General features: G+C 60.5%; 99 protein-coding genes, 4 tRNA genes and 1 pseudogene. 50 read left to right on the top strand and 54 right to left on the bottom strand.

From position 1 onward, the window contains the following. Positions 1-451 precede the first annotated feature (451 nt). The 6 genes from msrQ to BLO97_RS23695 all read right to left on the bottom strand — a co-directional run bounded on the left by msrQ (position 452) and on the right by BLO97_RS23695 (position 6,432). Complete coding sequence (gene msrQ, locus BLO97_RS23720) at positions 452-1,072, bottom strand: protein-methionine-sulfoxide reductase heme-binding subunit MsrQ (protein WP_092348450.1); 621 nt, start codon at positions 1,070-1,072, stop codon at positions 452-454. Further along, complete coding sequence (gene msrP / locus BLO97_RS23715; protein ID WP_092348447.1) at positions 1,072-2,085, bottom strand: protein-methionine-sulfoxide reductase catalytic subunit MsrP; 1,014 nt, start codon at positions 2,083-2,085, stop codon at positions 1,072-1,074. The genes msrQ and msrP overlap by 1 nt, the downstream gene beginning before the upstream one ends. Positions 2,086-2,160: 75 nt before the next feature. Further along, positions 2,161-3,006 carry a CDP-diacylglycerol--serine O-phosphatidyltransferase gene (gene pssA / locus BLO97_RS23710; protein WP_063324359.1) on the bottom strand — a complete coding sequence of 282 codons (846 nt, stop codon included), beginning with the start codon at positions 3,004-3,006 and terminating at the stop codon, positions 2,161-2,163. Positions 3,007-3,151: 145 nt separating this feature from the next. Beyond that, entirely contained in the window at positions 3,152-4,168 is a 1,017-nt protein-coding gene (gene ilvC / locus BLO97_RS23705; protein ID WP_024779611.1) for a ketol-acid reductoisomerase, read from the bottom strand. 45 nt (positions 4,169-4,213) lie between these two features. Further along, complete coding sequence (ilvN, locus tag BLO97_RS23700) at positions 4,214-4,705, bottom strand: acetolactate synthase small subunit (RefSeq protein ID WP_003205610.1); 492 nt, start codon at positions 4,703-4,705, stop codon at positions 4,214-4,216. 2 nt (positions 4,706-4,707) lie between these two features. Beyond that, positions 4,708-6,432 (bottom strand): acetolactate synthase 3 large subunit, encoded by a 1,725-nt coding sequence (locus BLO97_RS23695; RefSeq protein WP_003205612.1) that lies wholly within the window; start codon positions 6,430-6,432, stop codon positions 4,708-4,710. Positions 6,433-6,833: 401 nt separating this feature from the next. Here BLO97_RS23695 and BLO97_RS23690 point away from each other — a divergent pair, with 401 nt between their 5' ends. Continuing rightward, positions 6,834-7,256, top strand: coding sequence for a DUF4124 domain-containing protein (locus tag BLO97_RS23690; protein WP_063324358.1), 423 nt, complete (start codon positions 6,834-6,836; stop codon positions 7,254-7,256). A gap of 6 nt (positions 7,257-7,262) precedes the next feature. On the opposite strand, the gene BLO97_RS23685 is transcribed toward BLO97_RS23690, so the two are convergent. The 3 genes from BLO97_RS23685 to mrcB are packed head-to-tail and all read right to left on the bottom strand — an operon-like array spanning position 7,263 to position 10,646. Next, complete coding sequence (locus BLO97_RS23685) at positions 7,263-7,592, bottom strand: YqcC family protein (protein WP_072346057.1); 330 nt, start codon at positions 7,590-7,592, stop codon at positions 7,263-7,265. Continuing rightward, positions 7,592-8,311, bottom strand: a complete 720-nt coding sequence (locus BLO97_RS23680; protein WP_092348444.1) for a tetratricopeptide repeat protein — start codon at positions 8,309-8,311, stop codon at positions 7,592-7,594. Before BLO97_RS23680 ends, BLO97_RS23685 begins: the two co-directional genes overlap by 1 nt. 16 nt (positions 8,312-8,327) lie before the next feature. After that, on the bottom strand, positions 8,328-10,646 hold the full coding sequence (mrcB, locus tag BLO97_RS23675) for a penicillin-binding protein 1B (protein WP_092225323.1): 2,319 nt from the start codon (positions 10,644-10,646) through the stop codon (positions 8,328-8,330). Between the two features lie 118 nt (positions 10,647-10,764). Here mrcB and BLO97_RS23670 point away from each other — a divergent pair, with 118 nt between their 5' ends. From BLO97_RS23670 to BLO97_RS23660, 3 genes are all read left to right on the top strand, one after another. After that, positions 10,765-12,321 carry a bifunctional aminoglycoside phosphotransferase/ATP-binding protein gene (locus tag BLO97_RS23670; RefSeq protein ID WP_092348441.1) on the top strand — a complete coding sequence of 519 codons (1,557 nt, stop codon included), beginning with the start codon at positions 10,765-10,767 and terminating at the stop codon, positions 12,319-12,321. Positions 12,322-12,412: 91 nt separating this feature from the next. Further along, on the top strand, positions 12,413-12,754 hold the full coding sequence (locus tag BLO97_RS23665; protein ID WP_092150467.1) for a pentapeptide repeat-containing protein: 342 nt from the start codon (positions 12,413-12,415) through the stop codon (positions 12,752-12,754). 233 nt (positions 12,755-12,987) lie between these two features. Continuing rightward, on the top strand, positions 12,988-13,260 hold the full coding sequence (locus tag BLO97_RS23660; RefSeq protein ID WP_063324352.1) for a TfoX/Sxy family protein: 273 nt from the start codon (positions 12,988-12,990) through the stop codon (positions 13,258-13,260). 223 nt (positions 13,261-13,483) lie between these two features. Here BLO97_RS23660 and BLO97_RS23655 read toward each other — a convergent pair whose 3' ends face one another. The 4 genes from BLO97_RS23655 to BLO97_RS23640 are packed head-to-tail and all read right to left on the bottom strand — an operon-like array spanning position 13,484 to position 17,034. After that, positions 13,484-14,338: a ChaN family lipoprotein gene (locus tag BLO97_RS23655; RefSeq protein ID WP_092348438.1), complete on the bottom strand. Its 855-nt coding sequence runs from the start codon at positions 14,336-14,338 to the stop codon at positions 13,484-13,486. Positions 14,339-14,354: 16 nt separating this feature from the next. Next, positions 14,355-15,122 carry a heme ABC transporter ATP-binding protein gene (locus tag BLO97_RS23650; RefSeq protein WP_072346063.1) on the bottom strand — a complete coding sequence of 256 codons (768 nt, stop codon included), beginning with the start codon at positions 15,120-15,122 and terminating at the stop codon, positions 14,355-14,357. Then, a complete protein-coding gene (locus BLO97_RS23645) occupies positions 15,122-16,105 on the bottom strand; it encodes a FecCD family ABC transporter permease (protein WP_175456261.1) in 984 nt (327 codons plus the stop codon). The genes BLO97_RS23650 and BLO97_RS23645 overlap by 1 nt, the downstream gene beginning before the upstream one ends. A 50-nt stretch (positions 16,106-16,155) precedes the next feature. Next, positions 16,156-17,034, bottom strand: a complete 879-nt coding sequence (locus tag BLO97_RS23640; RefSeq protein WP_092150455.1) for a heme/hemin ABC transporter substrate-binding protein — start codon at positions 17,032-17,034, stop codon at positions 16,156-16,158. Between the two features lie 196 nt (positions 17,035-17,230). Here BLO97_RS23640 and BLO97_RS23635 point away from each other — a divergent pair, with 196 nt between their 5' ends. Continuing rightward, positions 17,231-17,548, top strand: a complete 318-nt coding sequence (locus BLO97_RS23635; protein ID WP_092348435.1) for a Rieske (2Fe-2S) protein — start codon at positions 17,231-17,233, stop codon at positions 17,546-17,548. On the opposite strand, the gene sfsA is transcribed toward BLO97_RS23635, so the two are convergent. Further along, the gene (gene sfsA / locus BLO97_RS23630) at positions 17,504-18,250 is read right to left on the bottom strand and encodes a DNA/RNA nuclease SfsA (RefSeq protein WP_063324346.1); all 747 of its coding nucleotides are present in this window, start codon (positions 18,248-18,250) and stop codon (positions 17,504-17,506) included. The genes BLO97_RS23635 and sfsA overlap by 45 nt on opposite strands. Further along, positions 18,250-19,422, bottom strand: a complete 1,173-nt coding sequence (locus tag BLO97_RS23625; protein ID WP_063324345.1) for a pyridoxal phosphate-dependent aminotransferase — start codon at positions 19,420-19,422, stop codon at positions 18,250-18,252. The genes sfsA and BLO97_RS23625 overlap by 1 nt, the downstream gene beginning before the upstream one ends. A 351-nt stretch (positions 19,423-19,773) precedes the next feature. Between BLO97_RS23625 and dksA the strand changes: the two genes are divergently transcribed. From dksA to BLO97_RS23550, 15 genes are all read left to right on the top strand, one after another. Then, on the top strand, positions 19,774-20,217 hold the full coding sequence (gene dksA / locus BLO97_RS23620; protein WP_003205639.1) for an RNA polymerase-binding protein DksA: 444 nt from the start codon (positions 19,774-19,776) through the stop codon (positions 20,215-20,217). Between the two features lie 154 nt (positions 20,218-20,371). Continuing rightward, positions 20,372-21,253 (top strand): tRNA glutamyl-Q(34) synthetase GluQRS, encoded by an 882-nt coding sequence (gluQRS, locus tag BLO97_RS23615; RefSeq protein ID WP_092348432.1) that lies wholly within the window; start codon positions 20,372-20,374, stop codon positions 21,251-21,253. A 78-nt stretch (positions 21,254-21,331) separates the two neighbouring features. Next, complete coding sequence (locus BLO97_RS23610) at positions 21,332-21,508, top strand: hypothetical protein (RefSeq protein WP_003176118.1); 177 nt, start codon at positions 21,332-21,334, stop codon at positions 21,506-21,508. Next, on the top strand, positions 21,492-24,446 hold the full coding sequence (locus tag BLO97_RS23605; protein WP_175489864.1) for a sensor histidine kinase: 2,955 nt from the start codon (positions 21,492-21,494) through the stop codon (positions 24,444-24,446). The genes BLO97_RS23610 and BLO97_RS23605 overlap by 17 nt, the downstream gene beginning before the upstream one ends. A 22-nt stretch (positions 24,447-24,468) precedes the next feature. Next, a complete protein-coding gene (locus tag BLO97_RS23600; protein ID WP_092348426.1) occupies positions 24,469-25,902 on the top strand; it encodes a sigma-54-dependent transcriptional regulator in 1,434 nt (477 codons plus the stop codon). A gap of 716 nt (positions 25,903-26,618) precedes the next feature. Continuing rightward, a complete protein-coding gene (locus BLO97_RS23595) occupies positions 26,619-28,016 on the top strand; it encodes a polynucleotide adenylyltransferase PcnB (protein WP_057450877.1) in 1,398 nt (465 codons plus the stop codon). 3 nt (positions 28,017-28,019) lie between these two features. Continuing rightward, the gene (folK, locus tag BLO97_RS23590) at positions 28,020-28,505 is read left to right on the top strand and encodes a 2-amino-4-hydroxy-6-hydroxymethyldihydropteridine diphosphokinase (protein WP_092150449.1); all 486 of its coding nucleotides are present in this window, start codon (positions 28,020-28,022) and stop codon (positions 28,503-28,505) included. A gap of 363 nt (positions 28,506-28,868) precedes the next feature. Beyond that, positions 28,869-29,669, top strand: a complete 801-nt coding sequence (gene panB / locus BLO97_RS23585; protein ID WP_063324340.1) for a 3-methyl-2-oxobutanoate hydroxymethyltransferase — start codon at positions 28,869-28,871, stop codon at positions 29,667-29,669. Next, on the top strand, positions 29,666-30,526 hold the full coding sequence (panC, locus tag BLO97_RS23580; RefSeq protein WP_092225307.1) for a pantoate--beta-alanine ligase: 861 nt from the start codon (positions 29,666-29,668) through the stop codon (positions 30,524-30,526). The genes panB and panC overlap by 4 nt, the downstream gene beginning before the upstream one ends. 184 nt (positions 30,527-30,710) lie before the next feature. Further along, a complete protein-coding gene (panD, locus tag BLO97_RS23575) occupies positions 30,711-31,091 on the top strand; it encodes an aspartate 1-decarboxylase (protein ID WP_058545003.1) in 381 nt (126 codons plus the stop codon). A gap of 341 nt (positions 31,092-31,432) precedes the next feature. After that, positions 31,433-33,097 carry a glucose-6-phosphate isomerase gene (gene pgi, locus BLO97_RS23570; RefSeq protein WP_092150443.1) on the top strand — a complete coding sequence of 555 codons (1,665 nt, stop codon included), beginning with the start codon at positions 31,433-31,435 and terminating at the stop codon, positions 33,095-33,097. 199 nt (positions 33,098-33,296) lie between these two features. Then, positions 33,297-35,234, top strand: a complete 1,938-nt coding sequence (acs, locus tag BLO97_RS23565; protein ID WP_092348423.1) for an acetate--CoA ligase — start codon at positions 33,297-33,299, stop codon at positions 35,232-35,234. 227 nt (positions 35,235-35,461) lie between these two features. Continuing rightward, on the top strand, positions 35,462-36,478 hold the full coding sequence (locus BLO97_RS23560; RefSeq protein WP_092150437.1) for a class I SAM-dependent rRNA methyltransferase: 1,017 nt from the start codon (positions 35,462-35,464) through the stop codon (positions 36,476-36,478). A 120-nt stretch (positions 36,479-36,598) separates the two neighbouring features. Beyond that, a complete protein-coding gene (locus tag BLO97_RS23555) occupies positions 36,599-39,532 on the top strand; it encodes a DUF748 domain-containing protein (RefSeq protein WP_092464309.1) in 2,934 nt (977 codons plus the stop codon). Continuing rightward, positions 39,533-39,829 (top strand): DUF2845 domain-containing protein, encoded by a 297-nt coding sequence (locus BLO97_RS23550; RefSeq protein ID WP_092150432.1) that lies wholly within the window; start codon positions 39,533-39,535, stop codon positions 39,827-39,829. 326 nt (positions 39,830-40,155) lie between these two features. On the opposite strand, the gene BLO97_RS23545 is transcribed toward BLO97_RS23550, so the two are convergent. Continuing rightward, complete coding sequence (locus BLO97_RS23545) at positions 40,156-40,509, bottom strand: BON domain-containing protein (protein WP_063324333.1); 354 nt, start codon at positions 40,507-40,509, stop codon at positions 40,156-40,158. 310 nt (positions 40,510-40,819) lie between these two features. Continuing rightward, positions 40,820-41,257 carry a pilin gene (locus tag BLO97_RS23540; RefSeq protein ID WP_092150476.1) on the bottom strand — a complete coding sequence of 146 codons (438 nt, stop codon included), beginning with the start codon at positions 41,255-41,257 and terminating at the stop codon, positions 40,820-40,822. Between the two features lie 224 nt (positions 41,258-41,481). On the opposite strand from BLO97_RS23540, the gene pilB reads away from it, so the two are divergent. The 5 genes from pilB to yacG are packed head-to-tail and all read left to right on the top strand — an operon-like array spanning position 41,482 to position 46,093. Further along, the gene (gene pilB, locus BLO97_RS23535; RefSeq protein WP_092150429.1) at positions 41,482-43,182 is read left to right on the top strand and encodes a type IV-A pilus assembly ATPase PilB; all 1,701 of its coding nucleotides are present in this window, start codon (positions 41,482-41,484) and stop codon (positions 43,180-43,182) included. Positions 43,183-43,184: 2 nt separating this feature from the next. Continuing rightward, a complete protein-coding gene (locus BLO97_RS23530) occupies positions 43,185-44,402 on the top strand; it encodes a type II secretion system F family protein (RefSeq protein ID WP_063324331.1) in 1,218 nt (405 codons plus the stop codon). Between the two features lies 1 nt (position 44,403). Next, on the top strand, positions 44,404-45,273 hold the full coding sequence (locus BLO97_RS23525; RefSeq protein ID WP_092225301.1) for a prepilin peptidase: 870 nt from the start codon (positions 44,404-44,406) through the stop codon (positions 45,271-45,273). After that, positions 45,273-45,896: a dephospho-CoA kinase gene (gene coaE, locus BLO97_RS23520; RefSeq protein WP_092225299.1), complete on the top strand. Its 624-nt coding sequence runs from the start codon at positions 45,273-45,275 to the stop codon at positions 45,894-45,896. Before BLO97_RS23525 ends, coaE begins: the two co-directional genes overlap by 1 nt. After that, positions 45,893-46,093 carry a DNA gyrase inhibitor YacG gene (gene yacG, locus BLO97_RS23515; RefSeq protein ID WP_072346097.1) on the top strand — a complete coding sequence of 67 codons (201 nt, stop codon included), beginning with the start codon at positions 45,893-45,895 and terminating at the stop codon, positions 46,091-46,093. Before coaE ends, yacG begins: the two co-directional genes overlap by 4 nt. A gap of 100 nt (positions 46,094-46,193) precedes the next feature. Here the strand turns inward: yacG and BLO97_RS23510 are convergent, their stop codons facing one another. Together BLO97_RS23510 and BLO97_RS23505 are read right to left on the bottom strand one after the other, a co-directional pair. After that, positions 46,194-46,409 (bottom strand): hypothetical protein, encoded by a 216-nt coding sequence (locus BLO97_RS23510; protein WP_013694234.1) that lies wholly within the window; start codon positions 46,407-46,409, stop codon positions 46,194-46,196. 63 nt (positions 46,410-46,472) lie between these two features. Continuing rightward, complete coding sequence (locus tag BLO97_RS23505; protein ID WP_092348418.1) at positions 46,473-47,159, bottom strand: energy-coupling factor ABC transporter permease; 687 nt, start codon at positions 47,157-47,159, stop codon at positions 46,473-46,475. A gap of 231 nt (positions 47,160-47,390) precedes the next feature. Here BLO97_RS23505 and BLO97_RS23500 point away from each other — a divergent pair, with 231 nt between their 5' ends. The 4 genes from BLO97_RS23500 to BLO97_RS23485 all read left to right on the top strand — a co-directional run bounded on the left by BLO97_RS23500 (position 47,391) and on the right by BLO97_RS23485 (position 50,135). Continuing rightward, positions 47,391-48,017: a DUF1780 domain-containing protein gene (locus tag BLO97_RS23500; protein WP_003205682.1), complete on the top strand. Its 627-nt coding sequence runs from the start codon at positions 47,391-47,393 to the stop codon at positions 48,015-48,017. Then, complete coding sequence (locus BLO97_RS23495; RefSeq protein ID WP_092150415.1) at positions 48,014-48,541, top strand: MOSC domain-containing protein; 528 nt, start codon at positions 48,014-48,016, stop codon at positions 48,539-48,541. The genes BLO97_RS23500 and BLO97_RS23495 overlap by 4 nt, the downstream gene beginning before the upstream one ends. 52 nt (positions 48,542-48,593) lie before the next feature. Further along, on the top strand, positions 48,594-48,767 hold the full coding sequence (locus BLO97_RS23490; protein ID WP_003205686.1) for a DUF3094 domain-containing protein: 174 nt from the start codon (positions 48,594-48,596) through the stop codon (positions 48,765-48,767). Between the two features lie 69 nt (positions 48,768-48,836). Beyond that, entirely contained in the window at positions 48,837-50,135 is a 1,299-nt protein-coding gene (locus BLO97_RS23485) for an NAD(P)/FAD-dependent oxidoreductase (protein WP_063324325.1), read from the top strand. A gap of 67 nt (positions 50,136-50,202) precedes the next feature. On the opposite strand, the gene BLO97_RS32415 is transcribed toward BLO97_RS23485, so the two are convergent. The 9 genes and pseudogenes from BLO97_RS32415 to rluD all read right to left on the bottom strand — a co-directional run bounded on the left by BLO97_RS32415 (position 50,203) and on the right by rluD (position 57,182). Next, positions 50,203-51,066, bottom strand: a complete 864-nt coding sequence (locus BLO97_RS32415) for a methyl-accepting chemotaxis protein (protein ID WP_371856982.1) — start codon at positions 51,064-51,066, stop codon at positions 50,203-50,205. Continuing rightward, positions 51,058-51,828 (bottom strand): annotated as a pseudogene (locus tag BLO97_RS32410) (MCP four helix bundle domain-containing protein); the annotation flags it as partial. The pseudogene BLO97_RS32410 and the gene BLO97_RS32415, both read right to left, overlap by 9 nt. 148 nt (positions 51,829-51,976) lie before the next feature. Continuing rightward, positions 51,977-52,053, bottom strand: a tRNA-Pro gene (locus BLO97_RS23475). A 93-nt stretch (positions 52,054-52,146) separates the two neighbouring features. Next, a tRNA-Lys gene (locus BLO97_RS23470) sits at positions 52,147-52,222 on the bottom strand. Positions 52,223-52,227: 5 nt separating this feature from the next. After that, a tRNA-Pro gene (locus tag BLO97_RS23465) sits at positions 52,228-52,304 on the bottom strand. 7 nt (positions 52,305-52,311) lie between these two features. Next, positions 52,312-52,387, bottom strand: a tRNA-Asn gene (locus BLO97_RS23460). 415 nt (positions 52,388-52,802) lie between these two features. After that, on the bottom strand, positions 52,803-55,367 hold the full coding sequence (gene clpB, locus BLO97_RS23455; protein WP_053125348.1) for an ATP-dependent chaperone ClpB: 2,565 nt from the start codon (positions 55,365-55,367) through the stop codon (positions 52,803-52,805). 130 nt (positions 55,368-55,497) lie between these two features. Then, entirely contained in the window at positions 55,498-56,223 is a 726-nt protein-coding gene (gene pgeF, locus BLO97_RS23450) for a peptidoglycan editing factor PgeF (protein WP_092348416.1), read from the bottom strand. After that, the gene (rluD, locus tag BLO97_RS23445; RefSeq protein WP_063324322.1) at positions 56,220-57,182 is read right to left on the bottom strand and encodes a 23S rRNA pseudouridine(1911/1915/1917) synthase RluD; all 963 of its coding nucleotides are present in this window, start codon (positions 57,180-57,182) and stop codon (positions 56,220-56,222) included. Before rluD ends, pgeF begins: the two co-directional genes overlap by 4 nt. Before the next feature lie 150 nt (positions 57,183-57,332). Between rluD and BLO97_RS23440 the strand changes: the two genes are divergently transcribed. The 4 genes from BLO97_RS23440 (at position 57,333) to BLO97_RS23425 (ending at position 61,630) form a co-directional block, all read left to right on the top strand. Continuing rightward, the gene (locus BLO97_RS23440) at positions 57,333-58,349 is read left to right on the top strand and encodes an outer membrane protein assembly factor BamD (protein WP_092150403.1); all 1,017 of its coding nucleotides are present in this window, start codon (positions 57,333-57,335) and stop codon (positions 58,347-58,349) included. Positions 58,350-58,474: 125 nt separating this feature from the next. Next, complete coding sequence (locus BLO97_RS23435; RefSeq protein ID WP_063324319.1) at positions 58,475-58,708, top strand: PP0621 family protein; 234 nt, start codon at positions 58,475-58,477, stop codon at positions 58,706-58,708. Then, entirely contained in the window at positions 58,698-60,287 is a 1,590-nt protein-coding gene (locus BLO97_RS23430; protein WP_063324318.1) for a two-component system sensor histidine kinase NtrB, read from the top strand. Before BLO97_RS23435 ends, BLO97_RS23430 begins: the two co-directional genes overlap by 11 nt. Beyond that, on the top strand, positions 60,284-61,630 hold the full coding sequence (locus BLO97_RS23425; RefSeq protein ID WP_092150400.1) for a sigma-54-dependent transcriptional regulator: 1,347 nt from the start codon (positions 60,284-60,286) through the stop codon (positions 61,628-61,630). Before BLO97_RS23430 ends, BLO97_RS23425 begins: the two co-directional genes overlap by 4 nt. Before the next feature lie 226 nt (positions 61,631-61,856). Here BLO97_RS23425 and BLO97_RS23420 read toward each other — a convergent pair whose 3' ends face one another. The 8 genes from BLO97_RS23420 to BLO97_RS23385 form a co-directional block, all read right to left on the bottom strand. Then, the gene (locus tag BLO97_RS23420; protein WP_092225289.1) at positions 61,857-62,222 is read right to left on the bottom strand and encodes a DUF6124 family protein; all 366 of its coding nucleotides are present in this window, start codon (positions 62,220-62,222) and stop codon (positions 61,857-61,859) included. A 1,084-nt stretch (positions 62,223-63,306) separates the two neighbouring features. Further along, positions 63,307-64,407 (bottom strand): glycine oxidase ThiO, encoded by a 1,101-nt coding sequence (gene thiO, locus BLO97_RS23415; RefSeq protein ID WP_092348413.1) that lies wholly within the window; start codon positions 64,405-64,407, stop codon positions 63,307-63,309. A 55-nt stretch (positions 64,408-64,462) separates the two neighbouring features. Continuing rightward, positions 64,463-64,864 (bottom strand): type IV pilin protein, encoded by a 402-nt coding sequence (locus BLO97_RS23410; RefSeq protein WP_092150593.1) that lies wholly within the window; start codon positions 64,862-64,864, stop codon positions 64,463-64,465. An 11-nt stretch (positions 64,865-64,875) separates the two neighbouring features. Next, a complete protein-coding gene (locus tag BLO97_RS23405; protein ID WP_092225287.1) occupies positions 64,876-67,974 on the bottom strand; it encodes a pilus assembly protein in 3,099 nt (1,032 codons plus the stop codon). Further along, on the bottom strand, positions 67,961-68,431 hold the full coding sequence (locus BLO97_RS23400; RefSeq protein WP_371856188.1) for a pilus assembly PilX family protein: 471 nt from the start codon (positions 68,429-68,431) through the stop codon (positions 67,961-67,963). Before BLO97_RS23400 ends, BLO97_RS23405 begins: the two co-directional genes overlap by 14 nt. A gap of 20 nt (positions 68,432-68,451) precedes the next feature. Continuing rightward, on the bottom strand, positions 68,452-69,168 hold the full coding sequence (locus BLO97_RS23395) for a PilW family protein (protein WP_092348410.1): 717 nt from the start codon (positions 69,166-69,168) through the stop codon (positions 68,452-68,454). Further along, positions 69,165-69,626, bottom strand: coding sequence for a type IV pilus modification protein PilV (pilV, locus tag BLO97_RS23390; RefSeq protein ID WP_072346127.1), 462 nt, complete (start codon positions 69,624-69,626; stop codon positions 69,165-69,167). The genes BLO97_RS23395 and pilV overlap by 4 nt, the downstream gene beginning before the upstream one ends. Continuing rightward, complete coding sequence (locus tag BLO97_RS23385; RefSeq protein WP_092348406.1) at positions 69,623-70,096, bottom strand: GspH/FimT family pseudopilin; 474 nt, start codon at positions 70,094-70,096, stop codon at positions 69,623-69,625. The genes pilV and BLO97_RS23385 overlap by 4 nt, the downstream gene beginning before the upstream one ends. A gap of 260 nt (positions 70,097-70,356) precedes the next feature. Between BLO97_RS23385 and BLO97_RS23380 the strand changes: the two genes are divergently transcribed. Next, entirely contained in the window at positions 70,357-70,872 is a 516-nt protein-coding gene (locus BLO97_RS23380) for a GspH/FimT family pseudopilin (RefSeq protein WP_092348404.1), read from the top strand. Here the strand turns inward: BLO97_RS23380 and ispH are convergent. The 6 genes from ispH to murJ all read right to left on the bottom strand — a co-directional run bounded on the left by ispH (position 70,849) and on the right by murJ (position 78,291). After that, entirely contained in the window at positions 70,849-71,796 is a 948-nt protein-coding gene (ispH, locus tag BLO97_RS23375; protein WP_063324307.1) for a 4-hydroxy-3-methylbut-2-enyl diphosphate reductase, read from the bottom strand. The genes BLO97_RS23380 and ispH overlap by 24 nt on opposite strands. 108 nt (positions 71,797-71,904) lie before the next feature. After that, positions 71,905-72,342 carry an FKBP-type peptidyl-prolyl cis-trans isomerase gene (gene fkpB, locus BLO97_RS23370; RefSeq protein WP_063324306.1) on the bottom strand — a complete coding sequence of 146 codons (438 nt, stop codon included), beginning with the start codon at positions 72,340-72,342 and terminating at the stop codon, positions 71,905-71,907. After that, positions 72,335-72,847: a signal peptidase II gene (gene lspA / locus BLO97_RS23365; RefSeq protein WP_063324305.1), complete on the bottom strand. Its 513-nt coding sequence runs from the start codon at positions 72,845-72,847 to the stop codon at positions 72,335-72,337. The genes fkpB and lspA overlap by 8 nt, the downstream gene beginning before the upstream one ends. Further along, positions 72,840-75,671: an isoleucine--tRNA ligase gene (gene ileS, locus BLO97_RS23360; RefSeq protein WP_092348400.1), complete on the bottom strand. Its 2,832-nt coding sequence runs from the start codon at positions 75,669-75,671 to the stop codon at positions 72,840-72,842. The genes lspA and ileS overlap by 8 nt, the downstream gene beginning before the upstream one ends. Positions 75,672-75,684: 13 nt before the next feature. Continuing rightward, a complete protein-coding gene (gene ribF, locus BLO97_RS23355) occupies positions 75,685-76,623 on the bottom strand; it encodes a bifunctional riboflavin kinase/FAD synthetase (protein ID WP_063324303.1) in 939 nt (312 codons plus the stop codon). A 129-nt stretch (positions 76,624-76,752) separates the two neighbouring features. After that, positions 76,753-78,291 (bottom strand): murein biosynthesis integral membrane protein MurJ, encoded by a 1,539-nt coding sequence (gene murJ / locus BLO97_RS23350; protein ID WP_092150614.1) that lies wholly within the window; start codon positions 78,289-78,291, stop codon positions 76,753-76,755. 254 nt (positions 78,292-78,545) lie between these two features. Here murJ and rpsT point away from each other — a divergent pair, with 254 nt between their 5' ends. Continuing rightward, a complete protein-coding gene (gene rpsT, locus BLO97_RS23345) occupies positions 78,546-78,824 on the top strand; it encodes a 30S ribosomal protein S20 (RefSeq protein WP_003185593.1) in 279 nt (92 codons plus the stop codon). A 170-nt stretch (positions 78,825-78,994) separates the two neighbouring features. Here rpsT and BLO97_RS23340 read toward each other — a convergent pair whose 3' ends face one another. The 6 genes from BLO97_RS23340 to rplU form a co-directional block, all read right to left on the bottom strand. Beyond that, entirely contained in the window at positions 78,995-81,031 is a 2,037-nt protein-coding gene (locus tag BLO97_RS23340; protein WP_092348397.1) for a toxin-antitoxin system YwqK family antitoxin, read from the bottom strand. Between the two features lie 80 nt (positions 81,032-81,111). After that, positions 81,112-81,567, bottom strand: coding sequence for a CreA family protein (locus BLO97_RS23335; protein WP_003205733.1), 456 nt, complete (start codon positions 81,565-81,567; stop codon positions 81,112-81,114). Between the two features lie 9 nt (positions 81,568-81,576). Beyond that, entirely contained in the window at positions 81,577-82,695 is a 1,119-nt protein-coding gene (proB, locus tag BLO97_RS23330; RefSeq protein ID WP_018600988.1) for a glutamate 5-kinase, read from the bottom strand. 268 nt (positions 82,696-82,963) lie between these two features. Next, positions 82,964-84,187 carry an Obg family GTPase CgtA gene (cgtA, locus tag BLO97_RS23325; protein ID WP_060740551.1) on the bottom strand — a complete coding sequence of 408 codons (1,224 nt, stop codon included), beginning with the start codon at positions 84,185-84,187 and terminating at the stop codon, positions 82,964-82,966. A 190-nt stretch (positions 84,188-84,377) separates the two neighbouring features. Beyond that, complete coding sequence (gene rpmA, locus BLO97_RS23320) at positions 84,378-84,635, bottom strand: 50S ribosomal protein L27 (protein ID WP_003205738.1); 258 nt, start codon at positions 84,633-84,635, stop codon at positions 84,378-84,380. Positions 84,636-84,670: 35 nt separating this feature from the next. Continuing rightward, on the bottom strand, positions 84,671-84,985 hold the full coding sequence (gene rplU, locus BLO97_RS23315; protein ID WP_003176051.1) for a 50S ribosomal protein L21: 315 nt from the start codon (positions 84,983-84,985) through the stop codon (positions 84,671-84,673). A 239-nt stretch (positions 84,986-85,224) separates the two neighbouring features. On the opposite strand from rplU, the gene BLO97_RS23310 reads away from it, so the two are divergent. The 3 genes from BLO97_RS23310 (at position 85,225) to BLO97_RS23300 (ending at position 87,190) form a co-directional block, all read left to right on the top strand. After that, positions 85,225-86,193 carry a polyprenyl synthetase family protein gene (locus BLO97_RS23310; protein WP_072346139.1) on the top strand — a complete coding sequence of 323 codons (969 nt, stop codon included), beginning with the start codon at positions 85,225-85,227 and terminating at the stop codon, positions 86,191-86,193. A gap of 191 nt (positions 86,194-86,384) precedes the next feature. Next, entirely contained in the window at positions 86,385-86,726 is a 342-nt protein-coding gene (locus tag BLO97_RS23305) for a zinc ribbon domain-containing protein YjdM (protein WP_072346141.1), read from the top strand. A 206-nt stretch (positions 86,727-86,932) separates the two neighbouring features. Then, entirely contained in the window at positions 86,933-87,190 is a 258-nt protein-coding gene (locus BLO97_RS23300; RefSeq protein ID WP_003205743.1) for a PA4570 family protein, read from the top strand. Positions 87,191-87,322: 132 nt separating this feature from the next. On the opposite strand, the gene BLO97_RS23295 is transcribed toward BLO97_RS23300, so the two are convergent. The 4 genes from BLO97_RS23295 to BLO97_RS23280 form a co-directional block, all read right to left on the bottom strand. Beyond that, positions 87,323-87,940, bottom strand: coding sequence for a BamJ family beta-barrel-assembly machinery protein (locus BLO97_RS23295; RefSeq protein WP_003205746.1), 618 nt, complete (start codon positions 87,938-87,940; stop codon positions 87,323-87,325). A 204-nt stretch (positions 87,941-88,144) separates the two neighbouring features. Continuing rightward, positions 88,145-88,633, bottom strand: a complete 489-nt coding sequence (locus BLO97_RS23290; RefSeq protein WP_003205748.1) for a TIGR00645 family protein — start codon at positions 88,631-88,633, stop codon at positions 88,145-88,147. Between the two features lie 132 nt (positions 88,634-88,765). Continuing rightward, complete coding sequence (locus tag BLO97_RS23285; RefSeq protein WP_013694243.1) at positions 88,766-89,107, bottom strand: PA4575 family protein; 342 nt, start codon at positions 89,105-89,107, stop codon at positions 88,766-88,768. A gap of 310 nt (positions 89,108-89,417) precedes the next feature. After that, positions 89,418-91,856 (bottom strand): Lon protease family protein, encoded by a 2,439-nt coding sequence (locus BLO97_RS23280; RefSeq protein ID WP_063324297.1) that lies wholly within the window; start codon positions 91,854-91,856, stop codon positions 89,418-89,420. 273 nt (positions 91,857-92,129) lie between these two features. On the opposite strand from BLO97_RS23280, the gene BLO97_RS23275 reads away from it, so the two are divergent. From BLO97_RS23275 to BLO97_RS23245, 9 genes are all read left to right on the top strand, one after another. Beyond that, positions 92,130-92,618 carry a DUF3015 domain-containing protein gene (locus BLO97_RS23275; protein WP_003185616.1) on the top strand — a complete coding sequence of 163 codons (489 nt, stop codon included), beginning with the start codon at positions 92,130-92,132 and terminating at the stop codon, positions 92,616-92,618. Positions 92,619-92,707: 89 nt separating this feature from the next. Further along, a complete protein-coding gene (locus BLO97_RS23270; protein ID WP_092348395.1) occupies positions 92,708-94,561 on the top strand; it encodes an Lnb N-terminal periplasmic domain-containing protein in 1,854 nt (617 codons plus the stop codon). Positions 94,562-94,693: 132 nt separating this feature from the next. Further along, on the top strand, positions 94,694-95,956 hold the full coding sequence (locus BLO97_RS23265; RefSeq protein ID WP_092348393.1) for an AAA family ATPase: 1,263 nt from the start codon (positions 94,694-94,696) through the stop codon (positions 95,954-95,956). After that, a complete protein-coding gene (locus tag BLO97_RS23260; protein WP_092348391.1) occupies positions 95,953-96,522 on the top strand; it encodes an HNH endonuclease family protein in 570 nt (189 codons plus the stop codon). The genes BLO97_RS23265 and BLO97_RS23260 overlap by 4 nt, the downstream gene beginning before the upstream one ends. A 114-nt stretch (positions 96,523-96,636) precedes the next feature. Further along, positions 96,637-96,993 carry a hypothetical protein gene (locus BLO97_RS23255; RefSeq protein ID WP_092348389.1) on the top strand — a complete coding sequence of 119 codons (357 nt, stop codon included), beginning with the start codon at positions 96,637-96,639 and terminating at the stop codon, positions 96,991-96,993. 70 nt (positions 96,994-97,063) lie between these two features. Further along, positions 97,064-97,555 (top strand): GreA/GreB family elongation factor, encoded by a 492-nt coding sequence (locus BLO97_RS23250; protein ID WP_092348387.1) that lies wholly within the window; start codon positions 97,064-97,066, stop codon positions 97,553-97,555. 233 nt (positions 97,556-97,788) lie between these two features. Continuing rightward, positions 97,789-97,929, top strand: a complete 141-nt coding sequence (locus BLO97_RS31725; protein WP_170845994.1) for a hypothetical protein — start codon at positions 97,789-97,791, stop codon at positions 97,927-97,929. A gap of 158 nt (positions 97,930-98,087) precedes the next feature. After that, positions 98,088-98,249, top strand: a complete 162-nt coding sequence (locus BLO97_RS31720) for a hypothetical protein (RefSeq protein ID WP_170862107.1) — start codon at positions 98,088-98,090, stop codon at positions 98,247-98,249. An 84-nt stretch (positions 98,250-98,333) separates the two neighbouring features. Next, positions 98,334-101,417, top strand: a complete 3,084-nt coding sequence (locus tag BLO97_RS23245) for a type 2 lanthipeptide synthetase LanM family protein (protein ID WP_092348384.1) — start codon at positions 98,334-98,336, stop codon at positions 101,415-101,417. A gap of 56 nt (positions 101,418-101,473) precedes the next feature. On the opposite strand, the gene ettA is transcribed toward BLO97_RS23245, so the two are convergent. After that, on the bottom strand, positions 101,474-103,138 hold the full coding sequence (gene ettA / locus BLO97_RS23240; protein ID WP_030140297.1) for an energy-dependent translational throttle protein EttA: 1,665 nt from the start codon (positions 103,136-103,138) through the stop codon (positions 101,474-101,476). A gap of 271 nt (positions 103,139-103,409) precedes the next feature. Between ettA and BLO97_RS23235 the strand changes: the two genes are divergently transcribed. The 3 genes from BLO97_RS23235 (at position 103,410) to BLO97_RS23225 (ending at position 109,439) form a co-directional block, all read left to right on the top strand. Beyond that, positions 103,410-107,258 carry a sensor domain-containing protein gene (locus tag BLO97_RS23235; protein WP_092348382.1) on the top strand — a complete coding sequence of 1,283 codons (3,849 nt, stop codon included), beginning with the start codon at positions 103,410-103,412 and terminating at the stop codon, positions 107,256-107,258. Between the two features lie 167 nt (positions 107,259-107,425). After that, entirely contained in the window at positions 107,426-108,679 is a 1,254-nt protein-coding gene (gene glyA / locus BLO97_RS23230) for a serine hydroxymethyltransferase (protein WP_072347783.1), read from the top strand. Between the two features lie 229 nt (positions 108,680-108,908). After that, a complete protein-coding gene (locus BLO97_RS23225) occupies positions 108,909-109,439 on the top strand; it encodes a hypothetical protein (protein WP_092348380.1) in 531 nt (176 codons plus the stop codon). Positions 109,440-109,579: 140 nt separating this feature from the next. Here the strand turns inward: BLO97_RS23225 and yjiA are convergent, their stop codons facing one another. Next, complete coding sequence (gene yjiA, locus BLO97_RS23220) at positions 109,580-110,548, bottom strand: GTPase (RefSeq protein ID WP_092348377.1); 969 nt, start codon at positions 110,546-110,548, stop codon at positions 109,580-109,582. Between the last annotated feature and the right edge of the window lie 218 nt (positions 110,549-110,766).

Below are 110,766 nucleotides of genomic sequence, written 5' to 3'. Positions count from 1 at the left end.
ATAATCTGTTGACTAGCAGTCTGACTCCACAAGCACCCACACGAATTGCTTGATTCAGTTGTTAAAGAGCGGCTGGCTGAGTCTTTCGTCTCAACCGAGGCGCGCATTCTACAGCGCCCCGTGTATCTGTCAAGCGGTTATTTTCAGAAGTTTTAAAGTTTCCTTTTCAACTTCAACCACTTGCGCTTTCGATCTCTCGTTAGCGGGAGGCGAATTCTACAGCGTTACTCGCTGCTGTCAACACCTCTTTTTCACCGCTTTCGACCGAGAAGATCGAACCGCCGATAGAGCCAAACAACACCGCTCCACCTGCTCCTTCCGGGCTTCGATAAACTGAAGCCCTGCACCTTCGAAACCTACTTAACTCACTGAATTTCAAGGAGTTTTCCGTTTCTACTGCGCCGGAAGTGGGGCGAATTATAGACTTCCAGAATCTGCCGTCAACCCTTAATTACGCTTTTGTTGCAGAAGAGACTTTCCTACCCCGCAAACGCGGGATCCGGCGCATAACCGGCGGGACTCTTAGCATCAACAGTACAGCCCCTATAAACGCGTATATCGCCCACTCCTTCAGATCTGCACGTACGATCCACAGCATATGCAGCAACCCAAGCCCCAGGATCAGATAAACCAGGCGATGCAATTTCTTCCAACGCATGCCAAGCCGCCGCTGACTGTAGCGATTGGATGTGACCGCCAACGCCAGCAGGCCGAGAAACCCAAGTGCCCCGACGATAATGTAAGGCCGCTTGCTCAACTCGACGCCCAACTGCGACCAGTCGAAACCCAATATGAACGCCGCATACCCACTCAAATGCAGCACCACATAAGCAAAGCACCACAACCCCAACTGCCGCCTGACCGCAATCCACCCCGCCCATCCCGTCAGCTTTTGCAGCGGCGTCATGCTCAAGGTGATCAACAACAGGATCAACGTGCCCAACCCGAGCCGATCCACCAGCACCTTGCCCGGGTCAGGACCCAGCGAGCTCATCAAGGCCTCGTAAAGCCAGAACAAGGGCCAGATCGCCGCCGCGATGAAGACGCCGACTCGCCAGACTGGAAAACGCATCAGTAGTCCTTCCTCAGGTCCATCCCTGCATATAAAGAAGCGACTTCATCCTGATAGCCGTTGAACATTAACGTATCGCGGACATTGGGACTGAATAGCCCGCTCGGTAAACGACGCTCATGCGCCTGGGTCCACCGCGGGTGATCGACCGTCGGATTGACGTTGGCATAGAAACCGTATTCGTCAGACGCAATGCTCTGCCAAGTCGTCTTTGGCTGCTCACTCACCAGACTGATACGCACGATGGACTTCACACTTTTGAAACCGTATTTCCATGGGACCACCAACCGCAGCGGCGCGCCGTTCTGGTTCGGCAACTCCCGCCCGTACATTCCCACCGCCAGAATGGCCAACGGGTTCATGGCCTCATCCAATCGCAAGCCTTCGACATACGGCCAGTCGATCAAGGCGAAACCTGAACGCTGCCCCGGCATGACCTTAGGATCCTGCAGGGTTTCGAAACGGATGTACTTGGCCTTGGAGGTCGGTTCGACCTGCTTGAGCAAGGCAGAGATGGGGAAGCCAATCCACGGAATGACCATCGACCAAGCCTCGACACAGCGCAATCGATAGATGCGCTCTTCCAGTTGATAAGGCTTCATGAAGTCTTCCAACCCGTAGCGTCCCGGCTTGCCCACCTCCCCGTCCACGACCACGCTCCAGGGCTCGGTCTTCAACGATCCAGCATTGGCTGCCGGGTCTCCCTTGTCAGTTCCGAACTCATAGAAGTTGTTGTAATGGGTTGCGTCCTTGAACGGCGTGATGGGTTCATTCTTGACCGTGACCACGCCCCATTGGACCGAGGGCAGTTTCTCGGCAAACCAGGACGGCGCCTTGCCGGGCTCGACATCGACATAACGCGCCGCATCGGCAGCACTGGCCCATTGAGGCAAACTGCTGACGGCGAGACCAGCCAGGGACGCACCGAGCATTTGCCGACGGGATAGATAGAGGGATTCGGGCGTGACGTCCGATTCACGGCAGTCGGACGACTTGGGGATCTTGATCAGCATGACAACTCCGCAGTATTGGAGGGCAGGTGCACCAATAGACTGCGGAGTATGGGGGAAATTACATTAAGGCAACGTTTAGCGTCGGCGAAGACGCAACAAGTATTGCACCGGTCCGGAAGCGGCATAGCCCAGGAAAACCAACAACAGGATACGCGGTGGATCACTGAACACCACTGCGAACACCAGCACCACCGCCAGAATCGCCACGAACGGCACACGCCCCTTCAGGTCGAGCTCCTTGAAGCTGTTGTATTTGATGTTGCTGACCATCAACATCCCGGCCGCCGCAACCAGCAACGCCACCAGGAACGACATTTTCGACCCCTGGATGCCGTAGTCGCTGAATGCCCAGACGACACCTGCCACGACACCCGCCGCGGCCGGACTGGCCAGGCCGATGAAGTAACGTTTGTCAGCCTTGCCAACCTGGGTGTTGAAACGCGCCAGGCGCAACGCCGCCCCCGCCACATAGATAAAGGCAACCATCCAGCCGACCTTGCCCATGTCTCCCAGCGCCCAGCCGAACGCCAGCAAGGCGGGAGCCACGCCAAAGGCGACCATGTCGGACAGTGAATCATACTCAGCGCCAAACGCACTCTGGGTATTGGTCATGCGGGCCACGCGCCCGTCCAGACCATCGAGCACCATGGCGACGAAGATCGCAATGGCGGCGAACGCGAAGTAACGGCTCGCCCCTGCGCCATCCCCGGCGCTCAAGGCAGCCTGGGCACTCATGGAGTTGATGATGGAATAGAAACCGGCGAACAGGTTCGCGGTGGTGAACAGGTTCGGCAATAGATAGATGCCACGATGCCGGACCTTACGGCCTTCAGCGTCATGGCCTTCTTCGACGTGTTCATCGATGGGTAGCAGGCTTTCGGCGTCAGGAGCCTGGTTTGGCTCGTCGGGACGTTCGCTCATGGACAATACCTTGCAACGGTGTGAAAAAATTCGACAGATGTCTGGGACGACGGTTCGGCCGCAAACGATGCAGCTTTATACCAGAAGCCACCGCCCAAACGAAAAAACGCGGCCAAGGCCGCGTTTTTCGACTCAAGTTCGCGACTTAGTTCTTGGCTTTGTCGACGATCTTGTTGGCGCTGATCCACGGCATCATCGAACGCAGTTGCTCGCCGATGATTTCGATACCGTGCGCAGCGTTGTTGCGACGCTTGGCGGTCATCGAAGGATAGCCGGTGGCGCCTTCGCTGATGAACATCTTGGCGTATTCACCGTCCTGGATACGTTTCAGGGCGTTGCGCATGGCCTGACGGGATTCGGCGTTGATCACTTCCGGACCGGTCACGTACTCGCCGTACTCGGCGTTGTTGGAGATCGAGTAGTTCATGTTGGCGATACCGCCTTCGTACATGAGGTCAACGATCAGCTTCAGTTCGTGCAGGCACTCGAAGTAAGCCATTTCTGGCGCGTAGCCCGCTTCGACCAGGGTTTCGAAACCGGCCTTGACCAGTTCGACGGTACCGCCACACAGAACGGCTTGCTCGCCGAACAGGTCGGTTTCGGTCTCGTCCTTGAACGTGGTTTCGATGATGCCGGTACGACCGCCACCCACGCCAGCGGCGTAGGACAGAGCCACGTTCTTGGCATTGCCCGAAGCGTCCTGGTAGATCGCGATCAGGTCAGGGATACCGCCGCCTTTCACGAACTCGGAACGCACGGTGTGGCCCGGAGCCTTCGGCGCGATCATGATCACGTCGAGGTCGGCACGCGGCACGACCTGGTTGTAATGGATCGAGAAACCGTGGGAGAAGGCCAGGGTCGCGCCTTTCTTGATGTTCGGTTCGATTTCGTCGCGATACAGGGCGCCCTGGAACTCGTCCGGCGTCAGGATCATGACCAGGTCGGCAGCGGCAACGGCGGAAGCCACGTCAGCCACTTTCAGGCCATGGGCTTCTGCCTTGGCAACGGTGGCCGAGCCTTTGCGCAGGCCGACAGTCACGTCAACGCCGGAATCTTTCAGGTTGCACGCCTGGGCGTGACCTTGGGAACCGTAGCCGATGATGGCGACTTTCTTGCCCTGGATGATCGACAGGTCGCAGTCTTTATCGTAGAAAACTTTCATGAATTTCCCCTATATCCGGCCGTTCAGGCCATTCGCTAATTTGGTTTAGATGCTCAGTACTTTGTCGCCACGGGCAATCCCGGTGACGCCACTGCGTACGGTTTCCAGAATCGAGGCAGTGCCGATCGATTGAATGAAGCTGTCGAGCTTGTCGCTGGTACCGGTCAACTGAACGGTATAGACGCTGGCGCTGACATCGACGATCTGCCCACGATAAATATCGGTAGTACGCTTGATCTCGGCGCGCTGGGCGCCGGTGGCCTTGACCTTGACCAGCATCAGTTCACGCTCGATATGAGCGCTTTCCGACAGGTCCACCAGCTTGACCACCTCGATCAGCTTATTCAGGTTCTTGGTGATCTGCTCGATGATTTCATCGTGCCCCACGGTGGTCAGCGTCAGACGCGACAGGGTCGGGTCTTCGGTTGGCGCCACGGTCAGGCTTTCAATGTTGTAGTTGCGCTGCGAGAACAGGCCTACAACACGAGACAGCGCACCCGGTTCGTTTTCCAGAAGCAAGGAAATAATGTGTCGCATGATTAGGTACGCTCCGTCTTGCTCAGCCACATATCGCGCATGGAGCCGTCTTTGATCTGCATCGGGTAGACGTGCTCGCTGGTGTCGACCGCAATATCGATCACCACCAGGCGATCCTTCATGGCGAACGCTTCCTCCATCTTCGACTTCAAATCCTTCGATTCGGTGATGCGCACGCCAACGTGACCGTAGGCCTCTGCCAGCTTGACGAAATCAGGCAACGATTCCATGTACGAGTGCGAGTGACGGCTGCCGTAGCTCATGTCCTGCCACTGGCGAACCATCCCCAACACGCCGTTGTTCAGGATCACGATCTTCACCGGCAAACCGTATTGCAGGCAGGTGGACAGTTCCTGGATGTTCATCTGGATGCTGCCCTCGCCGGTGACGCAGGCGACATCAGCCTCTGGAAAGCTCAACTTGATGCCCATGGCCGCCGGGAAACCGAAGCCCATGGTGCCCAGGCCGCCGGAGTTGATCCAGCGATTGGGCTTGTCGAACTTGTAGTACTGCGCAGCGAACATCTGGTGCTGGCCCACGTCGGAGGTCACAAAGGCATCGCCCTTGGTCACTTCGCACAGGGTTTCGATCACGGTCTGCGGCTTGATCACACTGCCATCACCCTTGTCATAAGGGAACAGGCCACGATCACCGCGCCATTCATCGACCTGCTTCCACCAACTGGCCACGGACTCCTTGTTTGGAACCTCGCCGATTTCCTTGAGGATGGCGACCATTTCGGTCAGCACGCTCTCTACAGGACCGACAATCGGCACGTCTGCCTTGATGGTCTTGGAGATGGACGCCGGATCGATGTCGATGTGGATGATCTTGGCGTTCGGGCAGAATTTCGCCGGCCCATTGATAACGCGGTCGTCGAAACGTGCGCCAACCGCCAGGATGACATCGGCGTGGTGCATCGCCAGGTTGGCGGTGTAGCTGCCGTGCATGCCAAGCATACCGATGAACTGACGGTCGGTGCCAGGGAACGCGCCCAGGCCCATCAGCGTATTGGTGACCGGCAGGTTGAGCATTTTTGCCAGTTCGGTCAGCGGCGCGGAGCCACCGCCGAGGATCACGCCACCACCGGAGTACAGCACCGGGCGCTTGGCCGCCAGGAGCATTTCGGCTGCCTTGCGGATTTGTCCGGAGTGGCCGCGTACGGCCGGGCTGTAGGAACGCAGCTTGGCTTTTTTCGGGAAGATGTATTCGAACTTCTCGGCCGGGTTGGTCATGTCTTTCGGGACATCGACCACAACCGGGCCAGGACGACCGGATTCAGCCAGGTAGAAGGCCTTCTTCATGACTTCCGGGATTTCCGATGCGTGCTTGATCATGAAGCTGTGCTTCACGATCGGCCGGGAGATACCGATCATGTCGGTTTCCTGGAATGCATCGGTCCCCACCATGGTGCTGGGCACCTGGCCGGAAATGATCACCATCGGGATGGAGTCCATGTACGCGGTAGCGATACCGGTGATGGCGTTCGTGGCGCCTGGACCGGAAGTCACCAGTACCACGCCGGCCTTGCCGGTGGCACGGGCATAGCCGTCAGCCATATGGGTGGCCGCCTGCTCGTGACGAACCAGGATGTGGGTCACTTCCGGTTCTTTGAACAGGGCATCATAGACATGAAGAAGAGCACCACCGGGGTACCCGTAGATATATTTGACGCCTTCGTCACGCAAAAAGCGGACGAGCATCTCACCGCCAGATAAAAGCTCCACGTTGTTCACCTCTAAAACGCCAGAATACCGACCCACAAGAAAGGGACGGGTCTTAATAGGTTTACTTCTCGGCAGAGCATGAGCGACGGTGGTCGCCGACTACGTCAGCACTGACTGAGCAAGTATTGGGATCGTCCCAAGTGTTGCGGGCCTTTCCCACCCAGCGCGAGGTAACGCGTTGCGGGTGTAACAGGTCGGCGCGGATGTGCGCCTCATGATCTGCTGAGTGGGTCTGCTTCTGGCAGTCCCTCTACAGCGGACTTTGGATTCTTCTGTTTCGCCTCCTTCAAGTCAAGTCGTCTATGTGTTTTATTCGAAGTAAGCGCATGAGAACGCAAGAAAAAACCTTTAAACGGCAACTGTGTTAGCTTCAATTGCGCAACCCATGACAAGGAAACAGCATGCGAATGATCTTCTTGACGGCCAGCCTGCTGGTTGGCCTGAGCCCGATGTGCATGGCCGGCCAGGTCTACAAATGGGTGGACGCCCAGGGCGTTACCCACTTCGGCGCCCAGCCGCCGGAAGGCACGGAGGCCACGACGGTGATCAAGTCCGCCCAGCCGCCCGCCAAACCGGCGGCACCGCCGTCTGGCGGAGTCATTGGCGACCAAAAGGCCATCGACCAACAGGTCAAGAAACAGATTGCCGAGCAGGAAGCCCAACTAAAGGCGTTCTGCGAACAGGCGCGGACCAACCTGGCGCAATTGCAGAACAATCCCAGGGTACGTGAAGACGTGGAGGGGGAAATGCGCCGCCTCACCGATGAGGAACGGCGCCTGCGGATCGACGAGACCCGCAAGCAAATCGAGGAGAACTGTCAGTAACGCCGGTCAGCCGGCGTTGCTGATCAACTGATCGAACTGCGCCAGCAGCCGCTGCAACTCGATGCCCTGCCCTGGCCGCTGGGCATAGACCATCTCGGCCATGGCAAGGATGCCCGAGGCGTTGGGCAGCGGCAGGTCGTTTTCCAGGATAGTTTTCATCCTGGGCAGGAAGATCCATTGCAGCCATTGCTCGAAGTCCAAGGTGTCGACCGCGAACGGCTCGACGCTGGCCAGCGCCTGCGCCGAAGGCGACACATCGCTCCACCAGCCCTGGACCCGCAGTTCCCGCTCGATCAACAGCAACTGATCGGCGATCCGAGGAAAACGCGTATCCATCAGAGCGAAACCTTGGCCTTCTGACGGGCCAATGCCGCGCCAGCGGAATCGCCCTGTTTCTCACGGGCCTGGGCGATCAATTCCCACAGGCTGGCCTGAAGTGCCGGACGACCACTGGAGAATGTCAGGCCACGACGGGCCAGCTGTTCGGCTTGCGGTGCGTCGCCCTGGGCCAGGCGCACCTGGGCCAGGCGATAAAGCACCTGGGGTTCGCGCGGCGCGACACGCTGGGCGCGCTCCAGGCTGGAGGACGCACCGTTGAGGTCACCGCCGGCCTGTTGCTGTTGCGCGGTGGTCAGCAGGGCCAGGACCGGACCGTCGAGCTGCTCATCGGCGGACAGACCACCGGCTCCTGCCGACGGAATGCTGCTCGGCGTCGAAGGCATGCTGTAGCTGCCCTGATCGATCGGCGAGGTTTCGATTGGCCCGGGGGTGATCGGGCCCGGCGTGATCGGCGTGCTGCTGATCGGCGCCGAGGTCGTCGCGCCGCCACCTGGCACCATCACGACGACACCGGTGTCGCCCTGCGGGATTGCCTGGACCTGGCCCTGCACCGGCCGCTTCACTGTCGTCTGACGGAAACCGCCGTTGGCCGAGACCCGCTCACTGTTGGAAACAGCGGTGCCGGAGTCAACGACCGGAATCGAACCACGTTGTACGGTAGAACAACCACTGAGCAAAGCCACGGCTGTTACCGCTGGAATCAACCACTTGTTCACTTGAAACCCTCTTTGCTTAATTCATCCAGTCCTTGACCCAATCCATCACCGATTCGGCGGGATTCGTGCCGCCACAGGCAGCACCAGGTGGCGGTTCGCTGCCGCGAATATACGGCATCTGCACAGCGCCCGGGCAATTGGCATCGGAGCCTTGCCCCGTGCGCGAATCGACCCACGCCTGGACGATGTTGTCCGGTTGCGGCATGTCCAGCGGCAGCGGGTCGGCCTTGCGCATGAAACTGGTCCAGACCTGCAGCGCGCCAGTGGCACCGGTGAATGGGGTCTTGCCGTTGTCATCACGTCCGAGCCAGACCACCGCCAGCAGGTCCTGGCTGAAGCCGGCGAACCAACTGTCGCGCGAGTCGTTACTGGTGCCGGTCTTGCCTGCCAGGGTCAGGGTCCGGGGCAGCACGTTATAGACCGAACTGCCGGTGCCTTCACGCATGACCCGCTGCATCGCGCTCTGGATCAGGTAAATGGAGGCCGGATCGAAACGCTGCTGAATCTGGAACGGATAACGCTTGAGCGGCTCGCCATCGGCGGTCAGCACACTGCGGATCCCGCGCATCGGCGTATTGAAACCGCCGTTGGCCAGCGTCTGGTACATGGCCGCCACTTCGATCGGCGTAAGGCCACCGGCTCCCAACAACATCGACGGGAACGCCGGGAATTCGCGACTCACCCCCAGGCGCGCCAAGGTCTTGAGTACGTTCGGGACGCCGACCTCAAGTCCGAGGCGAGCCGTCGACAGGTTGTAGGAATGCGCCAGCCCCTGGTACAGGAACACCGTGCCGTGGGAGCGTCGATCATAGTTCTGCGGTTTCCAGACCTGGCCATCGGCCCCCTTGACCGAGAACGTCTCGTCCGACAGCCAACTGGTCAACGTGTATTGGCTCGGCTTTTCCAGGGCGGTGAGGTACACCGCTGGCTTGATCAGCGAGCCAATCGGGCGCACCGCATCCAGCGCCCGGTTGAAACCGGCGAAACTGGCCTGCCGGCTGCCGATCATGGCCTGGACTTCGCCGGTTTCCGGGTTGGTCACCACCATGGCCGCTTCGACTTCGTCGGCGCCCTTGCGCCCACCCAGTCGCTTGAAGGTGTCCTCGACCGAGGCTTCGGCCTTCATCTGCAGGATCGGGTCGAAACTGGTGAAGATACGCAGGCCTTCTTCGGTCAAGTCTTCGTCGCGGTAGTCTTCCCGCAGCTGACGCTTGACCAGGTCCATGAAACCGGGGAACGAACTGTCTGCCAGGCTGCCACGCTTGGTCACGCCTAACGGCATCTTTTTCGCCGCTTCGACTTGCTCGGCCGTCGCCACACCCTGTTGTTGCAGCAGGTCGAGCACCAGGTTGCGCCGCTCGAGGGCGCGTTCCGGATTACGACGCGGGTTATAGGAAGACGGTCCCTTGACCATGCCCACCAACAACGCCACCTGATGCAACTTGAGCTCGGACAGCGGCTGGCTGAAGAAGAACTGGCTGGCGAGGCCGAAACCGTGCACCGCCCGTTGACCGTCCTGGCCGATAAATACCTCGTTGAGGTACGCCTCCAGGATCTCCTGCTTGTCGTAGTGCAGCTCCAGCAACAACGCCATCATGGCTTCGGTGAGCTTGCGGGTCAGGCTGCGTTCGTTGGTCAGGTAGAAGTTCTTGACCAACTGTTGGGTCAGCGTGCTGCCGCCCTGGCGCATGTGGCCCGAGGAGGTATTGACCCAGACGGCCCGGGCAATCGACTTGGGCGAGACGCCGAAGTGATGGTAGAAGTCGCGGTCTTCGACGGCGATCAGCGTATCGAGCAGGAACGGCGGCACCTGGTCGATCTTGATCAGGATCCGATCTTCGAGGTTCTTGGGGTACAGGCCACCAATGAGCAGCGGCTCAAGACGCACCACCGACAGGCTTGCGTTTTTGGCCCCGGTCAGCGCAGCGACATAATCGCCGGAAAAACGCACCCGCACCGGTTGTGCCTGCTCCATGCCCTCATAGAACTGGAAGCCACGGGTATTGAGGTCGATGGTATTGCCATTGACCGAGGCCGCGCCCGGACCATTGGCCACGCTTTCACGGCGATAACCCAAGGCATCGAGCTCGGTCAGGAAATCATCCTTGCTCAGCTTTTGTCCGACGAACAGCTCCAACGGCCGGGCATAGACCTTGGCCGGAATGGTCCAGCGCTTGCCGGAGAACTTCTCCTGGACCACGGCATCGAGATAGACCGCAAAACCGGCGAGCACGACGAGGCCCACCAGGCTGAGTTTAAGGGCCCAGCCCAGCCAGGGCCGCAGGCGGCTGGCGGGTGGTTTCTTGGGGGTACGGGGGGATCGGGTACGAGTCATGGCGGCGGATTATACGCACTTTGTCGGGGTTCAACATGAGCCCTCCACGCGGTTTGCGTTAGCGCGGCTTGCGGCCATAATGACGGCCTGAATTTTTCCAGTCTATGAAGGACCGCCCGTGAGCCAATCCCTGATCGCTGCCCTGCAAAACCCGGCCCTCTACCCGCATCCCGTCGAAGGGTTCCAGGTCATCGAGACCCACATTTCCTGGGTATTGCTCACTGGGCCATACGCCTACAAATTCAAAAAACCGGTCAACTTCGGCTTCCTCGACTTCACCAGCCTCGAGGCGCGCAAGCACTTCTGTGGTGAGGAGTTGCGCCTCAACCAGCGCCTGACCCAAGACCTGTACCTGGACGTCCTGCCAATTACCGGCAGCGCCGAAGCGCCGCAGCTGGGTGGCGACGGCCCGGCCATCGAGTACGCCCTGAAGATGCGTCAGTTCCCGCAGAGCGAGCTGCTCAGCACGCTGCAAGCCAACGGCGAACTGACCACCGCGCACATCGACGAGATGGCCGCGCAGATCGCCCAATTCCACCTCGCCACGCCCAAGGTGCCCGCCGAAAACGACGCCGGCACCCCGCAAAGCGTGATGGCACCGGTGCTGCAGAACTTTGAACAGATCCGCCCGTTCCTCAACGACAAGGCCGACCTGTTGCAACTCGAAGCCCTGCAAGCCTGGGCCGAAAGCAGTTTCGAACGCCTCAAGCCGCTGTTCACCCAACGCAAGGCCGAAGGCTTCATCCGCGAATGCCACGGTGATATCCACCTGGGCAACGCCACCGTGATCGACGGCAAGGTGGTGATTTTCGACTGCATCGAGTTCAACGAGCCGTTCCGCTTCACCGACGTCTATGCCGACACCGCGTTCCTGGCGATGGACCTGGAGGACCGCGGTCTGAAATCGCTGGCACGGCGCTTCGTCAGCCAGTACCTGGAACTGACCGGTGACTATCAGGGCCTGGAGCTGCTGAACTTCTATAAAGCCTATCGTGCCCTGGTCCGGGCCAAAGTCGCGCTGTTCAGCATGCCGGCCGAAGCCGATCCGGTACAGCGCGCCACCACCCTGCGCCAGTACCGCAACTACGCCAACCTGGCCGAAAGCTACAGCACCATTCCTTCGCCTTTCCTGGCCCTCACCCACGGTGTTTCGGCCGTCGGCAAAAGCCATGTCGCGATGCGCCTGGTAGAGGCGCTGGGCGCCATTCGCCTGCGCTCGGACGTGGAGCGCAAGCGGCTGTTCGGCCAGCAACAAGTACCCAACGATCCACAGGCCGGCATTTACAGCAGCGACGCCAGCAGCGCTACCTACGCCCGCCTGCATGAAATCGCCGCGGTGATCCTGCGCGCCGGATTCCCGGTGGTGATCGATGCCACTTACCTCAAGCGCGATCAACGCGACGCAGCAGCGAAAATCGCCGAAGCCACCGGTGCTCCGTTCCTGATCCTCGACTGCAATGCGCCGCAAGCGGTCATCGAAAGTCGCCTGGCACAACGTCAGGCCGACCAGAAAGACCCCTCCGATGCGAATCTGGCGGTCATTGCCGCCCAACAGGCCAGCCGTGAAGCCCTGACCCCGGCGGAAATTCTCTGCAGCAAACGGGTCCAAACCAACGAAAGCGGTACGCTCGACGTCGTGGTCGCGCAGATCCGCCAGCGCCTGCCAGGCCTCTAGATCACTATTTCGGCCGTGAAGCGATGTCCGGCTTCACGGCCGCCAAATAGTGGCACTATACTGGCGTCATAAAACCAACAGGTGATATGAAATGAGCCTTCCCAAACTTCTCACTACCCCGCTTTATGCCTTGCTGCGCAAAGATGATATCGCCGGGTTCAACAGCGAACGCCCACAAGGTCCGGTCGACATGCGCGGCGGCGATTTTCGAGGGCTTGATCTGCGGGAACTGAACGCGGACGACATTGACTTCAGCGACGCCTATTTCCGCTCCGCCGATTTGCGCGGCATCGATTTTCGCAAGTCGTCACTGGAAGGCGCGAGCCTGGCCCATGCGCAGATATCCGGCGCCTACTTCCCGCCAGAGCTGTCTGCGGACGAGATCCTGATGTCGATGAACTTCGGCACCCGGTTGCGCTACCGCACTCGCTGAACCTGTTTGAAGCGGGTCGGCCAGCAGGCGGAACTGCCACAGACTGAAACGGACCTCCAGCGCCCCCGCTTGCGCTGGAGCATGTAGTTTGCAGCCTTTTCCCACCCCATCGTGCGTAATGCATTAGAAGCTTTTGCGTCGAATCCGACCAAACAATCACGCTTTTCCTACTGACCGCTACACTGCTCAGAAGCTTGCCCACTGCACCAATCGGCCATTCGCAAGGAGGCTCGATGAATGATGAACTGCAACATCTGAAAAATCTGGGCAAGACATCAGCCCAGTGGCTGCACGCCGTGGGCATTCACAGTGCCTCGGATCTACGCCGGCTTGGCGCGGTGGACGCCTATCGCGCCGTACGCACTCGGGGCTTCCGGGCCTCCAAGGTGTTGCTGTACGCCATCGAGGGCGCGTTGATGGATGTGCATTGGAATGACATCCCCGCCGAGCGCAAAGAAGCCCTGAATAAACAGCTGGACGCCATTTCAATGCGCCATAAGACCTGACGCCCCTTTCGTTTCCAGCGCGAACCCTGGTCGCGCGGTTATTTCGGTGAATCGTAAAACAATGTTTGACATGGTAATGAGAATCGCTATGATTAGCACATCCGGTCGCGAGACTGGTCGATATTTGAACAGCCCTTGGTTCGGACTCTCAGATATCTCCTCATCAGGCTAATCACGGTTATTTGACCCGGCTTTTGCCGGGTCTTTTTTTGCCTGTAGAAAATCACTTCCCGGCGTGCTCGCGCATCTGCGCGCAGTAATCCTGTGGCGGCACGGCCGGCGTGTACCACACGTAATCCGCCATGGCCAACGTCACCTCGCTGCCCTCCTCGGCCAGCATCAAGACGATGGGTGCCTCACTGGCGCCAAGATCCAACGCATGCATCGGCACACCAACATCCTTGCGCGCATGCCAGGCACCGGCGAACAACAGTGCCGGTGTCGGCGCTTGCAACAAGCGTTCGGCCATGCGCCGGTCACGCTGCTGCTGCACGGCCAGCATCGCCGGCATTTGCGACTCGGGCAGCAAACCGCAGTGGGATTCACGGATTTGCCCCAACAACTCGTCCTTCACAGTGGCTGCATTGGAGCGAGTGCCCATCAAGCTGGGGGCTTGTCGATAGAAACGCTGGATCTCGGCGGCGTCCAGATTGGCGGCCAGCAACGGATAACGTTGCGCCAGGGCAAACTCGACGACGGGGCCATACAAGCTCCAATCCCAGCCCGGCGACCAGTCCAGTGCGCCGGGCAGGTCCTTCGGCAAGGTGGGTAACTGGCGGACCGAATCAACGCGTGGTTGCTGGGCGGGGGTGAGCATTTCCAGCAACAGGCTGCCCTGGGCCCGCTGCCCGGCCAGGGCCTGGAGCAGCCAGACCTGCAGTGCGTGGTGATCGCGATTGTCGTGCCGCTCCCCCACCACCACCCGAGGCGCCATTGCCAAGCGTTCGACCAATGCCTGGGGTGTCACGGCCTGGCCATTGTGCAAATCACGGATTCGTCCGCCGAGTGGAGGCGGTGTGATGCTCTGACACGCCGTCAGTACACTCAATGCCAGAATCAGAAGCAGGCGCACGTCCATATCCTCCAGGGCGCCCTCAGCGGGCAATGATCAATGGATGCCCGCGCTCCGGATGGTCTTGCACCAGCACGTCCAGGCCAAACACCGCCTTGAGCGGTTCCGGGCGCAGCACGTGCCGGGGCGTGTCCAGGGCCACTGGCCGACCGGACGCGAGCAGCAACAGGCGATCACAGTAACGCGCCGCCAGGTTCAGGTCATGCAGGATCACCAACACGGCAGCGCCGCGACTGGCGAACTCACGCACCGCCTGGAGGATGGTGTGCTGATGCAGCGGATCGAGCATCGAAGTCGGCTCATCCAGCAACAGGGTTTGCCCCGTTTCACCTGGCCACAACTGCGCCAACACCCGCGCCAGATGCACCCGCTGACGTTCGCCGCCGGACAACGCCAGGTAACTGCGACCGTGCAGATGCGCAGCGTCTGCCACTTGCAGCGCCGAGGCGACGATTTGCTCGTCGCGCACTCGACCACTCTGGTGCGGCAGGCGCCCCATGCCGACGACTTCCTCGACACGGAAGGCGAAATCCAGGGTCGAGGACTGCGGCAAGACTGCCAGGCGCCGGGCGCGCTCCGCCCCCTGCCACTGGGCCAGTGGCCGATCATCGAGCCAGACCTGCCCTTGGGCCGGGCGCAGTTCGCCGCACAGGCCCGCCAGCAAAGTACTTTTACCTGCGCCGTTGGGCCCAAGCACTCCGAGTACTTCACCAGGGTTGAGCGCGAGATCGACGTCCGCCAGCACCGTCTTGCGGCCACGTTGAATGTGCAGGTTCTGCGCTCGCAGCATCAGGCGCGCCCTCGCACCAATAGATAAAGGAAGAACGGCGCGCCGATGAAGGCCGTGACAATGCCGATCGGCAATTCCGCAGGGGCCAATGCCAGGCGCGCCACCAGATCGGCGAACAATAGCAGGCTTGCGCCCGCCAACACCGAAGCAGGCAGCAACACCCGGTGATCGGGGCCGGCCACCAGCCGCACCAGATGCGGCACTACCAGCCCGACGAAGCCGATCATGCCCGCAGCCGCCACCGCCGCGCCAACCCCCAAGGCCGTACAAAACACCAGTTCACGCTTGAGGCTTTCGACGTTAACGCCCAGGTGGGCAGCCTCGGACTCCCCTAGCAACAGCGCATTGAGTGCCCTGGCCCGGCGTGGCAGCCAGAGCGCCACTGCGGCACTGACCAGCAACAGCGGCCACAACCGCGCATAGCTGGCGCCGTTGAGACTGCCCAGGTTCCAGAACGTCAGGGTGCGCAGGGTCGCGTCATCCGCCAGGTAGGTGAACAGACCGACGGCCGAACCAGATAGCGCGGTCAGGGCAATACCGGCCAGGAGCATCGTCGCGACATGGGTCTGGCCGTTGCGTCGCCCGAAACGATAGACCAGCGCCGTAACGCCGAGCCCGCCAAGGAATGCACACAACGACAACACGTAGGGACCAAAGGCTTCGGGCAACCCACCCAGCGCCGAGCCACCGACAATGGCGAACGCGGCACCCAGTGCCGCACCGCTGGACACGCCCACCAACCCCGGGTCCGCCAGTGGGTTGCGAAACAGTCCTTGCATCGCCACACCGGACAACGCCAACACCCCGCCCACCGCCACCCCCAGCAAGGTACGTGGCAAACGGATCTGGCCGAGGATCAGTTCGGCCTGCTCCAGGCCATCGGCCGCCACCGGCAAGCCCAGCAGGCGCAGGGCGGCGCGCAAGGTGTCGAGCAACGGCAAGCTCACCGGCCCCAGGGCCAGGGACAGCCAGGTTGCCAGCAGACACAGCAGGCCCAGGCCAATGAACAAGGTGCGTGGCTTGACCAACGAGGTCATGGCGCCGTGGCCGACGCAGCCGGATAGAAGCCCGCCGTCAGTATCACCAGGCTTTGTGGCAACCGCGGGCCCAATCCGCCTACCAACAGCGTCGGATCAAGCTCAATGACGCGCCCGTCCCTGGCGGCCTGGGTCGAGGAAAGAATCGGGTTTTCCCTGAACAGCGCCACACGCGCTTCTTCACCGCTCAAGGCACGGTCAGCAAAGACCAGCACTTGCGGATTCAGGCTGGCCAGGGTTTCCACGGAAAAAGACTTGTAGCCGCTGTGGGTCGCCAAGTTATGACCGCCGGCCTGCTGTAACAGCCAATCAGCCGAAGTCCCCTTACCGGCGACCAGTGGCTTGCCGCCGGAACTGCCCACCAACAGCAATACACCAGGGGCCTTTTGCTTGCGCTGGGCCTCGGCCACCCGGGCCTGTTGCTGAATGAGTTGCTTTTGATAAAGGTCGAACAACCGCGCCGCCTCGGCCTCAGCCCCCAGCAACTGTCCCAGGTGCCGCAGATTGCCCTGCAGGGCCGGCAAGTCTGGTGTGGCCGAGAACAGTTCGACCTGCACACCGGCGCTGCGAATTTGCGCCAACACGGGCGGTGGCCCCATTTCCTCGGTGCCCACCAGGATCTGCGGACGCAGGCTCAGCACGCCCTCCGCCGACAGCTGTCGCTGATAGCCAACACTGGGCAAGGCTCGCAAGGATTCAGGATGCTGGCTGGTGGTGTCCACACCCACCAGTTTCGACTCGCCCCCCAGCACACTGACCCACTCCGACACGGCGCCGCCGGCGCTGACCCAACGTTGCGGCGATTCAGCCGCGCTGGTCCCCTGGTTGACCAACAGTGCGACACAGAGCGCAACAACGCGGATGTTCAGGCGCATCGGGCAGCTTCCTCAAAGAAGTTTTTCGCAGGACCGGGCCGGGCCAAGTATCCTCAATCACCTGCGAAGGAGGCGCCATTTGATAATTGTTTTCATTTGACCGTCAAGGGCGGATCTTTTGCTACATGAAGCCCATGTGGGAGCGGGCAAGCTCGCTCCCACAGAGTCTCACTCCGTCAGACATATAGAGACACACATGAAGTTTCTTTGTACCGCCGTCGAACTGCCCGACAACGGCAGTCGCGGTTTCGACCTCGATGGGCGCAAAGTACTGGCCGTGCGGCGCTCCGGCCAGGTCTATGCCTATCTCAACCGCTGCCCGCACCGGGGCGTGCCACTGGAATGGCAACCGGACCAGTTCCTCGACCCCAGCGCCAGCCTGATCCAGTGCGCCACCCACGGCGCGCTGTTCCTGATAGAAAGCGGCGAATGCGTGGCGGGCCCCTGCGCCGGTCAGTTCCTCGCTGCCCTAGACAGCCGGGAGGACGAGCAAGGCATCTGGGTCGAGCTCTAGCAGCACCGGCAACCCGCGATCCACCCACATCTGCTCGGGCGTCAGCGTGACCCCGTAGGCCAGCACCTCCACACCCGCCGCCACCGCATCACGCAGCGCAGCGGCGTATACCGGGTCGATTTCCTGTGCCGGGCGCACCGCTTCGATGCCGCTCAGGTTCACACAATACAACTGCACCGCCCGCACACCGTCCCGGGCCAGGCAGGCGAGCTCCCTCAGGTGCTTGGCCCCGCGCAGGGTCACCGCATCGGGAAACGCCGCCACATTCGTGCCATCGAACCCCAGCGTGACACTTTTGACTTCGACCCAGGCCGAGCCGTGGTCGTAGTCCAGGCGAAAATCGATACGGCTGTTTTCCACCCCATAAGCCACTTCACGCTTGAGCCCGGTAAACCCGTTCAGTTCGCTGATGACCCCGGCGCGCAAGGCTTCTTCGATCAACGCGTTGGCCCGCGCGGTATTGATGCAGGCCAGCCGCCCTTGAGGGGTTTCGCCGATTTCCCAGGTGCCGGGCAACTTGCGCTTGGGATCGCTGGAGCGACTGAACCAGACACGCGCGCCTTCAGCCATGCAATTGAGCATCGAGCCGGTGTTAGGGCAGTGAATAGTGAGCAGTTCGCCATGAACGGTCTCGATATCGGCGAGAAAACGCTTGTAACGTCGAATCAGGCGACCTTCTTCCAACGCAGGGGAAAATTGCATCAGCCTTGCCAGCTCCGTAGTCCACGTTCGATTCGTGCCACCGCTTCCTCCAGCCGCGGCAGGCTCTGGGTGTAGGCGAAGCGCACGTGGTGACCGGCCTGATGGCGACCGAAATCCAGGCCCGGCGTGAAGGCCACGTGTTCGGTTTCCAGGAAGTGCTGGCAGAACGCAAAGGCATCGCCGCCGAACGCACTGATGTCGGCATAGAGGTAAAACGCCCCTTCCGGCTCCACCGCAATACCGAAGCCCAATTCACGCAAGGCCGGCAGTAGAAAGTCACGGCGCCGCGCAAACTCGGCCCGCCGCTGTTCGAAGATCTCGATGGTCGCCGGCTCGAAACAGGCCAGGGCGGCGTACTGGGCCATGCTCGGCGCACTGATGTAGAGGTTCTGCGCGAGCTTTTCCAGCTCGCCGACAGCCGCCGAAGGGGCCACCAGCCAGCCAAGTCGCCAGCCGGTCATGCCGAAATACTTGGAGAAACTGTTAAGGACAAAGGCATCGTCATCGACTTCCAGCACGCTGGCGGCGTCGGTGCCGTAGGTCAGGCCATGATAGATCTCGTCCACCACCAGATGGCCGTTATGGCCCTTGATGACCTTGGACAGCCCAGCCAATTCGTCCCGGGTGAGAATCGTCCCGGTCGGGTTGGCCGGTGAGGCCACCAACGCACCGACGCTGTCCTGGTCCCAATGGCGGTTCACCAGGTCTGGCGTCAATTGGTAACGCACCTCGGGCCCCACCGGCACCAATTGCGCCGCCCCTTCGACCAGGCGCAGGAAATGACGGTTGCACGGATAACCGGGGTCGGCCAGCAGCCAATGCTTGCCTGGGTCCACCAGCAAAGCGCTGGCCAGCAGCAACGCGCCGGACCCGCCCGGGGTCACGAGGATGCGCCGGGGGTCAATCTCCACCCCATAACGCTGGCCGTAGAAACCGGCGATGGCCTCGCGCAGTTCTGGAATGCCACGGGCCGCGGTGTAACGGGTCTTGCCCGCCGCCAGCGCGGCCTGGCCGGCCTGGATGATTGGCTCGGCGGTGGTGAAGTCCGGTTCGCCGATCTCCAGGTGGATGACGTCATGCCCGGCGGCCTGCAGTTCGTTGGCACGGGCCAGCAACGCCATCACATGGAAAGGTTCGATGGCGCGGCTGCGCGCACTGTAGGGCTGAGCCATTGGCCTTCCTTCAGGGGAAAAAAGAACCGATTCTACCCAACTCTCCAGCCAAGTCAGAAACAACTGCGGGAACAGGTGCGAACCACAAATGGTCTGAGCCCGTGGATTGCAGGAAATGACTCCCGCGATTGGCCCAGGCTTGACTAGAATCAAGCATTGAGCAGGTTTAAATCCCCACCGAAGCGAACCCGGCCATGTTTTACAAGCCCCGGCCGCCGCAGGCTCGACAACCGGGAGTAGCGCGGCCCGATTTGATCTGGTAAGTTCGCCCGCTTGCAGCCGCAGGGCCGGCAGGTGTCGGTGATGGAGCAATCCTGCGTAGTGGATTACAAGAGTAGAGGCGGTCCATTCATGCCCACCCAAGCAAAGCAAAATCAAAATCAGTCGCTCAGCGGGTTTGAGCCTTACGTCCCGCAAGCTGGCGAAGAGTACATGGGCGCCCCCATGCGCGCGCACTTCACCAAGATCCTGAACAAGTGGAAACAGGATTTGATGCAGGAAGTCGACCGCACCGTGGATCACATGAAAGACGAAGCGGCCAACTTCCCCGACCCGGCCGACCGTGCCAGCCAGGAAGAAGAGTTCAGCCTCGAGCTGCGTGCCCGTGATCGCGAGCGCAAGCTCATCAAGAAAATCGACAAGACCCTGCAGCTGATCGAAGACGAAGAATACGGTTGGTGCGAGTCCTGTGGCATCGAGATCGGCATTCGCCGCCTGGAAGCCCGCCCGACGGCCGATCTGTGCATCGACTGCAAGACCCTGGCGGAAATCAAGGAAAAACAGGTCGGCAAGTAATCGCCGGCGCTGTCACCGAAACGGAGCGTTCATACGCTCCGTTTTTTGTTTCCGATATTTTCTCCAGGTCTGAAAAACCTGCTCGCTCCCACAGGGGATATGCTTTGTTGTCGAGATTGCATGCCCACCGCCCGGACCCAGTAACATTCGCCCTATGACTGCCTACATCGGACGCTTCGCCCCCACCCCCAGCGGCCACTTGCACTTCGGCTCACTGGTCGCCGCACTGGCGTCGTACCTGGATGCCCGCGCCATGGGCGGGCGTTGGTTGCTGCGCATGGAAGACCTCGATCCGCCCCGGGAAGAACCGGGCGCGCAAGCGGCGATTCTCAAGGCACTGGAAAGCTACGGGTTCGAATGGGACGGCGAGATGGTTCGCCAGAGCGAACGCCATGACGCCTATGATCAGGTCATCAACCGATTGTTCAGCCAAGGCCTGGCCTACGCCTGTACCTGTTCGCGCAAACAACTGGAAGCGTACCAGGGCATTTATCCAGGGCTGTGCCGCAATGCCGGGCACGGCACCGAGGACGCCGCCATCCGTCTGCGCGTCCCCGAGCTTGAGTACCACTTCACCGACCGGGTCCAGGGCGAGTTCCGCCAGCACCTGGGCCGTGAGGTCGGCGACTTCGTGATCCGCCGCCGCGACGGGCTCTACGCCTATCAATTGGCCGTGGTCCTGGACGATGCCTGGCAAGGGGTGAGCGATATCGTGCGCGGCGCCGACCTCCTGGACTCCACGCCGCGCCAGCTCTATCTGCAAGAACTGCTCGGGTTGCCGCAACCGCGTTACCTGCACGTGCCGCTGATCACCCAACCCGACGGGCACAAGCTCGGTAAATCCTACCGCTCACCGCCCCTGGCGGCCGATCAGGCCACGCCATTGCTGTTACGGGCGTTGCGCGCACTGGGCCAGCAACCGGGCCTCGAACTGGTCGACGCCAGCCCACGGGAACTGCTGGCTTGGGGCATTCGCCACTGGGATGCAGGCAAGATCCCGCGCACACTGAGCCTGCCCGAAGCGCAAATACGTTGACGGCCCTTGCAGCTTGGCGCCCATCCGTTACCATCGCCGCACGTTTTTTGGGCACGCGCATAAATTAGAGAGGCCGGGATGTATATCTATCGCTTGGTCCTGCTCCTGGTAGTGGGGATTTATCTGTTCTCCCCGGCCATCATGGATTGGTGGATCGATGCCACGGGTGCCTGGTATCGGCCGTATCTGCTCTGGCTGATCCTGATTGTCGTGACCTTCATCCTGCAGAGCCAAAAAGATGCCGATGAGCTTTAGCCTGACCCAGATGGTCCTGATCAGCGCCGCCTACCTGGCAGTGCTGTTCGGCGTAGCCTGGATCAGCGAACGAGGCATGATCCCCCGGGCGATCATCCGCCACCCGCTGACCTACACCCTGTCGCTGGGTGTCTATGCCAGCGCATGGGCGTTCTATGGCACGGTCGGGCTGGCCTACCAGTACGGCTATGGTTTCCTCTCCAGTTACCTGGGGGTGTCAGGGGCGTTCCTGCTGGCGCCGGTGTTGCTCTACCCGATCCTGAAAATCACCCGCACCTACCAACTGTCGTCGCTGGCCGACCTGTTCGCCTTTCGTTTTCGCAGCACCTGGGCCGGCGCGCTGACCACGATCTTCATGCTGGTCGGGGTATTGCCGCTGCTGGCCCTGCAGATCCAGGCCGTGGCCGACTCCATCAGCATCCTGACCCGCGAGCCGGTGCAGCACCGAGTGGCGCTGAGCTTCTGCGTACTGATCATCCTGTTCACGATTTTCTTCGGTTCCCGACACATCGCCACGCGGGAGAAACACGAAGGCCTGGTGTTCGCCATCGCTTTCGAATCGGTGATCAAGCTGATCGCCATCGGTGGTGTCGGTCTCTATGCCCTGTATGGCGTGTTCGATGGCCCGCAACAGCTGGAAATTTGGCTGTTGCAGAACCAGACGGCCCTCGCCGCCCTGCACACACCGTTGCAGGAAGGCCCATGGCGCACGCTGTTGCTGGTGTTCTTCGCATCGGCCATCGTGATGCCGCACATGTACCACATGACGTTTACCGAAAACCTCAACCCGCGCTCGCTGGTCAGCGCCAGTTGGGGCCTGCCGCTGTTCCTGCTGCTGATGAGCCTGGCGGTACCGCTGATCCTCTGGGCCGGCTTGAAGCTGGGCGCCAGTACCAATCCGGAATATTTCACCCTGGGCATCGGCATCGCCGCCAACAGCAAGGCCCTGGCGTTGCTGGCGTATGTCGGCGGCCTGTCGGCGGCCAGCGGCTTGATCATCGTCACCACGCTGGCATTGTCGGGCATGGCCCTCAACCACCTGGTGCTGCCGCTCTACCAGCCACCGGCCGAAGGCAACATCTACCGCTGGCTGAAGTGGACACGGCGGGCGCTGATCGTCGCCATCATCATGGCCGGCTACGGCTTCTACCTGATGCTGGGCGAGGGGCAGGACCTGGCCAACCTGGGCATCGTCGCCTTCGTGGCCACCTTGCAGTTCCTGCCCGGGGTACTGTCGGTGCTGTATTGGCCGACCGCCAACCGCCGCGGCTTCATCGCCGGCCTGCTGGCAGGGATCCTGGTGTGGCTGGTCGCGATGCTGTTGCCGCTGATGGGCAACCTGCAGGGCTTCTATATTCCGCTGCTGAACATGATCTACGTGCTCGATGACACCAGTTGGCATATGGCGGCCATCGCCTCCCTGGCGGCGAACGTGCTGATGTTCACCCTGATCTCGCTGTTCACCAACGCCAGCAGCGAAGAGGCCAGCGCCGCCGAAGCTTGCGCGGTGGACAATGTCCGCCGCCCGCAGCGTCGCGAACTGCACGCCGCCTCGCCCCAGGAATTCGCCACGCAACTGGCCAAGCCCTTGGGCGCCAAGGCCGCGCAAAAGGAAGTCGAACAGGCCCTGCGAGACCTCTACCTGCCTTTCGATGAACGTCGCCCGTATGCCCTGCGTCGGCTGCGCGACCGGATCGAAGCCAACCTGTCCGGCCTGATGGGCCCCAGCGTGGCCCAGGACATGGTCGAGACGTTCCTGCCCTACAAGGCCGGCGGCGAAAACTACGTCACCGAAGACATCCACTTCATCGAGAGCCGCCTCGAGGATTACCACTCGCGCCTCACGGGCCTGGCCGCCGAACTGGACGCCTTGCGCCGTTACCATCGCCAGACCCTGCAGGAACTACCAATGGGCGTGTGTTCCCTGGCCAAGGACCAGGAAATCCTGATGTGGAACAAAGCCATGGAAGAACTCACCGGGATCGCCGCCCAGCGCGTGGTCGGTTCACGCCTGAGCACCCTGGGCGAGCCGTGGAAAGGCTTATTGCAAGGTTTCATCGACCTGCCGGACGAGCACTTGCACAAACAGCACCTGGCCCTCGACGGCCAGACCCGTTGGCTGAACCTGCACAAGGCCGCGATCGACGAGCCGTTGGCACCCGGTAACAGCGGCCTGGTGCTGCTGGTCGAAGACCTGACCGATACCCAGATGCTCGAAGACAAACTGGTCCACTCCGAACGACTGGCAAGCATCGGCCGGCTGGCCGCCGGGGTGGCCCACGAAATCGGCAACCCGATCACCGGCATCGCTTGCCTGGCGCAGAACCTGCGCGAAGAACGCGAGGACGACGGCGAGCTGACGGAAATCAGCGGCCAGATCCTCGAACAGACCAAGCGCGTGTCGCGCATCGTCCAGTCGCTGATGAGCTTCGCCCATGCCGGCGGTCACCAGCACAATGACGAGCCCGTCTGTCTGGCCGAAGTGGCCCAGGATGCCATTGGTCTGCTGGCGCTCAACCGGCGCAATTTCGAAGTGCAATTCTTCAACCTGTGCGATCCGGACCACTGGGTCGATGGCGACCCCCAGCGGCTCGCCCAGGTGTTGATCAACCTGCTATCCAACGCGCGGGACGCCTCACCGGCCGGCAGCGCGGTGCGGGTCAAGAGTGAAGCCTTCGAACACACGGTCGACCTGATCGTCGAAGACGAAGGCAGCGGTATCCCACAGAACATCATGGACCGATTGTTCGAACCTTTCTTCACCACCAAGGATCCTGGCGAAGGCACCGGTCTGGGCCTCGCACTGGTCTATTCCATCGTTGAAGAGCATTATGGACAAATCACCATCGACAGCCCGGCCGATGCACAAAGCCAACGCGGCACCCGTATCCGGGTGACCTTGCCGCGTCATGTCGAAGCGACGTCCGCTGTGAACTGAGACCGTCGAGAGAATCGAATCAATGCCGCACATTTTGATCGTCGAAGACGAAACAATTATCCGCTCCGCCTTGCGCCGCCTGCTGGAACGCAACCAGTACCAGGTCAGCGAAGCCGGTTCAGTGCAGGAAGCACAAGAACGTTTCAGCATTCCAACATTTGACCTGATCGTCAGCGACCTGCGCCTGCCTGGCGCCCCGGGTACCGAGCTGATCAAGCTCGGCCAGGGCACACCCGTGCTGATCATGACCAGTTACGCCAGCCTGCGCTCGGCGGTCGACTCCATGAAAATGGGTGCGGTGGACTACATCGCCAAACCGTTCGACCACGATGAGATGCTCCAGGCCGTGGCCCGTATCCTGCGCGACCGACAAGCGGCGACCAGCAACCCGGCGGAACCCGCCGGCAAGGCCAGTACCTCGACGAAAGCCGGCGCCAGTAACAATAATGGCGAAATTGGCATCATCGGTTCCTGCCCGCCCATGCAGGACCTGTACAGCAAGATCCGCAAAGTGGCCCCGACCGACTCCAATGTCCTGATCCAGGGCGAGTCCGGTACCGGCAAGGAGCTGGTAGCCCGGGCCCTGCACAACCTGTCACGCCGGGCCAAGGCACCGATGATTTCGGTGAACTGCGCGGCGATCCCGGAAAGCCTGATCGAGTCCGAACTGTTCGGCCACGAAAAAGGTGCGTTCACCGGCGCCAGCGCCGGGCGCGCAGGCTTGGTGGAAGCGGCGGACGGCGGCACGCTGTTCCTCGATGAAATCGGCGAACTGCCACTGGAAGCCCAGGCGCGGTTGCTGCGGGTGCTTCAGGAAGGCGAAATCCGCCGCGTCGGCTCGGTGCAGTCGCAAAAGGTCGATGTCCGCCTGATCGCGGCCACCCACCGTGACCTCAAGAGCCTGGCGAAGATCGGCCAGTTCCGCGAAGACTTGTATTACCGCTTGCACGTGATCGCCTTGAAGCTGCCCGCCCTGCGCGAACGTGGCGCGGACGTCAATGAAATCGCCCAGGCATTCCTGGCTCGCCAGAGCGCGCGGGTCAACCGCACCGATCTCAAGTTCGCCCCGGACGCCGAACAGGCCATCCGTCATTACGCCTGGCCGGGTAACGTTCGCGAGCTGGAAAACGCGGTCGAGCGGGCGGTGATCCTGTGCGAGAGCCCGGAAATCTCTGCCGACCTGCTGGGCATCGACATCGAACTGAGCGACCTGGACGACGAAGAATTCATCGGCCTGGCCCCGCAACAGGGCAGCGCTGCCAACAACACCAGCCACGAGCCCACCGAAGACCTGTCCCTGGAGGACTACTTCCAACACTTCGTCCTGGAGCACCAGGACCACATGACCGAGACCGAACTGGCACGCAAACTGGGCGTAAGCCGCAAGTGCCTGTGGGAACGGCGCCAGCGCCTGGGGATTCCACGGCGCAAGACCGGAGCGACCAGCGAAAGCTGAGGTGTGGGGGTAACACCGCCGAATGTGAAAAAACTGTTACCTCAGCTTTTTCACGTAACAGAAGCCGGGGTTTACGGTAACGAAACCCCGGCTTTTTTTCGCTTCGGAAAAATGGTTATAACCCTGGAACCCCCGGTTTCGCTGGCCCTCGCAAAAGTTGGCACGCACCCTGCTATAGCTTTGGTACAAGAACAATAACAAGCAATGCAAAAGACAATAAAAATAAGACGAATCGACTCACGCACAATAAAAACAAGACGGCGAGAGGCGCAGCTAACTGATTCTTTTGGAGAGGCGTTGTATTTGGGGCTTGCCCCACAACCAGGCCGAGAACAATAAAAACTGTCTCAAGACAGGTGCCTGAACTGGTTGGATCGATTGATCACTGCAACACAGCGACCAAAGCAATCCGTTTGCTCTTGGCTCCCGATTGGGAGGGTCACGAAGGGAAAACCTCGTGACGCGGGCACTCAACAAAAACAAGAAGCCCAAAACCAATAATAAAAACAGAGCACGTAACTAATTCTGGGGGAGCTTCGGCTCCCCTTGTGGTTTCTGACATTTCCCTTCCCTGAAGCCTACAAAGCTTGTCGCTTGCAGCTTGCAGCTCAAAACTGCTGCGTCCTACACCATCCCTCGACTAAATGCTAGAATCTCGGCCCATCATGCGGCCATTCTTCGTTTTTGGCCGAATATTCCTTCAAACAGTGCATCCCATGCTGAAGAAGCTGTTCCAGTCATTCCGTTCTCCCTTGCGTCGTACGCAACACATTCGCAGCACGCCTGAAGTGCTCAACAGCGGCCAGCATTCACTGCAAAAGGCCCAGTTCAGCCGTTATGCGGTGAACATCGTCGAACGTTTGCAGAACGCCGGTTACCAGGCTTACCTGGTCGGTGGCTGCGTGCGCGACATGCTGCTCAACATCACCCCAAAGGATTTCGACGTCGCCACCAGCGCCACGCCGGAACAGATACGGGCCGAATTTCGCAACGCGCGGATCATTGGCCGGCGCTTCAAACTGGTCCATATCCACTTCGGTCGCGAAATCATCGAAGTGGCGACCTTCCGCGCCAATCACCCGCAAAACGATGAAGAAGAAGACAGCAACCAGTCTTCCCGTAACGAAAGCGGGCGCATCCTGCGCGATAACGTCTACGGCACTCTGGAAGAAGACGCGCAACGCCGCGACTTCACCATCAACGCCCTGTATTACGATCCCGTCAGCGAACGCATCCTCGATTACGCCAACGGCGTACACGACATTCGCAATCGCCTGATCCGCCTGATCGGCGACCCCAAGCAGCGCTATCAGGAAGACCCTGTGCGCATGCTGCGGGCCGTGCGTTTCGCCGCCAAGCTGGATTTCGGCATCGAAAAACACAGCGCCTTGCCGATTCGTGAACTGGCGCCGATGCTGCGGGAAATCCCTTCGGCGCGCCTGTTCGAGGAAGTGCTCAAGCTGTTCCTGTCGGGCAACGCCGCAGACACCTTCGAGATGCTGGTGGACCTGCAGTTGTTCGATCCGCTGTTCCCCGCCAGCGCCGAGGCCCTGGAGCACAACCCGACCTACACCCACACCTTGATCAGCGAAGCACTGATCAACACCGACCTGCGCATCAAGCAGAACAAGCCGGTGACGCCTGCGTTCCTGTTCGCCGCCTTGCTCTGGCCTGCCCTGCCGGCTCGGGTGCTGCGCCTGCAAGAGCGTGGCATGCCGCCGATCCCGGCGATGCAGGAAGCCGCCCACGAGCTGATTGCCGAACAGTGCCAGCGCATCGCCATTCCAAAACGCTTCACGATGCCGATCCGCGAGATCTGGGACATGCAGGAACGCCTGCCACGGCGCAGCGGCAAGCGTGCCGACCTGCTGCTGGACAACCCTCGTTTCCGCGCCGGCTACGACTTCCTGCTGCTGCGTGAAAGCGCGGGCGAGCAGACCGATGGCCTGGGTGAATGGTGGACCGATTACCAGGACGCCAACGACAGCGAGCGCCGCGACATGATTCGCGAGCTCAGCGGCAAGGATGACGGCGCCAGCGGCCCGCGCAAGCGCCGCCGCAGCAGCGGTGCCAAGCGCAAGCGTGCCGGTGTACCGAGCGCATCGGGCGAGTAATCGATGGAACGCATCTACATCGGCATGGGCAGCAACCTGGCCGAACCCGCCGAACAATTGCGCAGTGCCATCCAGGCGCTGGCGCAATTGCCCGATACCCAACTGGTGGGGGTCTCGGCGTTTTATCAAAGCGATTCCCTGCTGCCCGGCCAGCCGCGCTACACCAACGCGGTGGCGGTGCTGGACAGCCGCCTGGCACCGCTGGACCTGCTCGATGCGCTGCAAGCCATCGAAACCGGACAAGGTCGCGAACGCCTGGAACGCTGGGGCCCACGCACCCTGGACCTGGACATCCTGCTGTTTGGCGATCGCCTGATCGACGAGTCTCGCCTCAAGGTCCCTCACTACCACATGCAGGCCCGAGCCTTCGTGCTGTACCCACTGGCCGAGTTGGCACCCGCCGACCTGCGCCTGGCCGATGGGCGCTTGCTCAAGGATCTGCTCGCGGCGTGCCCATTCGTTGGTCTGGAACGCCTGCCGCCTATCTGACAAAGCCCCCCTGTGGGAGCGAGCTTGCTCGCGATAGCGTCGGCACATCCAGCATCCAGGGTGACTGACACACCGCCATCGCGAGCAAGCTCGTTCCCACAGGATCAGGGACCCGGCAGTCAGATCCGAGACACGCCTCTACGCTGAAACGCATCAGTAACCCCGGTAACACCCGGCGGTAACACATCCAATTGACTTCCCGAGAGCTCCTCACGACTATAGGCGTCCCGATGCCGCCAACGCGGCGTTTAAAGGGCGCAATCCAGGCCTTACAAGCACCACACATAGAGGGTGCGCCTGTATAGATGACGATTCATGCGCGTTACTCGCAGTAGCTCAAGAGCGCCTAATGAGGACTTTTTCATGCCAGCTATTACCCTGACCACGCTGCAAGGTCTCAAGCAAAAAGGTGAGAAAATCGCCATGCTGACCTGCTATGACGCAACTTTCGCCCACGCCTGCAATGAGGCCGGTGTCGAAGTGTTGCTGGTGGGCGATTCCCTCGGCATGGTGCTGCAAGGTCACGACAGCACGCTGCCGGTGACCACCGCCGAGATGGCCTACCATGTGGCCGCCGTCAAACGCGGTAACACCGATGCGCTGATTCTCGCCGACCTGCCATTCATGGCCTATGCCACCCTTGAACAAACCATGACCAACAGCGCCATGCTGATGCAGGCCGGTGCCCACATGGTCAAGGTCGAAGGCGCGTTGTGGCTGGCCGATTCGATTCGGCTGCTTGCCGAGCGGGGCATCCCGGTGTGCGCGCACCTGGGCCTGACCCCACAAGCGGTGAACATCCTCGGTGGCTATAAGGTCCAGGGCCGCAATGAGAACCAGGCGCGGCAGATGCGCGCCGATGCGATTGCACTGGAGCAGGCTGGCGCGGCGATGTTGCTGCTCGAATGCGTGCCCAGCGAGCTGGCGGAAGAAATCACCCAGGCAGTGAAGATCCCGGTGATCGGAATCGGCGCCGGCCACGCCACCGATGGCCAGGTACTGGTGCTGCACGACATGCTCGGGCTGTCGATCACCGGTCGCGCACCCAAGTTCGTGAAAAACTTCATGGCAGGGCAAACGTCTATCCAGGGCGCCCTGAGTGCCTATGTCGCTGAGGTCAAGGCCGTGACCTTCCCGGGCGCCGAACACGGGTTTTCTGCATGAATACCGTCAAAACCGTACGCGAACTGCGGGCCGCCGTGGCCCGTGCCCGCGGCGAAGGCAAACGCATCGCCTTCGTGCCGACCATGGGCAACCTGCACAGTGGTCACGTGGCGCTGGTCACCAAGGCCGCGCAACGGGCCGACTTCGTGGTGGCGAGCATCTTCGTCAACCCACTGCAATTCGGTGCTGGCGAAGACCTGGACAAATACCCCCGCACCCTGGCGGCCGACCAGGAGAAACTGCTCCAGGCCGGCTGCCATCTGTTGTTCGCACCCAGCGTCGAAGAGATGTACCCCGACGGCATGGCCGGGCAGACCCGGGTCAGCGTCCCGCAATTGTCCGAAGGCCTGTGCGGCGCCAGTCGCCCGGGGCATTTCGAGGGCGTGGCGACGGTGGTCAGCAAGTTGTTCAACATGGTCCAGCCCGACCTGGCGGTGTTCGGCCAGAAAGACTTCCAGCAACTGGCGGTGATTCGCGCACTGGTCCATGACCTGAACATGCCGATTCAGATCATCGGCGAACCGACCGTGCGCGCCGAGGACGGCCTGGCGCTGTCCTCGCGCAACGGTTTCCTCAGCCCGGACCAACGTGCCGTCGCGCCCGTGGTCTATCGCGTCCTGAGCCAGATCGCCGAGGCCATCAAGCAGGGCCGACGAGATTTCCCGGCGCTGATCGACGAGCAGCTCAAGCAGCTCGAAGCCGCCGGCCTGCGTCCCGATTACCTGGAGATCCGTCACGCCAAGACCTTGCGCCCGGCATTGAGCGAGGACCGTGACCTGGTGATTCTGGTAGCGGCGTTCCTGGGCACTACGCGGTTGATCGACAATCTGCACCTGGATCTCGACACGCCCGCCTAAGCATCACAAAACCCTGTGGGAGCGAGCTTGCTCGCGATAGCAATCCGTCAGCCAGCCTATCGGTCAACTGACCCACCGCTGTCGCGAGCAGGCTCACTCCCACAAGGGGCCTGCGGTGTTATTGCCGCCTCGGCAGCCTTCAGGCAGACTGCCCGCCGTTCGGACCCGACCAAAGGAAAAATTCATGCACGCCATCATGCTCAAGGCCAAGCTGCATCGCGCCGAAGTCACTCACGCGGTGCTCGACTACGAAGGCTCCTGCGCCATCGATGGTGAATGGCTGGACCTGTCAGGGATCCGTGAATACGAACAGATCCAGATCTACAACGTCGACAACGGCGAACGCTTCACTACCTACGCCATCCGTGGCGAGGAAGGTTCGCGGATGATCTCGGTGAACGGCGCCGCAGCGCACAAGGCCAAGGTGGGGGATCGTGTCATCATCTGCGCCTACGCCCACTACAGCGAAGCCGAGCTGGTCAACTTCAAGCCCCGCATGCTGTACATGGCGCCAGGCAATGAACTGAGCCACACCAGCAATGCGATTGCGGTCCAACTGGCCTGATCGAAACACCTGCGTCGCCGCTTTCCCCTGTGAAAGCGAGCCTGCTCGCGATGGCGGCGGACCCGTTGATACAGATGCCGACTGCCATACCGCTATCGCGAGCAAGCTCGCTCCCACAGTAAGCAATCTGCGTTTCCGTTTGTCGGACCTTTCCCGCCCAGTTGTATAAAAAAGTACCGGGAACCGGTCTGACAAAGTCAAGACAGATCGCAACGCGAGGTTTACTGTATTCGCCCTGCGTCCGGCGATCGTGTCGATGCAGTGTCCGGATGCCCACCTCGAGCCGCGCCGGAATTTTTAGTGTACAAAAGGTCGTTCAAGTAAAAAGGAAACCCGCAGCGATGGCGTATTACCGAACCCCTCATGACGTGACCGCTCTGCCAGCCTGGCAAGCGCTGAATGACCACCGCAAAGCCATGCAGGATTTCAGCATGCGCGAAGCGTTCAATGCCGATCCGCAGCGTTTCACTCAATTCACCCTGTCGAGCTGCGGCCTGTTTCTCGACTACTCGAAAAACCTGATCAACGCCCAGACCCGCGATCTGCTGGTGGGCCTGGCCAACGAAGTCGACCTCAAGGGCGCGATCAAGTCGCTGTTCGAAGGCGAAATCGTCAACGCCTCGGAAAACCGCCCTGCCCTGCACACCGCCCTGCGTCGGCCGGTGGGCGACAAGTTGCTGGTCAACGGCGTCAACGTGATGCCGGACGTGCACAAAGTGCTGAACCAGATCACCGACCTGGTGGGCCGCATTCACGACGGCCTGTGGCGCGGCTACACCGAAAAGCCCATCACCGACGTGGTGAATATCGGCATCGGTGGTTCTTTCCTCGGCCCGGAACTGGTGTCCGAAGCGCTGTTGTCCTACGCGCAAAAAGGCGTTCGCTGCCACTACTTGGCAAACATCGACGGCAGCGAGTTCCATGAGCTAACCATGAAGCTGCGCGCCGAGACCACGCTGTTCATCGTCTCGTCGAAATCCTTCAACACCCTCGAAACCCTGAAGAACGCCCAGGCCGCCCGCGCCTGGTACCTGGCCCAGGGTGGCTCCGAAGCGGAGCTGTATCGCCACTTCATCGCCGTGTCGAGCAACAATGCCGCCGCCGTGGCCTTCGGCATCCGTGAAGAGAACATCTTCCCGATGTGGGACTGGGTCGGCGGGCGTTACTCGCTGTGGTCGGCCATCGGCCTGCCAATCGCCCTGGCCATCGGCATGTCGAACTTCAAGGAATTGCTCTCCGGGGCCTATTCCATGGACCAGCATTTCCAGAGCGCCCCGTTCGAGCAGAACATGCCGGTGCTGCTGGCACTGCTGGGTGTGTGGTACGGCAACTTCTGGGGTGCGCAGAGCCATGCGATCCTGCCGTACGACCACTACCTGCGTAACATCACCAAGCATTTGCAGCAATTGGACATGGAATCCAACGGCAAGAGCGTGCGCCAGGACGGTACACCGGTGTCGACCGACACGGGCCCGGTCATCTGGGGCGGCGTCGGCTGCAACGGTCAGCACGCTTACCACCAGTTGCTGCACCAGGGCACCCAGTTGATTCCGGCCGACTTCATCGTGCCGATCGTCAGCTTCAACCCGGTTTCCGATCATCACCAATGGCTGTATGCCAACTGCCTGTCCCAGAGCCAGGCACTGATGCTCGGCAAGACCCGCGCCGAAGCCGAAGCCGAGCTGCGGGACAAGGGCGCCAGCGAAGAAGACGTGCAGAAACTGGCGTCACACAAAGTGATCCCCGGCAACCGTCCGAGCAACACCCTAGTGGTCGAACGCATCAGCCCACGTCGCCTCGGCGCACTGGTAGCGCTGTATGAACACAAGGTGTTCGTGCAGAGCGTGATCTGGGGCATCAACGCCTTCGACCAATGGGGCGTGGAGCTGGGCAAGGAACTGGGCAAGGGCGTCTACAACCGTCTGGTGGGCAGTGAAGAAAACCCGGCCGAAGATGCCTCGACCCAGGGCTTGATCAACTACTTCCGCGGGCGTCATCGCGGCTGATCGCAGGTCGAACACCAAGCACTTACTTTTGTGGGAGCGAGCTTCTCGCGAAGGCGGTGGATCAGTTGACACTCATGTTGACTGACACACCGCCTTCGCGAGCAAGCTCACTCCCACAGTTGTTTGTGCATGACTTGAACCCTCCGGCTACTCGGCGCATCTTTATCACTTGTCGCAAAAACAAGAATAAGGAACCGTCATGTTCGATATCAGCCAGTACCCCCAAGCCGATGCCGTCCGCCGGGCTGCGCAACTGAGTCAGGACGAGTACAAGCGGCTCTATAAAGAATCCATCGAACACCCCAGCGCCTTCTGGGCCGAGCAGGCCACACGCTTTCTCGACTGGATGACGCCCTGGCAAACCGTCCAGCGCTATGACCTCAAGAACGGCGACGCGACCTGGTTCGCCGGTGGCAAGCTGAACGTCAGCGCCAATTGCATCGACCGTCACCTGCAAACACGCGGCGACCAGACGGCAATCATCTGGGAAGGCGACGACCCCGCCGAATCGGCAGAAATCACCTACAAAAAACTACACAACCATGTGTGCCGCCTGGCCAACGTGCTGAAAAGCCGTGGTGTGAAGAAAGGCGACCGGGTCTGCATCTACATGCCGATGATCCCCGAAGCCGCCTACGCCATGCTCGCCTGTACCCGCATCGGCGCGGTGCATTCAGTGGTGTTCGGCGGTTTCTCACCGGACTCGCTGCGCGACCGGATTCTCGACGCCGATTGCCGCACCGTGATCACCGCTGACGAAGGCGTGCGCGGCGGGCGCTCCGTACCGCTCAAGCGTAACGTCGACAAGGCCCTGGAAAGTTGCCCGAACGTCAGCACCGTGCTGGTGGTCGAGCGCACCCAGGGCGAGGTGAACTGGGTTGAAGGCCGTGACCTGTGGTACCACCAGGCCATGCACGAGATGAGCGACGACTGCCCACCCGAACCGATGGACGCCGAAGACCCGTTGTTCATCCTCTACACCTCCGGTAGCACTGGCAAACCCAAGGGCGTGCTGCACACCACGGGAGGCTATCTGCTGCAAGCGGCGATGACGTTCAAGTACGTGCTCGATTACCGCGACAACGAAGTGTTCTGGTGCACCGCCGATGTCGGCTGGGTCACCGGCCATAGCTACATCGTCTACGGCCCGCTGGCCAATGGCGCCACCACGCTGATCTTCGAGGGCGTGCCGAGCTACCCGAGCAGTTCGCGCTTCTGGCAGGTGATCGACAAGCATCAGGTCAACATCTTCTACACCGCACCGACCGCCCTGCGCGCGCTGATGCGCGAAGGTGCCGGCCCGTTGCAGGAAACGTCCCGCAAAAGCCTGCGATTACTCGGCAGCGTTGGTGAGCCGATCAACCCGGAAGCATGGGAATGGTATTTCAACACGGTAGGCGAACAGCGTTGCCCGATTGTCGATACCTGGTGGCAGACCGAGACGGGCGGCATCATGCTCAGCCCGTTGGTGAGCGCCCCACGGCTCAAGCCAGGCTGCGCCACCCGGCCGATGTTCGGCGTGCAACCGGTCTTGCTGGATGAAGTGGGCAAGGAAATCAGCGGCGCCGGCAGTGGCGTACTGGCGATCAAATCCAGTTGGCCCGGGCAGATTCGCAGCGTCTACGGCGATCATCAACGCATGGTCGACACCTACTTCAAACCCTACCCCGGCTATTACTTCACCGGCGACGGCGCGCGCCGCGACGAAGATGGCGATTACTGGATCACCGGGCGCATCGACGATGTGATCAACGTTTCCGGGCATCGCATCGGCACCGCCGAGGTGGAAAGCGCCCTGGTGCTGCACGACAACATTGCCGAAGCAGCCGTCGTCGGCTACCCCCACGACCTCAAGGGCCAGGGCATCTATGCCTTTGTCACGCCGATGAACGGTGTGGAGGCCAATGACGAGTTGAAGAAGGAACTGCTGGCCCACGTCAGCAAGGAAATCGGCAGCTTCGCCAAACCGGAGCTGATCCAGTGGGCGCCGGCGTTGCCCAAGACCCGTTCGGGCAAGATCATGCGGCGCATCCTGCGCAAGATCGCCTGCAACGAACTCGACAGCCTCGGTGATACCTCGACCCTGGCCGATCCAAGTGTGGTGGAGGGGCTGATCGACAAACGCCTGAATCGCTGAGCCAGACAACTTGGCTTCCCAGAAGCACCGTGCCTTTGTGGCGAGGGAGCTTGCTCCCGCTGGAGTGCGTAGCGCTCCCAAAAATGATAGGGCCGCTGCGCAGCCCAGCGGGAGCAAGCTCCCTCGCCACAGATCGGTGCCCGGCTCCAGATCCGTATGCAATCCCCCTACCTGGGTTTGTATAACTGCTAAACTCCCGCGCCTCATTTCTCTAAGGCGCGCCCGGCATGTCTTCCTTGAATCAGGCGCTGCGCGCCGCCCTCGACCAGCGCCACGAGTTGCTCGACCAACTGCACCAGCAAGGCACCGACTGCTATCGCCTGTTCCATGGCAGCCAGGAAGGCGCACCCGGCCTGACCATCGACCGCTACGGCCCGCAACTGCTGGTACAGAGCTTCCATAAAGCGCTGGAGCGCGACGACCTGCTGCAACTGCACGGCATCGTCAACGAACGGCTGGGCCTGGAGACGCTATTGGTCTACAACGACCGCGCCCGGGGCAATTCGCGCGTCGACCGCCAGGACACCGTCTATCAGGCGGACGAGGCCGCCCTGCAAGACCTGGTCGGGCATGAATGGGGCTTGAATTATCGCGTCCGCGGTCGCCATGCCGGGCAGGATCCACTGCTGTTTCTCGACCTGCGCAACGCCCGAGGCTGGGTCAAGGCACACAGCCGCAACAAAAGTGTGCTGAACCTGTTCGCCTACACCTGCGGCGTCGGCCTGAGCGCTGCGGCCGGCGGCGCGCGGGAGGTGTGCAACCTGGACTTCGCCGAAGGCAACCTGGCGGTGGGCCGCGAAAACGGCCTGCTCAACCCCGATTTGCCGCCGATGGCGTTCGTGCAGTCGGATTACTTTCCGGCGATCCGCCAACTGGCCGGCCTGCCCATCAGCCAGCGGCGCGGGCAGAAACTGCCCAACTACGTGCGCCTGGAACAACGCCAGTACGACCTGGTGCTGCTCGATCCGCCGGCCTGGGCCAAAAGTGCGTTCGGCACCGTCGACCTGTTGCGCGACTATCAAAGCCTGCTGAAACCGGCATTGCTCACCACCGCCGACAATGGCGTGCTGATCTGCTGCAACAACCTGGCAAAAGTGCCCATGGACGACTGGCGCGAACAGGTACTGCGTTGTGCGGAAAAAGCCGGTCGCCCGGTGCGCGAGTGGAGCGTGCTGACGCCCGGCAGCGATTTCCCCTCCCTCGACCAGCAACCGCCACTCAAGACCCTGGTCCTCCAGCTCTAAGCCAGGCTCAGAATTCTCACGCAAAAAACGGACAAATCTCATAAATCACAGTGGCTTCGGAACCGTAAACGCATGCCATACTCCAAGGCACTCCGAATTCACACCAAGATGAAGCCGCACATGCCCAAAGGATTGATTCGCGCCATCGGCGCTCTGTTGACCGCACTGGCCCTCTACAGCCTGTTGGGCTTTCTGATTTTGCCGGGCATCGCCTTGCGCATCGCCAACCAGCAACTGGCCACCTTTGCGACGGTGCCGGCCCAGATCCAGCGCATCGAACTCAATCCCTTCAGCCTTGAAGTCACCCTCTGGGGCCTGAATATCGGCGAACCAGGCAAGGAACAGGTCGGCTTCGAACGGCTGTATGCCAACCTGCAGCTCGACAGCCTGTGGTCGGGCGCCCTGCACCTGGTCGACATCGAGCTGGACAAGCCCAAGACCGAAGTGATGTTCGCCAAGGACGGTCAATTGAACCTGCTGGGCCTGTTCAAGCTGCCGGCCAGCGAGCCGACGCCCGCCGCCCCCGAGGCCAAGCCGTTCCCCCTGCGGGTCGACCGAATCAAGTTGGCCGGCGGTTATGTGCATTTTCAGGACCTGCGCCCCAGCGAACCCATTGAGTTTCTCTACGACACCCTCGATTTCGAGCTGAAAAACCTCAGCACCCTGCCCGACGACAATGCCGACATGACCCTGGTGGCTGCTGGCCCCGAAGGCGGACAGATCGACTGGACCGGTAATTTCAGCCTCACGCCGATTGCCTCCCAAGGCACTCTCAAAGTCACTGGCGGCCAAATGAAAGCCTGGTGGCCCTATGTGCGCGACGCCGTGCCGCTGGTTCTGGAAAACGGCGTCCTGAACCTCAGCACCGACTACAAGCTCAACCTGGCCAAGGGTACCGAACTGCTGCTCAACAACGCCGCGGTCAGTGTCGCGCCCTTCGCCATCAAGGCACCCGATGGCCGTCCACTGGTGAAGCTCGAACGCCTGGACGTGAGCGAAACCTCGGTGGACCTGGCCAAGCAGCAAGTTATCGTGGGCAAGATCCGTAGCCAGAAGCTGGAAACCTGGGCCGCTCGCGAGGCGGACGGGCAGTTGGACTGGCAGAAACTCTTCGCCAGCCAGCCGGCCAAACCGCAGGTCAAGGCTGAGCCGGCATCCGCCCCGGCAGCGGCAGACTCGCCAAAAGCTGAACCGGCACCGCCCAGCAAACCCTGGCAGGTGATGTTGAAGGATGTGCAACTGCGCGACTATAAGGTGCACCTGGCCGACCGCCAGGCCCAGCCCGCGGTGGCACTGGAGGTCGGCCCGCTGAACCTCGACCTGCAGAACTACGACACCCTCAATGGCTCACCCTTTACCCTCAAGCTGGACACCGGGGTAGGCAAGCAGGGCAAGATCCTGGCCGACGGCGAGGTCAACCTGAACCCGATCACCGCCAAGCTCAAGGTCAAGACCCAGGACGTCGACCTGCGCGTCGCCCAGTCGTACATCAACCCGTTCATTCGCCTGGAGCTGCGCTCCGGGATGCTCGGCAGTGACCTGGCGGTCGACCTCAAAAGTACCGAACCGCTGGCATTTGCCGTCACCGGCCGCGCCCAGGTCGATCAGTTGCACACCCTCGACACGCTCAAGACCCGCGACTTCCTCAAGTGGCAAAGCCTGGTCCTCGAAGGCCTGAATTATCAGCACGGTGACAGCCTTTCCATCAACAAGGTCAACCTGTTCCAACCGTACGCGCGCTTCATGATCAACGACGACCGCACCACCAACGTCGATGACCTGCTGATCCCGCAACCGGCCGACAGCGGCACGAAGAACACCGCGGCAAAACCGGCGCCCCAGGAAAAACCGCTGGGCATCCACATCGGTGGTATCGCCATCAATGACGGTTCGGCCAACTTCGCCGACTTCAGCCTGACCCCCAATTTCGCCACGGCTATCCAACAGCTCAACGGTGCGATCGGCACGATCGACAGCCGCCAGGCCAAACCGGCCAGTGTCGACATCAAGGGCAAGGTCGATCGCTATGCACCGGTCACCATCAAAGGGGCGGTCAACCCCTTCGACCCGATGGCCAGCCTCGACATCGCCACCAGTTTCAAACGGGTCGAGCTGACCACCCTGACGCCCTACTCCGGCAAGTTCGCCGGCTATCGCATCCGCAAGGGTCGGCTCAATCTCGATCTGCATTACCGAATCACCCAGGGCAAGCTCCAGGCGGAGAACAAAGTGGTGGTCGAGCAGTTGCAACTGGGGGAGAAAGTCGACAGCCCGGACGCCGTGAGCCTGCCACTCAAATTGGCCGTCGCATTGCTCAAGGATTCCGACGGCAAGATTTCCATCGAACTACCGGTGTCCGGCGATCTCAACGACCCGCAATTCAGCGTCATGCCAATCATCTGGCAGACCCTGCGCAACCTGGTGGTACGAGCGGCCCAGGCGCCGTTCAAGCTTATCGGTGGGCTGGTGGCCGGCGGCGGCTCGGAAGACCTGGGCAGCGTGGCGTTTGCGCCAGGCTCCAGCGACCTGAGCAAAGACAATGAAGGCGTGCTGCTCAAACTGTCCGAGGCCCTTGGCAAACGTCCGGAGCTGCGCCTGGAGATCGAAGGCACCGCCGCCGAAAGCAGCGACGGCCCACTGCTCGCCGCCCAACGCCTGGAGCGCGAATATCAATACAACTACTACAAGATGCTGCAGCGTCGGGGCGACAAAGTTCCGGCCCAGGCCTCGCTGATACAGGTGCCCGAGGACGAAAAAGCGCCGCTGCTCGAAGGCATCTACCGCACCCGCCTCAAGACCCAACCGCCCGCCGAATGGACACAATTGGATAAAAAGGCGCGTATCGAGAAACTGCGTGAAGGCGTGATCAAGTTCTGGAGCGGCAGTGACGTGCTCTTGCGCCAACTGGGGCAGGAACGGGCCAGTAGCATCAAGGACTTCCTGGTGGACAAAGGCCAGTTGGCCGATGACCGCGTGTATTTCATCGACGCCAACCTCGGCCAGGCCGAGAGCGATGGCCGGGTGATTACCCCGCTGCATCTGGATGCCGAATAGATGAAACCCTGGTTCGGACTCTGCCTGGGTCTATCGCTGGCCACCGGCCAAGCCGCGGCTGCCGACACGCTGCGCTGCGGCAGCCAGCTGATCAGCGTCGGCGACCGCTCGAGCGAAGTGTTGCAAAAGTGCGGGGAGCCAGCGGCGCGGGATGACCTGGGCTACAAGCGCAGTGTCAACCGCCGGGAAGAATACCCGGTGGAGGAATGGACCTACGGCCCCAACAGCGGCATGTACCAATACCTGCGCTTCGAGGGGAATCGGCTGGTGCAGATCACCAGCAAGCGGGGGCGCTGAGGTTTGTCCGTACAGAGGTGTTGAATGTACTACCGCCATCGCGAGCAAGCTCGCTCCCACAGGAGGATGGCGATGAGCACTGATTTTGAGATCACCCGGAACAATGTGGGAGCGAGCTTGCTCGCGATGGCGATCCTACAGACTCATCCACAACCGCTGCCCCCCAATTGATCCACCCCACAATAGAACAGGCCCCCGGCACGAATGCCGGGGGCCTGTAATGGCCACGTCCGTGTGGCCTTTCGCATGAACTCCAAAGCGACGGCAAACGTATATCCTGGCCCGCTTGCCGCGCCTTCTCCCAGTCCAGGCGAGAAGTCTTAGCCTTATTCGGCTTTCAGGCCATCAGCCGATACGGCCTTGACGCCTTTGATTTTCTTGGCGATCGCCACAGCGGTGTCTTTTTGTGCCTCAGTGACTTTGGTCATCGAAGATAGGGACACAACACCTTTGTTGGTTTCGACTTTGATATCAGTGCCTGGAATGCCTTTTTCGGTGACCAGGTCAGCTTTGACCTTGGTGGTGATCCAGGTATCGGAAACGTCTTCCTTGGCCTCTGTCACTTCGCCCGCAGCCAGCATCATTGGCGCCTGAGTTGCTTGAGTGGTCTCGGCGAATGCGCTAGCCATGGTCAGGGTCAGAGCGGTAGCAGCGGCGGCAGTGATAGCGAACTTCTTCATACGAGTAACTCCTGTTTTTCTCAGAAACTGCCGGGGTGATGCATTCCGGCAGGGTTAACAGGAGTAGTGCGAAGGCTGTGCCACTTTTGAAACGTTCATTAATTACTTATAAATCAGCAAGTTAAGCGAAACGGTAATTTTCACAATCATGCAAAATGCATGAACTGCCGATTCTGGACATGCAAGTTGCGGGTTTTGGGTTCCAACTAACCATATGAATTTCTGAGCTTTTCTCTTTGCTTCCAAGTACGGGAGTCAGATCGATTTCGAAGATCAAGCCCCGCTCATCAGAGCGGGGCGCCTGCTGTCATCAACTCGCTGGAGCGGCGGCAGCGGCAGCGCCGCCAGTACAGCCGGCCGGTAGGAATTCCTGGGCCGCCGTAGAGCCGCACGTCCAGACACCCGCGGCTGAACGACTTAGAGTAATTGTTTGACCTGCCACGGGGGCAGGTGCATTGCGAAGAACACAAGCGATGGTACCCGTTCCTGCGGAAGCCGTGCCTGAAGCGGTCATCGTGCAGTTACTGGTGGATGCAGTTCCCCCTATAAGGTCCAACGTTGGATTGGTCCCTTGATTCATGACGTCCTCAAATGGCACTTTCAACGCGGATACCTCTGCCAGACCGGCCGTAGCCTTCGCCCTGGCCTGGTACTTGGAATACTGCGGCAACGCAAACGTCGCCAGAATGCCGATGATCGCCACGACGATCAGCAGCTCAATCAGGGTAAAGCCACTCTGCTTATTCATAGACATCTCCCATGCATGAGTCGAAATCTCATGACCTGAAATAGCCATTGCAGGGCACATGCCAACCCTCAAGCCTCATCAATAAGGGGGGGTGAACCCGCACAACGGCGACGTCCTACCTCAACAACCGCACTATCTGACGTTTTTTGTCACCCTGCTCCGCTGGTTTGGCGTCGATGCTTGACTAGGCTATAAGTCATGAACTGTCCGCCGTCGGTATTCCCATGAATGACATTCCCCTCAGCGGTCTGGCCAAGCAACTGGTGCTGGCCGAACTGATCACCGAGCAAAATGCTCAGCAGGCGTACCAACAGGCCCAGCGCAGTCGCATGCCCTTGGTCAGTTATCTGGTGCAAAACAAACTGGTCCAGAGCCGTCAGGTGGCGGAAATCGCCTCGGAACATTTCGGCGTGGCCCTGCTGGACCTCAGCAGCCTGGAGAAAGACACCCAACCCACGGGGCTGGTCAGTGAAAAACTGGTGCGCCAACATCATGCCCTGCCACTGTGGCGACGCGGCAACAAGCTGTTCGTGGGCATTTCCGACCCGACCAATCACCAGGCCATCAATGACATCCAGTTCAGTACCGGCCTGACCACCGAAGCCATCCTGGTGGAGGACAACAAGCTCAGTGACGCCATCGAAAAGTTTTTCGAATCCAGCAGTACAGGCCTGGAAGGCATGGGCGATGTCGATCTCGATGGCCTGGACATCGAGTCGATCGACGATTCCAAGCAGGACTCCATCGGCGGTCAAGACACCGACGACGCGCCGGTGGTGCGCTTCGTCAACAAGATGCTGCTGGACGCGATCAAGGGCGGCTCTTCCGACTTGCACTTTGAACCCTATGAAAAAATCTACCGGGTGCGGGTGCGCACCGACGGCATACTGCGGGAAGTGGCCAGGCCGCCGATCCAACTGGCCAACCGTATCGCCGCCCGCCTGAAAGTCATGGCCAGCCTGGATATTTCCGAGCGGCGCAAACCCCAGGACGGGCGGCTGAAAATGCGTCTGTCGAAAACCAAGTCCATCGATTTCCGGGTCAACACCCTGCCCACGCTCTGGGGCGAAAAAGTGGTGATCCGGATCCTCGACCCCTCCAGTGCGCAAATGGGCATCGATGCCCTGGGCTACGAACCGGACCAGAAAGACCTGTACATGGCCGCCCTCAAGCAACCGCAAGGGCTGATCCTGGTGACCGGTCCGACCGGCTCGGGCAAGACCGTGTCGCTCTACACCGGGCTGAATATCCTCAACACCGTGGACATCAACATTTCCACCGCCGAAGACCCGGTGGAAATCAACATGGAAGGCATCAACCAGGTCAACGTGAATCCGCGCCAGGGGCTGGACTTCGCCCAGGCCCTGCGCTCGTTCCTGCGCCAGGACCCGGACGTGATCATGGTCGGCGAGATCCGCGACCTGGAAACCGCCGAGATCGCCATCAAGGCCGCCCAGACCGGGCACCTGGTGCTCTCCACCCTGCACACCAACAGCGCTGCCGAAACCCTGATCCGCCTGCAGAACATGGGCATTCCGGGGTTCAACATCGCCACCGCCGTGCACCTGATCATTGCCCAGCGGCTGGCGCGCAAGCTGTGCAGTCACTGCAAGAAAGCCATCGAGATTCCCGAGGAAACCTTGCTCAAGGAAGGTTTCCCTCGGGAACACCTCGGCACATTCACGATCTATGAGCCGGTCGGTTGCGAACAGTGCAACAACGGTTACAAAGGGCGCGTGGGAGTTTACGAAGTGGTCAAGAACACGCCCGAGCTGCAACGGTTGATCATGGCCGAGGGCAACTCGCTGGAGATCGATCTGCAAATGCGCAAGGACGGTTTCAATGACCTGCGCACGTCGGGGCTGCTCAAAGTGATGCAGGGCGTCACCAGCCTCGAAGAAATCAACCGGGTCACCAAGGATTGAACATGGCGGTCAAGGCAGTCAAAACCGATGTTTACACTTGGGAAGGCAAGGACCGCAAAGGCACAAAAATGAGTGGCGAGCTGACGGGCCAGAGCCCGGCGCTGGTCAAGGCACAGCTGCGCAAACAAGGCATCAACCCGCAGAAGGTGCGCAAGAAATCCACTTCGATATTCAGCAAAGGCAAGCGTATCAAGCCACTGGATATCGCCCTCTTCACCCGCCAGATGGCCACGATGCTCAAGGCTGGCGTGCCACTGCTGCAGGCGTTCGACATCATTGGCGAAGGCTTCGACAACCCCAGCATGCGCAAGCTGGTGGACGAGGTGAAGCAGGAAGTCGCCGCCGGCAACAGCTTCGCCGCGGCGCTGCGCAAGTGCCCACAATATTTCGACGAGCTGTACTGCAACCTGGTGGATGCCGGCGAACAGGCCGGTGCCCTGGACACCCTGCTGGACCGGGTCGCGACCTACAAGGAAAAGAGCGAAGCGCTCAAGGCCAAGATCAAGAAAGCCATGACCTACCCGGCGGCCGTGGTCCTCGTTGCCGCAGTGGTCACGGGGATCCTCCTGGTCAAGGTCGTGCCGCAATTCGAGTCGGTATTCTCCGGGTTCGGCGCGCAACTGCCAGCCTTCACGGTGATGGTCATCGGCCTGTCGGAAATCATGCAGCAATGGTGGTGGGTAATGCTGGGCGGGTTGATGGGGGCGTTTTTTGGCGTGAAGTACGCGCTCAGGCGTTCGGAGCGCTTTCGCGACTGGCGCGACAAATGGCTGCTCAAGCTGCCGCTGATAGGCACCTTGCTGTACAAATCCGCCGTGGCCCGCTACGCCCGCACGCTTTCCACCACCTTCGCCGCCGGCGTGCCGCTGGTGGAGGCCCTGGACTCGGTGTCTGGCGCCACCGGCAACGTGGTGTTCAAACATGCCGTGCAGCGCATCAAGCAGGAGGTCTCGACCGGCATGCAGTTGAATTTTTCCATGCGTGCCTCAGGGATCTTTCCGAACCTGGCGGTCCAGATGACCGCCATCGGCGAGGAATCCGGTGCGCTGGACGACATGCTCGACAAGGTGGCGAGCTTTTATGAGGCCGAGGTGGACAATTTGGTGGACAACCTCACCAGCCTGATGGAACCCTTCATCATGGTGGTCCTGGGGGTGGTCGTCGGTGGCCTGGTGGTTGCCATGTACCTGCCCATCTTTCAACTCGGCTCTGCGATCTGACATGCCCCTGAGCGAATTCTTCGTGCTGTATCCCCTGGCTTTCGTGCTCGTTGCAGCACTGCTCGGCCTGATCATCGGCAGCTTCCTCAACGTGCTGGTGTGGCGCCTGCCGAAGATGCTCAACCGCGAATGGCGCCTGCAGGCTCACGACCTGCTGGGCCTGCCGGCCGAAACCCCGGGCCCGGTCTACAATCTGATGCTGCCCCACTCCCAGTGCCCGCACTGCGGCCATCGTATCCGCGCCTGGGAAAACATTCCGCTGCTCAGCTACCTGATGCTGCGCGGCCGCTGTTCGAGCTGCGCCGCGCCCATTGGCAAGCGTTACCCCCTGACCGAACTGGCTTGCGGCGCGTTATCGGCGTTCGTCGCCTGGCATTTCGGCTTTGGCTGGCACGCCGTGATGGTGATGGTCTTGACCTGGGGCCTGCTGGGCATGAGTCTGATCGACGCCGAGCATCAATTGCTGCCCGATTCCCTGGTGCTGCCACTGTTGTGGCTGGGCTTGATCATCAACAGCTTCGGACTCTTCGTGCCCTTGAACCAGGCGATGTGGGGCGCGGTGGCCGGCTATCTGGCGCTGTGGTCACTGTTCTGGGTGTTCAAGCTGGTCACCGGCAAGGAAGGCATGGGCTACGGGGATTTCAAGCTGCTGGCGATGCTCGGCGCCTGGGGTGGCTGGCAGATCCTGCCGCTGACACTGCTGCTGTCGTCGCTGGTGGGCGCCATTGTCGGGGTGATTGTGCTGCGCTTGCGTGATGCTCCCGAGTCGACGCAGATTCCCTTTGGACCTTATCTGGCCATTGCCGGCTGGATTGCCTTGCTCTGGGGTGGTCAAATAACCGACTTCTATTGGCAGTCTGTCGGTTTTTAATGAATACCTCAGTGAAAAAGCCCTGGATTCTCGGCCTGACCGGTGGCATCGGCAGCGGCAAGAGCGCGGCGGCGCAGCATTTCATCGACCTGGGCGTGCACGTCATCGACGCCGATCATGCGGCGCGCTGGGTGGTCGAACCCGGACGCCCGGCGCTGGCGAAAATCGCCGAACACTTCGGTCCCGGCGTATTGCAGGCCGACGGCGCCCTGGACCGGGCGGCGCTGCGCAAGCTGATCTTCGAGAATGCCGATGAGCGCCGCTGGCTCGAGGCGCTGCTGCATCCGCTGATCGCCGAGGAAATCGCCCATCATCTGGCCCAGGCACAATCGCCCTATGCGATCCTGGTATCGCCGCTGCTGATCGAGTCGGGGCAGTACGCCATGACCCAGCGGATCCTGGTGATCGATGCGCCGGAACAATTGCAGATTGAACGTACGTTGCAGCGCGACCAGACCAGCCAACAGCAGGTCCAGGCGATTCTCAAGGCCCAGTCCAGCCGCCAGGATCGCCTGAGCCATGCCGACGACGTGGTGGTCAATGATCGCGACCTCGCCTGGCTGCACAGCGAGGTCGAGCGCCTGCATCACTTTTACCTTACTTTGCGTGGAGGCCAATCATGAGCCAGACCCCAACCGTTGATTGCCCAACCTGTGGCGCCCCTGTGGAATGGACCCCGGAGAGCAAATTCCGGCCGTTCTGCTCTGACCGCTGCAAACTGATCGACCTCGGCGCCTGGGCCTCGGAAGAACACAAGATTCCGGTCAGCCCCGACGCCGAGGACGAGCTGTTCAGCGAAGACTTCGAGCCCCGGCATTAAGACAGTGTCGCTCACTCAGGAAAAATCTGAGTCATTGTGGCGAGGGGATTTATCCCCTCGCCACAGAGTCGTCGTTTTCTTGGGTGTACGGCATTCGCCATTAAGGCCGCATGAAACCGTAGTCCTGTTCATCGTCGAGGTTTTCCGCCAGGAAACTCAACTCATCGGCCAGGTCTTCAGGGCTGCGCACTGTCTTGCTCTGTTGCACGATCGCACTGAGCAAGGCGCGCAGGCTCAAGCCTGGGTCAAAACCGATCTCCATTGCGGCATCGTGGCTACGCCTGATCTCTTGTCTGGCCCACTCATAAACACTCATGGTTGTGCTCCTGGAAATTTTCCAAAGCATGAATGGCGTGTGGTGGTACAGCCTTGACGTGAATCAAGGCTTGTCCTCATCGTTCCACGGAGCCGACAGGTAACGCGTGCGGTTGAAGGTCTCCAGCCATTCGGGACTGAACACCACCAATGCGCTGATCACCATACCGTTGATAAAGGCCTCGGGAAAAATGATCAACCAGAGGTAGCCGACAAAATCTTCCAGCCAGTAAGGCATGGCGAATATTCCGTCGTACCACAGCAGGCCAAGCCCCAGCAGCAGGCACGCCAGCGCCGAAAGCGCGGCCGCGAGAAACCCCGAACAGAAGATATACACAAACAGATTGCGCGGCTGGGCGCGCTCCACCAGGATCGCGCAGCACTCGGTGACCAGCACCGGCAAAAGGATCAGCAGCGCACCGTTGACCCCTACCGCTGCCATGTCCTGGCGGCCCAGCAACACCAGCGCGAGCTGCGCGCACAGGCCACCGAGGATCGCCAATGGCCAGTCCAGCAATAGCGTCACTGCAGTCATGCCGATGAAATGATACGAGACACCCGTATCGAAATCCCGGCGCACCAGCCACAGCATGAACAACGCCAGCACTGTGCCGAACAGCAGATGCTGGCGACGGCTGTCGGTGAACAACTCGACCCACGGTGCCCGAAACACCGCCCAAGCCAAGGCAGGCAGAAAAATCAGCCAGCCGCCCGCCAGCGTCTGCGGGGAGAGCAGTTCGGCACCGATCATGGGACTACTCCTTTCGCTTGCCCTTGCCTCAAACAGGCTGTTGTGGCGAGGGAGCTTGCTCCCGCTCGAGCGCGAAGCGCTCGCAAATGCTTCGAGTCTGCTTCGCAGCCCAACGGGAGCAAGCTCCCTCGCCACGTTTTTTTCAAACCAGCAGTCTACACCCCGCCCACAACGCCCATTAATCCACGCAACGCTTTCAGCTTGTCGCAATTGAACGCTAAGCTTGGGCTCATGGATGACTCCGATTACTTACGCCTGCTGACCATCGCGGCCGAGCAAGCCAACGCCTTTCTCTCCAATGCCCGCAAATGGGAGCGTGAGCGTTGGGTGTGCCAGCGTCTGCTCCAAGGGCTGAACGTACCTTATCGCGCCGACGAGTTCGCGCCGGCCGGCGAGCCGCCGGACGTGTTGTTTCGCGATGCCAATTTCGAAGTGTTTTTCGTGCTCGACGAAGGTCGACGCCTCAATGACGAATGGCGCGATGAACTGCAACGCCGCCGCAGTGCCTTCTCCCTGAGCCAGCTGGTACGTCGCGAGGCCAAGCCACGGCGGATTCCGGCCAATGAGTTCCTGATGCGGCTGGCCCCGACCCTGCGCAAGAAAGCTCACAACTACACCGAGCGCGGCATGGACCTGGGGGACCTGGACATCATCGCCTTCGCCAGCCTCAAGCGCGAAGTGCTGGACCTCAACAGTCACTTCCCACCGCCGACCGAATACCTGCGCCAGGGCTGGCGCTCGCTGTCACTGGTGGGGCCGACGTTTGCCCGGGTGCTGTTCGCACACCCCGACGCGCCGGACTTCCTGCGCAGCAACCTGGGTCGCAGCATTGTGTTCGATGTCGGGATCAGCCTGTGAGCCCACTGCAGGAATTGATTGCCGCTGTGCCCCAGCAGGGCCGCGTACGCTGGATTGGCGTACGACCTCAGGGCCACGCGCCCATGATCGAACTGGATGCCGTGGAGGCCCGCCTGGAGGCTGGGCTGACCGGCGATCACGCTCGCCCCGGCGTGCGCAATGCGCGGCAAGTGACGCTGATCCAATGGGAGCACCTGGCCGTGATCGGCTCGCTGATGGGCCGTCCCGAGGACCGGCCCGTGCTGCCACAGGAGCTGCGACGCAATATTGTGGTCAGCGGCATCAATCTGTTCAGCCTCAAGGGCCGGCGCTTTCGCGTTGGCCAAGCCATTTTTGAAACCACCGGCTGGTGCCAGCCTTGTGCCCGATTGGAGCGAAACCTCGGCGAAGGTACATTCCAGGCCGTACGCGGCCATGGCGGAATCACCGCCCGGGTGTTAAAAAGTGGAATCATTCGCCTGGACGACAGCCTGATCGTCGAACCCGTTCCGGCGAGCGGCTACGCTGCTTTCAATGCTGGCTAGCCGGACGCTGTAACGTCTTCACATTCCGCAACGTCTACCTGACGAGGCCTTTATGACCAGCCGCCTGAACCCAGAAGACCAGAAGCATGTCGAAGAGTACCTGCAACTGTCCCAGCACCGAGTCGAGCGCCGGCCTTTCCGGCCGTGGATGCTCCTGGTGGTAGTACTGGCCGTGACCATCGGCCTGGGCCTGTTGAGCCGACTGATCAGTTACCTGACGCTATGAGCCGCCCAGTCACACTGCCGCTCGCTCGGGTAACGGCACCGATTTCCTTTAGCCTTGCGAGATATCCCCATGACTCATCGTATTGTCATCGTTGGCGGCGGCGCCGGCGGTCTGGAGTTGGCTACCCGTCTGGGTAAGACTCTGGGCAAGCGCGGCACGGCCAGTGTGATGCTGGTCGACGCGAACCTGACCCACATCTGGAAACCGCTGCTGCACGAAGTGGCCGCAGGCTCCTTGAACTCCTCCGAAGACGAACTCAACTATGTCGCCCAGGCAAAATGGAACCACTTCGAGTTCCAGCTCGGGCGCATGAGTGGCCTGGATCGCGAGCGCAAGAGAATCCAACTGGCCGCCACCTACGATGAGGCGGGCGTCGAGCTATTGCCGGCCCGGGAACTGGGCTACGACACGCTGGTGATTGCCGTCGGCAGCACCACCAATGACTTCGGCACCGAAGGCGCAGCGCAGCATTGCCTGTTCCTCGACACCCGCAAACAGGCCGAGCGCTTCCATCAGCAACTGCTTCATCACTATCTGCGCGCCCACGCCGGGCAAACCGATATCGTCGAGCGCATCAGCGTCGCCATTGTCGGAGCCGGTGCGACCGGGGTCGAACTGGCGGCCGAGCTGCATAATGCCGCCCACGAACTGCACGCCTACGGCCTGGACCGGATCAAACCGGAAAACATGCACATCACTCTGATCGAAGCGGGCCCACGCGTCTTGCCAGCCCTGCCGGAACGTATCGGCGGACCGGTGCACAAGACCCTGGAGAAACTCGGCGTCAACGTCATGACCAACGCCGCCGTCAGCCAAGTGACCGCCGACAGCCTGATTACGGCAGATGGCAAAGTGATCGACGCGAGCCTGAAAGTCTGGGCCGCCGGGATTCGCGCCCCGGACTTCCTCAAGGACATCGACGGGCTGGAGACCAACCGGATCAATCAGCTGCAAGTGCTGCCTACGTTGCAGACCAGCCGCGACGAGAACATCTTTGCCTTCGGCGACTGCGCCGCCTGCCCGCAACCCGGCAGCGAGCGCAACGTCCCACCCCGTGCCCAGGCCGCGCATCAGCAGGCCTCGCTGCTGGCCAAGTCCTTGAAGCTGAGGATCGAGGGCAAGGCCCTGCCCGAATACAAATACACCGACTACGGCTCGCTGATCTCGTTGTCGCGGTTCTCGGCAGTGGGCAACCTGATGGGCAACCTGACCGGCAGCGTGATGCTCGAAGGCTGGCTGGCGCGGATGTTCTACGTTTCGCTCTACCGCATGCACCAGATGGCACTGTACGGCATGTTCCGCACGGCCATGCTGATGCTGGGCAGCAAGATCGGGCGCGGGACTGAGCCACGGCTAAAACTGCACTGAGACCTTACAGATGATCGCTCCCGCGCTCTGCGTGGGAGCGATCATCCCTTCAATGTCCCTTCAATAATCAAACCTGAAATCGCTGCACCATCGTGCGCAACGAATTGGCCAGTTGCGACAACTCATGGCTGGACGCACTGGTCTGGTCCGCGCCGGAAGCCGAACGCACCGACAAATCACGAATGTTCACCAGGTTGCGATCCACCTCGCGGGCCACTTGTGCCTGCTCTTCGGCGGCGCTGGCAATCACCAGGTTGCGTTCATGGATTTCATTGACCGACGCCGTGATGGTCTGCAACGCGTCCCCCGCCCGCTCCGCCATGGCCAGGGTACTGGCGGCGCGACTGGAGCTGGCTTGCATGGAGTCGAGTGCCTGGGTGGCGCCGCTGCGCATGCCTTGGACCATTTGCTCGATTTCCTGGGTCGATTGCTGCGTGCGATAAGCCAGCGCCCGCACCTCATCGGCCACCACTGCAAACCCACGTCCACTCTCACCCGCCCGGGCCGCTTCAATGGCCGCGTTGAGGGCCAGCAGATTGGTCTGCTCGGCGATGGCGCGGATCACGTCCAGCACCTTGCCGATATCCTGCGATTGGTTGGCCAGGGATTGCACCAGGCCGCCAGTCACTTGCACGTCGCTGGCGAGGGCGCCGATGGCGTCGACCGTGTCGCTGACTCGCTGTTGCCCAAGGGACGCCGACTCACTGGACTGACGCGTGGCATCGGAAGTGGAAACCGCATTGCGCGCGACTTCTTCCACGGCGGTGGTCATTTCGGTGACGGCCGTGGCAGCCTGTTCAATTTCGTTGTTCTGTTGTTGCAGGCTTTGGGTGCTGTCGAGCGTGACGGCGTTCAGTTCATCGGCTGCGGTGGCCAGTTGCGCGGCCGAACCGCTGATGCCCTGCAACGTCTCACGCAGATTCTGCTGCATGGCCGCCAACGCCTTGAGCAAGCGACTCACTTCGTCGTTGCCATGGGTCTCGATTGGCCGGGTCAGGTCACCCCGGGCGACGTTCTCCGCAGCATTGAGCGCCTCACCCAAGGGTTTGACGATGCTGCGCGTGAGCAGCATGGCCAGGGCCACCGTGGCCAGGGCGGCGAGCACAACGAACAGGCTGACGATCATGCGGGAATTGGCGTAGTGCTCCTGGGACTTCTGACTCTCGATGGACACTTGCTTGGAGAACAGCTCCGCCAGGTCGTTGAGCTGTTTGCCGGAACCGTCCACCACGGTCTTCATGTCCACCAGCAGCAGCTTGATCAGCTCGTCCCGACGCCCTTGCTCTGCCAGGGTGAAGGATTGGGCGATACCCGTACGATAAGCGGCGAAGGTTTGCTTGAACTGGTCATAAAGCGCCTTGCCTTCAGGCGTCACGACGAGCTTTTCGTAGGCCGCGATTTTTTCGCTCAGCTCCTTGTCGCGCGTATCCATCTGTCCGCGATACACCGCAATATTCTTCGGGTCCTGGTCCAGGGCCATGCGCAGGGAAATGGTGCGGATGCGCAACATCCACTCGCGGATCTCATCACCACCGCGAATGCTCGGCAGCCACTGGGTCTCTACCGCGACTTCACTGTCACGGATACTCGACATCTGTCCCAGCGCGAACACCCCGAGCAATGCCACCAGCACGGCGATCAAGGCAAAACCCAACGCGGCACGAGGGGCGATATTCAGCTGACGAAGAACCATAGGGAATGCCTTTTTTATTATTGGCCTGAAGTGGGGCAAGGCCCCTGTCGGCGGGTTATCGGCAGGTTGTACGATGTCTTAAGTCAAATCCGCTTTATCGCACGCAAAAAAAAAATCCCCGTATCTTTCGATACGAGGATTTTCAATATGGTCGGGGTAAGGGGATTCGAACTCCTGACATCCTGCTCCCAAAGCAGGCGCGCTACCGGACTGCGCTATACCCCGGTAAAAAAAAGGCGACCTTCGCAAGTCGCCTTCTCGATCAGCGCTTTTGGCCTCTGATCTTAAGATTCGATTCCAGCGAACTGGTTTCAAAAATGGTGGGTCGTGTGGGATTCGAACCTACGACCAATTGGTTAAAAGCCAACTGCTCTACCAACTGAGCTAACGACCCAAAAATGGTCGGGGTAAGGGGATTCGAACTCCTGACATCCTGCTCCCAAAGCAGGCGCGCTACCGGACTGCGCTATACCCCGATTGAAATGGCTCCGTGACCAGGACTCGAACCTGGGACCCAATGATTAACAGTCATTTGCTCTACCGACTGAGCTATCACGGAACTGATATTTCAAGTTACAACGTTGAAGCTAGCTTCAACCTCTTCTACCCTTACGCATCGCTGCGTTCGTGTGTCTGAGGCGCGCTATTCTACAATCTTCAAAACCTCTGTCAACCCCTTAAATTGCTTTCAAGACAATGATTTGCAACTTATTTTGGATTCCTTCTCAGCGAGAAGTAACCCTTGGGGTGACTGACTGCGGGGCGCACTTTACAAGCCTTTTCCTTTGAGTTCAACGGCCTGATGAAAAAAATGGCGCTTGGAAGCGAGCCCCCCCATAAATCAGGAAAAGAACACCGGCCATGGCGAGGGAGCCTGCTCCCGCTGGAGCGCGAAGCACTCCTCGCTTTTTGAGGGGCCGCTACGCGACCCAGCGGGAGCAGGCTCCCTCGCCACAAAAGCCCAGACAATCGCCTCAGTTGAAGACGATTTCGTCGTTCTCCACTGTACCGGTCACAGTCTCACCCGGCATGAAGCGACCCGACAGGATCAACTGCGCCAGCGGGTTTTCGATCCAGCGCTGGATCGCCCGCTTCAGCGGCCGTGCGCCATAGACCGGGTCGTAACCCACCGCAATCAGCTTGTCCAATGCCTCGTCGCTCAATTGCAGTTTCAGCTCACGCTCTGTGAGACGACTGCGCAGGCGACCCAACTGGATCTCGGTAATGCCGGCAATCTGATCACGGGCCAATGGCTCGAAGATCACCACTTCGTCGACGCGGTTGATGAACTCCGGCCGGAAGTGGGTGGAAATCGCGTCCATCACCGCCGCACGCTGCGCTTCGCGGTCGCCCACCAGTTCCTGGATCTGCGTCGAGCCCAGGTTGGAGGTCATCACGATCACCGTGTTGCGGAAGTCCACCGTGCGCCCGTGGCTGTCAGTCAGGCGACCATCCTCCAGCACTTGCAGCAGGATGTTGAACACATCCGGATGCGCCTTCTCGACCTCATCGAGCAGGATCACCGAGTACGGCTTGCGACGCACTGCCTCGGTCAGGTAACCGCCCTCTTCATAACCGACATAACCCGGGGGCGCACCGATCAGCCGCGCCACGGAGTGTTTCTCCATGAACTCGGACATGTCGATGCGCACCATGGCCTCTTCGGTGTCGAAGAGGAACTCGGCCAGCGCCTTGCACAGTTCGGTTTTACCGACCCCCGTAGGGCCGAGGAACATGAACGAGCCGCTCGGACGGTTAGGGTCCGACAGCCCGGCACGGGAGCGGCGTACGGCATTGGACACTGCCACGACTGCCTCTTCCTGGCCGATCACACGCTGATGCAGCAGGCTTTCCATCTTCAGCAGCTTGTCGCGCTCGCCTTCGAGCATTTTCGACACCGGAATGCCGGTCCATTTGGAGACCACTTCGGCAATCTCTTCCTCGGTGACCTTGCTGCGCAGCAACTGGTTTTCGCTCTTGCCATGCTGGTCGACCATTTGCAGGCTGCGCTCCAGGTCCGGGATCACTCCGTACTGCAGCTCGGCCATGCGGTTGAGGTCGCCTTTACGACGGGCCGCTTCCAGCTCCTGGCGGGACTGTTCGATCTTCTGCTGGATCTGCGCTGAACCCTGGACTTCGGCTTTCTCCGAGTTCCAGATTTCCTCGAGGTCGGAATACTCACGCTCGTGACGAACGATCTCTTCCTGCAACCTTTCCAGACGCTTCTTCGCCGCTTCGTCGCTTTCTTTCTTCAGGGCCTGGGATTCGACCTTGAGCTGAATCAGGCGGCGCTCCAACCGATCCAGCACTTCGGGCTTGGAGTCGATTTCCATGCGGATGCGGCTGGCGGCCTCGTCGATCAGGTCGATGGCCTTGTCCGGCAACTGGCGGTCGGTGATGTAGCGGTGGCTGAGCTTGGCCGCCGCGATAATCGCGCCATCGGTGATCGCCACCTTGTGGTGAACTTCGTAGCGTTCTTTGAGGCCGCGCAGGATGGCAATGGTGTCTTCCTCGCTCGGCTCCTCCACCAGCACTTTCTGGAAGCGCCGCTCCAGCGCCGCATCCTTCTCTATATATTGGCGGTACTCGTTGAGCGTGGTCGCGCCGACGCAGTGCAACTCGCCACGGGCCAACGCAGGCTTGAGCATGTTGCCGGCATCCATCGAGCCTTCGCCTTTACCCGCACCGACCATGGTGTGCAGTTCGTCGATGAACAGGATGATCTGCCCTTCCTGCTTGGACAGTTCATTGAGCAAAGCCTTGAGCCGTTCTTCGAACTCGCCACGGTACTTGGCACCGGCGATCAAGGCGCCCATGTCCAGGGACAACAGGCGCTTACCCTTGAGGCCGTCCGGCACTTCGCCGTTGATGATGCGCTGGGCCAAGCCCTCGGCAATGGCGGTTTTACCCACACCTGGCTCGCCGATCAGCACCGGGTTGTTCTTGGTGCGGCGTTGCAGCACCTGGATCGTACGGCGGATTTCATCGTCGCGGCCGATCACCGGGTCGAGCTTGCCTTCCTCGGCACGCTTGGTCAGGTCGACGGTGTATTTGTCCAGCGCCTGGCGCGACTCCTCGTGGTTGGCGTCGTTGACTGCTTCGCCGCCACGCAGGTTGTTGATAGCATTTTCCAGCGCTTTCTTGCTCACCCCTTGGCCGAGCAACAATTTGCCAAGCTTGCTGTTCTCGTCCATGGCGGCGAGCAGCACCAGCTCGCTGGAAATGAACTGGTCGCCCTTCTGCTGGGCCAGGCGATCGGCCTGGTTGAGCAGCCGCGCCAGGTCCTGGGACATGTTCACGTCACCGGTGGGATTCTGGATCTTGGGTAACTGGTCGAGTTCCTTGGCCAGTTCTTTGCGCAGACTGTTGACGTCAAAGCCGACCTGCATCAGCAGGGGCTTGATGGAGCCGCCCTGCTGTTCAAGCATGGCCTGCATCAAATGCGCCGGTTCGATACCGGGATGGTCCAGACCGACGGCCAGGGACTGGGCATCGGACAGGGCCAACTGTAATTTGCTGGTTAAACGATCAATACGCATGGGTCACCTTCCTAATGAGCAGGCCGGACCGTGGAAACATCCTGAATGAAGAAACCTGCCAGATACCGTTATAGATGTGGTCGATTCTGGAAGATTCAAGCCGGGCGCCCTTGATACAGATCAGAGAAGTCTAGCGTTCGATCCAGATCAGCGAAGCGAAGCGACCGGTGCGCGGGTTGCGGCGGTAGGAAAAGAAACGGGGGTCGGTCACGGTGCAGAGACCGCCACCGTAGACGGCCGTGACACCATGTGCGGCCAGGCGCAGCCGTGCCAACGCGTAGATATCGGCGAGGAACTTGCCGGCGTTTGGGCTCGCGGCAAAGGCTTGGGCTGCCTGGGGCAGTTGCGCGATGAAGGCTTCACGGACTTCCGGCCCGACTTCAAACGCTTGCGGGCCGATGGCCGGGCCGAGCCAGGCGAGGATTTCATCCGCGGGCACGGCAAGGCTGTCGAGGGTGGCTTCCAGCACGCCGTTCGCCAGCCCGCGCCAGCCGGCATGGGCCGCCGCGACGCGGGTGCCGGCACGGTTGCAGAACAGCACAGGCAGGCAGTCCGCCGTCATCGCGGTGCAGGCGATACCGGGCGTGTCGGTCCAACTGGCATCGGCGGTCGCCACCTGGGCCGGATCAGCCTCGACCACGGCAATGCCGTGGACCTGCTGTAGCCAGGCCGGGGTGATGGCGAATTGATCGGTGAGGCGACGACGGTTTTCGGCGACGGCCGCAGGATCGTCGCCCACATGATCGCCCAGGTTGAGGCTGTCGAACGGCGCCAGGCTGACGCCACCCTCACGGGTCGTGATGCAGGCCTTGACCCGGGCCGGCGCGGGCCAGTCGGGTATCAGCCAGTCACTCATCCGATGAACGCCTCGCGGTCCTGCTTGAGCAATGTCAGCAGCCAGACGAAGTCATCCGGCAACGGCGACTCCCAGCTCATGCGCTTGCCGGTCGTCGGATGATCCAGCTCCAGGAAACGTGCATGCAACGCCTGCCGCGGGAAATTCTTCAGCGATTCGACCATGGTCTGGCTGGCAGCCGGCGGAATGCGGAAACGACCGCCGTAGGCCGGGTCGCCCACCAACGGGAAGTTGATGTGGGCCATGTGCACACGGATCTGGTGGGTCCGGCCGGTTTCCAGCTTGACCCGCACATGGGTGTGGGAGCGGAAACGCTCGAGCACGCGATAATGGCTGACCGCCTGCTTGCCGCCCTCCATCACCGCCATGCGTTGGCGCTGCTGGCCGTGACGACCGATAGGGGCGTTGATCTTGCCACCGGCGGTGACGACCCCGATCACGATGCATTCATAGATGCGACTGACGCTGCGGCTTTGCAGCTGTGTGACCAGCTGTGTCTGCGCCTGGATGGTCTTGGCCACCACCATCAGACCGGTGGTGTCCTTGTCCAGGCGATGGACGATGCCAGCACGTGGCACATTGATAATGTCCGGTACGTGGTGCAGCAAGGCATTGAGCAAGGTGCCATCAGCATGCCCAGCCGCCGGGTGCACCACCAGGCCCGCAGGCTTGTTGATCACCAGGATGTCTTCGTCTTCATAGACGATGTCCAGGGCGATGTCCTGGGCGACCCATTCTCCCTGGGCCTCCTGTTCGGCAGTCAGCTCGAGAATGGCACCGCCGTGGACGATGTCGCGCGGGCGGATCACCGCCCCATCCACAGTCAGGCGGCCGTCCTTGATCCAGGCGGAAAGGCGCGAGCGAGAGTGCTCGGCAAAGAGTTGTGCGGCGACTTGATCGAGGCGTTGGCCGCCCAATTCGGACGGCACCTCTGCGCGAAGTTCTATTTTATCGGACATGCTCGGACTGGGCGTCGGCACAGCCTTTGGTTTCGGCTGCGCGCTTGTGGTTAAATACGGCGTCTTTTGCCCCGAGGCTTTCAACGGGGCGCTCATCATAACAGGACGGCCCCGCCCAAGACAGCGGCCGTCATAGGGACGCAAGCCGCCATGCAAGTGAAACACCTGCTGCTGATCGCCATCCTCGCATTGACTGCTGCTTGCTCGTCGAAGGAAGTCGTAGACGAAAACCTGAGCGAAGTCGAACTGTACCAACAGGCGCAGAACGACCTGGACAACAACAGCTATACCAGCGCCACTGCCAAGCTGAAGGCGCTGGAGTCGCGGTATCCGTTCGGTCGCTACGCCGATCAGGCCCAGCTGGAGCTGATCTACGCCAACTACAAGAACGCCGAGCCGGAAGCAGCCAAGTCCGCCGCCGAGCGTTTCATTCGCCTGCACCCGCAGCACCCGAATGTCGATTACGCCTATTACCTCAAGGGCCTGACCTCCTTCGACCAGGACGTCGGCCTGCTGGCGCGCTTCCTGCCGCTGGACATGACCAAGCGTGACCCGGGCGCCGCGCGCGACTCCTACAATGAGTTCGCCCAACTGACCAGCCGCTTCCCCAACAGCCGCTACTCGCCGGACGCCAAGCAGCGCATGATCTACCTGCGCAACCTGCTGGCCTCCTACGAAATCCACGTGGCCGACTACTACCTGACGCGTCAGGCCTACGTTGCCGCCGCCAACCGTGGCCGCTACGTAGTGGAAAACTTCCAGGAAACCCCTTCGGTGGGTGACGGCCTGGCCGTGATGACCGAAGCCTACCAGCGCCTGCACCTGGACGACCTGGCGGCCACCAGCCTGGAAACCCTCAAGCTGAACTACCCGGATCACCCATCCCTGGTCGATGGCCAGTTCACCCCACGGGTCGACGAAGCGGACAACCGTTCGTGGCTGAGCAAGGCGACCCTGGGCCTGATCGAGTCCCGTCCACCTCTGCCGCCGGGCGAAACCCGCGCCAACCAGGACGTGCAGCGTCAGTTCCAGGACGCCAAGGAAGCCATTCCAAACGAGCTCAAGCCCAAGGACGAAAATGGCGACGTGATCGAAGAAGAAGAGCCTGAGAGCGAATCCACCGATCGCTCCTGGTTCAGCTACATGACCTTCGGTATGTTCGACTGAGGCCAAGGCCTCAGCAAAAAGGGAGACCCGCGGGTCTCCCTTTTTTATGCCTGGGTTTTATTGCGCTGTGCGCCGTTCCTGTCCTTGGCTAAACTGCCTGATCTCTAGCCAAAAAGCCGCCCATCATGCTTCGTTTACTGTTCTGGATCGCCCTGATTGCCGCCGCGGTATGGTTCTGGCGCAAGTTCAAGAGCACCTCATCCGCGCCGAACGCTCCCCGGGAGCAGGACGCACCCCCCATGGTTCGTTGCGCCCATTGCGGCGTACATCTGCCCCGTGACCGGGCCCTGGCCCTCGAACAACAATGGTATTGCAGCCAGGCTCATCTCGAGCAAGGCCCGGGCACTCGTGATCGCTGAGGCCTCAAGCCCACGCGAAAAACAGGCGCAGCGCCTGCTGCGTCTCTATCACCTGTATCGCCTGAGCATCGGCATCACCCTGGTGCTGCTGATCTCCAGCAAGCTGGACAACCGCCTGCTGGAGTTCGCCAACGACGACCTGCTGCGCAACGGCAGCTGGTTGTACCTGGTGCTGAACATCCTGCTGGTGGTGTTCCTTGAGAACATTCGCCGCCCCGCCCGGCTGTTCGGCCTGGCCCTCACCGACGTTCTGCTGCTTTCGTGGCTGTTCTTCGCCGCGGGCGGTGTGCCCAGTGCCATCGGCAACCTGCTCATTGTCTCGGTAGCCATCGGCAATACGCTGTTGCGAAGCCGGGTCGGCCTGTTGATCGCCGCTGTCGCCACGATCGGTATCGTCGGGTCGACTTTTTTCCTCGGCCTGAGCGATTCAAACCGTCCCAGCAGTTATCTGCAAGCCGGCACCCTCGGGGCGCTGTGTTTTGCCGCCGCCCTGCTGGTACAGGGCCTGACCCGGCGACTGGAAGCCAGTGAAACCCTGGCCGAGCAACGAGCCAGCGAGGTGATCGGCCTCGAAGCGCTCAACGCACTGATCCTGCAACGCATGCGCACAGGTATCCTGGTGCTCGACCGCGAGCGGCGCGTGCAATTGGCCAACGAAAGCGCCTTGAACCTGCTGGGCATACACGACCTGGTCGGCCAGCGAATCGATGACTATTGCACCGCCCTGGTCGAACGCCTGCAATTGTGGCTGAACAACCCCAGCCTGCGTCCCCCCAGCCTGACCGTGACCGGCACAGGCCTGACCCTGCAACCGAGCTTCATCGCCTTGGGGCATTACGATCAGCAGCAGTTGCTGGTATTCCTTGAGGACCTGGCCCAGGTTGCGCAGCAGGCCCAGCAACTGAAACTCGCTTCCCTCGGGCGCCTCACTGCTGGCATCGCCCATGAAATCCGCAACCCCTTGGGCGCCATCAGCCACGCAGCGCAATTACTGCGCGAATCCGAGGAACTGAACAACGCGGATCGGCGTCTGACGCAGATTATTCAAGATCACTCCCAACGAATGAACCGCGTCATTGAAAACGTCCTGCAGCTGTCTCGTCGCCAGCAAACCACCCCCCAACGCCTCGACCTGCGGACCTGGCTCGACCAGTTCGTCCGGCAGGCCCGTGAAAGCATGGCCGAGCACCAGCACTTGCACCTGAGCATCGACCCGGGTGACTACACCACGCTGATGGACCCCGACCAGTTGACCCAGGTACTCGACAACCTGCTGCGCAACGCCTGGCGCCACAGCGCCATGGCCCACGAACAGGCCGAGGCCTGGCTGAAACTGTTCATCGACCCACACAGCCAGTTATCCACCCTGGACATCATCGACAACGGCCCTGGTGTGACGCCAGAGCAACAGGCACATTTGTTCGAACCCTTCTTCACCACCAGCAGCCAGGGCACCGGCCTTGGGCTCTATCTGTCCCGTGAGCTGTGCGAAAGCAACCAGGCCCGCCTAGACTTCAAACCACGCCAAGGCGGCGGTTGCTTTCGCATCACCTTTGCTCACGGACGGAAACAGATTTGAATACACGCTCACGGCAACGAATCCTGATCGTCGATGACGAACCGGACATCCGCGAACTCCTGGACATCACCCTGGGCCGGATGAAACTCGACACCCGCAGCGCCAAGAACCTCGCCGAAGCCCAGAACCTGCTGGCCGGCGAGGCCTTCGACCTGTGCCTGACCGACATGCGCCTGCCCGACGGCACCGGCCTGGAACTGGTGCAACACATCCAGCAGCGTTACCCCCAGCTCCCCGTGGCAATGATCACCGCCTACGGCAGCCTGGAAACCGCCATCGACGCCCTCAAGGCCGGCGCCTTCGACTTCCTGACCAAACCGGTAGACCTGGGTCGGCTGCGGGAACTGGTCACCAGTGCCCTGCGCCTGCCGCCGGTCGCCACGCCTGGCACCACCCTCGAGCGCAGCCTGCTGGGCGACTCGCCCCCCATGCTCAGCGTGCGCAAGCAGATCGAAAAACTCGCCCGCAGCCAGGCACCGGTGTACATCAGCGGGGAATCGGGCTGCGGCAAGGAACTGGTCGCCCGGCTGATCCACGAACAAGGCCCCCGTGCCAACCTGCCCTTTGTACCGGTCAACTGTGGGGCAATTCCCACGGAGCTGATGGAAAGTGAGTTTTTCGGCCATCGAAAAGGCAGCTTCAGCGGCGCCATCGAGGACAAGCCAGGTTTGTTCCAGGCCGCCCATGGCGGGACCTTGTTCCTCGATGAAGTGGCCGACCTGCCCTTGGCGATGCAGGTCAAACTGTTGCGGGCGATCCAGGAAAAGGCCGTGCGCGCTGTTGGCGGCCAGCAGGAAGAAGTGGTGGACGTGCGCATCCTCTGCGCGACCCACAAGGATCTGGACGGCGAAGTGGCCGCCGGGCGCTTTCGCCAGGATTTGTATTACCGGCTGAACGTCATCGAACTGCGCGTCCCGCCATTGCGTGAACGCCGCGAAGACATCGAGCTGCTGGCCAATCACATGCTTCTGCGCCTGGCAGCCAACACAGGCAGTCCACCGGTCAAGTTGCATCCCCAGGCGTTGGACGCTCTCAGGAGTTACCGTTTCCCGGGCAACGTGCGTGAACTGGAGAACATGCTCGAACGGGCCTACACCCTTTGCGAACAGCAGCAGATCGAAGCGGATGACCTGCGTTTGGCCGAGGGTAATGGCAGCGCAGAACCGGGCAACCCCGACTTGATGCAGGTCGATAACCTGGAAGACTACCTGGAAGACGTCGAACGCAAGCTGATCCTCCAGGCCCTGGAGGAAACCCGCTGGAACCGCACGGCGGCGGCGCAGCGGTTGAAGTTGTCGTTTCGGTCGATGCGCTATCGGTTGAAGAAATTGGGGTTGGATTGAGCATGTGGCCGGCTCAGCTCAACCAATGGCTGGGTCTGCACCGAATGGCAGGATCTACACCGAACTGTGTGGCGAGGGGATTTATCCCCGCTGGGCTGCGCAGCAGCCCCGAACCTGGCACCTCGGTGTATCAGGTTGTTTGAGTAGCTGCTTTTTGGGGCTGCTTCGCAGCCCAACGGGGATAAATCCCCTCACCACAGGTGCTGTGTTCGCCTTGGCAGCTTTTCTAGCCCTTCGGCACCGGCACCTGCTCGTCCAGCACACGATTGGCTAGCAGCTCACTCAACTCGATCAGCTGTTGCACGCCCAATGCAACATGCCGTCGCGAGCCGTCGAGTTCGAAGGCCAGGTCGCTGATTGTTGCGCTGGCTGAGGCCAGGGTTTCGCTGAGGTTGGCGAGGAGGCATTCGACGTCGATGCCTTCCACGACGGTGAATAGCTGGTTTGAGGGTGGTTTCTTTTTGGCTTCAGGCTTTGGGGCTAGGTAATAGTCGAGGGCGCGCTTGGCGGCTTCGTCGAGCTTTTTGGGGTTGAGGCTGGAATTGGGAGAAGCGTTATTGGTTTCTGAAGGTGATGGAGGTTTGTTACACATTGCGGTACTCCAAAGGGGGAATGGACTACCAAGTTTTCGGGCCGCGACGCCCGATCGCTGAATTGGCAGCGACGGGAGAAGGTTAGCTAGAGCCCTTCCCACTCGGCAACCGCCAGAGATCGTCGGAAAAGTCTGCTTAAATTTGAGGGTTGTCCGACCATTCCCACAAATTCTGGTCGGCTGTCAGGGCATCGGGAGTGTGTATATCCATTTCTGCGGTAACGGCTACTTAGGGTTCCGCCCTGACGGCGGGTCACTTTCGAAAAGCGCGAAAGTAACCAAAGCGCTTCTGCCCCACCACTCGGCACCTCGCCTAGGCTCGGTGTGCCCTCACTCCGGCATTGCTCCGTGGGCCGCCGCGAAGGGCCATCCATGGCCCAGCGCGGCTAACCCGGCATCCATGCCGGGTTGCCCACTGCGCAATACCTACGTTCGGCCATCGTGGTTTAACGGGGCGCCGAGATCAACGTCCACCGCGAGGCGGCCTGATAGCCGGCCTGGTTGGGGTGGGACCGCGTTGCTCCTGTGGGAGCGGGCTTGCTCGCGAAGGCGACGCCACTGTCGATGAGGATGTTGCGTTTGCTCGCGATGACTGCAGTAAATCCAACCGCTATGTGACGGAATTACCGCTATCGCGAACAGGCTGAGGCTATGAAGGTGCGACCACAGTCAACAGGATGTCGTATGTACCGGCCTCTTCGCGAGCAAGAAGCTCGACCCCACAATTGGGACGGAGTACGACAAAAGAGACAGGTCGGCTATAAGGCCGCCTCGCGGTGGACGTTGATCTCGGCGCCCCATTAACCACGATGGCCGAACGTAGGTATTGCGCAGTGGGCACCTCGGCATGGATGCCGAGGTAGCCGCGCTGGGCCATGGATGGCCCTTCGCGGCGGCCCACGGAGCAATGCCTACGTTCGGGCATGCCGAGCCCTAGCGAGGCACCGAGTGGTGGGGCTAAAGCGTTTTGCTTACTTTTGCGCTTTTCAAAAGTGAGACGCCGTAAGGGCGGAACCCTAAGTGGCCGTTACCGCAGGAATGGATATGTACTCGGCCAACAAAATCCCCAAGCCAAAGCCGAACCTTACAACCGCCCCGCCGGCGCATAAGGCGCAGGATCAATCACCGCCTCCCGCCCCAACATCAGGTCCGTAAACAACCGACACGAAGCCGGCGCCAACACCAACCCATTGCGATAATGCCCACAATTCAACCACAGCCCCGCAACCCCCGGCACTTCGCCGATATAGGGAATGCCCTCCGGCGACCCTGGCCGCAGCCCAGCCCAATGCCCAACCACCTCAGCCCCCGCCAGCGCCGGAATCAACTGCTGCGCCGAAGCCTTCAGGCTGTCCAGGGCAGCATCGGTCGGCGTCTTGTCGAAGCCCTCACGCTCCAGCGTACTGCCAACCAGGATATGCCCATCGCGACGGGGAATCGCATAACGTCCCTTGGCCAACACCATGCTCGACAGAAAATCCGACGCACACTTGTACAAAATCATCTGGCCCTTGACCGGCTCGACCGGCAACTTCAGCCCCAGCGTCTTGAGCAACTCACCGCTCCAGGCACCTGCAGCCAGCACCACCTGGTCGCCACGTATCGGGCCCGCCGAACTGTCCACCCCGATAACAGTCGCCCCCTCGCGAATGAACCCACTGACCTCACAGTGCTCATGAACCTCGACGTTGGGCAGCGCCAGCAAGGCCGCCTTGAGGGATTTCACCAAGCGAGGATTACGCACGTTGGCCACATCGGCCATGTAGATCGCCCGGGAAAAACCAGGACCCAGTACCGGCACGGCATCATGAACAGCGGAGATATCCACAGCTCGCAGCGGGCGCCCTTCCCGCTCAGCCCAGGCCAGCGCCTCATCCTGATCGTCCAGGTCCAGCCAATACAGACCGGTGACATGCACTTGCGGATCAATCCCGGTCGCCGCGAATAAACGCTCGCCCAGCTGTGGATAAAAATCCTGTGACCAATGGGCCAGCGCCGTGACTGCTGGGCTATAGCGCCAGGGATACAACGGCGACACGATACCGCCGCCGGCCCAGGACGACTCCTGGCCGAGACTGGAACGGTCCAGCAACACCACACGCTGCCCTTCGGACGCCAGATTGAACGCCGTCAGCAGGCCAATGACTCCGCCGCCGACAATCACCACTTGCTGTTGCCTGGTCATGTTCTGATTCGACTCATAAGACAGAGGGCGCAAGGCTGCGCCCGAAAAAAGAAACTCAGCGGCCCCAGCAATCCTTGGCGGTCATCCCGGCGGCGGTGTTTTCCACAGTTCGTGCGCCGGTATTGGTGATTCTGAAGTCACCGCATTTATCCGTGGCCATGGACGAGCCGCTCCTGCGCACAGCCGTCAGGATGAAGCTCTGATCCGTCAAAGTCTGGGTAATGGTATAGAAATCGTTGCCGCTGCTCAGGCCAGTCGCATCGGTGTAGCGGTTGTTCTTCGAGTAGTAGCGCTCGAGAATTTGCGCCTGCTCCGATAACAGCCCGGCAATTTCAGCCCGTCGGCCCTTCTTCATGTATTCGGTCAGGCTCGGATAGCCGACGGTGATCACGATACCGATGATCGCAATCACGATCATGATTTCGATCAAGGTGAAACCTCGGTTGGATCTGCGCATGCCTTGCCTCTTCATTGTATTTGTCGCCACATGATGCGGCGGCTGCCGCCCACGGATTTTTCCAGCAGTTCGGTGATGTTGCCGCTGGAGTCGTTGACGATCATGTTGGTGGCCCCGCTGGCGCTGACGACGGCGCTCAAGGTCGGGATTCCCCCCGTGAAGACCACCCCGCTGGAAATCGTGTCGGAGCTGTTGATCGTGCCATCGCCGTTGGTATCGAGCACCGCATAGTTGAGCATCTTACCGTTGAACGCATCCAATTCGATCAGTTTGCCGGTACCGAAGCTGGCACAAGGGTCGGTAGTGTCCACGGCGGCCGTGGTAAAGACCACGCGGCCGCTCACCAGATTGGCCGGGTTGATCACCCGCTCCCCGGTCAGCGCATTGTTGTACACCAACGGCAGGTACCAACCCTTTTTCGTCGGGTAAGCCACGTCGGTCTGGCTGGTCGTCACGAACTGCCCCGTGCTGCCCGAGAACACCCCCGTGATCGACTGGGCTTGCAGGTTCGACACGGTGATTTGCCCGGCACCGCCGGTGGCGTCCCATATCGAATAGAACCCTTGCAGGTCCTTGTTGAGTTTATCCGCCGTTTCGTTGAACTTGCCGGTGCCGAAAAACACCTGGGTACCGCCCTGCGGGTTGTCCGCCAGCAGCGGTTGAACGGTGATCGGCTGAGTCGCGCCACCGGAGGTGGTGAACAATGGCTGGCCGGCAAATGCCACACCCCAAGCAGTCGGGGAAGTGCCGCTGAGGTCGAACTTCCACAGCCGCCCTCTCAAGTCGCCCCCGTACGCGGCCTGCACCACGTTCTGGGAGTTGACCCGCAGCTTGACCGACGACAAGCCATTACCGGTCTCGCTGCTGTTGATGACGATTTTCCTGATCAACGAGCCGTCACGGATATCCACCACGTACAGCGCCGCGACACCGCTATTGCTGCCGTAGCCGTTGGAGATGAACGCCGCCCAGCGCCCATCCGCCAGGCGGGCGACTTCGGGGCGGGCGTAGGCGTAGCCCAGGTCATTGAAAGCGTTGGCGGTGTTGGCAACGGTTGGCGCACTGATTTCCCACAATGCCCGCAACACATTGCCCGCCGTCGCATCGAACAGCTGAACCGCATAGAACGTCTTGCCCCCAGCACCAGTGCCGCCCAGGGCCACCGTCTTCCAGACACTCCCCGATTGCGTATCGAATACGCCGACCTGCCCATCCACCAAAAACTTGTGGCTCACGCCATTGACGTAGTTGGTGTCGGCAATGTTCTGCAGCGATGGCAGCACGCTCGACGGCATATAGGCATATCGTCGCGTACCGTTCGCACTGTTGATGACGCTGAAAAAACCGTCGTTGGCGTTCACCACCAGGCTGGTATTCATGTTCGCCGCCTTGGTCGTCAGATACGTGCTGTAGCTGGTGTCGTTGAGCAAATCCGCGGCGGTCTGTTCATTGGGTGAGGCCAGCACCAACGGCGAGTTGATGATGTCCCCCAGCAACACATTGCGCACCTTCAAGCCGGTTTTATTGACGCCCTTGCTCCACTCCACCAGATCGTTGCCGGTGATTCCCGTAGGCAGGTTCTGGCTGAGGCTGCTTTGCTGGGCAGGTGAAAGGTTAGCGTAAGCCAGGGTCACAGGCGCATTGGTCGCGGTATTCCACGACTGATAAATCGGCGCCGTGGCGCCGGGCACGATGGCCGTGTCGGTGGTCCATTGCACCGCAGCCCTGTTGACCGTGCCTGCCGAGGTGAAGCCGAACGCGCGGATGGTGCCGCGCCAATCCTTGGGGTCATACGTGGTCTGGTAGTAACTGGAGGTGCTGGACAACGTGGCGGCATTGGTCGTGCCGGCGCCCCCGGATCCAGCCTTGGAGGTAATGTCGCTCAGGGCGGAGGCCAACGCTGAGTTGAGGCCTTCGCTGTCGGTCGCCGGATAATACTTACCCGCGCCGTAACGGGCGGCGTCGGACAGCATCGGATTGGTGACGGCAAAACCCACGGTGTAGGTATTGAGGTACTGCCGGGGAAAATCCGTGGCGTTCCAGCTCTGGCCGGTGGCGTCGGTGCCGGTGGAGCGCATGTCGATGTCGAAGGCGAACTTGGCGATGTCGTCCAGGTAAAGCGTGTCGCCCTCGCCGTTACCACTGAGATCGGCGCCATCGTTGTTGATACCATCCCAGTTCGGCAGCCGGGCCAAGCCCTGCGGGTCGTTGGTGGGGAACGTCCGGTCATAGGTGGGCAACCCGTCGGTGATCACCACGCCGAAATTTTTCTGGCAACGGTACTGGATCGGGCTGGTGTAGGTGGTCGGTGTGCTGTTGTAGTACGGCGCCATGCCCCTGAAGTAACGGGTGACTTCGTAGTAGCTTTCGGCCAACGGCGTATTCGCGACGGCGCCCAGGGCGTTGATGGCATTGATCAGGGCGCTGTAGTTGGTGTTGGCCTGGGTCTGGGTCACGCTGCCACTAACCGGTGACAGGTCGCTGATGGCGCGGGCGATGTAGCCACCCGGGCCAGAGTTACTGCTGTTGGGCGGGTTGAACGTGGCGAGGCCAATGCGCAAGGCGCGGTTGCTGGCGACCAGGTCGTTGGAGACATCCCGTGCCACGTTGATTCGATAATCGTTGGGAATCGTGCCGGTGGTGAAATCCCGGCTCGATCCGTTGGCCAGGGTTACCAGATACGCCAGGTACTTACCGGTATAACGGGTATTGCCGCCTCCCACAGGGTCTGGCAACCGAAGGCACACCCGGCCAACGCTGGGCCGATAAAAACCGTACCACCCAGACGAGCAGCCGCCACGCAACAGACCCACCAACAGGATGTTCGAATCCTCCAGGTCCAGCTCATACCTGTCGTTACAGTTGTTACTGGCGCTGCAGGCATAAGTGCGCGTCTGCGTCGCCGCCGGATCAAACCCCGCCGCCCAGATAATGTTGTTCATGCTCCCCGAATCATCGATCAGCAGCATCACGTTCGGCGTAACCGCAGCCGCACTCAACAGCGGCGAATCCGAGGGCGTGAACGCATAGGCCGGGGCCGCCAGGTAAAGGCTGAGCAACGCGCCCCACAGCGCCTGCCTCCAATTGCGGCGCACCTTAGTACTTCGCATAAATGCTCTCCACCACGCTGCGCTGGTTATTGCCCACCACCGCCACCGCCGTGATCCGGTACAACGTCGCCGAGGTATTGACCGGCACGTTGACCGCAGCAAGCGTAGTACCGATGTTCTGCACGCCATAAAACCCGCCGGCAGCGGCAACCCAGAGCACTCCCGACGACGAATTGCGCCCCGCCGCCGTGATGGTCGCCGACTCGGCCGGCGGCGCGCATTGAGTCGCGGTGGTACAGACCGCCAGTGAATAGGTCTCGACCTGCACCGCACTCTCACCCATCCTCAACGCAGCCTCGGCGATCTGGAAGGACTGGTTGCGTTGCATGACGCTGCTGGTCATCTTTTCCTGGAGCGTGGCGCTCTGCATCGACGACAGGCCGATCAGCGTCAGCAGCAACAGGAACACCAGGCTGACCAGCAGTGCCATGCCATGCTGGCGATGCTTGAGATCCATCGAACTCATCGATCGCCCCCTCATAGAAGCCGGTTGCGCAAGGCGGCAACTACATTGAAGGTCTGCTCGCGTACCGTGTTCCTTGGATCAAAGAGCGTCAGGCTCAGGCGCACGCTGCGGATCAGTGCCGGGTCTGCCGGGTTGCCGGTGTAGCTTGACGCGGCGATGTCCGTGGCGCTGGCAGCCACGCCAAACGTCACGTCGAATGCCCGAACGTTGTCTACCAGCACCGACAGGGTCGGCGGATTGGCGGTGCCGCTGCCCAACAGCAATTGGTTGTTGTTGAAGCTGTAGACCAGCCGACGGATCGGGAAGGCCAACTGCCCCGTCGCCGGCACCCGCGCGTTCGAGTAGGCCGTCGCCGAGGTACGGCAATCGGAGACGACGGTCCAGGTCGGCGCGCTACCGCCATTCCCAATGTCCGCGGTGACCAGGGTCAACCTCCGGTTGGCGTTATCCCAACGGATTGAAGTGGTCTGGCTGGCAGCGAAACTGTTATCCGTTGAGGCATCGATGATGGTCCCCACGCAACCGAACATGCCCACCATGCGAATTTCCTGGACCATTTTGCTCAAGGCAAACCGCGCATCCTCCTGAATCACCGCGGCGGCATTCTGGCTGACGTAGGTATTTTTGGCGGCAATGAAAATCTGCACGACGCCCAGCACGACGATCAGGCTGAGCACCAGCGCGATCATCAACTCAATCAGGCCGAATCCCCGGCAATGCCGGTTCATGGCGGCGTCCCCACCGGATCGACGGCGACCCGGCTGGTGAGTACAAAGCTGCGTCGCGCCTCGGCCGCGTCGGTGGTGTTGGCGGCCCGGGCGTCGTCCCAGGAAATGGTGATGGTGTAGACCCGCTGGTTCAGCGCAATGGTGCCCGTGGCTGTGGCGCCGCCGAAGGCAACGATGTTGGTCTTGAAATCGTAGAGGTCCTGGTCCCGGGCCACGTTGAGGTTCGGCGAGCTGGGCGGTGTGATGGTGTAGTCGGCGCCGGAGTTGGCGCGAATGCGGTCCAGCAGGTCGTAGGCAATGAAACTGGCCTGGCTGGTCATGCGCGAACTGTCGGTGTACTTGAGGGCATTGAGCTGGATCATCGCCGCCCCCAGCAAACCCACACCGAGGATCAGCACCGCCACCAGCACTTCGATCAGCGTCATGCCTGCCTGCGCCCTGTTACTGCAACCCTTCATCCGCAACTTCCACCCAATACGATTCGTCCATTGAGGCAAACATTCAGCGTCCGGCTCTGCGCCCCCCTTACATAATTGAAACTCACCGGTGTGGCCGGGGCCGACAACCCACCGAGGTTGTTGAAATCAATATTGCTCACCTCTGAGGTTAGCGTCAGAGTCGCGCCGCTGCTCATCGCTGGAACAACCCGCAATACAGTGGGCGACGAGCCAGTACTGTCGTACACCGTGAGTTCGCTGCTCCAGGCCGCGCCGTCGACCGTGGGGCGAATTCGAGTGGTGGTACCCCGATCGATCGCCTCCATCCGGGCAAAGTTCAGCGCCCGGCGCAAGTCATCAACCTCAGTGTCGGCCTTGGTGCTCTGCAGCGAGCCGGTGAATGACGGCACCGCCATGGTAATCAGGATCAGAAGCACGCCAAGGGCCACCAGCACCTCGATCAGCGTGAAACCTTTTGTACGAAGATCCATCGGTGCCCTCCGTTGCCGTCGGCTATACCTGCCTCTACACGCTAGAACAAACCACTGCCGTGTGCCCAATACTGCCCTGTGGTGAGGGGATTTATCCCCGCTGGGCTGCGCAGCAGCCCCAATGGAGCTGATTACGATCCAACCTGAAACCCTGCGGAGGTTGGTCTGGGGCCGCTGCGCAGCCCAACGGGGATAAATCCCCTCGCCACAATGGGCTATAAAACCTGAATCCGCTTCATATTCTCCAGGGAGGAGATGTCATGCACCAACAGGGCTTCAGCCTCATCGAACTGCTCATGGGACTGGCGATTGCGGCAATTGTTCTGCCGTGGGCCAGCGCAAGCTATATAGCGCTGGTCGAAGCCACCGAGCGCAAAGACGCCGCGCAGTTGCTGGCCAGTGGTTTGCGCATTGCCCGCAGCGAAGCCATCACGCGCAGCCGGACCGTCGTGATCAGAGGGATAGACAACGATTGGGGCCGAGGTTGGCGCATCACCCTGGACGATAAGGAGAAGACCTTGCTGATGGAGCGCAGCGGTCGCGCGCGAGTGATAGGCAACCGGCCGGTGAAGCGTTCGGTGAGGTTCGGCAGCCAAGGGCAAGCGTTACTGCCCAGCGACGCATTCCAGGCCGGCACACTGCATGTCTGCGCCAAACGCGAGCCGGTCAGTCACCATCAGGTGGTGCTGGCGCGTAGCGGACGCATCAGCCTGCGCAGCGAGAAAGCCGAGCAGGCATTGTGCGGAAAAGGCTTAAAGCAGGGAGCGAACGCGTAGTTCCTTGGGCATGGAGAAAGTGATGTTCTCCTCGCGACCGGCCAACTCATCGGCCCCGGTAGCACCCCAGGCCTGCAATTGCTGGATCACACCGCGCACCAATACTTCCGGCGCGGAAGCGCCAGCGGTGATGCCGATGCGCTCGACCCCATCGAACCAACTGCGCTGCATGTCCTCGGCACCGTCGATCAGGTAGGCCGGGGTGTTCATGCGTTCGGCCAGTTCACGCAAGCGGTTGGAGTTGGAGCTGTTCGGGCTGCCGACCACCAGCACCACGTCGCACTCGTTCGCCAGTTGCTTGACGGCATCCTGACGGTTCTGAGTGGCGTAGCAGATGTCGTCCTTGCGCGGACCACCAATGGCCGGAAAGCGCGAGCGCAGGGCATCGATCACACGGCTGGTATCGTCCATGGACAAAGTGGTCTGGGTGACAAAAGCCAGGCTCTCAGGGTTGCGAACCTGCAGGGCCGCAACGTCCTCCTCGTCTTCGACCAGGTAGATCGCACCGCCGTTGCTGGCATCGTATTGGCCCATGGTGCCTTCGACTTCCGGATGGCCTTCATGACCGATCAGGATGCATTCACGACCATCACGGCTGTAGCGCGCCACTTCGATGTGCACCTTGGTCACCAATGGGCACGTCGCGTCAAAGACCTTCAGGCCACGGCCGGCGGCTTCGGTGCGTACTGCTTGGGAAACCCCGTGGGCGCTGAAGATCACGATGACGTCGTCGGGCACCTGGTCCAGTTCCTCGACGAAAATCGCCCCACGGCTGCGCAGGTCTTCGACGACGAATTTGTTGTGGACCACTTCGTGGCGCACGTAGATCGGCGGTCCGAAGACTTCCAGGGCGCGATTGACGATTTCGATCGCCCGGTCCACACCGGCGCAGAAGCCACGGGGGTTGGCGAGTTTGATTTGCATGCTGTGCCTCGTGTCTTGCGCGCAAGAAATTGAATCAGTGCAATCCAGTGTGGGAACGAGCTCGCTCCCACACTGGATCGGGTGGCAGCAGAAGCCGCCCGTCAAATGTTAAACCGCCTTGACCTCAAGGATTTCCACTTCGAAGTTCAAGGTCTTGCCGGCCAATGGATGGTTGAAATCCACGGTCACCTGGGCGTCATCGAACGCCTTCACCACGCCTGGCAGCTCGGTATTGGCCGCGTCGTTGAAGATCACCAGCAAGCCCTGGGACAGTTCCATGTCCTGGAACTGGGAGCGTGGCATGGTCTGCACGTTTTGCGGGTTGGGCTGACCAAAGGCGTTTTCTGGCGGTACGACCACGGTGCGCTTGTCGCCGGCCTTGAAGCCGAAGATCGCTGCTTCGAAGCCTGGCAGCAGGTTGCCATCACCGACCTTGAACACCGCCGGCGCCTTGTCGAAGGTGCTGTCGACGGTGTCACCGTTTTCCAGGTACAGGGCGAAGTGAAGCTTCACTTCAGTGTTTTGAGCGATACGCTGCTCAGTCATGGACGGCTTCTCCGGTTTTCTTGCTCTTGAACATGTCCAGGGCGAGCATCACCGCGCCCACGCTGATGGCACTGTCGGCAAAGTTGAACGCCGGGAAATACCAGCGGTTCTGCCAATGCACCAGGATGAAATCGATCACATGGCCCAGAGCAATCCGGTCGTAAAGATTGCCCAGTGCGCCACCGAGCACCAACGCCAGTGCCACGGCCAGCCAGGTCTCGTCGCGGCCCAGGCGTTTGAGCCAGACCACGAGCACAGCGCTGACCACGACAGCGATCAGGGCGAACAGCCAGCGCTGCCAGCCCGAGCTGTCGGCCAGGAAGCTGAACGCTGCGCCAGTGTTGTAGGCCAGGGTCCAGCTGAAGTAGTCAGGGATGACCACGATCTGCTGGTACAGGGTCAACGAGCTTTCGAAGTAGAACTTGCTGGCCTGGTCGATGACCAGTACCAGCACGCTCAACCACAGCCAGCCCAGCCGTCCGAAACGGCCCGCCGTGTTAGGCATAATGACGAACCTCACCGCTGCCGCTGATGTTGTCGACACAACGACCGCAGATCTCTGGATGCTCCGGGTTCACGCCGACGTCTTCGCGGCAGTGCCAGCAACGGGCGCACTTGGTGTGGTTCGACTTGACGATCTTGAGCTTCAAACCGCTGACCTCAGTGGTCACCGCATCGGCCGGCGCCTGCACGAAAGGCGCGACGCTAGCGGTAGAGGTGATCAGCACGAAGCGCAGTTCGTTGCCCAGTTTGGCCAGGTCGACGTCCAGGGCCTCTTCGGCGTAGAGGGTCACCTCGGCTTGCAGGTTGCCACCGACGGCCTTGGCCGCGCGCTGGATTTCCATTTCCTTGTTGACCGCTGCCTTGACCGCCATGATCCGGTCCCAATAGGCACGGTCCAGCTCGAAGCCCTGGGGCAACTCGGTGAGGCCTTCATACCAGGTGTTGAGCATCACCGATTCGTTACGCTCGCCCGGCAGGTATTGCCACAGCTCGTCGGCGGTGAATGCCAGGATCGGTGCGATCCAGCGCACCAGCGCCTCGCTGATGTGGAACAGCGCGGTCTGGCACGAACGACGGGCCTTGCTGTTGGCGCCGGTGGTGTACTGGCGGTCCTTGATGATGTCGAGGTAGAAACCACCGAGCTCCTGCACGCAGAAGTTGTGGATCTTGGAGTAGACGTTCCAGAAGCGGTATTCGCCGTAATGCTCCTGCAATTCGCGTTGCAGCAACAGGGTACGGTCCACGGCCCAACGGTCCAGCGCGAGCATTTCTTCGGCCGGCAGCAGGTCGGTGGCCGGGTTGAAACCGGTCAGGTTGGAAAGCAGGAAGCGCGCGGTGTTACGGATCCGCCGGTAGGCGTCCGCGCTGCGCTGCAGGATCTGCTCGGACACGGCCATCTCGCCGGAATAGTCGGTGGACGCCACCCACAGGCGCATGATGTCGGCACCCAGGGTGTCGTTGACCTTCTGGGGCGCGATCACGTTGCCCAGGGACTTGGACATCTTGCGACCGGACTCGTCGACGGTGAAGCCGTGGGTCAGCAGTTCGCGATACGGCGCGTGGTTGTCGATGGCGCAACCGGTCAGCAACGAGGAGTGGAACCAGCCACGGTGCTGGTCCGAACCTTCCAGGTACAGGTCGGCACGCGGGCCGGTCTCGTGGCCCATCGGGTGCGAACCGCGCAGCACGTGCCAATGGGTGGTGCCGGAGTCGAACCAGACGTCCAGGGTGTCGCTGATCTTGTCGTACAGCGGCGCTTCGTCACCCAGCAGCTCGGCGGCATCCATCTTGAACCAGGCTTCGATGCCTTCGACTTCGACGCGCTTGGCCACGGCTTCCATCAGTTCAACGGTGCGCGGGTGCAGCTCACCGCTTTCCTTGTTCAGGAAGAACGGGATCGGCACGCCCCAGTTGCGTTGGCGGGAGATGCACCAGTCTGGACGATTGGCGATCATCGAGTGCAGGCGCGCCTGGCCCCAGGCGGGCACGAACTGGGTCTCTTCGATGGCCTTGAGCGAACGCTGGCGCAGGGTGTCGCCAGTGGTGGGCTGCTTGTCCATGCCGATGAACCACTGCGCGGTGGCGCGGTAGATCAGCGGGGTCTTGTGGCGCCAGCAGTGCATGTAGCTGTGTTCGATGACGGTGGTGTGCAGCAGCGCGCCGACTTCGGTCAGTTTGTCGACGATGGCCGGGTTGGCTTTCCAGATGAACTGGCCGCCAAAGAACTCCAGCAACGGCACGTACACGCCATTGCTCTGCACCGGATTGAGGATGTCGTCGTTGACCATGCCGTATTTCTTGCAGGTCACGAAGTCGTCGACGCCATAGGCCGGTGCGGAGTGGACCACGCCAGTGCCAGCGCCCAGTTCCACGTAGTCGGCCAGGTACACCGGCGACAGGCGGTCATAGAACGGGTGACGGAAATTGATCAGTTCCAGTGCCGAACCCGGGGCGGTGGCGACCACCGAGCCTTCGAGGTTGTAGCGGGCCAGGCAGGATTCGACCAGTTCTTCGGCCAGCACCAGCAGCTTGTCGCCGACATCGACCAGGGCGTAGTTGAATTCCGGGTGGACGTTCAGCGCCTGGTTGGCCGGGATGGTCCACGGGGTGGTGGTCCAGATCACGATCGCGGCCGGCTTGGCCAGCTTGCCCAGGCCGAACGCGGCGGCGAGCTTGTCTTCATCGGCGATCGGGAACGCGACGTCGATGGTCGAGGACTTCTTGTTCTCGTACTCGACTTCCGCCTCGGCCAGGGCCGAACCGCAATCGAAGCACCAGTTCACTGGCTTGAGGCCCTTGAACACGAAGCCGCCCTCGACGATTTTCGCCAGGGCACGGATTTCGCCGGCTTCGTTCTTGAAATCCATGGTCTTGTACGGGTTGGCGAAGTCGCCCAGCACGCCGAGGCGGATGAATTCGGACTTCTGCCCTTCGATCTGCTCGGTGGCGTAGGCACGGCACAGCTCGCGGGTCTTGTCCGCGCCCAGGTTCTTGCCGTGGGTCACTTCCACCTTGTGCTCGATCGGCAGGCCGTGGCAATCCCAGCCCGGGACATAAGGCGCATCAAAACCCGACAGGGTCTTGGAGCGGATGATCATGTCCTTGAGAATCTTGTTCAGCGCGTGACCGATGTGAATGGTGCCGTTGGCGTACGGAGGACCGTCGTGCAGGACGAACTTCGGACGATCCTTGCCAATTTCGCGCAACTTTCCGTACAGGCCAATGCTGTCCCAACGCTGCAGAATCTGTGGTTCGCGCTGAGGCAGGCCGGCCTTCATTGGGAAGGCGGTGTCCGGAAGGTTTAGCGTGGCTTTATAGTCGGTCATTTAAGGCTCTTCATTAGCGATTGGCGCTGGTTGCGACAAGGGCACGGGCGGCGGCGATATCTGCATGGATCGCCGTCTTGAGCGCCTCCAGAGAGGCAAAACGCTGCTCTTCACGCAGCTTTTGGTGGAAAACCACCGTCAAACGCCGGTCATACAGATCGCCGGCAAAATCCAGAACATGTACTTCGAGGTGGGCCTTGCCATCCCCTTGGACCGTGGGCCGTACGCCGATATTGGCGACACCGGGCCAGGTCTTGCCGTCGATCTGGACGCTCACCAGGAACACCCCGGTCAGCGGCACACGACGACGCTTGAGTTGCACGTTGGCCGTCGGCGTGCCCAATTGGCGCGCCAGCTTCTGCCCGTGCAGGATCCGTCCGGCAATCCGGTACGGCCGTCCGAGCAAGCGCTCGGCCAATTCGAAGTCGGCAGCCGCCAGGGCATTGCGAACCTGGGTGCTGCTGACGCGCAGGCCATCGATCTCGACCGTCTGCGCCGCTTCGACGGTGAAGCCTTGGACGATACCGGCCTGTTGCAGGTAGTCGAAATCCCCCGAGCGGTCACAGCCGAACCGGAAATCATCGCCGACTTCCAGATGCTTTACGCCCAGACCGTCCACCAGGATCGTGTCGACGAACTCGGCGGCGCTGAGCTTGCTCAGGCGCTGGTTGAAGGCCAGGCACAGGACCCGGTCGACGCCTTCGGCGGCCAGCAATTGCAGTTTATCCCGCAACCGGGCCAGACGGGCCGGGGCGGTGTCCGGGGCGAAAAACTCCCTGGGCTGCGGCTCGAAGATCACCACGCAGCTCGGCATACCCAATTCCAGCGCACGCTCGCGCAGCCGCGCCAGGATAGCCTGGTGGCCACGGTGAACACCGTCAAAGTTGCCAATAGTGGCGACACAGCCCCGATGTTGGGGGCGCAGGTTGTGGAGGCCTCGAACCAGCTGCATAACGCGCTTCTTGCTCATAAAGTGGCCGATTATAACCACACCCGGCGGCCGACGACAGGCAACACCGCACCCCAAAGTGATCGAACCGACAAAACCACTGCCCGCCCCGGGATTATCGAGGGCTGGCCCTCAGCTCAAGGCCTTGCGGTTGAAGTCCCGCAGACGGAACCCCATCAGCAGCAACATGCCGAAATACGCCACCACGCCAGCAACCACCAGCGCTCCCAGGCGCAGGAAACGCGCGAGCATCTGCCCTTCGCCCCAAGCCGGCATGAAATGCATCGCCCCCAGCAAAACCGCCGACATCACCGCCACGGCCACCAGCAGCTTGAGGCCGAACTTGCCCCAGCCCGGCTGCGGCTGATACATCTTTTGCTTGCGCAGTTGATAAAACAGCAACCCGGCGTTGAGGCACGCGCCAGCGCTGATCGCCAGGGCCAGGCCGGCGTGAGCCAACGGGCCGATGAGCAACAGGTTGAACAATTGGGTCATCACCAGCGTGAAAATGGCGATTTTCACTGGCGTGCGAATGTTCTGCTGGGCATAGAACCCCGGCGCCAGCACCTTGATCACGATAATCCCGAGCAGGCCCACTGAGTAAGCAATCAGCGCACGCTGGGTCATCAAGGCGTCGAAGGCATTGAACTGGCCGTACTGGAACAGCGAAACGGTCAACGGCTCGGCCAGGATCCCCAGGGCCAGGGAACAAGGCAGGACCAGCACGAAACACAAGCGCAAGCCCCAGTCGAGGATGCGCGAATATTCCTGGCGGTCCTGACTGGCGTAGGTCTTGGCCAGGGTCGGCAACAGGATCGTACCCAGGGCCACACCCAGCACGCCGGACGGCAGCTCCATCAAGCGGTCGGCGTAATACATCCACGACACCGAGCCGGCCACCAGGAACGAGGCGAAGATGGTGTTGATGATCAGGGAAATCTGGCTCACCGACACCCCGAGGATCGCCGGCAACATCTGCTTCATCACCCGCCACACGCCGCTGTCGCGCAGGTTCAGCCGTGGCAGGACCAACATGCCGATCTTTTTCAGGTGCGGCAGTTGATAGAGCAATTGCGCCAGGCCACCCACCAGCACCGCCCAGCCGAGGGCCATCACCGGCGGATCGAAGTACGGCGTCAGGAACACCGCGAACACGATCATGCTGACGTTGAGCAGGGTCGGCACAAAGGCCGGCACGGAAAAACGGTTCCAGGTATTGAGGATCGCCCCGGCCAGGGACGACAGGGAAATCAGCAATATATAAGGAAAGGTCACCCGCAGCAGGTCGGAGGTGAGCTGGAATTTTTCTGGCGTATCAGTGAAGCCCGGGGCCGTGGCCCAGATTACCCATGGCGCGGCGAGCATGCCGGCCGCCGTGACCAGCGCCAGCACCAACGTCAGCAGGCCGGTGACGTAGGCAATGAATGTGCGGGTCGCTTCGTCGCCCTTCTGGCTTTTATATTCCGCCAGGATCGGCACGAAGGCCTGGGAGAACGCCCCTTCGGCGAAGATCCGCCGGAGCAGGTTGGGCAACTTGAAGGCGATGAAGAAGGCGTCGGTGGCCATTCCGGCACCGAATATCCGTGCGATCAGTGTGTCGCGAACGAACCCCAGGACACGGGAAAGCATCGTGATAGAGCTGACGGCAGCCAACGATTTGAGCAGATTCATGAAAAGAGTATTTGCCTGTCGATAAACAGCAGGCGAACAACGCGCCCACTTGTGCGATACTCCGCGCCGCTAAACAGTGCAGAGCCAAAGCCCGCGAGTTTACAGGTCGCACGCCGGAAAGAAATCCTTCGGTGCGCGGTACCTGCCATTCAGCGGAACGCGTCACCCGCCCTTGACAAGACCTCAACTCATCGGCATGATTCGCGGCCTATTTTGTTTGCTATTTCCTAAAAAGTCTTTCGAGGAGCTCGACGGTGGCCAACACACCTTCCGCCAAAAAACGTGCAAAACAGGCTGAGAAGCGTCGCAGCCACAACGCCAGCCTGCGTTCCATGGTCCGTACCTACATCAAGAACGTAGTTAAGGCCATCGACGCAAAAGACGCTGAAAAAGCTCAAGCTGCTTACGTTCTGGCTGTGCCAGTTATCGACCGCATGGCCGATAAAGGCATCATCCACAAGAACAAGGCTGCTCGCCATAAGAGCCGCTTGAATGGCCACGTAAAGGCCCTGAACGTTGCCGCTGCTGCCTAAGCGACGCGCTCGTTAAAAAACCGACCTCAGGGTCGGTTTTTTATTGCCCGCAATTTACCCCCCTTGCGGGAGCAGTGAATCAGCTTGCCTTGATACTGAATGCACCACCACATCGCGAGCAGGCTCGCGATGGCGTCAGTGAAAACAGACATCTCCACTAAAGCCCCGCACTATTCCCCAAAATTGAAAACCACCGGCTTTGGCGGAGGACAACCACCAGGCGGCGGGAAATTCTGCACACCCGCCTCGTCGTATCCAGTGTAACAACCCACTATCTTGTCATCCTTGAAGTTCATGCGACGCTCAACCACACCCGTCGGGTAGTAGTAGACCGTCTCACCTTCGCGCCTGGCGTACGAGTAGTCCTTGTATTCGCGCCCCTCGACCGTTATCAGGCGAAAGCCCTGCTTGGCTTCAGAGTACTTCAACCGGCCATCGGGGTAGTACTCGTTGTGAGTCACGCGATCATCAGGCCCCAGCAGCACCTCCCGGACCTTGCGCCCCTCCCGGGTGTGGCGGGCACTTTGCTCATTACCGAACAGGTAATCACTCTCCGAGTCGAAATGCCCGTTATTGAAAGCCCCGCGCTGCTTGCCGCAAAGCTTGATACGGGTGTATTTCCCATCAGGCACGTGGCAATAGTTCCTGTCCGCTATCAACACCCCAGTCGCATCAAATGACTGCACGTTACCAATGGGCTCATCCCCCTCGTACGTTGCCACCGTATCGGGCTGACCATTGGGGTGATAGAGACGCAAGGCGCCCTCTCGCGAACCATGGCGCCACGAGATATCCGAAAGCAGCACGGCACCGTCATCGGTGTAGGTCAGCGCCCGCCCCTCGATCTGGCCGTTGGCATAGCTGGCCGAATAGGTGAGCTTGCCATTGGCCGCGTAGGTTTCTCTCAATCCATCCAGGACACCCGCGCGGTAATGCTCGACGAGCCGCAACACACCTGCGGCATCCACTTCGCGCAATTCGCCGTGCTTCTTGTCGGCAACAAAATCCACAACCTGGACACCACCGCCGTCCATTCTCAAGGTCCAACGGCCTTCCCGGACGCCCTGCGCATAACGCCCCTCACCCCAGGGCATTATCCAGTCTCCGTGCTGCTGCCCCGCCACGAAATCGCCGCGCTGGACAACCTCACCATGACACATGCGCTCGGAAGGCCCGTCGAGATCACCATGTTTGTAAGTATCGAAGCCGGACATCTGCTCCTCATCGTCACGCGCCTCGATCGTCCAGCGCCCCTCATAGAAATCGTCGACGATCATGCCCTTGGAAACCGCACCCCCATCACTGACGACCCACGGCCCCTGGCGCAGTCCATCCACATAGGCGCCGGTGGACGCGTAGCCCGACTCGTCGAACTCCGCCCACTGGCCCGACCTCTTGCCCTGGACATAAGCACCCAGCGCCCAGAGCCGCCCATTACCCAAGACTGCCCAGGCCCCATCCTCGGAGCCCTGGTACACCGCTGGATCGGTTTCCCAGGCCATCCTGCTGACACGATAGGCAGAGCCCACATCCTCGTCCCGAGGCGGCACGCGCGCATAAGTCAGCGTGAGCCAGCGTCCTTCGCGCTGCTGGAAAGTCTTTTTGTAGGTGTCGCGATGAGGGTCCTCTGGCGGTTGCCCCACTGACGCCGGGACACCGTCGACGCCGAAGTACCCCACCAGCGTGCCACCCGCAGGCTCCAGCGTGTCGAACTCGGCGATACCGGTCTTGGGCAACACGGCGCTGTAATCGTAGGGCGGCAACTTGCCCAGCTCCTTCTGGACCAGCGCAGCAGTGAGGACCTTGCGATCAGCGGCGATACGATCCAATACCGGCTGCAATGTCTCGAGCCGGCGATACCCGCCGATGGACGGCACGAACCGATAACCCTGAAGAGCGTACCGCCCCTTTGCCCGTGACAGCACGACCAACGTCTGGAGATCACTGTCGAGGCTGGCGTAGAACACCGACTCGACACTCGCATCGCCATACCTGTCGAGCACTTGCGGGACGCCATCCGGCGAATCACACAGGCATGAGTAGCCTACGACACCCTCGGCTTCGCGGATAAATGCCAGCGTCGCCCCACTCTCCTGGGAAGTTTTTATCAGCGGATGGGCCAGGGGTTTTTCGCTATAAAACGGCTCGGCCAAAGCCCCGACGGACACCGAACAACCCAATACAAACAGCAGCAAAAACGCACGCATACGAATCCCTTCGCGCCAAAAGCACAACACATCCATGGAGATAAAAAAGCGAGCCGATCGGCTCGCCCGTCATTCGCGACTTAACGCCAAGGCAAGATCGGAATAGCCGTCACCGCGTTCTGCGGGCTGCCCTCGATCACGCGATCGCTGTAGACCAGGTACACCAGCGTATTGCGCTTCTTGTCGAGGAATCGCACCACTTGCATGGTCTTGAACACCAGCGAAGTGCGCTCACGGAACACCTCTTCGCCGTCCTTGAGCTCACCCTTGAAGCTGATAGGCCCGACCTGGCGGCAGGCGATGGACGCCTCGGCGCGATCCTCGGCCAGGCCCAGGCCACCCTTCACGCCGCCGGTCTTGGCCCGCGACAGGTAACAGGTCACGCCATCCACCTTGGGATCGTCGAACGCCTCGACCACGATCCGATCGTTCGGCCCGACAAACTTGAACACCGTCGACACTTGGCCAATTTCTTCGGCCGAAGCCAGCAGCGGCACAGCCAGCAGCAAGCCGATCAATCCTTTTGCCAAACCCATGATTTTTCCTTAGACGAGGATCAGGTTGTCACGGTGAACCAACTCGGGCTCCGCCATGTAACCCAACAGACCGACAATCGCATCAGACGACTGACCGATGATTTTCTGTGCTTCCAGGGCGCTGTAGTTGGCCAGGCCACGGGCGATCTCGCGACCATCCGGAGCCACGCACACGACCATTTCACCCCGACGGAAACTGCCTTGTACCAACTTCACACCCACCGGCAGCAGGCTTTTGTTGCCTTGGGACAGGGCCGTCACGGCGCCAGCGTCCAGCACCAGCGTGCCACGGGTTTGCAGGTGCCCGGCCAACCATTGCTTGCGCGCTGCCAGCATACCGCGCTCAGGGGACAGCAGCGTGCCGATGCGCTCGCCCGCTTTCAAGCGATCCAGCACCCGCTCCAACCGACCACCGACGATGATGGTATGGGCCCCGGAACGCGCCGCCAGACGCGCAGCGCGCAGCTTGGTCTGCATGCCACCACGACCCAGCGCACCACCCGTGCCACCCGCCACCGCGTCCAGCGCCGGATCGTCGGCACGGGCTTCGTAGATCAGCTTGGCGTCGGGATTGTTGCGCGGATCGGCATCGAACATGCCGTCGCGATCCGTGAGGATTACCAGCAGATCCGCCTCCACCAGGTTCGCCACCAGTGCGGCCAGGGTGTCGTTATCGCCGAAACGGATCTCGTCGGTGACCACCGTGTCGTTCTCGTTGATCACCGGGATGACTTTCAGCTCCACCAGCGCGCGCAAGGTGCTGCGGGCATTGAGGTAGCGCTTGCGGTCGGACAGATCATCGTGGGTCAGCAGGATCTGCGCCGTATGGCGACCGTGCTCGGCGAAGCTTGATTCCCAAGCCTGCACCAGGCCCATCTGGCCGATGGCGGCGGCAGCCTGCAGCTCATGCATCGCGCTGGGTCGCGACGTCCAGCCCAGGCGGCTCATACCGGCGGCTACAGCCCCGGAAGAGACCAATACCAGCTCGACGCCAGCCTCATGCAAGGCCACCATCTGCTCGACCCACACCGCCATTGCCTGGCGATCCAGGCCCTTGCCATCCGCCGTCAGCAGTGCGCTGCCGATCTTCACGACCCAGCGCTGCGCACCCGTCACCTTGCTCCGCATCATCTTCAACCTTTGCCAGCGAACGGCGCGACCCAGCGCCGCCCATGGGATTATTCGTATTTGCGTTTTACAGATACCAAAACGCCGCTCGAATGAGCGGCGCCTTGGAAACCGGCTGGCTGCGATGATAACACCGCGCCGAAACACTTGAACCTGTGGGAGCGAGCTTGCTCGCGATTGCATGGGGCCAGCAATTATTGATACCGGCTGTCACACCGCTATCGCAAGCAAGCTAGCCCCCACAGGCCTTGACTTCAACTGAGCAGCATCAGTCGCGAACGTAGATGATTTCCGGACCGTCTTCGTCATCCACATCTTCTTCGTCCCAATCGTCGTCACCAATGTCATGGACCGACTTGACACCACTGCGACGCAGGGCACGCTGGTCGTCCAGCGCCTGCAACTGGGCACGGGCCTCGTCTTCGATGCGCTGGTCGAGCTCGGCCAGCTCTTCCTTGTACGCCGGGTCATTGGCCAGGCGGTCGGCGCGATCTTCCAGATAACGCATGATGTCGTGACACAGGCGCTCGGTGCCCTCTTTGGCGATGGCCGAGATCACGTAGACCGGACCTTCCCACTCCAGGCGATCGACGATTTCCTTGACCCGCTCCTCATGCTCTTCTTCAAGGATCTGGTCGCACTTATTCAGCACCAGCCAACGGTCGCGCTCGGCCAGGGCCGGGCTGAACTTGGTCAGCTCGTTGACGATGACTTCAGCAGCATCGGCAGCATCGGTTTCATCCAGCGGCGCCATGTCCACGAGGTGCAACAACAGACGGGTACGGGACAAGTGCTTGAGGAAACGAATCCCCAGGCCCGCGCCCTCGGAAGCCCCTTCGATCAACCCTGGAATGTCGGCGATTACAAAACTCTTCCAGCGGTCGACGCTGACCACGCCCAGGTTCGGCACCAGGGTGGTGAACGGGTAATCGGCCACTTTCGGCTTGGCCGCCGACACCGAGCGAATGAAAGTACTTTTACCGGCGTTCGGCAAACCCAGCAGACCCACGTCGGCCAACACTTTCATTTCCAGCTTCAGGTCACGCTGCTCGCCTGGCTTGCCTGGCGTGGTCTGGCGCGGCGCACGGTTGGTACTGGATTTGAAACGGGTGTTGCCCAGGCCGTGCCAGCCGCCATGGGCGACCAGCAGACGCTGGCCAGCCTTGGTCAGGTCGCCAATCACTTCCTGGGTGGCCGAATCGATCACCGTGGTGCCGACTGGCACGCGCAGGATCAGGTCTTCGCCCTTCTTGCCGGTGCAGTCAGTGCTGCCGCCGTTGGAGCCACGCTCGGCATCGAAGTGCCGGGTGTAACGGTAGTCCACCAGGGTGTTGAGGTTTTCGTCGGCGAGCATGTAGATCGAGCCACCATCGCCCCCATCACCGCCGTTAGGGCCACCATTTTCAATGAACTTTTCCCGACGGAAACTCATGCAACCATTGCCGCCGTCGCCGGCCTTTACTCGAATCGATACTTCATCAACAAACTTCATGACACACGCCTCTCGCCATACGGACGAGCCAAAAAAACAAGACATAAGACTCTTGCAAAAATGAGCGCAGCGACCTGATGACACGCCCCAACCGCAGCGCCGACAGCCCATACAAACAGTTTTGCAAGAGACTCACCCCACAAACGAAAAAGCCCCGTCGCAAGACAGGGCTTTTCCAGCGGTCTCGCAATTAAGCTGCGATAACGCTTACGTAACGACGACCGAAGGCGCCTTTTACTTCGAACTTGATCACGCCTTCGACTTTAGCGAAGAGGGTGTGATCCTTACCCATGCCCACGCCGTAGCCAGCGTGGAATTGGGTGCCGCGCTGACGCACGATGATGTTGCCTGCTTTGATAGCCTGGCCGCCATACATCTTCACGCCAAGGCGTTTGGCTTCTGAGTCGCGACCGTTACGGGTACTACCACCAGCTTTTTTGTGTGCCATGAGTTCAATTCTCCTAGTGAGGAATTAGGCTGAAATTAAGCCTGAATACCGGTGATTTTGATCTCGGTGTACCACTGGCGGTGGCCCATACGCTTCATGTGGTGCTTACGGCGACGGAACTTGATGATGCGGACTTTATCGTGACGACCTTGGGAGATCACTTCAGCCACAACGGTAGCGCCAGCAACGACTGGAGCGCCGATATTCACGTCATCGCCATTGGCGACCAACAGAACGCGATCAAAAGTCACGGATTCGCCGGTAGCGATTTCCAGTTTTTCGATCTTCAGGTATTCACCTGGGGCGACCTTGTATTGCTTGCCACCAGTAACAATTACTGCGTACGACATGGTATTTCTCCGATAATCCTGCTCACCCAGCGCTTTATAAGAAGAGGTATTGGCTGGCATGGCTGCATGGGCTGGAAGGCCCGGATGCAATTGCGTAAGGCAGGTGCTGCCCAGGAAGTTCAGGGTGCGCGATTGTACGCAAGCCGCGAGAGCCTTGCAAGTAGCCGTCTATCGCGCCTTGACACCTGCGGACGTGGGTCCTAGCATGCCGCGCAACCCTTCTGGAGCACCTGTCGCTGATGCAACCCCAAGCTTTCTACCGCGCGGTGGCGGACGATTTTAGCGCCGTCGACGGCATCATCAAGAAGCAGCTGACTTCCCGCGTGCCTCTGGTATCGAAAATCGGCGACTACATCACTTCGGCCGGCGGTAAACGCCTGCGTCCTTTATTGGTGCTGCTGTGCGGCAAGGCCCTGGGTCGCGAAGGCGATGACATGCGCCTGCTGGCCGCCACCATCGAATTCCTGCACACCGCGACCCTGCTCCACGACGACGTGGTCGACATGTCCGGCATGCGCCGTGGCCGTTCGACCGCCAACGCCATGTGGGGTAACGCCCCCAGCGTATTGGTGGGCGACTTCCTCTATTCGCGCTCGTTCGAAATGATGGTCGAGCTGGGCTCGATGCCGGTGATGAAGATCCTGTCCCAGGCCACGCGCATCATCGCCGAGGGCGAAGTGCTGCAGCTGTCCAAGGTACGCGATGCCAGCACCACCGAAGAAACCTACATGGAAGTCATCCGCGGCAAGACCGCGATGCTCTTCGAAGCCTCGACCCACAGCGCCGCCGCCCTGGCCGGTGCCAGCGCCGAGCAGAGCGAAGCGCTGCGCACCTTCGGCGACCACTTGGGCGTGGCCTTCCAACTGGTGGACGATCTGCTCGACTACAAGGGCGATGCAGAAACCCTGGGCAAGAACGTCGGCGACGACCTGGCCGAAGGCAAGCCGACCCTGCCGCTGATCTACACCATGCGCGAGGGCACGCCTGAACAGGCAGCACTGGTTCGCCAGGCGATCCAGAAAGGCGGGATCGAAGACCTGGAAAGCATCCGTGTCGCGGTCGAAGCATCCGGTTCGCTGGAGTACACCGCGAAACTGGCCCGGGACTACGTTGCCCGCGCGATCAAATGCCTCGACGCCCTGCCGGCCAGCGAATACCGCGATGCGCTGGTGGAACTGAGCGAGTTTGCGGTCGCCCGTACCCACTGATACAAGGTTTTCCTGTCGCGAGGGAGCTTGCTCCCGCTGGGCTGCGCAGCAGCCGCTTCAAAAGTATCCACGGTCGCTACGCAACCGAGCGGGAGCAAGCTCCCTCGCCACAGGACCGCGAACTCCCATTCCAGCCACAAAACCCTATATAATGTGCGCCCTTTTGCCCTCCTGATACCCAAGGAACCTTAGTGAGCACGTTGCCTCCCTGCCCGAAATGCAATTCCGAATACACCTACGAAGACGGTACTCAACTGGTCTGCCCGGAGTGTGCCCACGAATGGTCCGCCAGCGGCGAGGCTGAAACAGCGTCCGACGATACCGTGAAGAAAGATTCGGTCGGCAACGTCCTGCAGGACGGCGACACCATCACCGTGATCAAGGACCTCAAGGTCAAGGGCACGTCGCTGGTGGTCAAGGTCGGCACCAAGGTCAAGAACATCCGCCTGTGCGAGGGTGACCACGACATCGACTGCAAGATCGACGGCATCGGCCCGATGAAACTCAAGTCCGAGTTCGTAAGAAAAGTCTGATACTGCTGTATTCCATCCCATACCCCGCGTGTGGGATGGAGCCTCGCCCTCTCCGCTTCGCCCCCATTTCTCGGACGTTAGCCAACTGCCAGCCGTTCTGAGCTGCCATAACCCACCGTCAGAAAAACAATCGCAACGCCAATAGAGCCTTGCTATTTAGCGAATAAGAATTATTCTCATCGAAACCCATCAAGGAGATGAGAACCATGACTTATTTGATCGATGCCTGGCTGGACCGCCCACATCCCTATCTCAGGATCCTGCATCGGGAAACCGGGGAAGTCTGTGCGGTGCTTGAAGAAGAAGCCTTGAACGAGCTGCAGGACCAGGGGGACCTGGACCTCAACAGCCTCAATTCCAGTGAGCCGTTGGTGCTCAAGGAACTGGTGCGCAATCTGTTCCTGTTCTGCTACGCCCGGGCATTGCGCCCGACGGGTGATTTCAGTGGCAGGTTCCACGGATGAACGCAGAGGTCATCTGGGAGCGGGCTTGCTCGCGAAAGCGGTGGGTCAGTCAACGATAATGTCGACTGACAGTCCGCATTCGCGAGCAAGCCCGCTCCCACCTATTTGCCCGGCGTTAAACCAGGCAGGGTCTTACAGTACGTCCAACAACTCGACGTCAAACACCAGCACGCTGTGCGGTGGAATGCTGCCAACGCCTTGAGCGCCGTAAGCCAGTTCGCTCGGCACGTACAGGCGCCATTTGCTGCCGGCGTTCATCAGTTGCAGGGCTTCGGTCCAGCCTGGGATCACGCCGCCAACCGGGAATTCGGCTGGCTGGCCACGATCGTAGGAGCTGTCGAACACAGTGCCGTCGATCAGGGTGCCGTGGTAATGGGTACGCACCTGGTCTTCACGGGTCGGCTTGGCGCCTTCACCTTGGGTCAGCACTTCGAATTGCAGGCCGGAAGCCAGGGTGGTGATGCCTTCACGCTTGGCGTTTTCGGCCAGGAACGCACGGCCTTCGCCAGCGGCGGCTTCAGCCTTGGCAGCGGCTTCGGCTTGCATGATTTCACGAATGACCTTGAAGCTGGCGGACATCTCGTCCTGGCCCACGCGGCTTGGCTTGCCGGCGAACGCGTCGGTCAGGCCGGCCAGGATGGCGTCCAGGCTCACGCCCGGTGGCGGGTTGTCGCGCAGTTGGTCGCCCAACTGACGGCCAATGCCGTAGCTGACGCGGGTTTCGTCGGTGGACAGGTTAACTTCGGACATGATGCTGCTCCGCTGTGCGGACGGCTCGAGAGTTGCCGTGCGTGACACAGCGCCTCCCGGAGCGCCCGGAACCAAAAGGGCGAGCAGACTAGCACAGATGCCACCGCGGGTGACGAGCCCCCTACGTCAAAGCAAGCCGCCCGAAACGACAACGCCCGCCTGCAATTCTACAGGCGGGCGTTGTGTCAGCGTGGTGAACCGACCTCAGTGCTTGGTCAGTTTGTCCAGGTAGCCCATGGCGAATGCCGAGACCACGAAAGTCATGTGAATGATCACGTACCACATCAGATGCTCGGGATCGACGTTCTTGGCGTCCATGAAAATGCGCAGCAGGTGGATGGAGGAAATGGCCACGATCGAGGCCGCGACTTTCATCTTCAGCGATGAAGAGTCCATGGTGCCCAGCCAGTTGAGCTTTTCCTTGTCGTCGCCGATGTCCAACTGCGAGACGAAGTTCTCGTAGCCGGAAATCATCACCATCACCAGTAGCCCGCCCACCAGCGCCATGTCGATCAACGACAGCAGCACCAGGATCAGGTCCGACTCGGCCATGGAAAACACGTTGGGGATGACGTGAAAGACTTCCTGGAAGAACTTCAGCGCCAGGGCCAGCAAGCCCAGGGACAACCCGAAGTAGATCGGCGCCAGCAGCCAACGGGAGGCGTACATTGCGTTTTCGATAAAGCGTTCCATTGAATCTCACACCAGGGCTGAAAAATCGCGGCGAGTATATCAGCCACGACCGGCCCCACAAACGCCGGGACCGTCCCAGGTCCCTGCTCTTGTGTCAAAATTTTACTGCCGATGCCCGTGCGGTGATGGCCTTCAATGCAGCGGACGAAACTCGAAGCCGCCGACGTTGCGACAACGGCCTCCATTGATTTCACGCAGTTGGGCTTGCATGTGCAGGGACCATATCTGCGGGTCATCGGCCAGCTCGTAGCCGTGCAGCGTCAGGCTTTGCACAATGGTATCGAGGATGGATTCGGCGGCAGTCGGGCCGGGAAATGGCCCTTGGGCCTTGATGGCAGAAGGTTGTTCACCGGCCATTCCGGCGGCGAAGAGCAAGGTCCACATACCGGTATCTCCCGCCAGGGGGCGGATGGCGCATTCGATACGGGTGACAAGGCCCAGGCATTGACGAGTGAGGCAAAGGTTGCGCGACATGGCGGCGCCCCTCGGTAGATCCGGTATTCAGCCCCGGGAGGAGGCTGTTTCGATCCGATGATGACTCTCGTTATCCTTGAGCTGAGGATAGAAGAAAAGTTCCGGTCGCAAGGACTTTCGAGACCAGAATGCGCCGAGCGGTCACAGTGTGAATATTGACGCCAAAGTGGTGGCGTTTTTTTGAAACAACCAAAAATTTGTGGGAGCGAGCTTGCTCGCGATAGCGGTGTGACAGTCGACTGATGAGTGACTGAAACTGCGCTATCGCGAGCAAGCTCGCTCCCACAGGGTCCCACTTGGAATACAGCAATCAGGCCGGCTTGGCCTCCGTCAACGCCTGCTGCGCCAATTCCTTTTCCGCTTCCTTGATGTCGTCTTCGCTGATCATTTCCGCGATCACCCGCAGCCGCTCCACCACCCGGGCATTGACGCTGCCCTCGGGGAACTCGCCGTTTTCGTCCGGCTCGCCAGCAGGCTCGCCCACCAACAGGCTCAGGGCTTCGTCGGCCTGGCGCACCGCATAGACGTGGAACTGCCCAGCGCGCACGGCGGCCAGCACTTTCTCGTCGAGCATCAGGGTCGCGACGTTGGCCTGGGGAATGATCGCCCCCTGCTCACCGGTCAACCCGCGGGCTTCACAGAGGCGGAAGAAGCCTTCGATCTTCTCGTTGACCCCGCCCACCGCCTGCACTTCACCGAACTGGTTGATCGAGCCGGTAATGGCGAAGCACTGCTTGAGCGGCGTCTTCGACAGAGCCGAGATCAGCGTACACGCCTCGCCCAGGGACGCGCTGTCGCCGTCCACGTAACCGTAGGACTGCTCCAGCGCAATGCTGGCCGAGATCGCCAGCGGGAATTCCTGGGCATAACGACTGCCCAGGTAGCCGGTAAGAATCATCACGCCCTTGGAGTGGATCGGCTGGCCGAGGTTGACCTCCCGCTCGATGTCGACGATGCCGCTGCCGCCCGGGTACACCGTGGCGGAAATCCGCGCGGGTACACCAAACGCAGAGTCGCCGACCTCGAGGACTGTCAGCCCGTTGCATTTACCCACGGCCGCGCCGGCGGTGTCGATCAGGATGATTCCCGCGAGCATGTCGTCGAGGATTCGCGCCGAGACACGCCCGGTACGGGTGGCCTTGGCCTTGAGGGCGCGCTCGATATGACCGGCGTCGGTCATCTCGTCACCGGCCAGTTGGCGAATGAAATCCGCCTCGCTGACCAGTTGGAACAGATCACCGATACGCGCCGACAAGCGCCCCTGGTGTTCGGCCAGACGCGCACTGTAGGTCGCCAGGCGCGCCACCGCGTCGGCGGTCAGCGGCGCCATGCCCTCCTCCGAAGTGCGGGTCTTGAGCAACTGGGCGAACTGCTCCAGGCTCTCGTCGCCCATCGGGATGTCTTCGTCGAAATCCACCAGCACGCGAAACATTTCCTGGAAGTCCGGATCCAGGTCCTGCAAAGCGTAGTAGAGCTGGCGGGCGCCGATGATCACGACCTTGACCTGCAGCGGAATGTGCTGCGGCGTCAGGGTCACGGTGGCCACGCGCCCCAGTTCCCCCAGCGGCGATTCCATTTTCAGCTTGCGCGATTGCAGGGCGCGCTTGAGCGCATCCCACACGAACGGCTCACCGAGCATTTTTTCCGCTTCGAGAATCAGGAAACCGCCGTTGGCCCGGTGCAAGGCACCCGGACGCAACTGCCGGTACGTGGTGTAGAGCGCGCCCTGGTCGGTGCTGTATTCGATGCGGCCGAACAGGTTGTCGTAGGTCGGGTGCGGCTCGAACACCACCGGCGCGCCGCCACTGAACGGATGCCCGACCACCAGGCTCGGCGCGTACTGTTCCTCCAGCAGCTTGCGGGCGATGGCGTCGGTCTTGCTGTCATCCACCAATTGCTCGACCACAGTCTTGAGTAGATAGACCTGCATGGCCTGCAGGTAGCCGCAGACCGCAGCGTTCTCTGCGTATTTCTCCGACAGTGGTGCCAGCAACGGTTGCAGGGCCAGGGTGATGGTTTCTTCGTTGAGCTGGCGCAACTGGTTGCTGGACTCGCGCTTCCACTGTGGCAGGCTGGCAAGCTCTTCGTTCAAACGCTCTTCCAGGCCCGAGATGTCCTCATGGAAACGCTCGCGCTCGGCTTCCGGCAACTGGGCGAATTCAGCTTCATCCAGGGCCTTGCCTTCGCTCATTGGCGTGAAGGCGATGTTGCTGCTGTCACGGTACAGCGCGACATCCTTCTCCAGCGCCAGGCGCTCGATCACATCCAAGGCGCGGTCATAGCGCTGATTGAAGGCGCGGTCGATGGCACTTTTCTTCTGCTGGTAGGACGGGTGCTCGAATACCGCCGGGAACGTCGCCAGCAAGTTGTCGATCAGGCCGTTGATGTCGGCGATGAAAGCACCGGCCGTACCTGACGGCAGTTCCAGGGCACGGGGTTCGCGGGGCTCATCGAAGTTGTTGACGTAGACCCAGTCCGCCGGGGTCTGCAGGCGCTTGCCTTCGGCCTTGAGGTAGCGTTTGACGAACGAAAACCGGCCAGTGCCGGGCTCACCCATGACGAATACGTTGTAACCGGGGCGCGGCATGGCCACGCCGAACTGCAAGGCTTCGACCGCACGTTCCTGGCCAAGCACACCGCGGAAGGGCTCCAGATCATTGGTGGTAGAGAAGCTGAACTGTTCAGCGGAAAACGGACGGGTCAGCGCTTCGGGCGCTAGACGCAAGCTGGCAGCAACAGGATCAGGCATCGGGCTTCCTTACATCAGGCGGGGCAGATAGCGGCATTCTGGCGCCGCCTGTACCTGACTGGCAAGGAGCGCCTCTGCCCAAAGCATAGTCAAAGGGGAAACCGCGGTCGGGCCGGTAGACAGGCGATCTTCCAGTGATGTTTTTGCAAAATGTCACGGAACCCTCAGATCGTGCCTAAACTCCAAACTGCGCGGCTGGAACAATAACCGGCCCACTGGCAGCTGTAGGGGCCAGACCCTGTCCATCGGTATGCACATAAAGAGAACATAGCTATGAAACGGATTCTTCTCGGTACTCTCTTCACCGCTGTATCCATCAACGCCATGGCTCAGGCGCCGGGCGGCCCGGATTGCGGCTGGGGCAACATGCTGTTCGAAGGTCAGCGTGGCACTCCGGCACACTTCCTGGCATCCACCACCAACGGCACTTCCGGTAACGCTACCTTCGGCATGACATCCGGCACCAACGGTTGCTCGACCAACGCGGCACTGACTTACGGCGGCAAGTCCTGGCTGGCCATGAATGGCATGATGAACGAGCTGTCCGAAGACATGGCCAAGGGTCAGGGCGAAGCGCTGACCACCTATGCCGTGGTACTGGGCGTGGCGCCGGAAGATCGCGCACACTTCTCCGCCGTTACCCACGAGCACTTCCAACAGATCTTCAGCAAGGCTGACGTGACGGCGGAAGATGTGCATACCAACACCCTGGCCGTGCTGAAAAGCGATCCTCGCCTGGCCAAGTACGCCACTCAAGCTTAAGCTCGACACCACTCGCTCCTCTCGGGGAGCGGGTTTTCTTTTCGGGGCCCCTTCGGTCTTTGTTTTTTCGCCTTTCCAAGTAGCCGACTATGCTCAAACGCCTTGCCTGGCTGGCGCTCTGTGTGTGCGCCCCGCTGTCCGCCGCGCCTCATGTCGACCCTCAACGTTTGCAGCAACTGGCCAATGACCGCTTCTGGATTTCCCTGGGCCACTACGAAACCGCCAAGCTCGGCGGTTGGCGCAGCTATATCAGCGACAAGCAATTCTTCCTCGCGCCCGATGGCAACGAACATCCCGAGCGCGAACTGAGTGCCACGCTAAAAGCCCTGTACGGCCCGGCCAGCGCCGGCCAGCAGCATGCCCAGTGCGTGTACCCGGCGCGAACGCGCTGGCTCAAGGCCCAGCTCAATCTGACGGATCTGCCGGCCGTTGACTGCAGCGACTTCAACCAGTGGTTCAAGGACGTCTCGCCCCACAGCGCGGTGATGATCTTCCCCGCCGCGTATCTGAACAGCCCGTCCTCGATGTTCGGCCACACCCTGCTGCGCATCGACCAGGCCGATGTGCAAAGCGACAAGACCGCCCTGCTCAGCTATGCAATCAATTTCGGCGCCTACATCGAAGGCTCGGACAACAGCATCCTCTATGCCTGGAAGGGCCTGATGGGCGGCTATCCCGGCCTGTTTGCCCTGGTGCCGTACCAGGAAAAACTCTCCGAGTACCGTAGCCTGGAGAACCGCGACCTGTGGGAATACCGCCTGAACCTGAGCCAGGCGGAAACCGAGCGCATGGTCGAGCACGTCTGGGAACTCAAGCAGATTCAGTTCGACTATTTTTTCTTCGACGAAAACTGCTCCTATCGCCTGCTCGAATTGCTGCAAGTGGCTCGCCCCAGCCTGCGCCTGACCGAACAATTCCCGCTGACTGCGATTCCCACCGACACCGTCAAGGCCGTGAAAGAAGCCGGCCTGGTGGAAAGCATCCAGTATCGACCGTCCCGTGAACGGGAACTGCTCAGCCGCGCCGAACCGCTCAGCGACGAAGAACAGCAATGGGTACTCAAAGCCAGCGCCGACCAGCAGCAACTGCAAGCCCCCGGCTTCAAGGCGTTGCCGCGCGAACGCCAGGCGCTGATCATCGATGCGGCCTATCGCCTGGAGCGCTATCGCGCCAACGGCCAGGAGCGCGACCCACAACGCGCCCAGCGCAGTTTCGAACTGTTGCGGGCGATCAACCAAAACCCTGCGCCGGAACTCGATATCCCGCAACCGGGCCTGCCCGAGGACGGTCATCAATCGCGCACCTGGCAGGCTGGCCTCGGCACGCGGGGCGACCGGGCGTTCGGCGAGTATGGCTTGCGCATGGCCTATCACGATCTCAACGACAACGCCGAGAGCTTCCCCTTGGGCGCACAGATCGAAATCCTGCAATTGAAACTGCGCCAGTACGAAGGCAATGACTGGCAGGTGCAACAACTGGACCTGGCGACCATTCGCTCCCTGACCCCACGCAACGATCTGCTGCAACCGCTGTCCTGGCAGGTCACCGGCGGCCTGGAGCGGGTGCCAGGCAAACACGATGACGAAACCCTGGTCAGCCACATCAACGGCGGCGCCGGCGGCACCTGGGCGCTGGGCGAGGATGTCCTCGGCTTTGCCCTGGGCACGGTGCGGGTCGAGCACAACAATGACTTCGCCCAGTTCATCGCCCCGGCCGCCGGTTTCAATAGCGGTGTGCTGTGGAAAAACCCGCTGGGCAACCTGAGCCTGGAAGCCAAGGGTGATTATTTCGTCAACGGCGAAGTGCGCCGCAGCCTGAGCCTGAACCAGCAATGGGAGTTGTCCCGCAACCTCGGCCTGCGCCTGAGTGCCCAGCGGGAGTTCAGCCAATTGGCCTCGCCGGAGAACGAAGTGATGCTTGAGGTGAAGTGGTATCACTATTGATATCTGAGCCAGAGAGAGGATCAAGGCCCAATCCCAGGTCGAATGGCAGGCGCGTTTCCGGGCTCGTTTCGAAGTCAGCCAAAATCAAGTAGATTGGCCCGGATCAACCTTTAATCGGAATTGAATGCTGCGATGCTTGATTATCTGCACATGAAAAACGTGGGGCCTGCTCCTGAGCTCGAAGTTAACTGGGCGCCACGAATCAATCTGATTACAGGTGACAATGGATTGGGCAAAAGCTTTTTGCTGGACCTGGCCTGGTGGGCGCTGACGCGCACTTGGGCCAATACGCCAGCCCTGCCTGTAAACCCCGGCAAGTCCTCCATTGAATACGTTGTAAAAGGTAAATCCGGCGTCGCCCAGCCTGTGGTATCGACCTACAAGCGGGAAGACAGCTCCTGGCCTCTGAAACAAAGCCGTCCCACCATGCCCGGCATCGTGGTTTACGTACGCATCGACGGCGGCTTTTCCGTATGGGATCCGGCCCGCAATTACTGGCGCTCCGATAAGGATCGACCCGCCGCGTATCACTTTTCCGCCGACGACGTATGGGATGGCCTCGACGTCAATGGACAAAGGGTCTGTGAAGGCCTGGAGCGCGACTGGGTCAACTGGCAAAACGGTCGAAAACCCCAATTCGAGGCGTTGGAAAACGCATTGCGCGACCTTTCTCCCGCCAGTGAACCGTTATGCGTCGGGGCACCCAGACGAGTCTACCTGGGCGAGGGTCGAGAACGACCGACACTTACCATCGGCAATCAGAACGTTCCGGTCGCGCTGGCCTCTGCGGGCGTAAGACGCATCTTGGGGCTGGCCTATTTTCTCGTGTGGGCCTGGTATGAGCACCAGGCAGCGGCCGCACTGCTCGACAAAAAGCCCGAGCGCCGGTTTGTCATTCTGTTCGACGAACCCGAGACTCATTTACATCCAAGGTGGCAGCGCACGCTGATGCCCAGTTTGTTGCAAGCTATCAAGACCTTGCGCGGGAACCACGGTGCCGCTCCCCCCCAACTCCTGATTGCCACGCACTCCCCCCTTGTCGCCGCCTCCCTTGAACCGGTATTCGATGCAGAACAGGACGATCAGATTCAATTGTCGATCCAGGACCAGAAGGTCACGCTGACACAAGGACACTGGGCAGCCCAGGGTGACGCCAGCAGTTGGTTGGTCTCTGACACGTTCGGGCTGGAACAGGCGCGCTCGCTGGAGGCAGAAAAAGCCATCGAGGCCGCCGAAGCATTCATGCGTGGCGAGAAGCAACTGCCTGAAGGACTCAAGACCCGAGCCTCCATCCATAAGGCGCTGCAAAAGCTGCTTCCGGCCCATGATGAGTTCTGGCCACGCTGGCTGATCGAGAGCGGCCTCCTGAAGCTCAATGGCGAGGGCCATCAATGATCCCGGTGACCAGGCCAAAGGAACCCGCCGATTTTGATAAATACGTCAGAACGCCGGGAAAACAATGGCTCACTGACAATCCGGGCGCTCCTCGTCCCTCGCCGCTCTGGAACAAATGCTCGCGAGAGCTGGCCGATCATTACACAAACCTGTGTGCCTACGCGGCCATGCTTGACCCTACCGGCGGAACGGTCGATCACTACCTCAGCTACAAGCACTACCCGGGCCTGACCTACGAATGGAGCAATTACCGCTTCGCCTCCGGCACGCTGAATTCCAGCAAGAAAACAGCTGATGACACGGTGCTCGATCCCCATGACGTGGGCCCAGGCTGGTTCGAAATCATTTTGCCGTCGCTTCAGATGCGCACCACAGCAGCGATTCCTCCGGCTTATCGCGACAAAGCCGAGTACACACTCAAGCGACTCAAATTGCGTGACGGTGAGCGCGTCATTCGCTGGCGCCAGAGTTGGTACAACATGTACAAACAAAAAAAGCTGACGCTCGAAGGACTCCGTGAAGTGGCTCCGCTGATTGCCGATGCCGTTGAAAAAGCCGCCCTATGAAGGCGGCCTCATTTACCTGCAACCGCAGATTTTTTGATCATTCTTTCACCTCCCGCCTACAACTGCGCTTCTAAACTCTCCTGGTAAGGCCGCCAATGCGGCAGGGAGACAGGCATGTGGCGTGCGGTAGCGGTATTGAGTGTGATGTTGCTGGTCAGCGGCTGTGAAACCACCCGCGAAGACCTGATCGCCCGGGGTTATCCACCAGCGTTCGCCGACGGCTACGACGACGGTTGCAGCAGCGGCCGGCAAGCCGCCGGGGTGATCACCGGCCAGTTCAGGAAAGACGTGCCGCGCTATCTCAAGGACCCGCGCTACGCCGAAGGCTGGAGCGATGGTTTCCGTCAGTGTCAGGCCATGCGCGAAAGCGAGGAGCGTGACGCCTATCGCGAACGTCACTGGGATGAACGTGAACGGGCCTGGCAACAGCAGAAAGACCAGGATGCCGCCCGGGCTTATCGCTCGCCGTAAGTCGCGCACAGACATTCATCGAAACCAAAAGCCTGCGACCATGGCCCAAACTCCAATAGAGGAGAACACCATGAGTCGCGCTTTCGTCAACGAAGACACCGCCGCAGCCCAGGCCGATCAACCGGTCGAACGCCAGGTCAGTGCCCAGCCCAATTACGTGACACCGTCCGGGTTTGCCCAGTTGCAGGCCCGCGTCGCCCAGTTGCAGGCACTGCATGGCCAGCACGCAGCCAAAGGCGACCAGGCAGACAAACAGCGCATCGCCGACATTGAACGGGACCTGCGCTATTTCAATCAGCGCTTGCAAAGCACCCAGGTCGTCGTGCCGACATCAACGGACCAGGTGCGGATTGGGCATTGGGTGACCTTCGTCGACGAGCATGATCACGAGCAGCGGGTGCAATTGGTGGGTGAAGACCAAGCTGATGCGGCCAGTGGACTGATCAACTGGGGTTCGCCGCTGGGGCGAGCGTTGCTGGGGGCGAAGGTTGGGGATGAGGTGATCTGGGAGCGACCGATGGGCAATCTCGCCATTGAAGTCATTGCAATAGCGCTTGATTAACGAACTGAGCGAGCAGCACTTGTTAGTACCATGAGAAAACACTTAAACCTTTCCTGCAGACTCGAACAAGAGCAATAAAGCCTCTAGCGCTAGAGCGTCGCAACAGTAACAACATACCTGTAGCAACATGTAACTGCAACATAAGGTCATAACGACAAGTTGGTGCTTAATCGGCAGCGTGCTATTGTTTTCCCCGCACCAAAACAGGTGCGTAACAACAGAGGAGAAACACGATGAGCGAACACATACTGGCAATGTCCGGTGACTTCGATGGTGACTTCAAGTCCTACCAACTCGTCAGTCGCGGCATTGAGTCAGCAGCGCTGACCATTGTCGAATGTGGCACCGCAGAGTGCACCGCCATTTTGTGCTAATCCCACTTTCAAGGTCGACCTGCACAGGGCGACTTTGATATCCCTAATCCCATTCATAGACAACTTCATTTGACATCCTACAGTTCGGATACAGTGATTGGCATCCGATTGGCCGCAGGCCGCTGTACGCGATATTCAATAACTGATGAGGAAATATCATGAGCGAAAAAATCCTGAACATGTCCGGTGACTTCTATCTCGAGTTCAACGCTTATCAAGCGCCTGCCAACAAGAGCAATGGGCGGATGCTGATAACGTCATTGGAGTGCAACACTTTCGGAACGTGCACCAATCTCGAGTGCTCGACACTGGGCTGCTAATCCCGCTCAACTGATCGTCAAAACAGGCAATCAATAAAACATAGAGCAGGCACCGCCTGCTCTATCCATGTCAGGAGACACGGCATGTTAATTAACTCCTTGAAGTTGAATCAGCGAGGTCAGCACAGATTCTCTTCCGGCCGCGATATCGCCCTTTTTGAAAACAACCTGACTCGCCTGCATGTTGATGATCAGGCCTTGCTGAATCACTTCGGATTAGACAGGGCGCAGCTGTCTGCGTACATCAAGGAACCTGCCAATAACCAACCCTTGCCCATCGATGGCGAAACCGTCTTAAACGCCTTGGAGGCAAAACTTACCCAGCTCGACAGCCTTGACACCGAGACGAACACTATCTCAATCGGCAAAAACAATTTTTATTGGTTTGGCTACCGTTTTTTTCTTTATTTCATGGATACGTTCAAAGGCGATCCGCGCTACGCCGCTGCATCATTGCACATCGATGACCGGGCCTTGTTTGCAAGCCTGGAGCGCTATGTTCTGGGCCGGGTAGAACGCACATCAGAACAAAGCCTGGTTCACTATTTGAATACGCGGATTGCAGCCGGTGAGGACCTCGATTTAACAGCTTTCAATGAGCATCTGCGCACATTGCCACTGCTGAAATTGTTTGAGTCCTACCCGGTGTTGGCGGGCCTGCTACTGGATCTACTGGAAGACACCACCCACTACCTTTATGGGGTCATTCGCGACTTCGCCGACGATACTGAATTGCTGGAGAAGACGTTTTCGATCCCGTCCCGGAAAATCGACGCGATCGAACTTGGTCTAGGTGATCCCCATGGTCGTGGTGAAACGGTCTGCGAGGTTAAAATTGGTACGACCTCGTTGGTTTACAAACCAAGAGCGAGCCGGGAGGCGTTGTTTTTCAATCGTCTCCTTGGGCAATTGCATGAGTGGTCAGGCGCGGATTGTTTTTCTATACATGCACCCAGGATCCTCAGCTGCGAGCAGCATAGCTGGGTAGAAAAGATCGACAATCTGCCTTGCGACAGCGAAGCAGACGTTGCGCTGTTCTATACAAAAATGGGCGCACAAATGGCCCTCATCCACGCATTGAATGGCATCGACTTTCACTACGAAAATATCATTGCGTGTGGAAGCAGCCCGGTCATGATTGACCTTGAATGTTTATTCACCGCCTCTACCAGCGAGCTGCTACACGACTTACCTGCCGACTGCGCGTTGTTCAATGCCTTCAAGTTGACCCAACAGTCAGTATATTCCACCGGTTTTTTACCCTTCTCTCAAAAATCCAATTACGACCAAAGCGGTCTGACTCGGCAAGAGCGATTCACTTCCACCCGCCATTCCCTGGTTTTCGAAGATGGCTTCTACCATCTGCGCAAAACACAATTCGAACACCAGCCACTGCAAAAACACCTGCCACACCTGCAAGGCGGGCATAAGGGATTTGAACCCTATAAAGCTGAACTCCTCCATGGCTTTGACTATGCCTATGGCCAGTTGATGATTTATCAACAGATGATCATGCAGATACTCGAACAATCTGCAGGCGAATTATCAACCCGCGTATTGCTCAAGAACTCCCAGCGCTATGCCGATTTCATCGGACTAAGCCGCCACCCACGCTTTATGCAAAATATGCTGGACAGGGAACTTCTACTGGCAACTTTATGGAAAGATCTGAAGGAACCCTATGCAGCAAAAGGTATTCCCCGTTATGAAATAGCGGACCTGCAACGATCCAGCATCCCATGTTTCACCATGCCTCTCAACGCCAACTACTTGACGAGCGCCCAAGGTGAAACGATAGGAATGACGCCCATAGAGCCACCAATAAAGAGCTGCTTACAGAAACTGGCCAGCCTGTCCCATGCAGACAAAGCGTTACAACGCACATTGCTCGAAATTTGTTTGTTTCCTGAGCCTAATGGACAACTGCCACTGCGCGCCAGACAGAGGCTTGCGAACCTTGAGAGCGCTCTCCCATCGGGCCTACTCGACGGAATATTGAGCATCAGCTCCCGTATCGAGGAGCTCGCTATCATAGGAACATCAACGGACGTCAGTTGGTTGTCTTTTCACCTGCACCCCACGACCCAGAGAAAGTACCCGTCGCCCATGGATCACGGGCTGTACTCCGGTATCGCCGGGATTGGCTTGTTTTATCTGGGCCTGTTCAAGGTGAGCGGCGAACCGCACTTTCTGTCGCGCATGGATCAGGTCCTGTACTCCCTGGAACAACGCTTTGGCTTTTTCAAAACCGATTTGACCGTCAGTGCCTATCACGGGCTGGGGGCTTATCTCTATCTGCTGATCAATCGTCGGCAAATAACGGGAGATCCGAAACACGATGAAAAAATCGCCGGCCTGCTGACCCAACTGATTGAAGTCCCTCCTGAAGACTATGATTTCGACTTCCTCGGAGGCTGTTGTGGGGCTGTGACCCTGCTGGCCAATATCCATGCATTGTCTGCACAGGAGGACGTGCTGCCAGCCATCCAACGCATGATTGGCTACATCAAGGATCAAGTCCTGATTGAAGATGGCCAACTGCTGCGGCGTGATGATCGCTCGGTCATTTTGACAGGCTTGTCCCACGGCCTCTCGGGGGTCATCCATGCCCTGTGCAAAGCCTATGACGTGACCGGCGATGCGACCCTGGTGCCCTTGGCCATCCAGGTGCTCGAAGGCGAAAACCGCTTGAGCCGGGACGGTTTCTGGCTGGACCTGCGAAACCTCGGGCCGGCGGAGCATACGTCCAAGTGGTGCCACGGTGATGGAGGTATCCTCATCGCCAGGCGACAGCTCATGGCATCGATGGGGGACGCCCTGGACGACGCGGCCAGGCAGACCGTGCTCGACGATATACAGCGATGCGAGAACAATCTCTGGCAGCACGGTTTCGGCGAGGGCTACAACCTTTGCCACGGCGATTTCGGCAATCTGATCTGTCTGCATGACCTGTATCGGCATTCGGATAATCCCGAAGGCATGAGCAGGGTCAGAAAGACACTCGACGAAATCGCCCGGCAGTTTTTCGAGGGACCATGGCTCGACAACGATCGGGTACCCGACGTCAGCCTGTTGACTGGAATCACGGGGGCGGGTTATGCCTTGCTGTACGAGATGGACCCGACAATCCCCAACATTCTCACCCTTGAGTTCGCGATGCCAGCGTAACCCCCATGAAAAACGGAGCCTTCGAAGGCTCCGTTTTTTTCATGCAACCGACCGAATCAGGCCAATTTCTTGTGCCGTACGCGGTGCGGCTGGGCGGCCGCTTCGCCGAGGCGTTTCTTGCGATCGGCTTCGTACTCGGTGTAGTTGCCTTCGAAGAACACCGCTTGCGAATCGTCTTCGTATGCCAGGATGTGGGTCGCCACGCGGTCGAGGAACCACCGATCGTGGGAGATCACAATGGCGGCGCCCGGGAAGTCCAGCAAGGCTTCTTCCAGGGAACGCAAGGTTTCGACGTCGAGGTCGTTGGACGGTTCGTCGAGCAGCAGGACGTTGCCGCCCTCCTTCAAGGTCAACGCCAGGTGCAAGCGACCGCGCTCACCACCGGACAAGTCCTTGACGAACTTCTGCTGGTCGCCGCCCTTGAAGTTGAAACGGCCCACATAAGTGCGCGACGGGATTTCGTAGTTGCCGATGCGGATCTGGTCGGAACCGTCGGAGATCTGCTGGAACACGGTCTTGCTGCCGTCCAGGTCTTCGCGGCTCTGGTCGACGCAGGCCAGTTGCACGGTTTCACCGATTTCGATGCTGCCCGAATCCGGCGTTTCCTTGCCCATCAGCATGCGGAACAGCGTGGATTTACCCGCACCGTTACCGCCGATCACGCCGACGATGGCGCCCTTGGGCATGGAGAACGACAGGTTGTCGATCAGCACGCGATCGCCATAACCCTTGGTGACGTTCTTGAACTCGATGACCTTGTCACCCAGGCGCGGACCGGCCGGGATGTAGATCTCGTTGGTTTCGCTGCGCTTCTGGAATTCCTGGGATTGCATTTCCTCGAAGCGTTGCAGACGCGCCTTGGATTTGGACTGGCGGGCCTTGGCGCCTTTGCGCACCCACTCCAGTTCTTCCTTCATGGCTTTTTCATGGGCCGACTGCTGCTTGGATTCCTGGGCCAGACGATCGGACTTGGCTTCCAGCCAGCCCGAATAGTTGCCCTCGTATGGAATGCCTGCGCCACGGTCGAGTTCGAGGATCCAGCCGGCGACGTTGTCCAGGAAGTAACGGTCGTGCGTGATCGCAACCACGGTGCCTGGGAAGTCGTGCAGGAAGTGTTCGAGCCAGGCGACGGAATCGGCGTCCAGGTGGTTGGTCGGTTCATCGAGCAGCAGCATGTCCGGGGCCGACAGCAACAGGCGGCACAGGGCCACGCGGCGCTTCTCACCACCAGACAGGTGTTCGACCTTCGCGTCCCAGGCCGGCAGGCGCAGCGCATCGGCGGCGACTTCCAGCTGGCGATCCAGGTTGTGGCCGTCGCTGGCCTGCAGGATCGCTTCGAGCTTGGCCTGTTCGGCGGCCAGCTTGTCGAAGTCGGCATCCGGATCGGCGTAGGCGGCATAGACCTCGTCGAGGCGCGCCTGGGCGTCCTTGATCACACTGACCGCTTCCTCGACCACTTCACGGACGGTCTTGGTCGGATCCAGTTGAGGTTCCTGGGGCAGGTAGCCGATGTTCAGGTCCGGCATCGGGCGGGCTTCGCCGTCGAATTCGTTATCGACGCCGGCCATGATTTTCAGCAGCGTGGATTTACCCGAACCGTTGAGGCCCAGTACGCCGATCTTGGCGCCGGGGAAGAAGGACAGTGAAATATTTTTCAGGATTTCCCGCTTCGGCGGAACAACTTTGCTCAGCCGATGCATGGTGAAGACGTATTGAGCCATGGTGAACCTAGCGTCAGTGACAGGTGAAAAGAACGAGCCAGGCCATGCGCGGCACCGGCACTTGACGGTCATCAATGCCTGCGCGCGGATAGAGCCTGGGAATCTGGAGCTGGAACGCTCTTGTTTGACCGGCAAAGCTACCTCAACCGTCGGTCAAGGTCCAGCCGGCAAGGGCTGGCACTTTGCCACAAGTCAAGGCATGCTAGCCGCCCTTCGGGCGTCCGGCTTATAGTGCACGTCGCGCCAGTCCAGCAAACTGCAGGATTACAGCTTGTCCAACGTCACTCCGCCCCTGTCCCCTCGCGCATCCGCAGTCGTGCCCGGCTCGCCCCTGCGCGGGACATTGAAGAGCGCACTGGCCACGCTGGTATTGCTGTTGCTCGGCTTGCTGTTCTGGCAATTGCTCGACCAACTGCGCGAAACCCAACAGCAACAACGCCAATACACCATCGACTACACCGCCGATCTCGCCGCGCAGGTCAGCCTGAACATGGCCCTGAACGCGCAAATCGCCCTCAACCTGCTACCGATCGTCGAACAACCCCAAACGGGCGACGAACAGCGGGCCCTGGTGCGCAAACTCCAGCAATCGCTCCCCGAATTGCGCAGCCTGGTCCTGCTGAGCCCCTCCGGCCGAGTGCTCAGTGACAGCGACGCCGACAGCCACGACGCCGACTACCTGGGCGACCTGGTGCGGCGCAGCCGGGCCCAGGCCCATTATTTCAGCAATGCCGAAGACGGCTCCGTGGTGCACCTCTTGTTGCACCAGGCCAGCGGTAGCAGCCGTGGCTACTGGGCCCTGCGCCTGAGCCCAAACTTTTTCTCCACCCTGACCAAGCAGACCGATATGGGGCTGCGCCCGCTGTGGCTGGTAGAAAACCGTCTCAACCAGCAGATCATCAGCCGCGACGAAAGCCTGCCCTCGAGCAGCCCTACCCATTTGTCCCCGGATGACCTGGAGAACACCGTACTGACCGTGCCCCTGAGCAGCAGCGACTGGCAACTGCGGGGGCTGTTCGACCGCCGCCAGGTGATCGAACAACTGCTGCCGGCCTTCATCGGCAAATGCCTGCTGGGCCTGGCGTTTTCGTTGTTGCCGGTGATTGCGCTCTTGAACATGCGCCGACGTCAGCGGCAGTTGCATGAAGGTCGGCGGCGCTACCAGGATATTTTCGAAGGCACTGGCGTGGCCTTGTGCGTGCTCGACCTGTCGGGGCTCAAGGCTTTTTTTGAGCGGGCCGGCCTGCACACGGGCGATCAATTGCGCGCATGGACAAAAACCTCCCATCAACTCGAGCAATTGCGTCAGGAAGTTCACGTCACCGAAGTCAACCAGATGGCATTGAAACTGCTCAATGTCGATTCCTGCGATCAGGCCTGGCAACTGCTGGTCGGCAAGGGTACGCAGGACAACAACCCCGTCGGCTCGAAGCTGCTCGAGGCGCTGCTCGATCAACACAAGCAACTGGAGCTGGAAATCAAGCTCCAGGACGCCCATGGCCGCGACCAGCACCTGTGGCTGGTGCTGCGCCTGCCGGAAAAACAGCAAGACCATAACGCGGTCATCCTGAGCATCAGCGACATCACCAGCCGCAAGCTGATCGAGCTCTCGCTGCTCGAACGCGAGGGTTTCTGGTCCGACGTGGTGCGCACCGTGCCGGATCATCTCTATGTGCAGGACGTCATCAGTCAGCGGATGATCTTCAGCAACCACCACCTGGGCCAGACCCTGGGGTACGACCGCACCGAACTGCACCAGATGGGCGAGTACTTCTGGGAAATCCTGCTGCACAGCGACGATGCCGATCACTACCACAGCCTGCGCCAGGCACAGCGGCGGGGTGGGTACACGCAATTGTTGCAATGCCAACTGCGCTTTCGCCACCGCAATGGCAAATGGCGCTGCTTCGACATCCGCGAGCAGGCCCTGGCCCGGGACCGGGATAACCAGGTGACACGAATCATCGGCGTGGCCAAGGACGTCACCGAGCAGATCGAGGCCAGTGAATCGCTGCGTGACAGCGAACAACGCTACCGGATGCTCGCCGAAAGCATCAGCGACGTGATTTTCTCCACCGACAACAAGCTTTCGCTCAACTACGTCAGCCCGTCGGTGCAAGCGGTGCTGGGCTACACCGCCGACTGGATCTTCCAGAACGGCTGGCAATCGATCATCGCCAATCCGCAACAACTGACCGGCATCTACAGCCTGATGGACCGGGTCAGCAAGGCCCTCGACAAGCCCGACCAACTGGCCGAGCTACGCAACCAGATGCAGACCCAGTTGTTCCTGTTCGACTGCCTGCGTGCCGATGGGCGCAAGATTCCCATCGAGCTGCGGCTGGTACTGGTGTGGGATGAACACGGCGCGTTCGAAGGCGTGCTCGGCGTCGGTCGCGACATCAGCCAGCAGCGTCGCGCTGAAAAAGACCTGCGCATGGCCGCTACGGTCTTCGAACACTCGACCTCGGCGATCCTGATCACCGACCCGGCCGGCTACATTGTCCAGGCCAACGAAGCCTTCAGTCGCGTCAGCGGTTATGCCGTGTCGCAAGTACTGGACCAGTTGCCCAACATGCTGACCGTGGACGAACAGCAGGAAGCCCACTTGCGCTACGTGCTCAAGCAGCTGCAACAGCACAGCACCTGGGAAGGCGAAGTCTGGCTCAAGCGCCGCAATGGCGAGCATTACCCAGCGTGGGTCGGCATTACGGCCGTGCTGGATGACGAAGGTGACCTGGCCAGCTATGTGTGCTTCTTCAGCGACATCAGCGAGCGCAAGGCCAGCGAGCAGCGCATTCATCGCCTGGCCTATTACGACGCCCTGACTCACCTGCCCAACCGCACGCTGTTCCAGGATCGCCTGCACACCGCACTGCAATCGGCTGACCGGCAGAAGACCTGGGTCGTGCTGATGTTCCTCGACCTGGACCGTTTCAAGCCGATCAACGACTCCCTGGGCCATGCCGCCGGCGATCGGATGCTCAAGGAAATGGCCACGCGCCTGCTCGGCTGCGTCGCCGACGACGACACTGTGGCACGCATGGGTGGCGATGAATTCACCCTGCTGCTGCAACCGCGCGCCAGCCGCGAAATGGCGCTGAACCGGGCAATCAACGTAGCCGAGCAGATCCTCGCCAGCCTGGTCCGGCCCTTCGTGCTCGAAGGCCGGGAGTTCTTCGTCACCGCCAGTATCGGTATCGCCCTGAGCCCCCAGGACGGCAACGAACTGAGCCAATTGATGAAGAACGCCGACACAGCCATGTATCACGCCAAGGAGCGGGGCAAGAACAACTTCCAGTTCTATCAGGCCGACATGAACGCCAGCGCCCTGGAGCGCCTGGAGCTGGAAAGCGACCTGCGCCACGCCCTGGAACAGAACGAGTTCGTGCTGTATTACCAGCCGCAGTTCAGCGGCGATGGCAAACGTTTGACCGGTGCCGAAGCCCTGCTGCGCTGGCGCCATCCGCGACGCGGATTGGTGCCGCCGGGGGATTTCATCCCGGTACTCGAAGAACTCGGCTTGGTGGTGGACGTCGGCGACTGGGTCATCACCGAGGCCTGTCGGCAGCTCAGGACATGGCACCAGGCCAAGGTCCGGGTGCCGAAGGTCTCGGTCAACATTTCGGCCCGGCAGTTCTCCGACGGCCAGTTGGGCACGCGCATCGCCAATATCCTGCGCAGCACCGGCCTGCCGCCGGCCTGCCTGGAGCTGGAACTGACGGAAAGTATCCTGATGCGCGAAGTCAGCGAGGCGATGCAGATCCTGGCCGGGCTGAAAAACCTGGGCCTGAGCATCGCCGTCGATGACTTCGGCACCGGTTATTCGTCGCTCAACTACCTCAAGCAATTCCCCATCGACGTGCTGAAGATCGACCGCACCTTCGTCGACGGCCTGCCGTCCGGCGAGCAGGATGCGCAGATCGCCCGGGCGATCATCGCCATGGCCCACAGCCTCAACCTGGCGGTGATCGCCGAGGGTGTCGAGACCCACGAGCAGCTGGATTTCCTGCGCGAGCACGGCTGCGACGAAGTCCAGGGCTACCTGTTCGGCCGGCCGATGCCGGCCAATCGGTTCGAAGCGCAGTTCAGCAATGATGCGTTGTTCATGATTGATTGAGGCAGTTGCAAGCTTCAAGCTTCAAGCGGCAAGCTGAAGGCAGAAACGGTCCGCGTTAACTTGCAGCTTGTCGCTTGCATCTTGAAGCTGAATTCCTTTCATATGCCTTCCAAAACCGGTTGGGTTAGAATGCCCCCCTTTTCTGCCCCCGATCCTTGAGGACCGCCATGTTCAGCCGTGATTTGACTATTGCCAAGTACGACGCCGATCTCTTTGCCGCCATGGAGCAAGAAGCTCAGCGCCAGGAAGAGCACATTGAGCTGATCGCTTCGGAAAACTACACCAGCCCCGCGGTGATGGAAGCTCAAGGCTCGGTACTGACCAACAAGTACGCCGAAGGCTACCCAGGCAAGCGTTACTACGGTGGTTGCGAGTACGTCGACGTGGTCGAGCAACTGGCCATCGACCGCGCCAAGCAACTGTTCGGCGCCGATTACGCCAACGTCCAGCCGCACGCAGGCTCCCAAGCCAACTCCGCCGTGTACTTGGCGCTGCTGTCGGCCGGTGACACCATCCTGGGCATGAGCCTGGCCCACGGCGGTCACCTGACCCACGGTGCCAGCGTTTCCTCCTCCGGCAAGCTGTACAACGCCGTCCAGTACGGCATCGACGGCAACGGTCTGATCGACTACGACGAAGTCGAGCGCTTGGCCCTCGAGCACAAGCCGAAAATGATCGTGGCCGGTTTCTCCGCCTACTCCCAGGTCCTCGACTTCCCGCGTTTCCGCGAGATTGCCGACAAGGTCGGTGCCTACCTGTTCGTCGACATGGCTCACGTAGCGGGCCTGGTCGCCGCTGGCGTCTACCCGAACCCGGTGCCATTCGCCGACGTGGTCACTACCACCACCCACAAGACCCTGCGCGGTCCACGTGGCGGCCTGATCCTGGCGCGCGCCAATGCCGACATCGAGAAGAAGCTGAACTCCGCCGTCTTCCCGGGCGCCCAGGGTGGCCCGCTGGAGCACGTGATCGCGGCCAAGGCGATCTGTTTCAAGGAAGCCCTGCAACCTGAGTTCAAGGCTTACCAGCAACAAGTGGTGAAGAATGCCAAGGCCATGGCCGGCGTGTTCATCGAGCGCGGCTTCGACGTGGTGTCCGGCGGTACTGAAAACCACCTGTTCCTGCTCTCGCTGATCAAGCAAGAGATCTCCGGCAAAGACGCCGACGCGGCGCTGGGCAAGGCGTTCATCACCGTCAACAAGAACTCGGTGCCAAACGACCCACGCTCGCCGTTCGTCACCTCGGGTCTGCGCTTCGGTACCCCGGCCGTGACCACTCGCGGTTTCAAGGAAGCCGAGTGCAAGGAACTGGCTGGCTGGATCTGCGACATCCTGGCGGACCTGAACAACGAAGCGGTCATCGACGCCGTGCGTGAGAAGGTCAAGGCTATTTGCAAGAAGCTGCCGGTGTACGGCGCTTAATCAGCCCGTCAGACCGTAGCCAAAAGGCCCGCCTCTTCGAGGCGGGCCTTTTTTATGGGCTGTTAAAAAGCTAACGCCAACTTACCCGTTCATCCTTACACCATTCACTGGTTGTTATCGCACTTAACTTTCTGCAATACAGATAATACCACCCACCCCCAACAAAACTAATAAGATCCTATCCGCTCCATCTCATACTTACTAACTCAACACAGGATTCAATTATCACATGGACAGTGAAAAATCTTTTCATGCAACACTTCGCATGTTTGATGCCCACGTCAATCTACTTGAAACGCTGCATGGTAAACCTGCGATGGCGACCGTCAGTTCATTCAGCGGCGGATTCTTTACCGGCAAACCGCAAACCCATGATCACTCGCATTTGCTCGGCATGCACGCCGAAGCCCAGGGCACGGCCTCTACCCAATTGATGCTGCATTTCCGGCCTACGCCCAATGGCTACATCCTGACCCTGAAAAACCCCGGGGAATACTACAACAGGCTGATTAGCAAGAGTTGGCTTGAAGTACTTGGTGCAGTACATCCAAACACTGCCAACCCGACGCGTTTCATCCTGGTCGATCAACAACACAACATCATCACTCGGAAAAACATCAACACCCAGCACACTCCCCTCTCACTCATGACCGCAACCCATAAATATGTCGGGGGATTAAGAGTGCCTGGCTCGCCGTATCTCTATCTGGCCGAGACCGAAGAAAAATCAAAGATAACTTTTATCTTAAGCCTGCACTAAGGCATGTAAATCTCGTAAAAGACAAATCACCAGATAGCTCTTGTGGCGCAGGATATTCCCTCGCCACAAGGCTCTACGGGGGGCAGTTTCTCCTTCAACAACTCACCTTGGGCAAGTTGAAAGCCACAGGCAGCGGAAGATCAAAGCAGGATGGCATCGAAGCCTGCACGGATTTTCTCTTCGGGCAGTTCGTCGGCGATGAATACGATCACGCTTTCCCGGGGTTCATCCGGAGCCCATTCGGTGTCCCAATCGAAACCGTACAGTTTCAGTACGCCCTGGAATACCAGTCGACGGGGTTCGTCGGCGATGTTCAGCACACCTTTGTAGCGCAACAATTGCTTGCCGTGCTCTTCCAGCAACTGGTTCATGAACTCGCTGAGCTTTTCGATATCCAGTGGTTTGTCGGTGCGCAGCACGAGGCTGCTGATCCGATCGCCCGTGGTGGCCTTGCCGACCGGTCGCAGGCTGAACCCTGCGCCCAGGTCCGCATTGAGATTGAAGCCACGGATATCGAGCAGTTCGGCCAGGTCGATCTTGCCGTGTTCCACCACCCTGATAGGTGCCCGCCGGTTGATGCGCGTCAAGCGCTCACCAAGGGCTTGGACCTGGGCTGCGTCCACCAGATCGGTTTTGCTCAAGAGCAGGCGGTCGGCAAATCCAACCTGGGCCTGGGCGATGGCCTGGGTCAGGTGGACATCGGCATGAGCAGCATCCACCAGGGTCAGGATCCCATCGAGGATGTAACGCTCGCGCAGGTCCTCATCGATGAAAAACGTCTGGGCCACCGGCGCTGGGTCGGCCAGTCCGGTGCACTCGATGACCAGGCGATCGAAGGCAATCTCGCCGCTGTCCAGCCGCTCGAGCAACAGATACAGGGCCTTGGTCAGGTCGGTGTGGATGGTGCAGCACACGCAACCGTTGGCCAGGGTCATGACTTGCACCGGCTCGTCGCCCAGCAGTTGGGTGTCGATACCGGCATCGCTGAATTCGTTCTCGATCACGGCGATTTTCAGGCCGTGTTCGGCCTTGAGCAGATGGCGCAACAGCGTGGTCTTGCCGGCGCCGAGGAAGCCGCTGAGGATGGTGACCGGGATGGGAGAGGACAAACTGAATCTCCTTGATGCCTGAAAGGGAAGCGGTTTTGTGGAAGCGAGCCTGCACGCGAAGGCGTCGGGTCAGTTGACATCGATGCTACTGACCCACCGCCATCGCGAGCAAGCCCGCTCCCACATGGGTTTGAGGCTACCTCAACTCAACAGCACTTGGACCCACCCTTGCCACCGTAACCAACAGCGCAATCAAGCCAGACAACTACCCTGTGGCG

This window comes from Pseudomonas sp. NFACC05-1 (genome assembly GCF_900100135.1).
GTDB classification, from domain to species: Bacteria; Pseudomonadota; Gammaproteobacteria; order Pseudomonadales; family Pseudomonadaceae; genus Aquipseudomonas; species Aquipseudomonas fluorescens_Q.
This window is presented reverse-complemented; position numbering and strand designations above follow the sequence as displayed.

Excerpts from the sequence above, each read along its gene's own strand:
- BLO97_RS23545 (WP_063324333.1), bottom strand. The coding sequence starts at position 40,509 with ATGAAGAAGTTCGCTATCACTGCCGCCGCTGCTACCGCTCTGACCCTG.
- BLO97_RS31720 (WP_170862107.1), top strand. The coding sequence starts at position 98,088 with ATGAGCGAAAAAATCCTGAACATGTCCGGTGACTTCTATCTCGAGTTC.
- BLO97_RS23385 (WP_092348406.1), bottom strand. The coding sequence starts at position 70,096 with ATGGATCTTCGTACAAAAGGTTTCACGCTGATCGAGGTGCTGGTGGCC.
- panD (WP_058545003.1), top strand. The coding sequence starts at position 30,711 with ATGCACGCCATCATGCTCAAGGCCAAGCTGCATCGCGCCGAAGTCACT.
- BLO97_RS23610 (WP_003176118.1), top strand. The coding sequence starts at position 21,332 with ATGTATATCTATCGCTTGGTCCTGCTCCTGGTAGTGGGGATTTATCTG.
- ilvC (WP_024779611.1), bottom strand. The coding sequence starts at position 4,168 with ATGAAAGTTTTCTACGATAAAGACTGCGACCTGTCGATCATCCAGGGC.
- clpB (WP_053125348.1), bottom strand. The coding sequence starts at position 55,367 with ATGCGTATTGATCGTTTAACCAGCAAATTACAGTTGGCCCTGTCCGAT.
- BLO97_RS23405 (WP_092225287.1), bottom strand. The coding sequence starts at position 67,974 with ATGCGAAGTACTAAGGTGCGCCGCAATTGGAGGCAGGCGCTGTGGGGC.
- pilB (WP_092150429.1), top strand. The coding sequence starts at position 41,482 with ATGAATGACATTCCCCTCAGCGGTCTGGCCAAGCAACTGGTGCTGGCC.
- BLO97_RS23685 (WP_072346057.1), bottom strand. The coding sequence starts at position 7,592 with ATGGATACGCGTTTTCCTCGGATCGCCGATCAGTTGCTGTTGATCGAG.
- BLO97_RS23245 (WP_092348384.1), top strand. The coding sequence starts at position 98,334 with ATGTTAATTAACTCCTTGAAGTTGAATCAGCGAGGTCAGCACAGATTC.
- rluD (WP_063324322.1), bottom strand. The coding sequence starts at position 57,182 with ATGTCCGATAAAATAGAACTTCGCGCAGAGGTGCCGTCCGAATTGGGC.
- BLO97_RS23275 (WP_003185616.1), top strand. The coding sequence starts at position 92,130 with ATGAAACGGATTCTTCTCGGTACTCTCTTCACCGCTGTATCCATCAAC.
- BLO97_RS23280 (WP_063324297.1), bottom strand. The coding sequence starts at position 91,856 with ATGCCTGATCCTGTTGCTGCCAGCTTGCGTCTAGCGCCCGAAGCGCTG.
- BLO97_RS23410 (WP_092150593.1), bottom strand. The coding sequence starts at position 64,864 with ATGCGCAGATCCAACCGAGGTTTCACCTTGATCGAAATCATGATCGTG.
- BLO97_RS31725 (WP_170845994.1), top strand. The coding sequence starts at position 97,789 with ATGAGCGAACACATACTGGCAATGTCCGGTGACTTCGATGGTGACTTC.
- folK (WP_092150449.1), top strand. The coding sequence starts at position 28,020 with ATGGAACGCATCTACATCGGCATGGGCAGCAACCTGGCCGAACCCGCC.
- coaE (WP_092225299.1), top strand. The coding sequence starts at position 45,273 with ATGAATACCTCAGTGAAAAAGCCCTGGATTCTCGGCCTGACCGGTGGC.
- pgi (WP_092150443.1), top strand. The coding sequence starts at position 31,433 with ATGGCGTATTACCGAACCCCTCATGACGTGACCGCTCTGCCAGCCTGG.
- BLO97_RS23600 (WP_092348426.1), top strand. The coding sequence starts at position 24,469 with ATGCCGCACATTTTGATCGTCGAAGACGAAACAATTATCCGCTCCGCC.
- thiO (WP_092348413.1), bottom strand. The coding sequence starts at position 64,407 with ATGACCAGGCAACAGCAAGTGGTGATTGTCGGCGGCGGAGTCATTGGC.
- BLO97_RS23250 (WP_092348387.1), top strand. The coding sequence starts at position 97,064 with ATGAGTCGCGCTTTCGTCAACGAAGACACCGCCGCAGCCCAGGCCGAT.
- BLO97_RS23340 (WP_092348397.1), bottom strand. The coding sequence starts at position 81,031 with ATGCGTGCGTTTTTGCTGCTGTTTGTATTGGGTTGTTCGGTGTCCGTC.
- glyA (WP_072347783.1), top strand. The coding sequence starts at position 107,426 with ATGTTCAGCCGTGATTTGACTATTGCCAAGTACGACGCCGATCTCTTT.
- BLO97_RS23400 (WP_371856188.1), bottom strand. The coding sequence starts at position 68,431 with ATGGATCTCAAGCATCGCCAGCATGGCATGGCACTGCTGGTCAGCCTG.
- msrQ (WP_092348450.1), bottom strand. The coding sequence starts at position 1,072 with ATGCGTTTTCCAGTCTGGCGAGTCGGCGTCTTCATCGCGGCGGCGATC.
- ispH (WP_063324307.1), bottom strand. The coding sequence starts at position 71,796 with ATGCAAATCAAACTCGCCAACCCCCGTGGCTTCTGCGCCGGTGTGGAC.
- BLO97_RS23380 (WP_092348404.1), top strand. The coding sequence starts at position 70,357 with ATGCACCAACAGGGCTTCAGCCTCATCGAACTGCTCATGGGACTGGCG.
- BLO97_RS23440 (WP_092150403.1), top strand. The coding sequence starts at position 57,333 with ATGCAAGTGAAACACCTGCTGCTGATCGCCATCCTCGCATTGACTGCT.
- rpmA (WP_003205738.1), bottom strand. The coding sequence starts at position 84,635 with ATGGCACACAAAAAAGCTGGTGGTAGTACCCGTAACGGTCGCGACTCA.
- BLO97_RS23335 (WP_003205733.1), bottom strand. The coding sequence starts at position 81,567 with ATGGGTTTGGCAAAAGGATTGATCGGCTTGCTGCTGGCTGTGCCGCTG.
- BLO97_RS23300 (WP_003205743.1), top strand. The coding sequence starts at position 86,933 with ATGACTTATTTGATCGATGCCTGGCTGGACCGCCCACATCCCTATCTC.
- BLO97_RS23265 (WP_092348393.1), top strand. The coding sequence starts at position 94,694 with ATGCTTGATTATCTGCACATGAAAAACGTGGGGCCTGCTCCTGAGCTC.
- BLO97_RS23420 (WP_092225289.1), bottom strand. The coding sequence starts at position 62,222 with ATGTGTAACAAACCTCCATCACCTTCAGAAACCAATAACGCTTCTCCC.
- BLO97_RS23690 (WP_063324358.1), top strand. The coding sequence starts at position 6,834 with ATGCGAATGATCTTCTTGACGGCCAGCCTGCTGGTTGGCCTGAGCCCG.
- BLO97_RS23550 (WP_092150432.1), top strand. The coding sequence starts at position 39,533 with ATGAAACCCTGGTTCGGACTCTGCCTGGGTCTATCGCTGGCCACCGGC.
- mrcB (WP_092225323.1), bottom strand. The coding sequence starts at position 10,646 with ATGACTCGTACCCGATCCCCCCGTACCCCCAAGAAACCACCCGCCAGC.
- BLO97_RS32415 (WP_371856982.1), bottom strand. The coding sequence starts at position 51,066 with ATGCAGCAGAATCTGCGTGAGACGTTGCAGGGCATCAGCGGTTCGGCC.
- BLO97_RS23290 (WP_003205748.1), bottom strand. The coding sequence starts at position 88,633 with ATGGAACGCTTTATCGAAAACGCAATGTACGCCTCCCGTTGGCTGCTG.
- msrP (WP_092348447.1), bottom strand. The coding sequence starts at position 2,085 with ATGCTGATCAAGATCCCCAAGTCGTCCGACTGCCGTGAATCGGACGTC.
- dksA (WP_003205639.1), top strand. The coding sequence starts at position 19,774 with ATGCCCACCCAAGCAAAGCAAAATCAAAATCAGTCGCTCAGCGGGTTT.
- BLO97_RS23295 (WP_003205746.1), bottom strand. The coding sequence starts at position 87,940 with ATGTCCGAAGTTAACCTGTCCACCGACGAAACCCGCGTCAGCTACGGC.
- proB (WP_018600988.1), bottom strand. The coding sequence starts at position 82,695 with ATGCGGAGCAAGGTGACGGGTGCGCAGCGCTGGGTCGTGAAGATCGGC.
- lspA (WP_063324305.1), bottom strand. The coding sequence starts at position 72,847 with ATGCCTAACACGGCGGGCCGTTTCGGACGGCTGGGCTGGCTGTGGTTG.
- pssA (WP_063324359.1), bottom strand. The coding sequence starts at position 3,006 with ATGAGCGAACGTCCCGACGAGCCAAACCAGGCTCCTGACGCCGAAAGC.
- BLO97_RS23605 (WP_175489864.1), top strand. The coding sequence starts at position 21,492 with ATGCCGATGAGCTTTAGCCTGACCCAGATGGTCCTGATCAGCGCCGCC.
- fkpB (WP_063324306.1), bottom strand. The coding sequence starts at position 72,342 with ATGACTGAGCAGCGTATCGCTCAAAACACTGAAGTGAAGCTTCACTTC.
- BLO97_RS23260 (WP_092348391.1), top strand. The coding sequence starts at position 95,953 with ATGATCCCGGTGACCAGGCCAAAGGAACCCGCCGATTTTGATAAATAC.
- gluQRS (WP_092348432.1), top strand. The coding sequence starts at position 20,372 with ATGACTGCCTACATCGGACGCTTCGCCCCCACCCCCAGCGGCCACTTG.
- murJ (WP_092150614.1), bottom strand. The coding sequence starts at position 78,291 with ATGAATCTGCTCAAATCGTTGGCTGCCGTCAGCTCTATCACGATGCTT.
- BLO97_RS23525 (WP_092225301.1), top strand. The coding sequence starts at position 44,404 with ATGCCCCTGAGCGAATTCTTCGTGCTGTATCCCCTGGCTTTCGTGCTC.
- pilV (WP_072346127.1), bottom strand. The coding sequence starts at position 69,626 with ATGAAGGGTTGCAGTAACAGGGCGCAGGCAGGCATGACGCTGATCGAA.
- pgeF (WP_092348416.1), bottom strand. The coding sequence starts at position 56,223 with ATGAGTGACTGGCTGATACCCGACTGGCCCGCGCCGGCCCGGGTCAAG.
- BLO97_RS23500 (WP_003205682.1), top strand. The coding sequence starts at position 47,391 with ATGGATGACTCCGATTACTTACGCCTGCTGACCATCGCGGCCGAGCAA.
- BLO97_RS23285 (WP_013694243.1), bottom strand. The coding sequence starts at position 89,107 with ATGTCGCGCAACCTTTGCCTCACTCGTCAATGCCTGGGCCTTGTCACC.
- BLO97_RS23635 (WP_092348435.1), top strand. The coding sequence starts at position 17,231 with ATGAAGTTTCTTTGTACCGCCGTCGAACTGCCCGACAACGGCAGTCGC.
- yacG (WP_072346097.1), top strand. The coding sequence starts at position 45,893 with ATGAGCCAGACCCCAACCGTTGATTGCCCAACCTGTGGCGCCCCTGTG.
- acs (WP_092348423.1), top strand. The coding sequence starts at position 33,297 with ATGTTCGATATCAGCCAGTACCCCCAAGCCGATGCCGTCCGCCGGGCT.
- sfsA (WP_063324346.1), bottom strand. The coding sequence starts at position 18,250 with ATGCAATTTTCCCCTGCGTTGGAAGAAGGTCGCCTGATTCGACGTTAC.
- panB (WP_063324340.1), top strand. The coding sequence starts at position 28,869 with ATGCCAGCTATTACCCTGACCACGCTGCAAGGTCTCAAGCAAAAAGGT.
- ettA (WP_030140297.1), bottom strand. The coding sequence starts at position 103,138 with ATGGCTCAATACGTCTTCACCATGCATCGGCTGAGCAAAGTTGTTCCG.
- BLO97_RS23655 (WP_092348438.1), bottom strand. The coding sequence starts at position 14,338 with ATGGACGTGCGCCTGCTTCTGATTCTGGCATTGAGTGTACTGACGGCG.
- BLO97_RS23310 (WP_072346139.1), top strand. The coding sequence starts at position 85,225 with ATGCAACCCCAAGCTTTCTACCGCGCGGTGGCGGACGATTTTAGCGCC.
- BLO97_RS23490 (WP_003205686.1), top strand. The coding sequence starts at position 48,594 with ATGACCAGCCGCCTGAACCCAGAAGACCAGAAGCATGTCGAAGAGTAC.
- BLO97_RS23270 (WP_092348395.1), top strand. The coding sequence starts at position 92,708 with ATGCTCAAACGCCTTGCCTGGCTGGCGCTCTGTGTGTGCGCCCCGCTG.
- BLO97_RS23255 (WP_092348389.1), top strand. The coding sequence starts at position 96,637 with ATGTGGCGTGCGGTAGCGGTATTGAGTGTGATGTTGCTGGTCAGCGGC.
- rplU (WP_003176051.1), bottom strand. The coding sequence starts at position 84,985 with ATGTCGTACGCAGTAATTGTTACTGGTGGCAAGCAATACAAGGTCGCC.
- BLO97_RS23505 (WP_092348418.1), bottom strand. The coding sequence starts at position 47,159 with ATGATCGGTGCCGAACTGCTCTCCCCGCAGACGCTGGCGGGCGGCTGG.
- BLO97_RS23555 (WP_092464309.1), top strand. The coding sequence starts at position 36,599 with ATGCCCAAAGGATTGATTCGCGCCATCGGCGCTCTGTTGACCGCACTG.
- ileS (WP_092348400.1), bottom strand. The coding sequence starts at position 75,671 with ATGACCGACTATAAAGCCACGCTAAACCTTCCGGACACCGCCTTCCCA.
- BLO97_RS23530 (WP_063324331.1), top strand. The coding sequence starts at position 43,185 with ATGGCGGTCAAGGCAGTCAAAACCGATGTTTACACTTGGGAAGGCAAG.
- BLO97_RS23395 (WP_092348410.1), bottom strand. The coding sequence starts at position 69,168 with ATGAACCGGCATTGCCGGGGATTCGGCCTGATTGAGTTGATGATCGCG.
- BLO97_RS23510 (WP_013694234.1), bottom strand. The coding sequence starts at position 46,409 with ATGAGTGTTTATGAGTGGGCCAGACAAGAGATCAGGCGTAGCCACGAT.
- BLO97_RS23595 (WP_057450877.1), top strand. The coding sequence starts at position 26,619 with ATGCTGAAGAAGCTGTTCCAGTCATTCCGTTCTCCCTTGCGTCGTACG.
- BLO97_RS23225 (WP_092348380.1), top strand. The coding sequence starts at position 108,909 with ATGGACAGTGAAAAATCTTTTCATGCAACACTTCGCATGTTTGATGCC.
- BLO97_RS23625 (WP_063324345.1), bottom strand. The coding sequence starts at position 19,422 with ATGGCTCAGCCCTACAGTGCGCGCAGCCGCGCCATCGAACCTTTCCAT.
- ribF (WP_063324303.1), bottom strand. The coding sequence starts at position 76,623 with ATGCAGCTGGTTCGAGGCCTCCACAACCTGCGCCCCCAACATCGGGGC.
- cgtA (WP_060740551.1), bottom strand. The coding sequence starts at position 84,187 with ATGAAGTTTGTTGATGAAGTATCGATTCGAGTAAAGGCCGGCGACGGC.
- ilvN (WP_003205610.1), bottom strand. The coding sequence starts at position 4,705 with ATGCGACACATTATTTCCTTGCTTCTGGAAAACGAACCGGGTGCGCTG.
- panC (WP_092225307.1), top strand. The coding sequence starts at position 29,666 with ATGAATACCGTCAAAACCGTACGCGAACTGCGGGCCGCCGTGGCCCGT.
- BLO97_RS23660 (WP_063324352.1), top strand. The coding sequence starts at position 12,988 with ATGAATGATGAACTGCAACATCTGAAAAATCTGGGCAAGACATCAGCC.
- BLO97_RS23435 (WP_063324319.1), top strand. The coding sequence starts at position 58,475 with ATGCTTCGTTTACTGTTCTGGATCGCCCTGATTGCCGCCGCGGTATGG.
- BLO97_RS23560 (WP_092150437.1), top strand. The coding sequence starts at position 35,462 with ATGTCTTCCTTGAATCAGGCGCTGCGCGCCGCCCTCGACCAGCGCCAC.
- BLO97_RS23665 (WP_092150467.1), top strand. The coding sequence starts at position 12,413 with ATGAGCCTTCCCAAACTTCTCACTACCCCGCTTTATGCCTTGCTGCGC.
- BLO97_RS23650 (WP_072346063.1), bottom strand. The coding sequence starts at position 15,122 with ATGCTGCGAGCGCAGAACCTGCACATTCAACGTGGCCGCAAGACGGTG.
- BLO97_RS23485 (WP_063324325.1), top strand. The coding sequence starts at position 48,837 with ATGACTCATCGTATTGTCATCGTTGGCGGCGGCGCCGGCGGTCTGGAG.
- BLO97_RS23640 (WP_092150455.1), bottom strand. The coding sequence starts at position 17,034 with ATGCGCCTGAACATCCGCGTTGTTGCGCTCTGTGTCGCACTGTTGGTC.
- BLO97_RS23540 (WP_092150476.1), bottom strand. The coding sequence starts at position 41,257 with ATGAATAAGCAGAGTGGCTTTACCCTGATTGAGCTGCTGATCGTCGTG.